Annotated in this window: 106 protein-coding genes, 2 tRNA genes and 1 pseudogene (2 of these 109 only partly in view); 33 read left to right on the top strand and 76 right to left on the bottom strand. The window is 61.8% G+C overall.

All coding sequences use genetic code 11. The features are described 5' to 3' along the window. The 6 genes in view from BDB13_RS14940 to BDB13_RS14915 are tightly spaced (at most 26 nt apart) and all read left to right on the top strand, a layout consistent with a single transcriptional unit that may run on beyond the window. Positions 1-773, top strand: the 3' portion of a protein-coding gene (locus BDB13_RS14940) for a TIGR03364 family FAD-dependent oxidoreductase (protein WP_094272324.1). It extends 355 nt beyond the left edge of the window; the window shows 773 of its 1,128 coding nt (coding positions 356-1,128); the start codon falls outside the window, past its left edge; the stop codon is at positions 771-773. A 26-nt stretch (positions 774-799) separates the two neighbouring features. Beyond that, positions 800-1,477 carry a phosphonatase-like hydrolase gene (locus BDB13_RS14935; RefSeq protein ID WP_094272323.1) on the top strand — a complete coding sequence of 226 codons (678 nt, stop codon included), beginning with the start codon at positions 800-802 and terminating at the stop codon, positions 1,475-1,477. Between the two features lie 26 nt (positions 1,478-1,503). Continuing rightward, a complete protein-coding gene (locus BDB13_RS14930) occupies positions 1,504-2,553 on the top strand; it encodes a 2-aminoethylphosphonate ABC transporter substrate-binding protein (RefSeq protein WP_094272322.1) in 1,050 nt (349 codons plus the stop codon). Positions 2,554-2,555: 2 nt separating this feature from the next. Then, the gene (locus BDB13_RS14925) at positions 2,556-3,731 is read left to right on the top strand and encodes an ABC transporter ATP-binding protein (protein ID WP_094272321.1); all 1,176 of its coding nucleotides are present in this window, start codon (positions 2,556-2,558) and stop codon (positions 3,729-3,731) included. Next, complete coding sequence (locus BDB13_RS14920; protein ID WP_094272320.1) at positions 3,728-4,636, top strand: 2-aminoethylphosphonate ABC transporter permease subunit; 909 nt, start codon at positions 3,728-3,730, stop codon at positions 4,634-4,636. The genes BDB13_RS14925 and BDB13_RS14920 overlap by 4 nt, the downstream gene beginning before the upstream one ends. Next, positions 4,611-5,396, top strand: coding sequence for an ABC transporter permease (locus BDB13_RS14915; RefSeq protein ID WP_094272319.1), 786 nt, complete (start codon positions 4,611-4,613; stop codon positions 5,394-5,396). The genes BDB13_RS14920 and BDB13_RS14915 overlap by 26 nt, the downstream gene beginning before the upstream one ends. 5 nt (positions 5,397-5,401) lie before the next feature. Here the strand turns inward: BDB13_RS14915 and BDB13_RS14910 are convergent, their stop codons facing one another. Continuing rightward, positions 5,402-7,024, bottom strand: coding sequence for an AMP-binding protein (locus BDB13_RS14910; protein WP_094274932.1), 1,623 nt, complete (start codon positions 7,022-7,024; stop codon positions 5,402-5,404). Positions 7,025-7,198: 174 nt separating this feature from the next. On the opposite strand from BDB13_RS14910, the gene BDB13_RS14905 reads away from it, so the two are divergent. Beyond that, complete coding sequence (locus BDB13_RS14905) at positions 7,199-8,011, top strand: LuxR C-terminal-related transcriptional regulator (RefSeq protein WP_094272318.1); 813 nt, start codon at positions 7,199-7,201, stop codon at positions 8,009-8,011. 4 nt (positions 8,012-8,015) lie between these two features. Here the strand turns inward: BDB13_RS14905 and BDB13_RS14900 are convergent, their stop codons facing one another. The 5 genes from BDB13_RS14900 to dxr all read right to left on the bottom strand — a co-directional run bounded on the left by BDB13_RS14900 (position 8,016) and on the right by dxr (position 14,418). Then, the gene (locus BDB13_RS14900) at positions 8,016-9,830 is read right to left on the bottom strand and encodes a penicillin-binding transpeptidase domain-containing protein (RefSeq protein ID WP_176459583.1); all 1,815 of its coding nucleotides are present in this window, start codon (positions 9,828-9,830) and stop codon (positions 8,016-8,018) included. A gap of 48 nt (positions 9,831-9,878) precedes the next feature. Next, positions 9,879-10,715 carry a GNAT family N-acetyltransferase gene (locus BDB13_RS14895; RefSeq protein WP_094272317.1) on the bottom strand — a complete coding sequence of 279 codons (837 nt, stop codon included), beginning with the start codon at positions 10,713-10,715 and terminating at the stop codon, positions 9,879-9,881. A 92-nt stretch (positions 10,716-10,807) separates the two neighbouring features. Beyond that, positions 10,808-11,965, bottom strand: a complete 1,158-nt coding sequence (ispG, locus tag BDB13_RS14890) for a flavodoxin-dependent (E)-4-hydroxy-3-methylbut-2-enyl-diphosphate synthase (protein ID WP_094274930.1) — start codon at positions 11,963-11,965, stop codon at positions 10,808-10,810. A 74-nt stretch (positions 11,966-12,039) separates the two neighbouring features. Next, entirely contained in the window at positions 12,040-13,254 is a 1,215-nt protein-coding gene (locus BDB13_RS14885) for a M50 family metallopeptidase (protein WP_094272316.1), read from the bottom strand. 6 nt (positions 13,255-13,260) lie between these two features. After that, positions 13,261-14,418 carry a 1-deoxy-D-xylulose-5-phosphate reductoisomerase gene (gene dxr / locus BDB13_RS14880; protein ID WP_094272315.1) on the bottom strand — a complete coding sequence of 386 codons (1,158 nt, stop codon included), beginning with the start codon at positions 14,416-14,418 and terminating at the stop codon, positions 13,261-13,263. A 120-nt stretch (positions 14,419-14,538) separates the two neighbouring features. Between dxr and BDB13_RS14875 the strand changes: the two genes are divergently transcribed. After that, the gene (locus BDB13_RS14875) at positions 14,539-14,808 is read left to right on the top strand and encodes a DUF2631 domain-containing protein (RefSeq protein ID WP_094272314.1); all 270 of its coding nucleotides are present in this window, start codon (positions 14,539-14,541) and stop codon (positions 14,806-14,808) included. 81 nt (positions 14,809-14,889) lie between these two features. Here the strand turns inward: BDB13_RS14875 and rlmN are convergent, their stop codons facing one another. Further along, entirely contained in the window at positions 14,890-15,999 is a 1,110-nt protein-coding gene (rlmN, locus tag BDB13_RS14870; protein ID WP_094272313.1) for a 23S rRNA (adenine(2503)-C(2))-methyltransferase RlmN, read from the bottom strand. Positions 16,000-16,101: 102 nt separating this feature from the next. On the opposite strand from rlmN, the gene BDB13_RS14865 reads away from it, so the two are divergent. After that, the gene (locus tag BDB13_RS14865) at positions 16,102-16,512 is read left to right on the top strand and encodes a LapA family protein (RefSeq protein WP_094272312.1); all 411 of its coding nucleotides are present in this window, start codon (positions 16,102-16,104) and stop codon (positions 16,510-16,512) included. A gap of 95 nt (positions 16,513-16,607) precedes the next feature. Further along, on the top strand, positions 16,608-17,450 hold the full coding sequence (locus tag BDB13_RS14860; RefSeq protein ID WP_094272311.1) for an HpcH/HpaI aldolase/citrate lyase family protein: 843 nt from the start codon (positions 16,608-16,610) through the stop codon (positions 17,448-17,450). A gap of 80 nt (positions 17,451-17,530) precedes the next feature. Here BDB13_RS14860 and BDB13_RS14855 read toward each other — a convergent pair whose 3' ends face one another. The 6 genes from BDB13_RS14855 to rpsB all read right to left on the bottom strand — a co-directional run bounded on the left by BDB13_RS14855 (position 17,531) and on the right by rpsB (position 22,597). Beyond that, positions 17,531-18,259 carry a class I SAM-dependent methyltransferase gene (locus BDB13_RS14855; protein WP_094272310.1) on the bottom strand — a complete coding sequence of 243 codons (729 nt, stop codon included), beginning with the start codon at positions 18,257-18,259 and terminating at the stop codon, positions 17,531-17,533. A gap of 6 nt (positions 18,260-18,265) precedes the next feature. Further along, complete coding sequence (locus BDB13_RS14850) at positions 18,266-19,162, bottom strand: phosphatidate cytidylyltransferase (RefSeq protein ID WP_094272309.1); 897 nt, start codon at positions 19,160-19,162, stop codon at positions 18,266-18,268. 52 nt (positions 19,163-19,214) lie between these two features. Beyond that, a complete protein-coding gene (gene frr / locus BDB13_RS14845; protein ID WP_094272308.1) occupies positions 19,215-19,772 on the bottom strand; it encodes a ribosome recycling factor in 558 nt (185 codons plus the stop codon). Positions 19,773-19,842: 70 nt separating this feature from the next. Next, positions 19,843-20,571, bottom strand: coding sequence for a UMP kinase (gene pyrH, locus BDB13_RS14840; RefSeq protein ID WP_094272307.1), 729 nt, complete (start codon positions 20,569-20,571; stop codon positions 19,843-19,845). Between the two features lie 213 nt (positions 20,572-20,784). Continuing rightward, positions 20,785-21,612 (bottom strand): translation elongation factor Ts, encoded by an 828-nt coding sequence (gene tsf / locus BDB13_RS14835; protein ID WP_094272306.1) that lies wholly within the window; start codon positions 21,610-21,612, stop codon positions 20,785-20,787. Between the two features lie 115 nt (positions 21,613-21,727). After that, positions 21,728-22,597 (bottom strand): 30S ribosomal protein S2, encoded by an 870-nt coding sequence (gene rpsB / locus BDB13_RS14830; RefSeq protein ID WP_094272305.1) that lies wholly within the window; start codon positions 22,595-22,597, stop codon positions 21,728-21,730. 304 nt (positions 22,598-22,901) lie between these two features. Here rpsB and BDB13_RS14825 point away from each other — a divergent pair, with 304 nt between their 5' ends. Beyond that, positions 22,902-23,411 (top strand): M23 family metallopeptidase, encoded by a 510-nt coding sequence (locus BDB13_RS14825; protein WP_094272304.1) that lies wholly within the window; start codon positions 22,902-22,904, stop codon positions 23,409-23,411. A 2-nt stretch (positions 23,412-23,413) separates the two neighbouring features. On the opposite strand, the gene BDB13_RS14820 is transcribed toward BDB13_RS14825, so the two are convergent. Then, positions 23,414-24,532, bottom strand: a complete 1,119-nt coding sequence (locus BDB13_RS14820; RefSeq protein WP_094272303.1) for a MinD/ParA family ATP-binding protein — start codon at positions 24,530-24,532, stop codon at positions 23,414-23,416. Positions 24,533-24,655: 123 nt separating this feature from the next. Continuing rightward, entirely contained in the window at positions 24,656-25,588 is a 933-nt protein-coding gene (locus tag BDB13_RS14815; RefSeq protein WP_094272302.1) for a tyrosine recombinase XerC, read from the bottom strand. Positions 25,589-25,666: 78 nt separating this feature from the next. Between BDB13_RS14815 and BDB13_RS14810 the strand changes: the two genes are divergently transcribed. Next, complete coding sequence (locus BDB13_RS14810; protein ID WP_094272301.1) at positions 25,667-26,857, top strand: multidrug effflux MFS transporter; 1,191 nt, start codon at positions 25,667-25,669, stop codon at positions 26,855-26,857. Here BDB13_RS14810 and BDB13_RS14805 read toward each other — a convergent pair. The 5 genes from BDB13_RS14805 to BDB13_RS14780 form a co-directional block, all read right to left on the bottom strand. Then, positions 26,854-27,624: a siderophore-interacting protein gene (locus BDB13_RS14805; protein WP_094272300.1), complete on the bottom strand. Its 771-nt coding sequence runs from the start codon at positions 27,622-27,624 to the stop codon at positions 26,854-26,856. The genes BDB13_RS14810 and BDB13_RS14805 overlap by 4 nt on opposite strands. Positions 27,625-27,901: 277 nt before the next feature. Further along, a complete protein-coding gene (locus tag BDB13_RS14800) occupies positions 27,902-28,261 on the bottom strand; it encodes a histone-like nucleoid-structuring protein Lsr2 (protein ID WP_094272299.1) in 360 nt (119 codons plus the stop codon). Between the two features lie 477 nt (positions 28,262-28,738). Beyond that, on the bottom strand, positions 28,739-29,866 hold the full coding sequence (dprA, locus tag BDB13_RS14790) for a DNA-processing protein DprA (protein WP_094272297.1): 1,128 nt from the start codon (positions 29,864-29,866) through the stop codon (positions 28,739-28,741). After that, positions 29,863-31,371: a YifB family Mg chelatase-like AAA ATPase gene (locus BDB13_RS14785; RefSeq protein WP_094272296.1), complete on the bottom strand. Its 1,509-nt coding sequence runs from the start codon at positions 31,369-31,371 to the stop codon at positions 29,863-29,865. Before BDB13_RS14785 ends, dprA begins: the two co-directional genes overlap by 4 nt. After that, entirely contained in the window at positions 31,371-31,727 is a 357-nt protein-coding gene (locus BDB13_RS14780; RefSeq protein WP_094272295.1) for a YraN family protein, read from the bottom strand. Before BDB13_RS14780 ends, BDB13_RS14785 begins: the two co-directional genes overlap by 1 nt. A 530-nt stretch (positions 31,728-32,257) precedes the next feature. Between BDB13_RS14780 and BDB13_RS14775 the strand changes: the two genes are divergently transcribed. Beyond that, positions 32,258-32,992 carry a hypothetical protein gene (locus tag BDB13_RS14775; RefSeq protein ID WP_094274929.1) on the top strand — a complete coding sequence of 245 codons (735 nt, stop codon included), beginning with the start codon at positions 32,258-32,260 and terminating at the stop codon, positions 32,990-32,992. Positions 32,993-33,065: 73 nt separating this feature from the next. On the opposite strand, the gene BDB13_RS14770 is transcribed toward BDB13_RS14775, so the two are convergent. After that, positions 33,066-34,679, bottom strand: coding sequence for an ABC-F family ATP-binding cassette domain-containing protein (locus BDB13_RS14770; protein ID WP_094272294.1), 1,614 nt, complete (start codon positions 34,677-34,679; stop codon positions 33,066-33,068). A 520-nt stretch (positions 34,680-35,199) separates the two neighbouring features. On the opposite strand from BDB13_RS14770, the gene BDB13_RS14765 reads away from it, so the two are divergent. The 4 genes from BDB13_RS14765 to BDB13_RS14750 all read left to right on the top strand — a co-directional run bounded on the left by BDB13_RS14765 (position 35,200) and on the right by BDB13_RS14750 (position 38,016). Further along, positions 35,200-35,922: a hypothetical protein gene (locus BDB13_RS14765; protein WP_094272293.1), complete on the top strand. Its 723-nt coding sequence runs from the start codon at positions 35,200-35,202 to the stop codon at positions 35,920-35,922. A gap of 103 nt (positions 35,923-36,025) precedes the next feature. Beyond that, complete coding sequence (locus BDB13_RS14760) at positions 36,026-36,442, top strand: hypothetical protein (RefSeq protein WP_094272292.1); 417 nt, start codon at positions 36,026-36,028, stop codon at positions 36,440-36,442. Between the two features lie 76 nt (positions 36,443-36,518). Next, the gene (locus BDB13_RS14755; RefSeq protein WP_094272291.1) at positions 36,519-36,737 is read left to right on the top strand and encodes a hypothetical protein; all 219 of its coding nucleotides are present in this window, start codon (positions 36,519-36,521) and stop codon (positions 36,735-36,737) included. A gap of 97 nt (positions 36,738-36,834) precedes the next feature. Then, positions 36,835-38,016 (top strand): RtcB family protein, encoded by a 1,182-nt coding sequence (locus BDB13_RS14750; RefSeq protein WP_094272290.1) that lies wholly within the window; start codon positions 36,835-36,837, stop codon positions 38,014-38,016. A 74-nt stretch (positions 38,017-38,090) separates the two neighbouring features. On the opposite strand, the pseudogene BDB13_RS14745 reads toward BDB13_RS14750, so the two are convergent. The 6 genes and pseudogenes from BDB13_RS14745 to BDB13_RS14720 form a co-directional block, all read right to left on the bottom strand. Then, a pseudogene (locus BDB13_RS14745) lies at positions 38,091-38,395 on the bottom strand (DUF2469 domain-containing protein). 37 nt (positions 38,396-38,432) lie between these two features. Then, the gene (locus tag BDB13_RS14740; protein WP_094272289.1) at positions 38,433-39,122 is read right to left on the bottom strand and encodes a ribonuclease HII; all 690 of its coding nucleotides are present in this window, start codon (positions 39,120-39,122) and stop codon (positions 38,433-38,435) included. A 12-nt stretch (positions 39,123-39,134) separates the two neighbouring features. After that, positions 39,135-39,956, bottom strand: coding sequence for a signal peptidase I (gene lepB / locus BDB13_RS14735; RefSeq protein WP_176459582.1), 822 nt, complete (start codon positions 39,954-39,956; stop codon positions 39,135-39,137). 54 nt (positions 39,957-40,010) lie between these two features. Continuing rightward, positions 40,011-40,352 carry a 50S ribosomal protein L19 gene (gene rplS / locus BDB13_RS14730; RefSeq protein ID WP_094272288.1) on the bottom strand — a complete coding sequence of 114 codons (342 nt, stop codon included), beginning with the start codon at positions 40,350-40,352 and terminating at the stop codon, positions 40,011-40,013. 89 nt (positions 40,353-40,441) lie between these two features. Continuing rightward, complete coding sequence (locus BDB13_RS14725) at positions 40,442-41,329, bottom strand: hypothetical protein (RefSeq protein WP_094272287.1); 888 nt, start codon at positions 41,327-41,329, stop codon at positions 40,442-40,444. 79 nt (positions 41,330-41,408) lie between these two features. After that, complete coding sequence (locus tag BDB13_RS14720) at positions 41,409-43,757, bottom strand: Tex family protein (protein WP_094272286.1); 2,349 nt, start codon at positions 43,755-43,757, stop codon at positions 41,409-41,411. A 75-nt stretch (positions 43,758-43,832) separates the two neighbouring features. Here BDB13_RS14720 and BDB13_RS14715 point away from each other — a divergent pair, with 75 nt between their 5' ends. After that, a complete protein-coding gene (locus BDB13_RS14715) occupies positions 43,833-44,834 on the top strand; it encodes a hypothetical protein (protein WP_094272285.1) in 1,002 nt (333 codons plus the stop codon). Between the two features lie 3 nt (positions 44,835-44,837). Here the strand turns inward: BDB13_RS14715 and rffA are convergent, their stop codons facing one another. Both rffA and BDB13_RS14705 read right to left on the bottom strand, forming a co-directional pair. After that, positions 44,838-45,977, bottom strand: a complete 1,140-nt coding sequence (gene rffA, locus BDB13_RS14710; protein WP_094272284.1) for a dTDP-4-amino-4,6-dideoxygalactose transaminase — start codon at positions 45,975-45,977, stop codon at positions 44,838-44,840. Beyond that, on the bottom strand, positions 45,967-46,983 hold the full coding sequence (locus tag BDB13_RS14705) for a glycosyltransferase (protein ID WP_094272283.1): 1,017 nt from the start codon (positions 46,981-46,983) through the stop codon (positions 45,967-45,969). The genes rffA and BDB13_RS14705 overlap by 11 nt, the downstream gene beginning before the upstream one ends. 171 nt (positions 46,984-47,154) lie before the next feature. On the opposite strand from BDB13_RS14705, the gene BDB13_RS14700 reads away from it, so the two are divergent. After that, positions 47,155-49,353, top strand: a complete 2,199-nt coding sequence (locus BDB13_RS14700; RefSeq protein WP_094274927.1) for a hypothetical protein — start codon at positions 47,155-47,157, stop codon at positions 49,351-49,353. After that, complete coding sequence (locus tag BDB13_RS14695) at positions 49,350-49,796, top strand: GtrA family protein (protein ID WP_094272282.1); 447 nt, start codon at positions 49,350-49,352, stop codon at positions 49,794-49,796. Before BDB13_RS14700 ends, BDB13_RS14695 begins: the two co-directional genes overlap by 4 nt. A gap of 87 nt (positions 49,797-49,883) precedes the next feature. On the opposite strand, the gene BDB13_RS14690 is transcribed toward BDB13_RS14695, so the two are convergent. The 25 genes from BDB13_RS14690 to BDB13_RS14570 all read right to left on the bottom strand — a co-directional run bounded on the left by BDB13_RS14690 (position 49,884) and on the right by BDB13_RS14570 (position 78,593). Beyond that, positions 49,884-50,171: a hypothetical protein gene (locus tag BDB13_RS14690; protein WP_141210641.1), complete on the bottom strand. Its 288-nt coding sequence runs from the start codon at positions 50,169-50,171 to the stop codon at positions 49,884-49,886. A 158-nt stretch (positions 50,172-50,329) separates the two neighbouring features. Further along, positions 50,330-51,034: a tRNA (guanosine(37)-N1)-methyltransferase TrmD gene (trmD, locus tag BDB13_RS14685; RefSeq protein WP_094272280.1), complete on the bottom strand. Its 705-nt coding sequence runs from the start codon at positions 51,032-51,034 to the stop codon at positions 50,330-50,332. 7 nt (positions 51,035-51,041) lie between these two features. After that, positions 51,042-51,599 carry a ribosome maturation factor RimM gene (gene rimM, locus BDB13_RS14680; protein ID WP_094272279.1) on the bottom strand — a complete coding sequence of 186 codons (558 nt, stop codon included), beginning with the start codon at positions 51,597-51,599 and terminating at the stop codon, positions 51,042-51,044. A 12-nt stretch (positions 51,600-51,611) separates the two neighbouring features. Beyond that, positions 51,612-51,854: an RNA-binding protein gene (locus BDB13_RS14675; protein WP_033236551.1), complete on the bottom strand. Its 243-nt coding sequence runs from the start codon at positions 51,852-51,854 to the stop codon at positions 51,612-51,614. Beyond that, a complete protein-coding gene (rpsP, locus tag BDB13_RS14670; RefSeq protein ID WP_094272278.1) occupies positions 51,851-52,321 on the bottom strand; it encodes a 30S ribosomal protein S16 in 471 nt (156 codons plus the stop codon). Before rpsP ends, BDB13_RS14675 begins: the two co-directional genes overlap by 4 nt. A gap of 189 nt (positions 52,322-52,510) precedes the next feature. Further along, entirely contained in the window at positions 52,511-53,590 is a 1,080-nt protein-coding gene (locus tag BDB13_RS14665) for an amidohydrolase family protein (RefSeq protein ID WP_094272277.1), read from the bottom strand. A gap of 3 nt (positions 53,591-53,593) precedes the next feature. Beyond that, positions 53,594-55,171 (bottom strand): signal recognition particle protein, encoded by a 1,578-nt coding sequence (gene ffh / locus BDB13_RS14660; protein ID WP_094274926.1) that lies wholly within the window; start codon positions 55,169-55,171, stop codon positions 53,594-53,596. 104 nt (positions 55,172-55,275) lie between these two features. Continuing rightward, the gene (locus BDB13_RS14655; protein ID WP_094272276.1) at positions 55,276-57,783 is read right to left on the bottom strand and encodes a [protein-PII] uridylyltransferase; all 2,508 of its coding nucleotides are present in this window, start codon (positions 57,781-57,783) and stop codon (positions 55,276-55,278) included. Further along, positions 57,773-58,111, bottom strand: coding sequence for a P-II family nitrogen regulator (locus BDB13_RS14650; protein ID WP_094272275.1), 339 nt, complete (start codon positions 58,109-58,111; stop codon positions 57,773-57,775). Before BDB13_RS14650 ends, BDB13_RS14655 begins: the two co-directional genes overlap by 11 nt. Positions 58,112-58,167: 56 nt before the next feature. Then, positions 58,168-59,472, bottom strand: coding sequence for an ammonium transporter (locus BDB13_RS14645; RefSeq protein WP_254922822.1), 1,305 nt, complete (start codon positions 59,470-59,472; stop codon positions 58,168-58,170). A gap of 214 nt (positions 59,473-59,686) precedes the next feature. Next, positions 59,687-61,171, bottom strand: a complete 1,485-nt coding sequence (gene ftsY, locus BDB13_RS14640; protein WP_094272274.1) for a signal recognition particle-docking protein FtsY — start codon at positions 61,169-61,171, stop codon at positions 59,687-59,689. A 42-nt stretch (positions 61,172-61,213) separates the two neighbouring features. Beyond that, positions 61,214-64,798 carry a chromosome segregation protein SMC gene (gene smc, locus BDB13_RS14635; protein ID WP_094272273.1) on the bottom strand — a complete coding sequence of 1,195 codons (3,585 nt, stop codon included), beginning with the start codon at positions 64,796-64,798 and terminating at the stop codon, positions 61,214-61,216. A 25-nt stretch (positions 64,799-64,823) separates the two neighbouring features. Beyond that, positions 64,824-65,102, bottom strand: coding sequence for an acylphosphatase (locus tag BDB13_RS14630; protein ID WP_094272272.1), 279 nt, complete (start codon positions 65,100-65,102; stop codon positions 64,824-64,826). Beyond that, positions 65,099-66,016 carry an SMP-30/gluconolactonase/LRE family protein gene (locus tag BDB13_RS14625; protein WP_094272271.1) on the bottom strand — a complete coding sequence of 306 codons (918 nt, stop codon included), beginning with the start codon at positions 66,014-66,016 and terminating at the stop codon, positions 65,099-65,101. The genes BDB13_RS14630 and BDB13_RS14625 overlap by 4 nt, the downstream gene beginning before the upstream one ends. Next, complete coding sequence (locus BDB13_RS14620; RefSeq protein WP_094272270.1) at positions 66,016-66,456, bottom strand: OsmC family protein; 441 nt, start codon at positions 66,454-66,456, stop codon at positions 66,016-66,018. Before BDB13_RS14620 ends, BDB13_RS14625 begins: the two co-directional genes overlap by 1 nt. A 41-nt stretch (positions 66,457-66,497) precedes the next feature. Beyond that, on the bottom strand, positions 66,498-67,361 hold the full coding sequence (gene mutM, locus BDB13_RS14615) for a bifunctional DNA-formamidopyrimidine glycosylase/DNA-(apurinic or apyrimidinic site) lyase (RefSeq protein WP_094272269.1): 864 nt from the start codon (positions 67,359-67,361) through the stop codon (positions 66,498-66,500). An 8-nt stretch (positions 67,362-67,369) separates the two neighbouring features. Next, the gene (gene rnc / locus BDB13_RS14610) at positions 67,370-68,143 is read right to left on the bottom strand and encodes a ribonuclease III (protein WP_094272268.1); all 774 of its coding nucleotides are present in this window, start codon (positions 68,141-68,143) and stop codon (positions 67,370-67,372) included. A 19-nt stretch (positions 68,144-68,162) separates the two neighbouring features. Next, a complete protein-coding gene (gene rpmF / locus BDB13_RS14605; RefSeq protein ID WP_094272267.1) occupies positions 68,163-68,345 on the bottom strand; it encodes a 50S ribosomal protein L32 in 183 nt (60 codons plus the stop codon). Positions 68,346-68,347: 2 nt separating this feature from the next. Continuing rightward, a complete protein-coding gene (locus BDB13_RS14600; RefSeq protein ID WP_094274924.1) occupies positions 68,348-68,908 on the bottom strand; it encodes a YceD family protein in 561 nt (186 codons plus the stop codon). 184 nt (positions 68,909-69,092) lie between these two features. Next, positions 69,093-69,854, bottom strand: a complete 762-nt coding sequence (locus BDB13_RS14595) for a DivIVA domain-containing protein (protein WP_094272266.1) — start codon at positions 69,852-69,854, stop codon at positions 69,093-69,095. 131 nt (positions 69,855-69,985) lie between these two features. Then, positions 69,986-70,480: a pantetheine-phosphate adenylyltransferase gene (gene coaD, locus BDB13_RS14590; RefSeq protein ID WP_094272265.1), complete on the bottom strand. Its 495-nt coding sequence runs from the start codon at positions 70,478-70,480 to the stop codon at positions 69,986-69,988. Beyond that, on the bottom strand, positions 70,477-71,043 hold the full coding sequence (rsmD, locus tag BDB13_RS14585; RefSeq protein WP_094272264.1) for a 16S rRNA (guanine(966)-N(2))-methyltransferase RsmD: 567 nt from the start codon (positions 71,041-71,043) through the stop codon (positions 70,477-70,479). Before rsmD ends, coaD begins: the two co-directional genes overlap by 4 nt. After that, positions 71,040-74,444 carry a pyruvate carboxylase gene (locus tag BDB13_RS14580; protein WP_094272263.1) on the bottom strand — a complete coding sequence of 1,135 codons (3,405 nt, stop codon included), beginning with the start codon at positions 74,442-74,444 and terminating at the stop codon, positions 71,040-71,042. Before BDB13_RS14580 ends, rsmD begins: the two co-directional genes overlap by 4 nt. A 121-nt stretch (positions 74,445-74,565) precedes the next feature. Then, positions 74,566-76,827, bottom strand: a complete 2,262-nt coding sequence (gene recG / locus BDB13_RS14575; RefSeq protein ID WP_094272262.1) for an ATP-dependent DNA helicase RecG — start codon at positions 76,825-76,827, stop codon at positions 74,566-74,568. Between the two features lie 65 nt (positions 76,828-76,892). Next, positions 76,893-78,593, bottom strand: a complete 1,701-nt coding sequence (locus BDB13_RS14570; RefSeq protein WP_094272261.1) for a DAK2 domain-containing protein — start codon at positions 78,591-78,593, stop codon at positions 76,893-76,895. A gap of 354 nt (positions 78,594-78,947) precedes the next feature. On the opposite strand from BDB13_RS14570, the gene rpmB reads away from it, so the two are divergent. Together rpmB and BDB13_RS14560 are read left to right on the top strand one after the other, a co-directional pair. Continuing rightward, on the top strand, positions 78,948-79,139 hold the full coding sequence (gene rpmB, locus BDB13_RS14565) for a 50S ribosomal protein L28 (RefSeq protein ID WP_003942669.1): 192 nt from the start codon (positions 78,948-78,950) through the stop codon (positions 79,137-79,139). A 132-nt stretch (positions 79,140-79,271) separates the two neighbouring features. Continuing rightward, a complete protein-coding gene (locus tag BDB13_RS14560) occupies positions 79,272-80,066 on the top strand; it encodes an enoyl-CoA hydratase-related protein (RefSeq protein ID WP_094274923.1) in 795 nt (264 codons plus the stop codon). A 24-nt stretch (positions 80,067-80,090) separates the two neighbouring features. Here BDB13_RS14560 and BDB13_RS14555 read toward each other — a convergent pair whose 3' ends face one another. From BDB13_RS14555 to BDB13_RS14545, 3 genes are read right to left on the bottom strand one after another with little or no spacing between them, the layout of a single operon-like run. Then, the gene (locus tag BDB13_RS14555; RefSeq protein ID WP_094272260.1) at positions 80,091-80,792 is read right to left on the bottom strand and encodes a uracil-DNA glycosylase; all 702 of its coding nucleotides are present in this window, start codon (positions 80,790-80,792) and stop codon (positions 80,091-80,093) included. Next, positions 80,792-81,313 carry a gamma carbonic anhydrase family protein gene (locus BDB13_RS14550; RefSeq protein WP_094272259.1) on the bottom strand — a complete coding sequence of 174 codons (522 nt, stop codon included), beginning with the start codon at positions 81,311-81,313 and terminating at the stop codon, positions 80,792-80,794. Before BDB13_RS14550 ends, BDB13_RS14555 begins: the two co-directional genes overlap by 1 nt. 9 nt (positions 81,314-81,322) lie before the next feature. Beyond that, positions 81,323-82,315, bottom strand: a complete 993-nt coding sequence (locus BDB13_RS14545; RefSeq protein ID WP_094274922.1) for a thiamine-phosphate kinase — start codon at positions 82,313-82,315, stop codon at positions 81,323-81,325. A gap of 104 nt (positions 82,316-82,419) precedes the next feature. On the opposite strand from BDB13_RS14545, the gene BDB13_RS14540 reads away from it, so the two are divergent. Then, positions 82,420-82,998: a DUF3515 domain-containing protein gene (locus BDB13_RS14540; protein WP_094272258.1), complete on the top strand. Its 579-nt coding sequence runs from the start codon at positions 82,420-82,422 to the stop codon at positions 82,996-82,998. A 54-nt stretch (positions 82,999-83,052) separates the two neighbouring features. On the opposite strand, the gene BDB13_RS14535 is transcribed toward BDB13_RS14540, so the two are convergent. The 3 genes from BDB13_RS14535 to BDB13_RS14525 are packed head-to-tail and all read right to left on the bottom strand — an operon-like array spanning position 83,053 to position 86,360. After that, complete coding sequence (locus BDB13_RS14535) at positions 83,053-84,159, bottom strand: D-alanine--D-alanine ligase family protein (RefSeq protein ID WP_094272257.1); 1,107 nt, start codon at positions 84,157-84,159, stop codon at positions 83,053-83,055. A gap of 54 nt (positions 84,160-84,213) precedes the next feature. After that, complete coding sequence (locus tag BDB13_RS14530; RefSeq protein ID WP_094272256.1) at positions 84,214-85,365, bottom strand: cystathionine gamma-lyase; 1,152 nt, start codon at positions 85,363-85,365, stop codon at positions 84,214-84,216. Continuing rightward, entirely contained in the window at positions 85,362-86,360 is a 999-nt protein-coding gene (locus BDB13_RS14525) for an NAD(P)H-dependent glycerol-3-phosphate dehydrogenase (protein WP_094272255.1), read from the bottom strand. The genes BDB13_RS14530 and BDB13_RS14525 overlap by 4 nt, the downstream gene beginning before the upstream one ends. A gap of 266 nt (positions 86,361-86,626) precedes the next feature. Here BDB13_RS14525 and cofC point away from each other — a divergent pair, with 266 nt between their 5' ends. The 3 genes from cofC (at position 86,627) to BDB13_RS14510 (ending at position 90,586) form a co-directional block, all read left to right on the top strand. Beyond that, positions 86,627-87,316 carry a 2-phospho-L-lactate guanylyltransferase gene (cofC, locus tag BDB13_RS14520; RefSeq protein ID WP_094272254.1) on the top strand — a complete coding sequence of 230 codons (690 nt, stop codon included), beginning with the start codon at positions 86,627-86,629 and terminating at the stop codon, positions 87,314-87,316. A 181-nt stretch (positions 87,317-87,497) separates the two neighbouring features. After that, positions 87,498-89,645, top strand: coding sequence for an RNA degradosome polyphosphate kinase (locus BDB13_RS14515; RefSeq protein WP_441347234.1), 2,148 nt, complete (start codon positions 87,498-87,500; stop codon positions 89,643-89,645). 14 nt (positions 89,646-89,659) lie between these two features. After that, the gene (locus BDB13_RS14510; RefSeq protein WP_094274921.1) at positions 89,660-90,586 is read left to right on the top strand and encodes an NUDIX hydrolase; all 927 of its coding nucleotides are present in this window, start codon (positions 89,660-89,662) and stop codon (positions 90,584-90,586) included. Positions 90,587-90,717: 131 nt separating this feature from the next. Here BDB13_RS14510 and BDB13_RS14505 read toward each other — a convergent pair whose 3' ends face one another. From BDB13_RS14505 to leuC, 3 genes are all read right to left on the bottom strand, one after another. After that, positions 90,718-91,410 carry an HU family DNA-binding protein gene (locus tag BDB13_RS14505; protein ID WP_094272252.1) on the bottom strand — a complete coding sequence of 231 codons (693 nt, stop codon included), beginning with the start codon at positions 91,408-91,410 and terminating at the stop codon, positions 90,718-90,720. A gap of 157 nt (positions 91,411-91,567) precedes the next feature. Then, on the bottom strand, positions 91,568-92,176 hold the full coding sequence (gene leuD / locus BDB13_RS14500) for a 3-isopropylmalate dehydratase small subunit (protein WP_094272251.1): 609 nt from the start codon (positions 92,174-92,176) through the stop codon (positions 91,568-91,570). A gap of 29 nt (positions 92,177-92,205) precedes the next feature. Next, positions 92,206-93,627 (bottom strand): 3-isopropylmalate dehydratase large subunit, encoded by a 1,422-nt coding sequence (leuC, locus tag BDB13_RS14495; RefSeq protein ID WP_094272250.1) that lies wholly within the window; start codon positions 93,625-93,627, stop codon positions 92,206-92,208. Positions 93,628-93,798: 171 nt separating this feature from the next. On the opposite strand from leuC, the gene BDB13_RS14490 reads away from it, so the two are divergent. The 3 genes from BDB13_RS14490 (at position 93,799) to BDB13_RS14480 (ending at position 95,343) form a co-directional block, all read left to right on the top strand. Further along, positions 93,799-94,500: an IclR family transcriptional regulator gene (locus BDB13_RS14490; protein WP_094272249.1), complete on the top strand. Its 702-nt coding sequence runs from the start codon at positions 93,799-93,801 to the stop codon at positions 94,498-94,500. An 86-nt stretch (positions 94,501-94,586) separates the two neighbouring features. After that, positions 94,587-95,096, top strand: coding sequence for a pyridoxamine 5'-phosphate oxidase family protein (locus BDB13_RS14485; protein ID WP_094272248.1), 510 nt, complete (start codon positions 94,587-94,589; stop codon positions 95,094-95,096). Positions 95,097-95,145: 49 nt separating this feature from the next. Next, positions 95,146-95,343: a DUF5302 domain-containing protein gene (locus BDB13_RS14480; protein WP_094272247.1), complete on the top strand. Its 198-nt coding sequence runs from the start codon at positions 95,146-95,148 to the stop codon at positions 95,341-95,343. A 146-nt stretch (positions 95,344-95,489) separates the two neighbouring features. Here BDB13_RS14480 and BDB13_RS14475 read toward each other — a convergent pair. The 11 genes from BDB13_RS14475 to BDB13_RS14425 all read right to left on the bottom strand — a co-directional run bounded on the left by BDB13_RS14475 (position 95,490) and on the right by BDB13_RS14425 (position 107,811). Then, positions 95,490-95,562: transfer RNA gene (locus BDB13_RS14475), tRNA-Glu, on the bottom strand. 120 nt (positions 95,563-95,682) lie between these two features. Next, a tRNA-Gln gene (locus BDB13_RS14470) sits at positions 95,683-95,754 on the bottom strand. Positions 95,755-95,935: 181 nt separating this feature from the next. Beyond that, entirely contained in the window at positions 95,936-97,411 is a 1,476-nt protein-coding gene (gene gltX, locus BDB13_RS14465; protein WP_094272246.1) for a glutamate--tRNA ligase, read from the bottom strand. Positions 97,412-97,512: 101 nt separating this feature from the next. Next, the gene (locus tag BDB13_RS14460; RefSeq protein WP_094272245.1) at positions 97,513-98,907 is read right to left on the bottom strand and encodes a DUF1214 domain-containing protein; all 1,395 of its coding nucleotides are present in this window, start codon (positions 98,905-98,907) and stop codon (positions 97,513-97,515) included. Positions 98,908-98,970: 63 nt separating this feature from the next. After that, the gene (locus BDB13_RS14455) at positions 98,971-100,155 is read right to left on the bottom strand and encodes an alkane 1-monooxygenase (RefSeq protein ID WP_094272244.1); all 1,185 of its coding nucleotides are present in this window, start codon (positions 100,153-100,155) and stop codon (positions 98,971-98,973) included. A 364-nt stretch (positions 100,156-100,519) separates the two neighbouring features. Further along, positions 100,520-101,293 carry a fumarylacetoacetate hydrolase family protein gene (locus tag BDB13_RS14450; RefSeq protein ID WP_094272243.1) on the bottom strand — a complete coding sequence of 258 codons (774 nt, stop codon included), beginning with the start codon at positions 101,291-101,293 and terminating at the stop codon, positions 100,520-100,522. Positions 101,294-101,379: 86 nt separating this feature from the next. Beyond that, on the bottom strand, positions 101,380-102,393 hold the full coding sequence (locus tag BDB13_RS14445) for a 3-isopropylmalate dehydrogenase (RefSeq protein ID WP_094272242.1): 1,014 nt from the start codon (positions 102,391-102,393) through the stop codon (positions 101,380-101,382). Positions 102,394-102,471: 78 nt separating this feature from the next. After that, positions 102,472-104,064: a phosphoglycerate dehydrogenase gene (serA, locus tag BDB13_RS14440; RefSeq protein ID WP_094272241.1), complete on the bottom strand. Its 1,593-nt coding sequence runs from the start codon at positions 104,062-104,064 to the stop codon at positions 102,472-102,474. A gap of 250 nt (positions 104,065-104,314) precedes the next feature. Next, entirely contained in the window at positions 104,315-105,316 is a 1,002-nt protein-coding gene (gene ilvC, locus BDB13_RS14435) for a ketol-acid reductoisomerase (RefSeq protein WP_176459722.1), read from the bottom strand. A gap of 54 nt (positions 105,317-105,370) precedes the next feature. Continuing rightward, a complete protein-coding gene (ilvN, locus tag BDB13_RS14430) occupies positions 105,371-105,874 on the bottom strand; it encodes an acetolactate synthase small subunit (RefSeq protein ID WP_003944718.1) in 504 nt (167 codons plus the stop codon). Continuing rightward, on the bottom strand, positions 105,871-107,811 hold the full coding sequence (locus BDB13_RS14425) for an acetolactate synthase large subunit (protein WP_094272239.1): 1,941 nt from the start codon (positions 107,809-107,811) through the stop codon (positions 105,871-105,873). Before BDB13_RS14425 ends, ilvN begins: the two co-directional genes overlap by 4 nt. Before the next feature lie 268 nt (positions 107,812-108,079). Here BDB13_RS14425 and BDB13_RS14420 point away from each other — a divergent pair, with 268 nt between their 5' ends. Then, a complete protein-coding gene (locus tag BDB13_RS14420; protein WP_094272238.1) occupies positions 108,080-108,646 on the top strand; it encodes a PH domain-containing protein in 567 nt (188 codons plus the stop codon). A gap of 116 nt (positions 108,647-108,762) precedes the next feature. Then, positions 108,763-110,604, top strand: a complete 1,842-nt coding sequence (gene ilvD, locus BDB13_RS14415; protein ID WP_094272237.1) for a dihydroxy-acid dehydratase — start codon at positions 108,763-108,765, stop codon at positions 110,602-110,604. 75 nt (positions 110,605-110,679) lie between these two features. Here ilvD and BDB13_RS14410 read toward each other — a convergent pair whose 3' ends face one another. Then, entirely contained in the window at positions 110,680-111,633 is a 954-nt protein-coding gene (locus BDB13_RS14410; protein ID WP_094272236.1) for an STM4015 family protein, read from the bottom strand. A gap of 395 nt (positions 111,634-112,028) precedes the next feature. On the opposite strand from BDB13_RS14410, the gene BDB13_RS14405 reads away from it, so the two are divergent. Beyond that, positions 112,029-113,564: an amino acid permease gene (locus tag BDB13_RS14405; protein WP_094272235.1), complete on the top strand. Its 1,536-nt coding sequence runs from the start codon at positions 112,029-112,031 to the stop codon at positions 113,562-113,564. A gap of 74 nt (positions 113,565-113,638) precedes the next feature. On the opposite strand, the gene BDB13_RS14400 is transcribed toward BDB13_RS14405, so the two are convergent. Next, entirely contained in the window at positions 113,639-114,475 is an 837-nt protein-coding gene (locus BDB13_RS14400) for a DoxX family protein (protein ID WP_094272234.1), read from the bottom strand. Between the two features lie 89 nt (positions 114,476-114,564). Here BDB13_RS14400 and BDB13_RS14395 point away from each other — a divergent pair, with 89 nt between their 5' ends. Further along, on the top strand, positions 114,565-115,343 hold the 5' portion of the coding sequence (locus BDB13_RS14395; protein ID WP_094272233.1) for a PQQ-dependent sugar dehydrogenase. It continues 355 nt past the right edge of the window; only the first 779 of its 1,134 coding nucleotides appear in the window; its start codon is at positions 114,565-114,567; the stop codon falls past the right edge of the window.

The raw sequence follows: 115,343 nt of genomic DNA, 5'->3' as shown, positions 1-115,343 counted from the left end.
GCGCCGTCAACCCAGCACTGCGTGGGAAGTTCCTCGGCGGACTGCACTGCTCACTCGACGCCGCCGTCGAATCCCGCCAAGCCCTCCCCGCTATCCGCTCCTACCTGGAAGCCACTGGTCGGTACACCTTCCACGCCGGAACCGAAGCCCGTGAGATTACCACCACCGAATCCGGCGTTCACATCCGCGACGACCACGGCCACAGCTACGACGCCGATCTCGTGATCGTGTGCCCCGGAGCAACATTGGGTGGACTAGCCCGCGACCTCGCCGGCGACCTACCCCTGCGCCGAGTCCGCCTCCAGATGATGCAAACCGCCCCGCTCGGCGAAAAGCTCACCACTGCAATCGCAGACGGCGACAGCTTCCGCTACTACCCTGGCTTCGCGGGTTCTGCCCTGGACACCCTGCGCACGGTTCAACCGCAGGAACCGACCGCCGAAGAGCACCGAATGCAACTCCTGTGCGTCCAGCGCCTACATGGTGGCCTCACTATCGGCGACACACACGAGTACGACGAGCCCTTCAACTTCGATGTCGACGAAGCCCCTTACCAGCACCTCGCTTCCGTCGCGGAAGCCCTTCTCGGGCGCGATCTTCCGACGATAGTCAAACGGTGGGCGGGCGTGTACAGCCAGTGCCTCGATCCCGCACAACTAGTGCATCGCGCGCAGGCCGCCGACAACGTCTGGGTAATCGCCGGCCCCGGCGGACGCGGCATGACGCTCGGACCAGCCCTCGCTGAGCAAACCGCCGATCAACTCGGTCTCTGAAACTTCTCTGACACAAAGGAATCCCCATGTCTCCCATCACACTGGCCGTTCTCGACATGGCCGGCACCACAGTCGCCGACGACGGCCTGGTGCTTCGCGCCTTCGCCGCCGCGGCCGAAGCCGGCGGACTACCCGCCGAGGGTCCGGAAGCCGATGCTGCCCGTCAGTACGTCCTCGACACCATGGGCCAGTCCAAGATTGTGGTTTTCCGCGCAATCTTCGGCGACGAGGATCGTGCTCAGGCCGCCAACGTGGCTTTCGAAACCACCTATGACGCGTTGATCGATCAGGGACTCGCGCAACCTATTCCGGGTGCTGAGAAGGCGATCACCACATTGCGCGAAGCCGGTATCAAAGTAGCCCTGACCACCGGATTCAGCCGATCAACCCAGGACAAGCTCCTTGCCGCCCTGGGCTGGGACACCGTCGCAGACCTCACCCTCTCCCCCGCCGAAGCCGGCCGCGGGCGCCCCTACCCGGATCTGATTCTCACCGCGCTCCTGCGTCTGGGAATCGAGGATGTCCACCAGATCGCCGTACTCGGCGACACGTCCAACGACGTGCTCAGCGGAATCCGTTCCGGTGCATCGATTGTCGCCGGAACTTTGACCGGCGCCCACGACGAACACCAACTTCGTAATGCCGGCGCCACCCACATCGTCGAGTCCGTCGCGGACTTCGCCGAACTCCTCGTCAACTCCTGATCTCACCTTCCGAAAAAGGAATCGTCATGCGTCTCCGCCCGAGCCTTGCTGCGGCCGCCCTCGCCGTGTCCGTCCTTTCCCTCACCACCGCCTGCGGTGGAACCGGCACTGCCGCCGGATCAGGCACCGAAACAGTCACCGTCTACAGCGCCGACGGCCTGTCCGGTTGGTACGAAGGAAGATTCGCCGCCTTCACCGCGCAAACCGGTATCGCAGTCAACCTCGTAGAAGCCGGATCCGGCGAGGTTGTCTCCCGCGTCGAGAAGGAACAGTCCAATCCGCAGGCCGACGTCATCATCACGCTGCCGCCGTTCATCCAGAAGGCTGACGCCCAGGGACTTCTCGAGCCGAGCGGAATCGATACGTCCGCCGTTCCCGCCGCCGCGAAGGACTCTGCCGGCAAGTACGTCCCCGTCGTGGAGAACTACCTTTCGTTCATCGCCAATCCGACGGCGTCACCGGCGCCGACGACGTGGGACGACCTCCTGACCGAACAGTTCAAGGGCAAGTTGCAGTACTCCACCCCCGGCCAGGCCGGCGACGGCACCGCCGTACTCCTGCTGCTCCAGCACCTCATGGGCAAGGAGGGCGCACTCGACTACCTCGGCAAACTACAGACCAACAACGTCGGACCGTCATCGTCCACCGGAAAGTTGCAGCCCAAGGTCAGCAACGGTGAACTGCTGGTCGCCAACGGTGATGTCCAGATGAACCTCGCATCCATCGCCGACGACGGCTCCAAGTTCAACATCTTCTTCCCTGCCGCCGCAGACGGCAACCGCACTACCATCGCACTGCCGTATGTGATGGGTCTCGCGAAGAGTGCACCGAGCAGCGAGCAGGCCAAGAAGCTGATGGAGTTCCTACTCTCCGAAGAGTCGCAGAAGACCATTGCGAAGGATGCGCTCGGCATATCCGTTCGTGAGGACGTACGCAGCGCTGCAGGCGAATCCACCGACAAGAACACACCCAGCGGTGTCCTCCAGGGTGTCACCGTCTGGACCCCGAACTGGAACGACGTACTCACCACACTCGACGCCGACGTCGCCGCGTACCAGAAAGCCACCGGGAGCTGATCATGGCCAGAACCAGACTGGGGCGCACGCTCCCACGAAAAGTGGGTGTTCACGGAGCGATCGAACATTCCGCTCCCGCCATCACCTTCGACCGTGTCAACGTTGCCTACGGCCGCGGGAAGTCCGCGACTCACGCATTGGTCGATTTCAATTTGCGAGTAGCGCCGGGTGAAACCGTTGCACTACTGGGGCCCAGCGGTTCCGGCAAGTCGACGGCTCTCAAAGCCCTCGCGGGCTTTGTGCGCCCCACGTCTGGTTCTGTCAGGCTCGGCACCCGCGATATCACCGATCTTCCTCCGGCGCAGCGTGGTATCGGCGTCGTCGTACAGTCGTACGCTCTTTTCCCGCACATGAAAGTTTCCGAGAACGTCGCGTTCGGACTCCGAGCACATCGTGTACCTCGATCCGAGATCGCGACTCGGGTGGCGGAAGCCCTCGAGATGGTCGGCATGTCCGCCTACGGAAAGCGGCTCCCCCGTGAGCTTTCCGGCGGTCAGCAGCAGCGCATTGCCATCGCCCGGGCGCTGGCGATTCGGCCGGGCGTACTACTACTCGACGAACCACTCGCCGCACTCGACGCTCAACTCCGCGAAAGTATGCTCGGCGAGTTGACCCGACTTCGTGCCGCTCTGCCCGATACCGCAATGCTGTACGTGACCCACGATCAGAGTGAGGCGTTGGCCCTTGCGGATCGTATTGCGGTCATGCGCAATGCGCGCCTTGCGGATATCGATACGGCGCAAAGCCTCTGGAAGCGCCCGCCATCCAGCTTCACGGCCGCATTCCTCGGCGGCGCGAACCTACTGCCCTGCACCGTCACCCGGGTCATCGGAACATCCGCGTTGGTCTCGATCGGCGGCACACCGTTCACGGCGCACGCACCCCAACCCGAGGTCGGGCACATCGAGTGGGAATCCGACATGGCCGCCTACCTGTGTGTTCGTCCTTATGCCGTCTCCGTGACATCGGTCGGAGCACGCGGATCCTTCTCGGCGCGCATCGTTTCCAGCGTCTGGCGTGGATCGACGACGCGAATCACGCTGGCTGTCACCGGTCTCGGTGACATACGTATCGATGCCGAGGTGGCGGGCCACGACGAGCGCCCTGTCGACGCCGAGGTCGGGGTTGTCCTACCTATGGACGGCAGCGTCCTCGTCCCGGCGGATCGAACTCCATGACAACCACAATGGAACGCCCCCAAACACCCACGCCGGCCCCGATTCGCAGCGATCCGATTCCCTGGCGTCCGATCGCCTGGGCGCTGCCACCGCTACTGCTGGTTCTGGTCTTCGCGGTCTACCCCACCGCACGCGTCCTGACCGAGTCCCTGAACACTCCGGACGGCACCGGACTCGACACGTGGACTTCGGTCCTCGGATCCGAATTGTTCCGAAACGCGCTGTGGCGGACCATTCAGATCGCTGTGCTGTCCACCCTGGGCTGCCTGGTCCTCGGCACTTTTCTCGCACTGGTCCTCGCGTTTGTTCCCTTCGCCGGCTCCAAAGTGGTGGGACGCCTCATCGACACAGTCCTCGCGCTACCGTCGTTCCTGATCACGCTGGCCTTCACGTTTCTCTACGGAACTGCTGGCGCCGTCAACGCCTTGATCGTACGAATCACCGGCGAATCGACCGGACCGCTGAATTTCCTGAACACTCCGCTCGGCGTGATCGCAGCCGAAATCACCTTCTTCACACCGTTTGTCGTACGGCCACTGCTGGCCGCATTTCTGCAGATTCCTCGCGAACAACTCGATGTGGCTGCCAGTCTCGGCGCATCGCCGGTTCGTGTTCTCCGCCAGGTTGTCATGCCCGAGGCCTGGCCCGCACTGCTCGCCGGCGGATCGCTGGTTCTGCTGATGACACTGAACGAATTCGGGATCGTTCTCTTCACCGGCGCGAAAGACGTTGTCACGCTTCCCGTGCTCATCTACACACGCGGAATCGTCACCTTCGACCTGCCTGGCGCCGCCGTGATCGCCACCGTCCAGGTAGCACTCTCACTCGGGCTGTACTGCCTCTACCGATTCACATTCAACTCTCTGATGGGAGGCAGCCGTGCTGCTGTGGACACGAAGCTCTAGGGCACTGGTTCTCGGCTTCTTCGCCCTCGTCGTCGGCGTAGTTTTTGCGGCACCCATCGCCACCGTAGTGGCGGCTGCACTCGCCGGGTCGTGGACCGGCCCGCTGCCCTCGGATCTCGGTACCAAGAACTTCTCGGCAGCCTTGTCCGACGCGAACTTCTCGAGCCTGACAGTGAGTTTGCAAACCGCCTTCATTTCCGGCGCACTGGCTCTGGTGGTCGGAACCTGGGCAGCACTGGCAGCGAGAGAATCGCCGATGTGGCTGCGCCGCATCACCGATACCGTCTTCCATCTGCCGATCGCGGTGCCGTCTGTCGCCATCGGTCTGGGTCTGCTCATTACGTTCAACGAGCGGCCGATACTGCTCGGCGGTACCAAATGGATCGTTATTCTCGCGCACACCGTATTGGTGCTGGCCTTCGCATTCAGTTCGGTAACGGCCGCATTGGAACGGCTCGACCCGGCCTACCGTCAGGCAGCAGAATCCCTCGGCGCAAGTCCGTTCCGGGTACTCACCCGCATTACTCTGCCGCTTCTGCTGCCTGCCCTCGGCGCGGCAGCCGGACTCTCCATCGCACTGTCGATGGGTGAACTCGGCGCCACCGTCATGGTCTACCCGGCAACGTGGAAGACATTGCCGGTCAGCATCTTCGGACTCACCGACCGCGGCCAGGTATTTCTTGCCGCAGCAAATACCACCCTGCTGCTGGCCGTCACCCTGGTCGCCCTCATGGTGGTCGGCAGGATCCGCCGACGCTGAACCTGCTATCCCTTGCGCAAGATGTACCGCTGAACCTTGCCGCTGGGGGTCTTGGGCAGACCCGGAACAAAGTGCACGGTCCGCGGATAGGCGTGGGCGGCAAACTTCTTCTTCACCAAGGTCTGCAGTTCCTTCTCGAGATCATCGTTGCCGTCAACACCTTCGCGCAGAACAACAAATGCTTCGAGAACCTCACCGCGCAACTCGTCGGGCATGCCCACAACGGCAGCCTCGACGACGTATTCGTGCATGACCAGCACGCTCTCGACGTCGAAGGGTCCGATACGGTAGCCCGCCATGATGATCACGTCGTCGTCGCGGGAGGAGAAGTAGAAGAATCCGTCCTCGTCCGTCATCCCGGCATCACCGGTGATGTAGTAACGACCATCCTCCGTGAAACGCTGCTTCGTCTTCTCGGGAGCGTCGACGTACCCGGTGAACCACATCAGCGGACTGTTGTGGGTATCGATCGCCACCCGTCCCGGAGTGCGTGCGGGCGCCACCGCATCTGAATCATCTTCCAGCACAGCAGCAGACCAGCCCGGCAGCGGACGACCCATCGAGCCCGGCCGTACATCCTCACGAACTTCGTCGGCCCACGCATTGACGATGAACATGCCGTGTTCGGTCTGACCGTAGTGATCACGCACCTCGACGCCCAATGAACCCTTGGACCACGCAACAACATCCGGCGTCAGGGGTTCTCCCGCCGACGATGCGCGACGCAGCGAGATTCCGTCGGGAACCGGCGCCTTGTCCGCACGCAAACTGCGGTAGACCGTCGGCGCCGCAGCAAAATTGGTGACACCGAACTTCTCGATGATTTGCCACGTCAGCGGCGCCGAGAACCCTGCGTGCAGAAGCAAACTGCGAGTTCCGGCCGCGAGCGGACCGAGCAAGGCGTAATACAACCCGTATGCCCAACCCGGGTCTGCAGCATTCCAGAACACGTCGTCCTCGCGGACGTCGAGACCGAACTCCTGGTAGGCGTGGAACGACGCAAGTGCGCGGACAGGTACCGGCACACCCTTGGGAGTTCCCGTCGTACCGCTGGTGAACAACTGCACCATCGGGGCGTCTCCGCCGACAGCCTGCGCAACACCACGGGGGTCGTCGGCATCCTGCGCCGCAACCAGTGCGCCGAAGTCCAACTCGTCGCCCGCAGCGCCGCCGGCAACAATCACGCGCCAGGATGCATCCGCCGGAATGTCTTCGCTCGGCGCGAGTTTTTCCAGCTGATTTGCGTCGGAAACAACAACCTTCGCACCACTGGCCGTCAACCGGAAGGCAATGGCCGGAGCGGCGAAAGCCGTGAACAACGGCACGTGGACTGCCCCACGACGCCAGATCCCGAGTAGGGCAACGACAAGATCAGCAGACTTGCCCATGAGCGTCGCAACGTTGTCGCCCGGCTCCACCCCGAGATCCGCGAGCACCGCCGCAAAGCGTGACGACTGTTCGCGGAGGTAACCGTAAGTCAGGTCTACCGAACTGAGGTCCGCCTCGATAACGGTGAACGCAACACCGTCCGCAGGGTGCCGGTCGCAGAGGAGCTCTGCGGCGCTGGCGCCGGGGGTGTCGTACTGTTCCAACAGCTCACGCACCCGTGCGGTGGGATCGGTGCTCATCGACGTGCTCCTTTGATGGTCGTATGGTTGGGCGGCGGGTTCGACGACCGACTCGTCATACATACTGCCCACCACCTATGATCCAGCTCACAAGGAAACTTCACTACCCCCGGAAAGGGGTACGGCGTGTCCAGACTCGCATCACACCTTCTACGCCCCCGCGACGGGGATGCCATGCGAAGCGAACTTCGATCCATCGCAGCTCAGGGAGTAGTTCCAGTGCTCTTCGGCGGCGAAGTGCAGGACGAAACTTTGCACCTGACCGAGTTCGTGGGCACCCGCACCAACAACCTCAAAGGTCTCGCTATCCCGCCGCGATCGGGAATGGGCGGACGCGTCGTTGACCAACGCTCGCCGTTCGCGGTCAACGACTACGGCAATTCTCAATCAATCACCCATCATTACGATCGGCCGGTATTGGGCGAGGGACTGCACTCCATCCTCGCGGTCCCGGTGATCGTTGCAGGCAAGTCTCGTGCGGTGCTCTATGCCGCGATCCGAGACTTCGCCCCGATCGGCAACCGAACTGCCGACATCATGGTGTCCGCGTCGCGGCGCCTGGGCACGGAGTTGGCAATCCGCGACGAAGTCGACAGACGACTCCAACTCCTGCACGCCGCATCCGCCACTACCGGCGACGGTATGTCCACCGAAGAGATTCGTGACGTCCACGCCGAACTACGCAGCGTTGCAAACACTGTCACCGATTCCGACCTGCAGATCAAACTTCGGGGACTGTCCCAACGGCTGGCACTTCTCCTGAGCCCCACGGGCATCGACCCCGAAACCACCGTGACACTCACACCGCGTGAGGTCGACGTCCTGTCTCAGGTCGCTCTCGGATGCACCAACCTTGAAACTGCGGGCCGGCTTTCGGTCAGCGCGGAGACCGTCAAAAGCTACCTGCGAAGCGCAATGAGCAAACTCGACGCACACTCACGACACGAGGCCGTCGTGACGGCCAGAAAGCTGGGACTACTTCCCTGAGCCGTCAGTACCCTTCAGGCAACGCCGCCAACATATCTCGCGTCACGCCCACCGCATTGTCCGAACTTCCACCCCGGACAACAAGAGTCGCAAAAGCCAAGTTCCCGCGGTAGCCGACGAACCAGGCGTGGGAGCCACCATCGACCTCTGCTTCACCGGTTTTTCCGTACACCTCACCCTGATCCTTGACCCGCTCGGCAGTACCGCTGGTGACCACGAGGCGCATCATTCCGCGCAAGCCGTCGACCATCTCCGTACTGATCAACGGCCGGTGGCCGTCGACGGTGGTTTCGCGACCCGAAATCAGTTGTGGCACCGGCGTGGACCCATGGGCAACCGTCGCCGCTGCCAATGCCATTCCGAAGGGGCTCACTACAACCAAGCCCTGCCCGAAGCCGTCTTCTGTGCGCTGCGCCAGATCCGGTGCCGGCGGTACCGAACCCGACTCCGTCGGCAATCCCACCACGTTGTAATCGGGTCCGATACCGAACTGCGAGGCTGCGGTGGTCAAGGCATCGGGATCCATTTCGCTGGCCAACTTCGCGAACGACGTATTGCACGAACGGGCAAACGCAGTCGCCATCGGCACTGTGCCCAGCGAGAATTCGTTGTAGTTGGGCACACTGCGCTGCCCGATCTCGATGCGGCCCGGACACGGCACCATAGTCTCGGGTGTCGCCTGACCGCCCGAAATGGCAGCGCCGGCAGTCACGATCTTGAACGTGGAACCCGGCGGGTAGAGGCCCATCGTCGCAACCGGACCATCACGATCGGCGGCCTTGTTCTGAGCCACCGCGAGAATTGCGCCCGTCGAAGGCTCGATGACCACCATCATCGCCTGGTCCGCACTGACAGCGACGGCCCGCTGAGCCGCGATCTGAATGTTGCGGTCGAGACTGATCGTGAACGACGGAACCGGTTGCGGCGCAGTCTCCGTCAGCACGTCGGTGTCGACGCCGTTCTGATTGACCGTGACGACGCTCCAGCCGGCTTTGCCGTCGACCTCGTCGATAATGGTTTTCTTGATCTGCCCCAACAGATCTGGCGCAAATTCCGGATCCGTCGAAACCAGATCCGATTCGTCGGACACGGTCACACCGGGGATTCCGGCCAATTGCGCGGACACCGCTTCGTAATCGTCACTGCGCAAACGTGTCACCAGGTAGTCGCCCTTGACGGCGGTCGACGACTCGGCAATCGACTGACCGGTCAGAGACGAGTCGAACCGAACCAGTGTCGCGGCCAAGCTATTTGCCGCGCCGATGACGTCCGCACTCTTCGACCGATCGAACTTGACCCGGTACACGATTCCCGGAACCAGGACATCGGTGCCCGAATGCTCGTTGACCCGAGCCCGCGGCGCGGCTTTCGATCGCAAAGACATAGTCTGCTTGTCGCCGAGGCGGGGATGCACGTCGGTAGAACTCCAACGGACAGACCAATTTCCGTCCTTGCGACCCATCTTGATCTCACCGTCGTACGTCCAGACACGATCTTTCGGGAGGTTCCACACGTAGGTGTAGCCGACCGTCGCGGTATCACCGCTCATCTTGACCGACGTCGTTTCCGCAGTCATGGAATCGGCCTGCAGCGCGTCCCAGGTATCGCTCATGACCGCTCCCGCCGAATCAGGACGGTCCGTCAGCGAGGCAGCTTCCTCGATGTCACGATCACCGAACGCACTCAGAAACTGCTGTGCGACGGGTTCCGGCCCCGAAGGCTTCGGAGTACACGAGCTGATCCCCACCGCCAGAATTACGACAGTGCAGGACGCCAGAATTTGCGCGGGGCGACTACGGGAGAACGACCGAGTATTCATCGAATCCCATACTAGGTCGAGGCCCACTCGGCAAAGCGCAGGCACGACTCAATCGAGGAGAACAGTCGCGAACGTCGCAACCTGACGGAAACCGACGCGCGAATAGGTAGAGCGCGCAATTGTGTTGAAGCTGTTGACGTACAGACTCGCAATGCGACCGCTCGCCATGATGGACTCGGCCACCGCAGCAGTTCCGGTGATCCCGTGCCCCTGACCACGAAATTCCGGGTTGACCCACACCCCTTGGATCTGACCGCACCGCGACGACACCGAACCCACCTCGGCTTTGAAGACGACCTGCCCGTCCTCGATATGTGCCCAGGCCCGGCCGGCCGCGATCAGGCTGGCCACGCGATGCCGATATCCGCGTCCACCGTCATTGGCCCGCGGGTCGATACCGACCTCTTCGATGAACATCGACACTGCAGCCGGCAGATAGATGTCGAGTTCGTCCGAGCGAACCTGACGCACGGACGGGTTGGGCGCGCACGCCAACGGCTCGGAAACAGCCATCAGAGGCTGCTCCGCGCGAACTTCCCGAGCGCTCCCCCAGTCCAGTTCCAGCATCTCCCACAGCGGCAACGCCAGTTCGGCCCGACCAACCAGCGACGAGCACATTCGCGGTATCCGGCAGGCACGGTCGGCGAACGCACGTATGTCGTCGAGTTCCCCGCGTAGCGGTACCAGATTTGCGCCGGCGAAACACAGCGACGACGTCGGGCCACCGCGACTCCACAGTTCACCGTGGATCATGCGCGGGTCGACGCCGAATTCCTCGACCCGCGAGGCGATCATGCACGAGGCAATCGGATCGGCGTCGAGGACACGACGTACATCGTCGAGGTCACGACTCCCGATCTGCTTGGCTCCAAGGAGTTTCAGCATCGACCAACCCCTCCGCTCATCGTGCGTCCATTCTTACCTGGACTTGTAATGCACTCAGATTGCCACGAACCTGAAACTTACGGGCCAGTATCTCAGCTGACGGTAACTACCGGAGCACCCTCCGACGGATCACCTTCCATGCTTTCGGCGATCTTCATCGCCTCTTCGATCAAGGTCTCGACGATCATCGCTTCGGGCACTGTCTTGATGACCTTGCCCTTCACGAAGATCTGGCCCTTACCGTTGCCCGACGCGACCCCGAGATCGGCTTCACGTGCTTCTCCCGGACCGTTGACGACGCAACCCATGACCGCGACGCGCAGCGGGATCTCCATGCCTTCGAGACCGGCGGCGACCTGGTCGGCCAAGGTGTAGACGTCGACCTGGGCACGCCCACACGACGGGCAGGACACGATCTCGAGCTTGCGCGGACGCAAGTTCAACGACTGCAGAATCTGGTTTCCGACCTTGATTTCTTCGGCAGGCGGAGCCGAGAGGGAGACACGAATCGTGTCGCCGATTCCTTCGGCGAGCAATGCACCGAAAGCGACTGCGGACTTGATGGTGCCCTGGAATGCCGGACCGGCCTCGGTGACGCCGAGGTGCAACGGGTAGTCACATTTTGCGGCGAGCTGGCGGTACGCCTCGACCATGATGACCGGGTCGTTGTGCTTGACGGAGATCTTGATGTCGCCGAAACCGTGCTCTTCGAACAGACCGGCTTCCCACAGCGCAGACTCGACCAGGGCTTCCGGCGTCGCCTTGCCGTACTTCTCCATCAACCGCGGATCCAGGGAACCAGCGTTGACGCCGATACGAATCGGTATGCCCGCATCTCCGGCAGCCTTGGCTACCTCTTTGACACGGCCGTCAAATTCCTTGATGTTGCCCGGGTTGACGCGGACAGCGGCGCAACCGGCATCAATGGCAGCAAAAATGTATCGCGGCTGGAAATGAATATCCGCGATAACCGGGATCTGGCTCTTCTTGGCGATGATCGACAGCGCGTCGGCGTCCTCCTGCCGGGGGCAGGCAACTCGGACGATGTCACAACCCGAGGCAGTCAGCTCGGCGATCTGCTGAAGCGTCGCATTGATGTCGTGTGTCTTGGTTGTAGTCATCGACTGCACCGAGATCGGGAAATCACTTCCGACACCGACATTACCGACCATCAACTGTCGGGTCTTGCGTCGCGGAGCGAGAATCGCTGCGGGTGCCGAGGGCATTCCCAAACCGATAGGGATGGTCACGTCTGTGCCTTCTTTCATAGCTTCACTGCAAGTTTAGCCGGGGTGTCACTCGCGGACGATTGCGCTGGTCGACGCTATCCGAAGATCTTGATGGGGTTGACGATGTCTGCCGTCAATGTCAGCAACATGAACGCGCCGCCAATGACGATGAAGACGTAGGTGATCGGCAAAAGTTTTGTGTAATCCACGGGACCACCGGCGATCAGACCGCGACGCGCACGGAACCAGTCACGAATCCGTTCGTAGAACACGACCGCGATGTGGCCACCGTCGAGAGGCAGCAGCGGGAGGATGTTGAACACGCCGAGGAAAAAGTTGATCGACGCGAGTAGGCCCACAAACATCGCCCATTCAGCGCGATCAGCGGCTTCACCACCGATGACACTGGCTCCGACCACGCTGATCGGTGTGTCCTGCGCACGCTCACCACCGGTGACGGACTCCCAGAGCGCACCGACCTTCGACGGAATATCAGCCAACGCCTTCACCGAGTCGACCAACAACTCGCCGGTGTAGTCGAACGCTGCGGGTACTGCAGTGAGTGCGTTGTACTCGATCCATGTCGCGCTGGGACCGCCGATTCCCACCGCCGACACTTCTTGCTTCACCGGGACTCCGCTGGCGGAATTCACGTATCGCTGGACTCGGTCAGGCACCACCGTGATCGACATCGACTGCCCGTCACGCTCAACCGAGAAGACAACGGGACCCTCTACTCCGCGGATCGCCTTGGCAACTTCGGGAAAGGTCTCCGTCTTCTGCCCGTCGACGGCTGTGATGCGATCGCCGGCACGCAAGCCCGCCTCGCCGGCGGGGCCTCCGCCGGAGCATTCCGTCAGATCGAAGTTTCCTTCCTGACCCAACTGATCAGGCGCAACACAGGTGACTGCCTGTACCACCGGCGGCGCCGGCTCACCCCGCCCCCAGCCGAGTAGCAGGCCGTAGATCAGGACGAGCCCCAGGATGAAGTTCATCGCGATGCCACCCGACATGACGACGACGCGCTTCCACGTCGCCTTCTTGTACATGGCGTACGGCTCTTCTTCGGGCGTCATCTCGTCGAGCGCCGTCATGCCCGCGATGTCGCAGAAACCACCGAGAGGGAGCGCCTTGAGTCCGTATTCGGTCTCACCACGACGGAACGAGAAAATCTTGGGACCGAAGCCGATGTAGTAGCGGCGAACTCTCATGCCCAGCGCCTTGGCCGTCCACATGTGGCCGGCCTCGTGCAAAGCGATGGACACGCCGATACCGAGGGCGAACAGCACTACGCCAAATGCGAAAACCACGAAGCTCTAGCCCTCCTGCTTCACGAGCTGACGCGCTCGCGTGCGTGCCCAGCCGTCTGCGGCCAGAACGTCGTCCACCGTAGTCGGTTCCGCCGACCACTCGCCCGCTTCATCGAGAACAGCGGACACCGTACGAACAATGGTCGGGAAAGTAATGACACCGTCGAGAAATGCCTGCGCAGCAATCTCGTTGGCGGCGTTGTAGATTGCCGTGAAGCAGCCACCGGCCTTGCCGGCGCTACGGGCCAACTCGACGGCCGGAAAGACCGTTTCGTCGAGCGGCTCGAAATCCCACGTCGACGCCTTCGTGAAGTCGCATGCCGCAGCGGCGCCGGCAATTCGATCGGGCCATCCCAACGCGAGGGCGATCGGGAGCTTCATGTCCGGCGGACTCGCCTGCGCCAAAGTCGAACCGTCGAAGAACGTGACCATGGAATGGACGATCGACTGCGGATGGACCGTGACGTCGATCCGGTCGTAGTCGATACCGAAGAGCAAATTCGTCTCGATCAACTCGAGTCCCTTGTTCACCAGGGTTGCCGAGTTGAGAGTGTTCATCGGACCCATCGACCAGGTGGGATGGGCGCCGGCTTGCTCAGGCGTCACAGACTCGAGAGCCTGCGCCGTCCAGCCACGAAACGGCCCACCCGACGCAGTGAGAACCAAGCGCGCCACTTCGTCGGCGGTACCGCCGCGCAGGCACTGCGCCAGCGCCGAGTGTTCGGAGTCGACGGGCACGATCTGACCGGGCGCCGCGGCCTTGGTGACCAGCGCGCCGCCGGCGACCAACGATTCCTTGTTGGCAAGGGCCAACCGTGCACCCGACTCGAGAGCAGCCAAGGTCGGTTCGAGTCCCAGCGATCCGACCAGAGCGTTGAGAACGACGTCGGCGCCGCTCTCGCGTACCAACTCCGCTGCAGCACCAGGACCGGAACGGGCCGTCACGGAATGAAGCGAAGCTGCGGCGTCCGGATTGGCAACGGCGACGTCACTGACCCCCGTCGCTTCGATCTGCTGGGCCAACAATTCGACGTTGTTCCCGCCGGCAGCCAGACCGACCACTTCGAACCGTTCGGGGTTAGCGGCGATGACTTCCAAGGCCTGAGTACCGATGGAACCGGTACTGCCGAGGAGAAGGACGCGAGTGGGTCTGGTTTCCTGCACTCGTCCATTGTTCCTGATAAGACCTGAGAACAACCTTATCGACGCCCAACTACGTACGACGGCCGGTCGTATGTCACGATATTGGGCAGTAGTTCAACCGAATGAGCAGGAGGATCGACCGTGGCCGATACCCAGTTGGACGTCAAGTCCAGCGCCCCCGTCGTGGTCTCGCACGTCGATGAGGCCGAGGTTCCCTCAGCCGCATGGGGGTGGAGTGGCGAAAGCCTCAAGGCGATGCGTATTGCCGGATGGTTCTTCACGGTATTCCTTCTCCTGATGATGATCGGCAATCACAGCGGCAAGGTCGAGGACCTGTGGCTGATCGGTACCGCCGGCTTGATGGCGATCATCTTGATCCGCGACATGGTTGTCCGTCGCCACCCGCGATAGAGACAGACACCCTCGATAGCGACAGACAAACAAAGACCTCCACGAACCCAGTGTTCGTGGAGGTCTTTTGTGTTGGAGCTCTTAGTTTTCGGCAGCCAACTGACCACAGGCAGCTGCAATCTCCTGGCCACGCGTATCGCGAACCGTGCAGGAAACACCCTGAGCGATGACACGGCGAACGAACTCGCGCTCGACATCCTTGGGGCTGGCGTCCCATTCGCTACCCGGGGTGGGGTTGAGCGGAATCAGGTTGACGTGAACAAGGCCGCCCAAGGCCTTCTTCAGTTTCTTACCGAGCATGTCGGCGCGCCACGGCTGATCGTTGACTTCCTTGATCATCGCGTACTCGATCGACACGCGTCGGCCGGTCTGATCGGCGTAGTACCGCGCGGCTGACAAGACCTCCGCCACAGACCACCGGTTGTTCACCGGAACCAGGGTGTCGCGCAATTCGTCGTCAGGCGTATGCAAAGACACGGCGAGCGTGACGCTCAGGCCCTCGTCGGCCAGCTTGCGGATGGCCGGAGCCAACCCGACGGTCGAGACGGTGACAGATCGCTGCGAGAGTCCGAGTCCGTCGGGCGCCGGCGACGTGATGCGACGTACGGCAGCAACCACTCGCTTGTAGTTAGCCAGCGGCTCGCCCATGCCCATGAACACAACGTTGGAGAGCCGGCCCGGTCCACCGGCGATCTCGCCGTCGCGCATCGCGGCAGCCGCGTCACGAACCTGGTCGACGATCTCAGCCGTGGAAAGGTTCCGGTCGAGGCCCGCCTGGCCCGTTGCGCAGAACGGGCAGGCCATTCCGCAACCAGCTTGGCTCGAAATGCACAAAGTCGCGCGTTCCGGGTAACGCATGAGGACGCTCTCGAGCAGCGTGCCGTCGTGCGCCTTCCACAGGGTCTTGCGAGTGTCTCCGGAATCACACGAGAGGTGCTTGATCGGCGTCAGCAATTTCGGGAACAGGGACTCCCCCACCTTCTCCCGCACCGACGCCGGAAGATCGGTCATCTTCTCGGGATCGGCTTCGAGCCGCGCGTAGTACTGCCGAGCCAACTGATCGGCCCGGAAAGCGGGCAGACCCAGCTCTTTCACCGCTTCTTTGCGCTCTGCGGAATCGAGGTCGGCGAGGTGCCGAGGAGGCAGTCCGCGCTTGGGTGCATTGAAGACGAGGGGAAGAGAGGCAGCCATAGTTACACCATTCTCCCATTGTTTTGACGTTCGCCCCCACCGCGGCCCGATTGTGAGCCCGTAGAGCGTGCATGTTCACCGCTATTGCGTGATGATCGACTCATGTCCAGCACACCCGAAGACCCGTCGAACGCGCCCGTGTACGGTCCGACAGACGGATTCGGATCCGACCCGGAACTACCCAAGACGGACGATACGACGGCCGTCGAAAAGCACTATCCTGAACCTGTTGCCCCACCCACTTCCACACCGACCGGAACCGCCGTCACCGACCGCACCCGCGCAGCGACAACCTGGGTTGGCCTGGTCATTGGCGCGATCGTGCTGATCCTTCTGCTGGTATTTATCCTGCAGAATCTGGAAAGTGCTTCGGTCAAGATCCTGGCGTGGCAGATAGATTTTCCACTCGGCATCACGATCTTGCTCTCGGCGATTGCCGGGGCGCTGATCATGGCGTTGGCCGGCGGAATACGCATCGTTCAGATCCGGCGTGCAGCGAAGCGGCAACTGTGACTGAAATCTAGTTACGCAATTGGCCTGAACCGGTGCTCACCAGGCATCATTGGTGTCGTGAAAATCACCGGAAAGGCCCTGATGTGACTACTCACATGGAGAGACCCGTGACCGTACGAATTGCGCCTGAGCAGGCAAGATCGTGGCTACTGGTCCCTGCATCCAAACCGAACACCTTCGACGCCGCGCTTGCCAGCGCGGCCGACGCCGTCATCCTCGATCTCGAGGATGCAGTTACCCCACCCGACAAGCCTGCCGCCCGAAAAGACGTCGTCGATTTCCTGAGCGGACACAACCGTGCGTGGGTGCGCATCAATGACGCGACAACCCCGTTCTGGGAAGAGGACCTCGCCGCACTGGCCGGACTCCCCGGCCTCGAAGGCGTCATGCTCGCAAAGACCGAGAGTGGCCAGCAGATCGAAGCCACCGCCGAGCGACTCCCCGAGGGCACCAAGATCCTGGCACTCGTCGAATCGGCTGTCGGACTCGAAGCCGCACCGGAGATCGCACGCACCGACGGAACCTTCCGCCTGGCATTCGGCAGCGGAGACTTCCGACGCGACACCGGGATGGACGACTCCCCCACCTCGATGTCCTACCCGCGCTCGCGCCTGACCATTGCCAGCCGCGCAGCCCGTATCGCCGCACCGATCGACGGCCCCACGCTGGGTACGGATCAAGATCTGCTCGCGCGCGACTGCGCAATCACCCTCTCGCTCGGCATGGCCGGCAAACTGTGCATGACCACGGCGCAGACCGCCCCCGTCAATGCCGGATTGAGCCCGTCCATCGCCGACGCGGTCTGGGCACAGGACGTCATCGACGACCTCGGCGAAGACGGCTCACGGGTACGCGACGGCAGTGACCTGCCGAGACTCGCAAAGGCAAAGAAGATCCACAAGCTTGCCACCCTGTTCCACATCACGAATCAGCGCTAATTTTTCCTTAGCTCTGAATCGGTGCAGAAGGCGTCAGGCGCTCAGACTTTCGGGAGCGCCTGACGTGAGACTCCAGCAGGTCAGATGATTTCCAACGACTGCGGCTTCACACGGACGTGCACGCGATAGCGAACGGGAAACGACAGTCCGGAGACCTGCGCAAACGCACGCTCCGCAGTCTTCTCGGTGAACTCGATACCGAGAACCCGACGCAGGTCGTCCCGAGTCGCGAACTCCCACCGGGTATCCACACGGGCGAGCGAAAATCCCTGTGCCGCGAAGAACGCTTCAACAGCGGCCGCGTCGTACTTGGGGAGATCGGCGCGCATCCAATCGCCGTACGGCGACGCCCTGACGTCGAGGTCCACGATCATCAGCGCACCACCCGGCCGAAGAATGCGCATTGCTTCACGGATCCCCGCGCCACATCCCTTGCCGAAGAAGTAGGCAGTACGGGCGTGAACAAGATCGACCGAAGATTCGTCGATTCCCGTCGACTCGGCGGACCCTTCGACCACATCGATCAAGGCAGAACCGCGTGTTCGATCACGCGCCAACGTCACAAGGGGTGGGTGCGGTTCCACTCCGACGACGCGACGCGCGTCGCGAGCAAATTCCGGAAGATGAAAGCCGGCACCGCAACCGATGTCGACGACGTCGCGGTCAGTCCAATCCACAGCAGCCCGCATTGCTGCCCAGACGGCGCCGTCGACGTCCTGCGCTCGATTCTCGACCTCGTACACGTCCGGCCAGTGCCAGATGTTCGGACTGGGAATCGGCTTGGCCCGGCCCGAGAACAACTCACGCACGAGAGATCAGACGAGTGCGTACAAGATCAGCCATGTGACAAACGCTGACGGGAGAAGCGAATCCAGCCGGTCCATGATTCCGCCGTGGCCCGGCAGGAGGGTGCCCATGTCCTTGATTCCGAGCTCGCGCTTGACCTGCGACTCGATGAGGTCACCCAAGGTCGCGACGACGACGAGGACAACTCCGAGTAGAACACCGATCATCGAGTTCGCGTCGAGGATCAGCGTCACCGTCAGCAAGCTGCCGATCACACAGAAGATCATCGAACCGGCAAAGCCTTCCCAGGACTTCTTCGGACTGACCGCGGGAACCATCGGATGCTTACCGAACAGCACACCGGCGGCGTAACCACCGACGTCGGAACACACCACACCGATCATCAGGACTGCGACTCGCCCCGGGCCGTCGTCTTCGAGAACCATCAGGGCACCGAACGATGCCAACAGTGGAATCCACGCCAGTACGAACACCGTGATCGATGCGTCGCGCAGGAAGTTCTTGGGGGTGGCTTTCAATCCGTGGTCGAACAGTCGCCACACCATGCACACCAATACGGTGGCGGTGAACGCGCTGATCACACCGGTGGGACCCCAGGGCCAACCCAACCAGATCGTTGCCTGGCCGCCGATCAACAGCGGGATCCGCGGAACCTCGATGTCAGCTTCACGCAGACGCGTGGCGACTTCCCACGTCGCGATGAACATCGCGATGGCAACAACGGCTATCCAGCCGGGCGGCAGGAAAACCAAGGTCCCGATGACCAAGGCTCCGAGACCAAGTCCGACGCCGATGGCGGCAGGAAGATTCCTGCCGGCCTTCGACGTAGGCGGCTGCGCGCCAACAGCGCCCCCCGTCGGCCCGTCCGTGACGGGACCGCCGGCGGTTCCCTCTTGTGCGTGCACCCAAACTCCCTGATCTACTCCCGACAAACAAACACGTGGAACGCGAGGAGGATTAGACCTCCATCAATTCCGCTTCCTTGTGCTTGACGAGCTCCTCGACAACGTGCACGTACTTGGCCGTGGTCTTGTCGAGTTCCTTCTCGGCGCGGCCGACCTCGTCCTCGCCGGCGTCGCCGTCCTTCTGGATACGGCTGAGCTCGTCCATCGCCTTGCGACGGATATTGCGGAGCGTGACCTTGGAATCTTCGCCCTTGGACTTGGCCTGCTTGGCAAGTTCACGACGACGTTCTTCGGTGAGCTGCGGAACCGAAATCCGGATGATGCTGCCGTCGTTGGACGGGTTGACACCGAGATCCGAGTTACGGATTGCAGTCTCGATGGCATTGAGCTGCGAAGCCTCGTACGGCTTCACGATCACCATGCGAGCCTCGGGCACATTGATGCTCGCGAGCTGCGTGATCGGCGTGATCGAGCCGTAGTAGTCGATCACGATGCGAGAAAACATGCCGGGGTTTGCGCGTCCGGTACGAACCGAGCCGAGATCGTCCTTGGCCACCGCGACAGCCTTTTCCATCTTTTCTTCGGCTTCGAAGAGCGCTTCATCAATCACGGCTGTTCCTCCATATCGGTCTGCTTCATGTCGTTCAGGGTCGATTTGTCGAGCGAATTGTGGGTGTCGATCACGACTTGATCAGTGTGCCGATCTTCTCACCGGACACCGCGCGTGCGATGTTTCCTTCGGTAAGGAGGTTGAACACCATCATCGGCATCGCATTGTCCATGCACAGGCTGAACGCCGTCGCGTCAGCGACCTTGAGCTCACGTTCGATGACCTCGCGGTGCGTGATCTGGTGATACATCGTCGCGGTCGGGTCGAGACGCGGGTCAGCGGTGTACACACCGTCGACTGCCTTTGCCATCAGCACTACCTCGGCACCGATTTCCAGAGCGCGCTGCGCCGCTGTGGTGTCCGTGGAGAAGTAGGGCATTCCCATGCCGGCGCCGAAGATGACTACGCGCCCCTTCTCGAGGTGCCGACGTGCGCGCAAAGGCAGGTACGGCTCAGCCACCTGTCCCATCGTGATGGCAGTCTGCACCCGGGAGTCGACGCCGGCCTTCTCCAGGAAATCCTGCAGAGCCAGGCAGTTCATGACCGTGCCGAGCATGCCCATGTAGTCGGAACGCGCGCGGTCGAGGCCACGCTGCTGCAGCTCGGCGCCGCGGAAGAAGTTTCCACCGCCGATGACCACTGCTACCTGCACGCCCGATCGGACGACCTCCGCGATCTGCTCAGCCACCTTGGTGACCACATCGGGGTCGAGTCCGACCTTGCCGCCTCCGAACATTTCGCCGCCGAGTTTGAGCAGGACCCGCTTGAATCCTGGACGTTCGTTGGCTGGTTCGGACATTGTTCTCCTCAGTTCGATACAAGACCCGGTGGGGTCCTTAATTCCTTATTCAATCGCCGAATTGGTACCGGCGATTCACAAATCTTCAGGACGATCTTTCGAGACGCGTCCCGAAGGCACTCTTATCCTGCCTCATCGGAGGCCACAGGTACACGTAGACCCCGCCGGATGAGCGATGCTCTTCTGGCGGGGTCCATGTGTACGGGCTCCGGATTAAGCGGAAGCGCCGACCTCGAAACGCACGAAGCGCTTGACGGTCGCGCCGGCCTCGTCGAGGATCGCCTTGACGGTCTTCTTGGAGTCGGTAACCGAAGACTGCTCGGTCAGTACGACGTCCTTGAAGAATCCGTTGACGCGGCCTTCGATGATCTTCGGCAGAGCCTGCTCGGGCTTGCCTTCTGCGCGGGCGGTCTCTTCGGCGATGTGACGCTCGGAAGCGACGATCTCCGCGGGAACCTCGTCACGCGTGACGTACTTGGCCTTGAGTGCTGCAACCTGCATAGCTGCTCCACGAGCAGCCTCGGCAGCGGCATCGCCTTCGCCGATGTACTCGACGAGGACGCCGACAGCGGGCGGCAAGTCGGAGCTGCGCTTGTGCAGGTACACGGCAACGGGGCCGTCGAAGGTTGCGACGCGGCTCAGTTCGAGCTTCTCGCCGATCTTCGCGGACTGCTCCGTGATGACGGTGGCGATGGTCTTGCCGTCGAGCTCGAGCGCCTTGAGAGCGTCGAGGTCAGCAGGCTTACCAGCTGCGGCGACGGTCACGATGGCGTCGGCGAGCTTGATGAAGTCTTCGTTCTTGGCAACGAAGTCGGTCTCGCAGTTGATCTCGATCATGACGCCGTCCTTGGCGACAACAAGACCTTCAGCGGTGGTGCGCTCTGCGCGCTTTCCGACATCCTTTGCGCCCTTGATGCGCAACTGCTCGACAGCCTTGTCGAAATCGCCGTCGGTTTCTACGAGTGCGTTCTTGCACGCCATCATTCCGGAGCCGGTGAGCTCGCGGAGCCGCTTGACGTCTGCGGCGGTGTAGTTCGCCATGGTGAGCGATCCTCCTCGTTTGTCTGTTTCGGACGTGGTCTTCGGTGAAGCAAATGCCCTACCGGCGAAAACGGCCCCGACCAAAGGAACTCTGGTCAGGGCCGGTTTCAAGGAATCAGGCCTCGGTGGCCGGTGCCTCTGCGGCGGGGGCAGCTTCAGCCTCGGCAGCCGGAGCTGCTTCTTCGGCGGGAGCAGCTTCAGCAGCGGGTGCAACGTCGGAGAGCAGTTCCTGCTCCCACTCTGCGAGGGGCTCGCCGGCTGCGGTCTCGGGCTTTGCGTCCTTGTCGGCGCTCAGTCCGGCACGCGCCTGCAGGCCCTCGGCAACCGCGGAAGCGACAACCTTGGTGAGCAGTGCTGCGGAGCGGATGGCGTCGTCGTTGCCCGGGATCGGGTAGTCGACGAGGTCGGGGTCGCAGTTGGTGTCCAGGATCGCGATGACCGGGATGTTCAGCTTGCGAGCCTCGGCAACTGCCAGGTGCTCCTTGTTGGTGTCGACGATCCACACAGCGGAAGGAACCTTGGCCATGTCGCGGATACCACCGAGGGTGCGATCCAGCTTGGTCATCTCACGCGTGAGCATGAGGATTTCCTTCTTGGTGCGACCTTCGAATCCACCGGTCTGCTCCATTGCCTCAAGCTCCTTGAGGCGGATGAGACGCTTGTGGACGGTCGTGAAGTTGGTGAGCATGCCGCCGAGCCAACGCTGGTTGACGTAGGGCATTCCGACGCGAGTGGCCTCAGAAGCGATGGACTCCTGTGCCTGCTTCTTGGTGCCGACGAAGAGGACGCTGCCGCCGTGGGCAACCGTCTCCTTGACGAACTCGTACGCCTTGTCGATGTACGTCAGCGTCTGCTGGAGGTCGATGATGTAGATGCCGTTGCGGTCGGTCAAGATGAAACGCTTCATCTTCGGGTTCCAACGACGGGTCTGGTGCCCGAAGTGGGTACCGCTGTCAAGCATCTGCCGCATAGTTACAACGGGCATTGTTGTTCTCTCTTTCAATTCGGTTGCTGCGCAGTGCCGGTGACACCGCGCCCTGGCGCCCACACGGCCGTCGGACCCGTATCCGGAAATACAGGACCAGCCGAAGGCCGAAAAAACGTGCGCGGGCGCGCGAAGTCGGACTGTGCGAACACAGACCGCTCGACAAGTGTACGTCCTTGTCGGGCAATGCCATAACCAGCTCGGTATCGCAAAGAATTCTTCCACATTGGGGATACCACCCGAACCTGTGGATAACCACCCTGATCTGGGCTTTCACGAAACAAATCGGCGTCACACTCAGGGGATGACACCTTCTGCATTGCTTCGGCGAATCGCCGTCACACTGTGCACGCCGGCCGTGATGGCTGCCTTGTCGAACAGCCCGACGGCCGTCGCGGAGGCGCAATTCGACTGGCCGTTGATGCCCCGGCCCCGGGTGGAGCGCGTCTTCGACAATCCCGAGAAGAACTGGCTCCCCGGGCATCGCGGTGTCGACCTGGCTGGAACCGTCGATCAGGCGGTGCTTTCAGCCGGCGCTGGAACCGTGGCCTTCGCCGGGACAGTTGCGGGAAAGCCGGTGGTATCCGTCGACCATGTCGGCGGCGTCCGAACAACCTATGAACCAGTCACGGCAGTGGTCGCGGCAGGTGAACGTGTGGGAATCGGAACGGTGATCGGCACACTCGAACCGGGACACGAGGGCTGCGCCGCGGCCGCCTGTCTCCATTGGGGGCTACGACGCGGCCGTGAGTACCTGGATCCTCTCGGATTGATCCATGATCAGCCGCTCCGACTCAAACCACTTCGACGCTGATCTCAGCGCCATTCTGCAACGGCGTGACGCCCGGCGGAATCAGCGAAATCGTCGGCAACCATTGCAGCCAACTCCATGAACGCCCGCTTGGTTGCAGGCCGGAGCAGCTCCAGGTCCATGATCGATCCTTCAGCGAGGTGTTCATCGAAGGGCACAACCTTGACCGCCCGGCACCGACGCATGAAGTAATCGGTGAGCGCGTCCATGTCGATGACACTCGAACCGGGGCGCGCGGCGCTGACAACAACAACAGTGCGTTCCACCAGATGCCCGTATCCATGCATCTGCAACCAGTCCAAGGTTGCGGCAGCACTGCGCGCGCCGTCCACTGCGGGCGAACTGACCAGCACCAGTGAGTTGGCGAGGTCGAGAACCCCCGTCATGGCGGAATGCATGATTCCGGTTCCACAGTCCGTCAGGATGATGTTGTAGTACACCTGCAAAATGTCGATGACCTGGCGATAGTCATCTTCGCTGAACGCCTCGGAGATAGCCGGATCCTGCTCGCTCGCCAAAACCTCGAGCCGACTGGGCGCCTGCGACGTGTGGATCCGCACATCCGAGTAACTGTTGATGTCCGGCCTCGCCGCGATCAGATCCCGGACTGTCGACGGCGTCTGCAATGGAACACGCTGCGCCAACGTCCCGAAATCCGGGTTGGCGTCGACAGCTACAACACAGTCGCCGCGCAGTGAGGCAAATGTCGATCCGAGCCCGACGGTGACCGTTGTCTTGCCCACTCCCCCTTTGAGCGAGAGCAGGGCAATTCGGTAGTCGTTTCGGATCGGCTGCTCGATCCGCGCCACCAGTGCCTGGTCACGGAGATCTGAATTGGACTCTCCGAGATTGACAAACCCTCCGGTAGCCCGGTGGAGACCCCGCCGCCAGCCGCCACGTGGAGTCCGTCTCGCCCGCTTCAGTAATGCGTCAGCAACCAGATCCTGATTGGTAACTTGCTGTTGACTCGACTGGCCGGCCGCCTGCGGTGGCGCCGTCCACGACTCTTGTGCCCACGCCTGAGGTTCCGGCACAGGGACCGGCACCAGGGCAATCGGAGTCGGTTCTGCAACCCAGGCAGTCTGGCCGGCCTGCGGCAGGTGTTCCACGTTTTGGCGATTCACGATTCCCCCGGAAATTGCATATCATCGAGCGGCACAACATGGTTGTCCAACCTTGCTGATTGTCCACTCTTTCACTTCGCGACGCTACCAAATCACGCAACAGAACTCCCGTCACGCAAATTTTCAGGCTCGAGGATGCGCCTGATCGTGGACTGCCCGGAGTCGTTCGACCGATACATGCGTATACAGCTGAGTAGTCGCCAGGCTCGAATGTCCGAGCAATTCCTGGACTACACGAAGGTCTGCTCCACCTTCCAGCAAATGTGTCGCTGCCGAATGGCGAAGTCCGTGCGGCGCCAGGTTCGGAGCTCCGGGAACTGCCGCCACGCTCTCGTGCACCACCGACCGCGCCTGGCGTTGATCGAGCCGTCCGCCGCGCTTGCCCAGCAACAGTGCGCTGCCCGATTTCTCCGTCGCCATCATCGGCCGTCCAGCCTCGAGCCACTGCTCGATTGCCGATTCGGCCGGCAATCCGTACGGCACCGACCGCTCCTTGTTTCCTTTACCGAGGACACGCAACAAACGACGATCTGCATCCACGGATTCCAGGTCGAGTCCGCACAGTTCCCCCACACGAACTCCGGTGGAATACAAAAGCTCCATGATCAATCGATCACGAAGCGCAACCGGATCACGTTGTTGCGCACCAATCTTCGACGCTTCCATCGCCTCGATGGCCTGATTCTGACGCAACACCACCGGCAGGGTCCGCTGGGCCGGTGGCGCAGTCAACCGCGAGCCGGGGTCCGCCGGAATACGAGCAGTCTGTGCAAGCCAAGCCGTGAATCCCCGCGCCGACGACACTCGCCGCGCGACCGTTGTTCGAGCCGTTCCCGCCGCATTCTGTGCGGCCAGCCAAGAACGGAGTACCCGCAGATCCAGTTCAGCCAGTTCGACGTCAGCCGACTGCCGGGCAAGATGCTGGAGCAACGAACGAACATCGCCGACGTAGGCGCGGATAGTGTGCTCCGAACGTCCACGCCCGAGGCGCAAATGTTCGGCATATGCGTCGAGATGGATCGACAGCTCTCGCGGCAGGTCATCTCTCATCGTCATACGGTTACCTGCCTCGTCTGAAACTTCAAGTGTCCTCGCCGATAGGGTTGGCCGGTGAACCGAGCAATTCCCCTAAGAATGCTGTGCATTCTCGCGCTGATTTCCGCAATTGCACCACTCGCCACCGACATGTATCTGCCAGGACTGCCGATCATGGCCGAGTCGCTCGACACATCCGCTGCCAGCATCCAGTTGACACTGACGACGTTCATGGCGGGGCTTGGAATCGGGCAACTGATCATCGGACCCATCTCGGACGGAATCGGGCGTCGACGCCTACTGCTCGGCGCTGCCGCGATCACCACATTCGCCAGCGCTGCCTGTGCTCTCGCCCCCACCATCGAATTTCTGATCGGTGCCCGTTTGATCCAGGGCCTGAGCGGCGGCGCGGCCATTGTGCTCGCCAGGGCTTGCATTGCGGATCGTGCTCGCGGTGACAGCGCAGCAAAGATGTTCAGCATCATGATGATCATCGGCGGAATCGCACCGGTGGTGGCTCCGCTGATCGGCGGAGTACTACTCGATCCGATCGGCTGGCGCGGCATCTTCTGGGTGCTGACGATCGCCGGCGGAATCATGGTTGCCGGCGTCATCACCCTGGTACCGGAAACATTGCCACCCGAGCGTCGGCACGGCGGCGGATTGAAAGCGCTCGTCGCGAACCTGGGTTATGTCACCGGCAACCGCCGCTATCTCGGCTACGCGCTGGCCTTCATCTTCGGATTCGGCGCCCTGTTCTCGTACATCTCCGCGTCACCGTTTGTCGTCCAGGACGTCCTGGGATTGACACCGTCACAATTCTCGATGGTGTTTGCGGTCAACGCCATTGGCATGGTTGTCGCTGCCACGATCACGACTCGATTGCTTGGCCGGGTCAGTGCACGGACGCTCTTGATCTTCGGAGTAGGCCTCCTCGTGACCGCTGGAACGGTGCTGCTGTGCGCCGCTGCACTTTTCAACTCAACCAATCCGGCCACACTGCTCATTCCGCTGTTCGTTTCGGTATCCAGCATCGGATTTATCATGGGCAATGCAACAGCGCTTGCGCAGGGCGAGGTCACCGGGGCAGCCGGTACCGGGTCCGCATTGATGGGCGCGGGCCAGTTCGGATTGGCGGCCGCAGTGTCGCCGCTAGTGGGAATTGCCGGACCGGATACCGCCGTTCCGATGGCTGTAGCAATTCCCACCTTCGGTTTGCTCGCCGCTGTGGCGTTGACACTGCTCACCCGAAGCGGTCATGCCCAAGAGAAATTGTCGACGAAGAGCTAGCGTTCGGAAGCTGCCAACTCCGACTTCCAGACCCGGAATCCCTCTTCTGTACGTCCACGACGCCAGTAGCCTGAGATCGATGCGGATCCCGCCGGAACACCGCGATCCTTTCGGATGTACGAGCGCAGATTATGCATGACAGCTTGCGCCTCGCCGTGAATGAATACCTGCGGAGAACCCGGGAGCCATTCGAGTGCCCTCACTGCCGCGATTAGCGGCGCATTGTCGCCGGCTGATTCATCGCCGACCAGGTCCGAGGACGCTCCCCGGTATACCCAATTGACGACAATGCCATTCGGAGTGTTGATGGCAATCTCATCCTCGACCCCACCCACTTCGAGGACGAGGTAACCGATCGCATCGGGCGAAAGCCGTTCTACGGCGGCAGAAATTGCCGGAATGGCAGATTCGTCACCCGCATAGAGATGCCAATCCGCCGATATTTCCGGCGAAAAGGCGCCGCCGGGCCCTCTCATTGTTATCTCAGCACCAGCTGACACGGACGCAGCCCACGGGCCCGCTATCCCCGCGTCACCATGAACGACAAAATCGATCGCAATCTCGCGAGCCTTGCTGTCGTAACTTCGGATCGTGTACGTCCGAAGCACCAAGTCGTCGGCGGTTCCGAATTCGATCTTCACATACGAGTCACTGAACGCACTGGGAGTGAAGCTATCGAACCCATGACCGCCGAGAAACACCCGCACCATGTGTGGGGTCAATTTCTGCGTACGCAGGACGGTCAGCGTTGTTGTCGGCTTGGCCACAGGTACATCCTCCAAAGTTAGCGTTACCTAACTATGGTACATGGATTTGCGATTGGCGACGGGCGACAGATAGCAAACACGGCTACTTGATGTCGCAAATACCGGCCGAATCAGTGGATGGTAATCACTCAAACCGACCAACCCGAATGACCGAAGAGGAAAGACGGTATCCATATCTTCACGGAAAATCTTCAATTCCGACCAACGGCAAAGGAAGGGTAAATACAACTCTGGCACCCCACAAATTCTGTGGGGTGCCAGAGAAGTTCAATGCACTCTAGTGTGCTGCATCGAATGCGTCGATGATTTCCGCTTTGATGCGGCCACGCGGTGCAACCTCGTAGCCATTCTTCGCGGCCCAGTCACGGATAGCCTGCAGAGTCTCCTTGGAGCGCCCCGAACCCGATGTAGCCTGCGGAGATGTGAGCTGCGACTTCTTGCCGCGACGAGTGGTCACCTTGGCTGCAGCGTCAACGAACGGCTTGACCGCAGCGTCGAACTTTTCTGCATTGGTAGCGCGAAGGTCGATCACATAATCGGTTCCCTGGTAGGAGAACTCGATACGATCACCGAAACCGTCGTCGATCGGCTTACCGTCGAGATCGTCAATGAGTTGACGAATCAGCTTCTCAGCCATTGCACTCCTCTTTCAATGAAATGTTTCGCTTTCAGTTCACAATACACAGATTCTCGCTCCGGTAACAAAGATGGCCACAGAACCGATCCGACCGAACAGACCTCTTGGTACGCATTGGCGATGGGTTAGCGACATTGCATTGCTTCAAAAGTGGTGCTCGCACCTCAACCGGGACGATTCATTTCGATGATCGATAGACGACATCACTCACATCTCTATCTCGCCGATACCGACTAATCGGAGTTTAAGCACATCTGCCTGAGACTTTCCTGAGACTTGCTTACGACATTGCTTCAAGCAAACCAGTCACACGCCCGCATCTTGCCGACATATCCGCAAACTCCCCCTCAAAACCGCTCTGACATGCCCCTAACCTTGGTTCGTCGCCCTCGGCTCGGATCTGCCCAATGATTCGACGAGCGATCCAGCAAATGTCCCGAATACCATTGCCGACCAAATCCGCCGAAAAATCGGGCACTATTTGGCACGGAACCATCCGCTGCCATCGGAACCGACAAATCCCTCCAACTCGAGCAGCGGAAGCGTTGCGCGTACCTGAGAAATCAGCAACCCCGATTCCTCGGACAACTCATTCGTGCTCCGCGAGCCGGTTCCCGGTAATGCTTCGTAGACGAGACGAGAATTACCCTTCAATGAGTCGATGTCACGAACAGCTGCGGCATCGGATTCCGAATCGACAAGATTGAAGGGTCCGGAGACTTCTACAACGTCCACTGCATTCGCCACCAAATGGGCTTCCCCTTCGCGGATCATTCGATGGCAACCCGCCGACGAGGCAGATGTCACCGGCCCGGGGACAGCCATTACCGGGTGCCCGAGTTTCCGCGCCCAATTCGCGGTGTTCCGCGCACCGCTGCGCCATCCTGCTTCGACAACAACCACACCGTCGGATAATGCCGCGACCAATCGGTTTCGGGCTAAGAATCTGAACTTCGCCGGTGTCGTCCCCGGTGGATACTCACTGACCACCGCGCCCGAGTTCACGATCTGACGTAATAGACGCGCATGCCCTGACGGATAAGCGCGATCCACTCCGCAAGCCAGCACTGCAACTGTGGTCCCACCGACGCCCAATGCTGCACGGTGAGCTGCCCCGTCGATTCCGAAGGCAGCACCAGAGGTAACCGTCCAACCGTCCACTGCCAGATCGCCCGCGATCTCAGCGGTGACATGCTCCCCGTAGGACGTCGAGGCCCGGGTTCCCACAATCGCCACCGAACGCTCCGTTAATTCCGAAAGATCCCGAGAACCCAAGACCCACAGAACAAATGGCGGAACCTCCCCCGACGCTGCATCCAACCCGTCGAATGCGAGCAGTCGCCAGGCCGGCCATTCGGGAGAATCCGGTGTGACCAACCTTCCGCCCATCGCGGCCATCAGATCCAGATCACGTTGCGCCGTATCGATATGTGCGCGGGCGCGAGTCTTCTCCTCCAACGATGACGGCAGGTCACGGGTCTTCACTGCGTGCGCGGTCTCCTCGACTCCGAGGTGCTCGACCAATGCCGACAGGTGAACGCTCGGGCCTTGAGCAACCGTCGACAGGTATGCCCAGGCGAGTTGTTGCGGATCATGCGCGGTCATTGGAATCCCCTGTCCCTGAAATCGAGTGCTGTCACGACCTGATCTGCCCCGGGCATGGTTTCGCCGGCCAAATCCGACACTGTCCACGCAACTCTGATCGCCCGATCTGCCCCTCGAGCAGTGATCACGCCCTTACGGAGGGCACGCTCGACGGGCGCCAAGGCCTCGCGGGAAAGTCGGAACTTCTGCCGCAGCGCCGGTCCCGGGACCTCGGCGTTTGTTCGCCATCCGTAGGCACTCCAGCGCTCCGACGCCGCGTCCCGCGCCGCCGCCACCCGGATTCGCACACTCTCGGTGCTCTCCCCTACCTCGTCGATCAGCGCGCCGGTAGCGACCGCCTGCATCCGTATTCTGATATCGACACGATCCAGTAAAGGACCCGAAAGTTTACCTAGATAGCGACGCCGCGCTGCTGGCGCGCACACGCAGTCCGCATCACGAGGCGGCGCGCACGGACACGGATTTGCGGCCAGGATCAGTTGGAATCGTGCCGGGTACCTCGCGACGCCGTCCCGGCGGGCAATGCGAACTTCGCCGTCTTCCAAGGGCGTTCGCAAAGCCTCGAGCACTTTGACGCCGATCTCGGCACATTCGTCGAGGAATAGAACTCCGCGATGCGCCCGACTCACCGCACCCGGACGCGCCATCCCACTACCACCCCCCACCAACGCACTCACCGACGAACTGTGATGCGGCGCAATAAACGGCGGCATATCGATCAACGGATGATCCGCAGTCAACACCCCCGCCACCGAATGAATAGCCGTCACCTCCAACGCCTCACTCTCGGTCAACGGCGGCAATATCCCCGGAAGACGCTGCGCCAACATCGTTTTCCCAATCCCCGGCGGACCCGTCAACATCAGATGATGCGCTCCCGCCGCCGCCACTTCGATAGCCCACCGCGCATCCGCCTGCCCCACAACCTCACTGAGATCACTGACCCCGATCTCCTCAGCCCGCTCGAAAGGCTCCGGCACCGGCAGATAAATCTCACCCCGCAACCACGAAATCACCGAAGACAGATCATCAGCGCCCAGCACCTCGATGCCCTTCACCAACCCCGCCTCCGCCATTGCCGCACGCGGAACAACCACCGTGCCCCACCCCGCCCGCTTCGCCGCCAACACCGCCGGCAGCACACCTCGTACCGTCCGCAGCCGGCCATCCAACGCCAACTCCCCCAGAAAAACAGTCGACCGCAACTCCGTGCGCGGCAACTTCTTTGCCGCATCCAACACAGACAAAGCTAGAGCCAGATCGTAGACGCTGCCGACTTTCGGCAATGTCGCCGGCGACAACGCCAGAATCACTTTGCTGTCCGGCCACTCCTCGTTGGAATTGGTGACGGCCGCGCGAATCCGATCCCTCGATTCATGCAACGCCGTGTCCGGCAGACCCACCAAATGCACGGCCGGCAGACCGCGCCCGATATCAGCCTCGATCTCCACGATCTGACCGTCGACGCCGCTGACCGCCACCGAATGCGCCCGTCCCAGCGCCATCAGAACGCGTCCACAAAATGCTCGATCACCGGTTCCTGATTACGACAAATCAAGACAGCCACCACATCGAAACGAACCTTCGACCACGACCGACCCGAATCACCGAGCCACTGCAGCGCCAACACCCGAATCCGACGACGCTTCGCAAACGTCACCGCCTCCGCCGGCGACCCGTATCCCAGCCCGCTGCGGGTCTTCACCTCCACGAACACGATTCGATCATCTTCCGTGGCAATGACATCCAACTCGCCGTACCGGCATCGCCAATTCCGTTCGACGATGTCAAGACCTGCATCGATCAGGAATTCGGTAGCCAAATCCTCGCCCCGAGCCCCCAACGCCATATTCCCCGCCATGACAGACCCCCGAAGTTATTACTTCCCGCGCGCCCGCAGATACGAAACGCGTCCCACGCGTCACAGTGCTCCACCGAAACCACTGACAGGAAAATGGAAACCAGCCTGTGGATAACCGGGCACTTGTGGAATTGAGGAGCAGCGCAGAACCCTCCAACGAGGCGACTTGCCGATAGATAACCAGCGCTCGCGAAAATCTCGCCAGATGCCGCACCGCCACTGAAACCAGGTGAGATAACAATACGCATTCTTGCAGGTAGTAGCGGTATTGTAGCCACAACTTGAGGTTGCCCTAAAACCTTGCGTAGCCGATCACCCAGCACGCCGGCAGTCACGCAGACATTCATTCGCAATCTTTTTTGGAAATATTTTTGCCGATTCACCCCAAGATGGACATTCGTCCTGTAGACATAGTGACGTCCGACCTCAGAGGCTCCAAATCGTCGAGGTCGGACCTGCATCCCAGCCTGACGCCGGGGCGTCCAGGAATCAAAATTGCACGTACGCCCGATCGAATGGAGTACTACAACATGTCTCGCCGCTCACTACGCCAAGCTGTAGCTACCGCTGCGTCCCTGACCCTGCTTGCCGCTGGCGTCACCTTTGGGCTCGGAGCCTCGGTGGCACAGGCCTCACCCGCCTGCAGCACTACGCAGTCAATTACCTCGAAGTGGGCCGGTTCCGTTTGGACGCCCTACACCCTCGCCAAGGAGGTTGGCAGCGGCGGCAAGGTCGCCCCGGGACAAGAGATCACCTACGTCACCAAGGTGACTGGCTCAGGAGCACTAGTAAAGTCGATCTGGGACTACCACCCGGCTGGGTTCCAGCTGGTGAAGGCTCGCCTGAACGTCAATTGGGCTGTGGGGGGCCAGTCGTGGTCGGACGTCACTAGTACCGTCATCAAAGGCAACGATAATTCCGTTATGGTCTCAGGCAATGGTTGGACCACAGCTGGTGGCACCATCGCTCTGGAAACCACCTACAAGGTCCCCAGTAACGCCCAAATTGGCGCCCAAATCGACAGCGGCGGCGGAACCGATATTGCCCTCATAAGCGGCTACTGGGACGTCAACCCGATGGGCGTCTGCGTCACCATCCGTGAGCCCAACGCCATCGAGGCCGGCTCGGGCAGCCTCGACAATGCGGGCCTCGGCTCGGTGAACACCGGATCGGGCCAGGTCTTCGGATCCATCACCGACCCGCAGGGATCGATGACCAACGTCATCGGCGGAATCATCAGTAACGTGATCGGCGGCATGAGCTAACTCAGCCAAGCAAAGACAATGGGCGGAGCCACCAGCGCATGCTGGTGGCTCCGCCCCTTTTGCGCCGTACTCCCTACCGGGCCTCCGACGCACGGTCCAATCTGACTTCGCGGCCTTGCCAGCGAGACCGCAGCCAACGGTCGTGACTGGCCACCACGATGGCACCCGGGCCGGTACCCAGAGCATCCTCCAACTCGTCGCACAGACGCGGCGAAAGATGGTTGGTGGGCTCGTCCAGAAGCAACAACTCCGGTGGACGCGCCACCAACAATGCCAACGCCAGACGGCGGCGTTGGCCTACCGACAACTCGACAACCACCTTGTTCAGATCCCAAAGAGGCAGCAGCCCAAGGGAATTCAACGGAATCGACTCAGCGATCTCAGTGCCGAGTGCCAGATCGTAAATTTCCTGCGCGGTATGGTCGGCCCGATCGAACGTAGTGTCCTGAGCGAGTAGGCCCGTCGTCAATCCCGGCCGCCGTACCGTGCCGGCAGATTCCAGCGTGCCCGCCAGTACCGCAAGCAACGTGGACTTGCCGGCGCCGTTCAACCCGGTGACCAGCAGTCGATCTGTAGTTGCAACGTCAAGGTGAGCAATCGACAATCGACCCGGAACTCTCACTTCCCGCAGAGTCAGCAGGAACTCACCCGGCAACGGTGTGGTGAGCGCGCCGGGGTTGAACCTCAGCGGCTGGGGAGGTTCGGCAACCTGATCGCGTTCCAGCTTGTCGAAGCGCCGGGTGGCGTTGCGAACCCGACGCGCAATCTGGTTCTGCACTCGCCCACCGGCGTGGCCGTATCCCATCTTTTCGTTGTCCTGCTTCAAGCGATTCGGTGCAACCTCGTGCGCGCTGACACCGGCCGCGTAGCGCAACGCCTCCAATTCCTCCTGCTCGTCACTGAAACGCCGTTGCCAACGTGCACGTTCGGCTACTTTCTGCGCCAGATAGGCGGTGTAGTTACCGCCGTACCGGGTGGGGCCGTCCACCGCTGGATCAAGATCGATCAGGTCTGTGCAGACTGCGTCGAGAAAGGCACGGTCGTGGCTGGCGACCACAACGACACCCGGCAGACTGCGCAACTGTTCGGCCAGAAACTCCGCCGCCTCGTCGTCGAGGTGGTTGGTCGGCTCGTCAAGCAGCAACGCCGACGGCCGCCGAACCATCAGCGCCGCCAACGCCAGTCGGCTGCGCTGCCCACCGGACAACGATACGAGGGTGCGCTCGCGCGGCGCGTTCGCGAGACCGAGCCCGGTCAGGACGATCTCTGCACGCCGGTCCGCATCCCAGACTTCGTGCCGCTGGGCGTAGTCGAGGCGTTCCGCGTAGGCGTCGAGCACATCGGAATCTTCGGATTCCTGAGCGAGTTCCTGTGCAAGCCTGTCGAGTTCGACGATTGTCTCTCGCGCGTCGAGGAGTGCGTCGTCCAGCACGTCCGCGATCGTCGAATGGTTGTCGAACGACATTTCCTGCTGCAGGAATCCAAGATCGTGGGGACGCTCGACACTGCCCGCGTCGGGTTCGTCCGTACCGGCGAGCAACCTCAACAGTGTCGACTTCCCGACACCGTTTTCGCCGATCAGTCCGATCCGATTGCCCGGAGCTGCCGTGAGCGAAACTCCGTCGAGCACTCGTCGCGTTCCGAGCGTGCGGACCAGATCGTGGGCGAGCAAAGCTGATTCAGGCACGTAAAACCGCCAAAGTCGAAGGTGGAAAAAGCACGATATGCGCCGCCAGGCAGGTCTACCACTGCGCAAACCCGCACCCAACACCTAACCACTGGACCCGTTCCCCGATCGGCGGCGGAGCTGAATAGATTCCCCCATAACCGAAAGGCAAATTTGCCTATTGATAGCTATCTACCTGCGGGAACCCTGTCTGAAATCCTCGCTAACATTCGAAGTTCGGGGAGCTCGCGGGTTCACTTTTTGCTGGTACTGATCCCGCGACAACACTTGACATGAGTTCCGACCAACCAAAAGTGACACAGGTTACACCTCGGCGACATGACCGGATAGTCACCATTGCGCAAACCTCAGATACGATCAATGACGTGGATATGGTCACAAATGGACGCTTGTCTCCGACAGCCGCGTTCGGTCTCGACGTTTCTCATCCATCGTGACCAGGCCAGTATCCCCCATCCCTGACGCGGGGGCGTCCAGGACTTGCAATTGCACTAACGCCCGACCAAATGGAGAACCACAAATGTCACGCACCTCAGTACGCCGCGCTGTAGCTACCACCGCGTCCCTCACCCTCATCGCTGCCGGCGTCACCGTCGGAATGGGCGCCGGAATTGCCTCCGCCGCACCGACCTGCGAGCAGTCCTCGAGCGTGACCAAGAAAGATGCCTCGACCGGCGAACTCCTTGGCATCGGTCACACCTACACCAAGTCAGTCACCGAAGCCGAGGTAGCTGCCGGCACCGAGGTGACCTACGAGACGGTCATCAGCACCAGCGGAATTGGAAACCCGTTCGTGGACCGAGTGACTGACTTCGCGCCCGCCGGATTCGGCGCACCGGTCCAGGCTGAAGTAACAGCTTTCCACGCAATCGGTGGCCTGAAAACCGAGACCGTCGCGACGACTGCCGATGGCACCGGCTACAAGGTTGCGAACAGCGGATGGTCCGTCACCGCATCGAACCCGTTGACTGTCAAGATGACCTACCTTGTGCCTGCCGGCGTTTCTGTAGGCGACGAGATCACCAGCGGCGGCATCTCCGTTGCAGGCACCGCGGCCGTCGGCAACAACTTGCCGGACCTCGACGCTTGCTTCACCGTTCGCGGCAAGAACGCCGGCGAGTCCGTCTCCGGCAGCCTCGACGGAATGGGCCTCGGATCCTCCGACAGCAACATGTCCTCGACCGGATCGCTCAGCGACTTCATCGGCGACGTCATTTCGCGGATCTTCTCGAACGGAAGCTAAGCCTGATCCGTTCCGCTAACCGTGGACCTGCCCGAAGCTACCGCGCTTCGAGCAGGTCCACGGTTTTGTTCTATCCGAGGCCGTCGCGCCCTATTCTCGGTAGATGACAAGACTTCGCTCACGCCACCTCACTCAGGCCGCAGCAGTCGCAGCATCGGTTGCGGCGATTGCCCTCGGCAGTACCGGAATTGCGTCAGCTCAAGACGAGTGGCCGCCGATACCCCCGTACCCGAGCCCGTCGGTGCCGTTCGAGGCGTCGTATTTCCTCACCCCCGACAACCCGGCGTATTGGAATCCGTTTGTGAACGAGCCCCGGCTGACGTCGCCTTTCGGCAACAGCACCCGCATTGTGTGCACTGCATTTCACGCAACCCTGACCGGCTGCTGGCAGGCCGATCAATACGGGAATCCACACAAGCTTGTGCGTTTGCAGGCCAATTTTCCGAGCGTGACGGGATCCGGCCTTCCCGGCGGCGGGCCCGGCCACTTCGTCTACCCGGGATTCATTCCCGGGAGCTGATCAAGATTCTTCGAATCTTTGTTCGAACAGTGCTAACCTGAAACAGGACGCACCGACGAGCACATCGAGGACCGCCATGAACGAGACAACAGAGGCAACTCACGAGTTGCAGCGATTGGTCGACGAGCTGACGGTGCTCGATCAGCGCCGCGTCGATATCGGTGAGAGTTTGGTACACCTCGAGTACGTCTACGCGCACGCTGGTGCCCGACAAGAAGCAGAAGCAGCCCGAAAAGCCTTCCAGGAACAGTACGTCGGCAGAATTTACGAGCTTGCCGACGGCCTGCGCACCTGAAAATAGGTTGCGCCCACCACCTCTCGGCGAGCATTGTCATCCCGGCACACCACACAAGAACCACCAGGTTCCGATGTGCACAATGTGGGAGAAAATGATGGAGAAGATTACCAAGAGGCTGTGGAACTGGGCATCGATTCTCGACGAGAAAACTCGCGAGCAAGCGCTGCGCACGTCCCAGATGCCTTTTGTCCGGCCGCATCTGGCGTTGATGCCCGACGCGCACCTCGGTGCGGGAGCAACTGTCGGTTCGGTCATCCCAACCGAAGGCGCGATCATGCCCGCTGCTGTCGGCGTGGATATCGGCTGCGGGATGATCGCGGTCAAGACTCAGTTCAATGTCAGTGACATCGAGGGCCGCGACCTGAGCGCACTTCGCCACAGCATCGAACGCTCCGTCCCCCTCTCGGCCGGTGTCTACAACAAGACTCTGACCGAAACCGCGAAACCACGTATCGCAGAACTCGAGACCATGGCCGGCGATCGCTTGCCGTTTTACGATCAGTTCAAGAACAACTGGCGGTTTCAACTCGGAACACTGGGGTCCGGCAACCATTTCATCGAGGTCACAGTCGACGAAAATGACGCGCTCTGGCTGTTCCTGCATTCGGGCAGTCGCGGTATCGGCAACAAGATCGCACAGCATCACATCAAGATCGCCAAGGAGCTGTGCGCCCGCTGGCACATCGACTTGCCTGACCCCGACCTCGCGTACCTGATCGAGAAGACACCCGAATTCGATTGTTACATCACCGATCTCAACTGGGCGCAGCATTTTGCACTCTTGAATCGTGAGGAGATGATGGATCGGGTTGTCAAGGACTTCGCGCACTTCGTGGGTGACGGCACGCCGGCCGTCATCGAGGAACTCGAGCGGATCAACTGCCACCATAACTTCACCCAGAAGGAGTACCATCTGGGCCGCGGTGTGTGGCTGAGCAGAAAGGGTGCGATCAAAGCCGACGTCGGCACGCCCGGACTGATTCCAGGCTCCATGGGGACTGCCAGCTATGTCGTGGTGGGCAAGGGCAATGTGCCGTCGTTCAAGTCCAGCCCGCACGGCGCCGGACGTGTGTACGCCCGTAACCGGGCCCGGAAGACTTTCACGATCGACGATCTCGACAAGGCCATGGTCGGCATCGAATACAAGCGGTCGACGGCATTCCTCGACGAAATTCCCGGAGCGTACAAGGACATCGACGTGGTGATGGACGACGCGAAAGACTTGGTCGAGATCCGTCACACCTTGCGTCAGATAGTCAACGTCAAGGGCGACTGAGTCCAGAACTGACAAAGCCCGCAAACACGGATGGCCCCGCCGAGACAATCGGCGGGACCATTCGTGGAGTAGGTTCAGTCCGGCAAACGCAGGTCCGGCTTGTCCAGCTCTTCGATGTTGACGTCCTTGAACGTCACGACGCGCACGTACTTCACGAATCGGGCCGGGCGGTACATGTCCCACACCCACGCGTCGGACATCCGCAGTTCGAAGTAGATTTCGCCATCCGAATTATGCGGTAGCAGCTCGACCGTGTTGGCGAGATAAAACGTCGTTCTGTCTCCACGACGTAGGAGAACTGTCCGACGATGTCCCGGTATTCGCGATAGAGCGAAAGCTCCATCTCGGTTTCGTATTTCTCGAGATCCTCGGCACTCATCGGTTTAGCCAGTCCTCCCAGTTCGTCTGAACATCTATCATCCCGTATGGCCTGCACGCTGCTGCACCCGGAGTCCCGCAGCAACAACATTGGCGTACGTCATGCGATGCTCGGCGCACGGACCCAACTCCTCGAGCGAGTCCATGTGCAGTGGTGTGCTGTATCCCTTGTGTATTGCAAATCCGTATCCGGGATGGATACTGTCCATCTCTTCCATGACGTGATCACGCGTCACCTTGGCAAGAACACTGGCCGCCGCGATGCACGCAGCAGCGGCGTCACCGCCGATGACCGGTAGGGACGGCGCGGTAAGGCCTGGCACTCGAAAGCCGTCGGTGAGAACGTATCCCGGCGGCGTCTCGAGGCCTGCGACGGCGCGTCGCATTCCCTCGATATTGGCGACGTGAATTCCGATCCGATCGATTTCTTCGGCCGCGACCGATATGACGCTCCATGCCAAGGCCAGCCGCTTGATCACCGGAAAAAGTTCTTCGCGGGCCCGTTCCGTGAGCTTTTTCGAATCGTCCAGTCGCGCAAGCGCTACGTGCGGTTTGGGCGCCAAGACACAGGCCGCGATCACGAGCGGGCCGGCGCACGCACCACGTCCGGCTTCGTCGACACCCGCAACCGGACCCATCCCGGTTCGATACAGCGCAGATTCCATCGTTCGCAAACCTGTCGATCTGCGAATGACGACGCGAGGCGGCCAACTACTCGAACTACTCACGGTCCTACAAACTCAATTACCTTGGGGGTTAGGCGAACTGATGCTGCCCATGCGGGAGGGCGGGAGAACGATAAAGCGTGCCTGGCCGATGACGTTGTCGAGCGGGATGGTTCCTTGAAGTTCGTCTTGGACGTGGGCGCGCGAGTCAGCGGAGTTGCTGCGGTTATCGCCCATCACCCAGACATGTCCCTCGGGAACGGTGACGGGTGCGAAGCAGCGGCCGGATTTCACGGCGGTGGTGCAATCCTGGACGCCGGGAGTGAAGGGGAAGTCCATCTTGATGTAGGGCTCGTCGAGTGGCTTACCGTCGACCATGACCCGGCCTTGTTCGTCACAGCACTCGACGGTTTGCCCGCCGGTGGCGATCACTCGCTTGACCAAATCGTTCTCGTCCGGCGGAACCAGGCCCACCCACGAGCCGACCTCTTGAAGGCCACGCTTCACAGTGTTGTCGGACCGATTGGACGTGTATCGCGTGTTCCACGAATCGGGGCCCTTGAAGACGATGACGTCGCCGGGTTCCGGATCGCCGAAGCGGTAACCGATTTTCTCCACGACGATCCGGTCACCGGTACAGCCGGTGCACCCGTGCAACGTCGGTTCCATCGACTCGGACGGAATGAGAAAGACGCGAAAGACAAAGGCTTGGAGCACAATGCTCAAAACAAGCGCTACACCGATCAGTATCGGAAGTTCCCGAAAGAATGATCGCTGTTTCTTGGGCTCTTTATGTGAAGTGTGAGGCTTTGCCGAAGTCGGTTCCTCAGAACTGACGGATCCATCGTGATTCTCGGTACCGGACGACAATGCCTGCTCCTTCGAAGAATCTTCCACAAAAACAGACTAGCCCGACACCGCGCGTACGCGGTGCCGGGCCAGAAAGAAAGATCAGCGCTTTTCCTTGATCTTTGCCTTCTTGCCGCGCAGCTCGCGCAGGTAGTACAGCTTGGCGCGACGGACGTCACCGCGGGTCAGAACCTCGATGGAGGCCAGCGTGGGGCTGTGAACCGGGAACGTACGCTCGACACCGACGCCGAAAGAAACCTTACGGACGGTGAAGGTCTCGCGAACGCCGCCACCCTGACGACGAATAACGACGCCCTTGAAGACCTGCACGCGCTCCTTCGAGCCTTCGATAACCTTGACGTTCACGTTGAGCGTGTCGCCGGGACGGAAGGCCGGAATGTCGTCGCGCAGCGACTTCTTATCCAGGAAGTCCAAAGTGTTCATGTGTCATCCTTGTATTTCGCAGGAGCAGAGGAACCGAGCGGCGACCGCTTCGGTTGCCCGATACGACGCTCGTCTGGTTCGTGCCCAGATCAAGTACTGCTGCCTGGTCCAGGCAACCCGTCCATTGTGCCAGATGTCGATGCCATCGGCGAATCCGGAGGCGGCGGAGCTGGGTGAATCGTGTGGTCGAGTACTTCTTCGGCTGCTGTCATCGCATGTTCGACGCTCGGTGAACCGGCGATGACATCTTGGATGTAGATCTTGGCCCGGATGACCGGCCGACGCCATTTCCGTTCCCGCTCGAGCGCGCGTCTCATCTTTTTCGGTTTCCGTGTGTACCGCCAGCGCGCCCACGGAGCACCAGGTCTGCTGAGCCGAATCGCGCCGACTATCAGCAACGGCAGAACAAAGAGGCCAACCAGACCGGTCCAGATCTTGCCTTTGAGGATCACTATCGCGGCCAACCCGAAATTGATCAGTGCGATGAAGACAAAAATCAGCTTGACCCAGGGATTTCGTTCCTCCCGGAACCCTGCAAGATCCAACAATTCGAGCGGCCGGAAACCGAGCAGCACGAGTCCGGTGACCGCGACGGCAACAAAGACCGCGTCAACCGACGTCCTGCCCTGCTCCGACCAGTACACGTCCTTGAGATAGAAGATCAGCGCAAATTCGTCCAGTACCAGCGCGGCGCCCATACCGAAGATTGCGGCGAGCACTGCGCCGGTCGTCTGGGAACCGTCCACGTACACCGTGATCAGCGCGCCGCCCGAGATCATCATCGCGATAACCCCGAAGACCACATGATGTACATGTTGGCCGCCCGGCGCGATGTTGCCCGGCCACCATTTCACCTGAGCGCGGATCATCCGCACACTGAGCCGAATCAACAGGAACGCGGACAGAAACCCGAGGAGAAAGAACAGCAACGGGAGTCTTCCGTGGCCGATGATCTCGCGTTCGAGCCACTCTCCCATCACTGCCCTCGTTCCTGCCGGTAATCCACCTGGTGCCGATCAGGTGTGGCAGACCGGGCTTTGTACATCACCGAACACGCTATTTTCCGAAACCCGCGTTTCGCAAGGCATCTGCCATGGAACCCGCCGCGGGTGTGCGGTTGTCGGGACGCTTGTCTCGACCGCCCTGCTGGGCACCGCCGCGGCGTTGCTGACCGCCCTGCCCCTGGCTCTGTCCCTGCCCCTGACTTTGTCCCTGCCTCGCACTCGGGCCGCCGCGCGAGCCTTCCGGCTTACGCGGTGCGCCCACCTCGTCGTCCAGACGCAGTGTCAGTGCAATTCGCTGACGCGCCTCGTCGACCTCGAGAACCTTCACCTTGACGACGTCACCCGACTTCACAACTTCACGCGGATCCTTGACAAAGCTGTGGGACATCGCCGAAACGTGAACCAATCCGTCTTGGTGCACGCCCACGTCGACAAAAGCGCCGAAGGCCGCGACGTTGGTGACAACACCTTCCAGAACCATGCCCGGCTTGAGGTGTGACACTTTCTCGATACCGGCTGCGAAGGTGGCCGTCTTGAATTCCGGGCGCGGGTCACGGCCTGGCTTTTCCAGTTCGGAGATGATGTCCGTGACGGTCGGGAGACCGAATCGCTCGTCGACGTAATCGGCGGCCCGCACCGATCGCAGAGCCGTGGCGTTCCCGAGGATGGTCCGCACATCTCCACCGGCCCCGGCAACGATCTTGCGGACGACGGGGTACGCCTCCGGATGCACGCTCGACGCGTCAAGTGGATCGTCACCCTCGACGATTCGAAGGAAGCCCGCACACTGCTCAAATGCCTTGGGCCCCAACCGTGAAACATCCTTGAGTGCCTTGCGCGTTCGGAACGGCCCATTCTGATCTCGGTGCGCGACAATGCTTTCCGCCAACGAACCGGCGATGCCGGAGACTCGGGCCAGCAGTGGCACAGACGCGGTGTTGACGTCGACGCCGACGGCGTTCACGGCATCTTCGACCACCGCATTGAGTGAGCGGGAGAGAAGCGATTCGGTGATGTCGTGCTGGTACTGGCCGACACCGATGGACTTGGGATCGATCTTGACCAACTCGGCCAACGGGTCTTGGAGGCGACGCGCGATGGACACCGCTCCTCGGATCGACACGTCGAGGTCCGGAAGTTCTTGGGACGCATACGCCGAGGCGGAGTAGACGGAGGCGCCCGCTTCGGACACGACGATCTTCGTGAGATTCGGGGCGCCGGTCTTGGCGATCAATTCGGTGGCGAGGGTGTCGGTCTCACGCGAGGCCGTCCCGTTGCCGATGGCGATCAACTCGACGCCGTACTTGGTGACCAGCCCGGCCAGAACCGCGAGCGAGGCATCCCACTTGTTGTGCGGCTGGTGCGGATAGATGGTTTCGTAGGCCAGAACCTTGCCGGTTCCGTCGACGACGGCGACCTTGGTGCCGGTCCGAAGTCCGGGATCGAGGCCCATGGTCGGACGTGCGCCCGCCGGCGCCGCGAGGAGGAGATCCTTGAGGTTGGTCGCGAAAACGTCGACGGCGTCCTTCTCCGCGGACTGACGCAGCCGCATGCGCACATCGACTCCCAGTGTGACCGCAAATTTGGTCTTCCAGGCCCATCGAACGGTGTCGAGGAGCCAGCGATCGGCTGCGCGCCCACGGTCCGCGATGTCGAACCGGGTGGCGATTCGTCCTTCGTAGACGGTCCGCTCCCCCGGTGCCGATTCCTCGGTGTCGGCAGCCATGGTCACCGACAGGACCTCTTCCTTCTCGCCGCGAAGAACGGCAAGAATCCGGTGCGAGGGCAGTTTCGCGAAGGGTTCCGAGAATTCGAAGTAGTCAGCAAACTTCGAGCCATCGGATTCCTTGCCCTTACGGACTGCGGAAACCACCTGTCCGCGCTTCCACATCAGCTCTCGTAAATCACCGACGAGATCGGCATCCTCGGCAAAACGTTCGACCAGGATCGCGCGAGCGCCGTCGCGTTGCTCGTCCGAGTACTGCGCTGGGTCTGTGGTGGGATCGCCGATCAGTGCGTCGGCGACGGGCTCGTGGCCGGCCTCGCGGGCAATCTGCGCCTTGGTACGGCGCTTCGGCTTGAACGGCAGATAGATGTCTTCGAGCCGAGCCTTCGTGTCGGCAATCATGATCTGACCACGTAGTTGATCATCGAGTTTGCCCTGCGACTCGATCTCGGTGAGGACGGCATCGCGGCGCTCGTCGAGCTCGCGGAGATAGCGCAGACGCTCCTCCAGCAGTCGCAGCTGCGCGTCGTCGAGAGTGCCGGTGACTTCTTTTCGATACCGGGCGATAAAGGGCACGGTGGCACCGCCGTCCAGTAGGTCGACGGCCGCAGCCACCTGCCCTTCACGGACGTCGAGTTCCTCGGCTATGCGCTGGTTCACGGTCTTGAGAATCACGAGATCCGACCCTACCGCTATCCTGTGACAAGTAGACCGGCAGACAGCGCCGGCTCGAGAGCTCCAGGGGAAACGATGACTGCGCGGTTCGTCCGGATGCTCGCCATGGCGGCTGCAGTTACTTTTGCAGCATCATGTAGCGGTGTGGAGAGTCCCGACGTGGGCGCGGCTGCCACACAAACTCCGGCCTTCCCCAACACCGACATGCCCATGGCGCCGACTCTCGAAGCCAGGCTCGTTCAAGCCCAGTCCGCGGCGCTCGAGCGTGGCGCAGACGTTTCGATTTCGGTGTTCGACCGAACATCGAACCGGTATCTCGAAGTCGGTGGCGACCAACAGATCGAAACAGCATCTGTTGCAAAGCTTTTCATCGCCGAAGACCTGCTGCAGCAAGATGCACACGGCCAACGAGCACTGAGCGACGACGACTGGGTGCTCATGGAAGCCATGCTCGAGGCCTCCGACGACAATGCGGCCAACACCCTGTGGGAGGCCGCCGGCGGCCCCGATCTCGTGACCCGCGTCGCGGAGCGCTACTCATTGGTTTCCACCACCGCTCCCGTGGACGGCATGTGGTGGAACACCGAGACCACGTCCCACGACCTCATCACCTTCTACGACGGCATTCTGGACGACGTCACCCAGCTCGGCGAGGCCCGCTCGAGCAAGCTCGTCAATGACCTACGCCAATCGACGCCCACCGCCGCCGATGGATACGACCAACGTTTCGGCCTCCCCGAAGCCCTCTTCGACGAACCTGTGCTTGGCGTCAAGCAAGGGTGGATGTGCTGCATCAACGATCGATGGCTCCATCTGTCCACGGCAGTCGTCGGCGAGGACAACCGGTACATCGTCGCGATTGCGTCTCGTGAGGATATTCAATATCCGGGCGACGACAACGACGACGCCTACCCGGATACGTCGTTCACCGATGTGATCGACGACGACAGCGCGCTTCACGCACGCGACACCGTGACAGGCGTGACACAGATCCTCTTCCCCGACGGAGCAATCGACGATTGGTCGAAACCCCAGACGCCGAATGATCAACCGGTGCAGGAAGCTTCGGGCCGGTAGTTCTCACCAGCTGTACGACGTCACCGCATCCACAACGCGATCTTGCTGATCTGCGCTCAACATGGGCCACAACGGAAGTCGCAGAATTGTCGTCGAAAACAATTCACTGCGGACGCACGGTTGCGGCGTTCTGCCGTAACGTTTCCCGGCGGCACTGGAATCGAGCGGAACATAGTGAAACGGTGCCACGATTCCCTGCTCGGCCACATGGCGAATCATTCCGTCACGAATCTGCTCGTTCGGCATCCTGAGGTAGAACAGGTGAGCGGTGTGCTCGCAGTCCGGCGGGACCGTCATGAGATGGACGTCGCGCTCCTGCGCCCAGTCCGCCAAGCCCGTGCGGTAGCCGTCCCACACTCGATGCCGCTGCGCCTGGACTGTTTCGAACTCGGACAGTTGAGCGTCCAGCACCGCCGCATTCAGCTCACTGGGGAGATAGCTCGAACCGATGTCCTGCCACGAGTACTTATCCACCTGGCCTCGGAGGAACCGAGCCCGGTTCGTGCCCTTTTCCCGGATGATCTCGGCGCGCTCCATGAGCGTGTCGTCGGAGAGCAGCAGTGCGCCACCCTCGCCGCAGTGAATGTTCTTCGTATCGTGGAAACTCTGGGTGCCGACGGCCCCGATGGTGCCAAGTTTGCGTCCCCGCCAGGAACCGCCCAATCCGTGTGCGTTGTCCTCGATGAGGGCGATTCCATACTGCTGGGCGAGCGCCGACAACGGTTCCATGTCAGCGGCCACACCGCCGTAGTGCATGACGAGTACAGCTTTGGTGCGCGCTGTGATTGCGTCGGCGACTGCTGCGGGGTCGATGTTTCCGGTCGCCAAGTCGATATCGACAAACACGATGGTCGCGCCTCGGAGCGCCACTGCGGTGGCCGCGGAACTGAATGCGAAACTCGGGACGATCACCTCGTCGCCCGGTCCGAGCTCCAGCAGTAGCCCGCCCAGTTCGAGCGCATGGGTGCAGGACGTGGTCAGCAGAGCGTGCTTCGAGCCGGTAATTTCCTTGATTCTGGCCGTCGACGACGCCGTGAATCGGCCGTCGCCGTGAATGTGATCCGACTCCAGAACCGTTGCCAGATTGTTCAATTCGTTTGCGGCACGGTAGGGACGACTGAAGATGATGCGGTCAGTGTTCACGAGCTACGCCGTTCGTTTCGGATGCCACGCGTGACGGACTGGAACCTGAATCCGCCCACCGCGGCGAATCCACCTTCAGGTACAGCGGTTTGCCCACCAGGATATGCAGTGCCACGCCGAGATACTCGGCAATGAGGCCGAGTGAGAACAGGATTGCGCCCGAGCACACGAGGAGCGCCACGATCATCGACGCCCACCCCTCGGGGTCGTTGTTGTCGCCGGTCACGGCTTGAACGAAGATCACCGCAGCCACGATCACACCGGCGAGCGCAAGAGTCACGCCGAGCAGGCTGACCACCCGCAGGCCGCGGGTTCCGCTGCACAACACCATCTTCCAGAACAACGAAAACAGCCGGCGATAGTTGTATCCCGACTCCTCGCGCCCCTCAGCGCGCAAAACAACCGGTACCGACGCGGTGTTTCCCACTACCCAGGTCAAGGCGACGTCAAGGTAAGCGCCATTGGCGGCGACCTCTGCGAGTTGCCGACCGATATCTCCGCGGATGAGCCGGAAGCTTTCGAATCGCGCTGATGCCGGGAACGAAAATACCGTCGCCAGAACAGTCTTTGCGCCCCTTGACGTCACGTTTCGCAAGAATCCGTGCGGACGGGTGTTGGTGGGCTTGGAATAAACGAGGTCGGCACGCTCGGCCAGTGCCGTATCCAGGAAGGAACCGATGCAGGCGGGATCGTGCTGCCCGTCCTCGTCCATCGTCACTACCCAATCACCGCGAGCAGCAGCCATCCCGGCGATCGTTGCGGCGTCCTGGCCGTAGTTGCGGCTGAGCCAGACAACACGAACCTGCTCGAAGCGGCGTTCCAACTCGAGAAGAACAACATCGGACCGGTCCGGACCGTTGTCGTGAACCAGAACTACCTCGTCGACGCTGAACTCTGCACCGGCGGAACTGACACACGGACCGGAGAGTCCGTCCAATTCCTCGACCAACGCCGTAATGGTCTTCTCGCCCTGGTAAACGGGCACTACGACGGAAATCGAGTGCACTCGCTTCTGCTCCCTTCGAGGGTCTCGGCTTGTGCCGAGAATGTGGGCCACCGGCCTCACATCGTCGCGAACTTTAACACGCGAACATGTCCGGACCTTGAATGATCCCGCCGGTTCGGACCCACGCGTCACCGGCGGCGGAGTCACCGATGTTAAGGTCTGGAACTCGTGGTGGAAACTCGTGGTCACGCCCGGCTCGACGTATATAAATGGGGCGCTGTTACAGCAGTCGGTGTGATCGCGGGATATGTGGCGGTCATCCTCGCCAATGCTCGCCATTTCTACACCGACGACACCGAATCCCAGTACGCCCCCTTGTGGGTGATGCTCGGGCAGCATCTACGCACGGGCAACCTACCGGTGTTGATCCCCGAGCATTGGATGGCGGGCAACTACGCCATCGAGGAAGCCGGCCTTCTCAACCCACCACAGCTCCTGATCAACCTGATCGCGCCATCGTTCGACAACTTGGCGTTGTACGCCACGCTCGTAAAGTTGATCTTCGCGATCATTCTCGGACTCGGTGTGTATCGGATCTGCCTCGAATACCGTTCGACGCCTGCTTGGGCTGCGGTCGCCGGGGTATCGATTCCGTTCACCGGATTCTTGCTGTTCTTCGACGAAGCCAGCTGGATGACAGCGTTCACCGGCACCGCCTGGATGGTGCAGGCGTGGGCGTCGGCGATCCGGTACTCCCGCGGCAAGAGCGGGCCTGTACCGACCTTCGTGTTCCTGTATCTGGCAATCTCCGTCCAATACGTTTTCCCGGCCGTCGAATCCGCCCTGATGATCGCTGCGGTGGCCATCGGTGAGGTTGTCTACCAACGACGCTGGAAACCGTCTCTGCGACTGCTTGCAGTGGCTGCAAGCGCCGCACTGGCCGGCATGGCCACCTATATCCCGAGTGTGCTCACCGCCGACGTCACCTGGCGGGGCGCATCGGAGATCAAGAACGACCAATTCCTCGCGGTTCCGTGGTCGGAATCTCTGAACGCCAGCCTGCCCAGCACCTTGCCGGCATTCACCTCCTGGTGGGGCTACATCCAGACCATGCCGATGGTCTACATCGCCTGGTTCCTGATCCCCGCGCTGGCATTCATCGACTGGGGCAAGGCCCGCGGCGCCGCACGCGAACTGACCAGCGTCGGAATCTTCACTGCCGCCGTGCTGATGTGGACTGCCGGACCGAGCAACATCGGCCCCTTGCGGTGGCCGGCCCGCGTCCTGCCGATGGTTGCAATCGGACTGCTGGTACTGGTCTGCACTCTCCTGGGCCGGTACGCCACCACCAACAACTTGCGACGACGCCTCACCGCTGCAGGCATCCTGATCGGACTACTGCTGGTGCGGTCCGCGTCGGCCGCCCCCAGCCTGCTGGAGTGGCACCTACTCTCAGTTCTCCTGGTCGCCGGCCTCGGCGGCATCATGATCTGGCTCGGCCGCACCAAGGGCACAGCGGCCGCGTGCCTCCTCGCGATAGCCGCAGTCTCCCCCATCGCCTACGCCCAGGTTCGGGCCGCGCAACCGACACCGATGAGCTGGAATCTTCCAGAATCTCGTTCGGACATGACTGCAGCGTTCCCCGATTTCGACGGCACAACACTGCAACTCGCGGATCGCGCCCTGATCGCACCGGGCGACCGCACATTGGGTGGCGCCTACGGATCACTCGCATTCGGCAACTACCCCAAGGACCTGGGGCTCACCTACACCAGCGGCTACACCCCTAACGGGCACTACTACTTCGGCAATATCCTGTGCATGCGTTGGGACATGAGCGTGTGCCCCGACGCGTTCCGAAACGCTTTCGCCGTCGAACCGGTCACCGGCCGCACTTTCGTCGATCTGATGAACGTAGACCGAGTTGTCCTGCAGAACGCCCTGTATCCGAATGCTCGTAGCGGGCCCGCGCCCGACGGCTGGAAATGGGTCGACTATCCCGGCCACGAGAAGTACATTTCGGTACTCGAACGGGTCGACGGACCGGTCTCCACACGGAACGGTCGAATCTCCGATACCCAAGGCGTAGAAGCAACTTCGATTGCCGAATCGAACCTGTCGAGCACCCTTCGAGTGAGCTCGGAAAGCGGCGGAAAGGTCGTGTTCGCACGCTTGGGCTGGCCGGGCTACCGAGCGACGTTGAACGGCGAGCCCGTCCCCATCGACGTCGTCGCCAAGTCCTTTGTCACCGTGGATGTTCCGGCCGGCACGAAGGATGCCGAACTGGTTCTGACCTGGCGACCACCCGGCTGGAAGATCGGCGCGGCCTCGGCAGTCGCAGGATTGGCCGGACTCGGCGTCCTCGAATGGATGTACCTGCGCGGCCGTCGACGTGACCGAATTGCCGATGCTCCGAGCGCTTTGCCGTGAGTACCGAAGAGGCCCACACGGCCGACCCGGGGCCGCTTCTGCGGATCGTGAAACACCAGCCGATCGCGTTTGCCATTGTCGGAGTGGCAAATACGGTGATCGGGTACCTGCTGTTCGTTCTATGGATGCTGATACTCGACAACGAGAAGCTCTACCAGGTTGCACTGATCGGCGCCTACAGCGTCAGCGTTCTCATAGCGTTTGTGCTGCACCGGACTCTGGTTTTCCGGGTACGCGGCCAGGTGGCCCGCGATCTCGCGGCGTTTGTCGTCGTCAACTCAGGCGGACTTGCGCTCAACCTGATCCTCGCGACGATTGCCGTATCCGTTTTCCATGCGCCACCACTGCCGGCGCAGGCAGTGGTAATGCTGATCGTCGCCGGCGTGAGCTTCTTCGGGCACCGCTACTTCTCGTTCCGGCGTAGTCCGACCCGTCGCGCCTGATCACAGTTACAGACGGCATCGGGGTCGGACTGCATCACGGTCAGATTCTCGTCCGACCAGCCCGACTCCACGAGAGCATCGGCGAGGCTAGGCATCTCCCCCCACACTCTCGAACCCCCGGGCACCCCAGTTACTGTTCGCGAGGGCAGCCACCATGTCGACGTACGTCAACGGCTTCGTACCGGACTTGCGCATGCCCATCCCGTCCGAAATTTCACGGATGCTGTGGCGCGCTCCGAGGTTCATCCGGCCGACCTCGCCTTGCAGATAGGCCAACTCGGGCGAGACACATCCAGGCGTTGCCTCCGAATCGGTCCCGATCGCCACGTGGTCGATACCGACCAGGCAGTCAAGCCTGGTTCTCAATGCGCTCATTGCCAACTCGGTGCAGAAACCGTGCAGCAGTCGATAACGATTGCGTCCTCGAACGCAGTTCCGTTTGCCGTAGGCATCGTGGTCGTCACGGTGCGAGAATACCCAACCCAAACGTGAAGTTGAGCACAGTCGCACTCAGCGGTGGGCCCGATGGGCGACTACGGCAGGAGATCCGGCCGACGCTCGGCGGTGCGGGCCAGAGACTGCTCATGACGCCACGCCTTGACCTTGGCGTGATCACCGGACAGCAGAACCGGCGGAACCTCGAGGTCTCGCCACACTGCGGGGCGTGTGTAGCTGGGGCCTTCGAGAAGTCCGTCCGAGAACGAATCCTCTTGGTGTGAAAGCTGATTGCCGAGAACACCGGGCATCAGACGGACAACAGATTCGACCATCACGAGGACAGCTGCTTCACCGCCGATCAGCACGTAATCACCGATGCTGACTTCCTCGACACGCACGCGCTTGGCCGCGTCGTCGAAGACTCGCTGATCGATACCCTCGTACCGACCGCACGCGAAGACCAGATGCTTTGCCTTCGACCAACGCTCGGCTGTGGCCTGAGTAAACGGAACACCGGCGGGAGTGGGCACCACCAGAATTGTTTCCGCGTCGTCCGGCCCCTCGGATTCGGAACGTCCGATGACGTCGTCGAGAGCGGGACCCCAGACCGTGGGCTTCATGACCATGCCCGGTCCCCCGCCGTACGGGGAATCGTCGACGGCCTTGTGTACGTCTTGCGTCCAGGATCGAAGATCGTGAACGTCCACCGAGATCAAGCCACGTTCAATTGCCTTGCCCAGCAGGGCAGCACGAAGCGGTTCGAGATACTCGGGAAAGATGGTTACTACGTCGAGACGCATGAAACGATCAGTCGCTATCGGAGTTCGACTTGTCGCCGAAGTCCGGGTCGAGAAGGCCTTCCGGGGGTGCGATCTCGATGAGACCGTCGGCCGTGGACACCTTTGTCACGATTGCAGCGACAAACGGAACCAACAACTCGCCGGATGTCTCACCGACGCGCCTGATGGAGAGCAATTCGCCTGCGGCGGAATGCAATACCTCGATCACGGAACCAACTTCGGTGCCGTCGGCCAGTACGACCTTCAGACCTTCGAGTTCGTGATCGTAGAACTCGTCCGGATCGTCGGACGGCTCGAGATCTGCGGTGTCGATGACAAACATCGTGCCCCGCAAGGCATCTGCTTCGCCTCGATCGGCGATACCGACAAGCCGCAGCAGAAGCCGCCCGGAATGATTCCGGGCAGCTTCTACCGTGTACGACTTCAGTGTCGACTCGCGCGGCTTGTGTCCGTTCAGCACGGTGCCTACGGCAAAGCGTTCTTCGGGTTCGTCAGTACGAACGTCGACGACAAGCTCACCTTTGATGCCGTGTGACTTTGCGACACGGCCGACTACGAGTTCCACTGTTTCTGCCGTCTACTGATCGGTGTCGACGACGTCGACGCGAATGCCACGGCCACCGATACCGGAGACCAGGGTCCGCAGAGCGGTCGCGGTACGTCCGCCCCTGCCGATGACCTTGCCGAGATCGTCAGGATGCACATGCACCTCGACGGTACGTCCACGGCGTCCGGTCATCAGTTCGACGCGAACGTCGTCAGGATTGGCGACAATGCCGCGAACCAAATGCTCTACCGCATCAGCGACGACGGCACTCACTTGTCAGCAGCCTCGGCGTCTGCAGCGGGAGCCTCGGCGTCGGCCGCGGTGTCTTCTGCCTTAGCCTCTTCGGCCTTGGCTGCCTTCTTCTTCTTGGGGGTGATTGCTTCAGCAACCGGCTCGCTCTCAGCCTGCGCGAGGGCAGCCTGGAAGAGTTCGAGCTTGGAGGGCTTGGCTTCCTTGACACGCAGGGTGCCTTCGGTGCCCGGGAGGCCCTTGAACTTCTGCCAGTCACCGGTGATCTTGAGGAGAGCTTCGACGGGCTCGGTGGCCTGTGCGCCAACGCCCAACCAGTACTGTGCGCGCTCGGAGTCGATCTCGATGAAGGAAGGCTCTTCCTTCGGGTGGTACTTGCCGATCGTTTCGATCGAACGGCCGTCGCGACGGGTGCGAGCGTCGGCGATGACAACGCGGTACTGGGCGTTGCGGATCTTGCCGAGGCGGGTGAGCTTGATCTTGACAGCCATGGCTGTGGTACTCCTTCAGCGCGCACGAATGCGGCGCGCGTGTCACGTGCAATTCAGCAACTCACACGAATTTGTGAGTCCGGTTTTGCCTCTAACCTGTGACCGTCGCAGCGGTACGTAACCGATTGCGACGAACAGTCGTCTATTCTGCCAGATCCGGTTCCCCCGGTGAAATCCGGGGAGCCGAATTCAGTCGAAAAGGTTCCCGCGAAGCATCACTCGAGTGGGCTTCGACAGCACCGCTGTGTTTCCGCGCGGATCTTCCTCGAATACAACGAGGTCAGCGGGCGCCCCTTCGACGATCCCTGGCGCCCCCAGCCAGCCACGTGCGTCCCAGCAAGCCGCCCCGAGAGCGTCGTGCGCCGACAGCCCGGCCAATTGGAGTTCGGCCACCTCGTCCGCGATGCGCCCGTGCAGGATCGATCCCCCGGCGTCGGTTCCGGCATAGATGGGGATGCCCGCCTCATGCGCAGCGCGAATCGTCTGATGGCGTCGGGCATGCAGATCGCGCATGTGCGCGGCGTAAATCGGGTACCGCGTTGCCGAGTCCGCAATTCCGGGGAATGTCGCGATGTTGATGAGCGTCGGCACCAACGCGGTGCCGCGGGAGACCATCAAATCGATGGTCTCGTCCGTCAACCCCGTGCCGTGTTCGATGCAGTCGATACCGGCGTTGATCAGACCGGGCAGAGCATCTTCGGCAAATACATGCGCCGTCACCTTGGCACCTTCGGCATGAGCTGCCGCAATCGCCTCGACCAGAATCTCATCGCTCCACAGCGGCGCAAGGTCCCCGACGGAACGATCGATCCAGTCGCCGACGAGTTTGACCCAGCCGTCGCCGGCCCGCGCTTGACGCGCTACCTCGGCGGGAAGCTGCGATTCGTCGTCGAGATCAACGGGCAAGCCCGGGATGTATCGCTTAGGCGCAGCAATGTGCTGACCGGCGCGAATGATCCGCGGGAGATCGAGACGCTCATCAATGAAACGGGTATCGACGGGTGAACCGGCGTCGCGCAACAACAGCACTCCCGCGTCACGCTCGGTTTCGGCCTGCGCAATCAAACCCTCGATGCTTTCGCCGCCACCGCCGCCGAAGCGGATTCCGACATGGCAATGCGCGTCGACGAGTCCCGGAGCGATCCAGCCCGATTCCACGACGGTCTCGGCACCGGAGACCGGTTCGAAGGTGATCCGGCCGTCGACAACCCACAGTTCGATGGGCGCAGCGTCGGGCAGACCGATCCCCCGCAGATGCAGAACACTCATTTTCTACTTCTTGGGAAGCTTGAGCTGCGAAAGGTCGATGCCTTCGAGTCCGGGAGGCAACTGGTCGAGTCCCGGAGGCATCCCGGAAAGATCCGGCATTCCCGCGGGCATTCCGCCAGGCATACCCGGGAATCCGCCCATACCGGGGAATCCTCCGCGCATCTTGGGCTGCGTCGGGCCCTTGCCACCCTTCTTGCCCTTCTTGCCCTTCTTGCTACGAACCTGCTTACGTGCGCCGGGCAGGCCCATACGACCGGCCATGGCGGCCATCATCTTTCGAGCGTCGAAGAACCGGTCAACCAGCTGGTTGACGTCGGAAACCTTGACACCCGAGCCGTTGGCGATCCGCAGTCGACGTGACGCGTTGATGATCTTGGGATCTTCGCGCTCGGCCGGCGTCATACCGCGAATGATGGCCTGAATGCGGTCGAGTTGCTTCTCGTCGACGTTGGCGAGCGCGTCCTTCATGCCGCCGGCACCGGGGAGCATTCCCAGGAGATTGCCGATCGGGCCCATCTTGCGCACGGCCATCATCTGGTCGAGGAAGTCTTCGAGAGTGAGCTGGCCGGAACCGATCTTGGCGGCAGTTGCCTCGGCCTGATCGGCATCGAAGACCTGCTCGGCCTGCTCGATGAGGCTGAGAACGTCACCCATGCCGAGGATGCGGCTGGCCATACGGTCGGGGTGGAAGACGTCGAAGTCTTCGAGCTTCTCGCCTGTGGACGCAAACAGAATCGGCTGGCCGGTGACCTCACGGACGCTCAGCGCGGCGCCGCCTCGGGCGTCGCCGTCGAGCTTGGTGAGGACGACGCCGGTGATGCCGACTCCCTCACGGAAAGCGTCGGCGGTGCTGACCGCGTCCTGACCGATCATCGAGTCGAGAACGAAGATGGTTTCGTCGGGGTTGACGGCGTCACGGATGCCGGCGGCCTGAGCCATCAACTCCGAATCGATACCGAGGCGACCGGCCGTATCGACGATGACCACGTCGTAATGCTTGTTGCGTGCTTCTTCGACACCCGCGCGCGCTACCTCGACGGGGTCGGCAGCGGAGACACCGAGTGCGTTGTCGCCACCACCGATGGAGGTGCCGGGATGCGGCGCGAAGACTGCTGCTCCCGCGCGCTCACCGACGATCTGCAGCTGAGTGACGGCGCCGGGGCGCTGAAGGTCACAAGCGACCAGAAGGGGCGTGTGGCCCTGGTCCTTGAGCCACTTGGCCAGCTTTCCGGCCAACGTGGTCTTACCGGAACCCTGCAGACCGGCCAGCATGATGACCGTCGGCGGGTTCTTCGCGAACTGCAGTCGACGCGTTTCGCCGCCGAGAACCTGAACGAGTTCTTCGTTGACGATCTTGACGACCTGCTGGGCCGGGTTGAGTGCGCCGGAAACCTCGACGCCCTTCGCGCGTTCCTTGACCTTGGCGATGAAGCTGCGCACCACGGGCAGCGCCACGTCGGCCTCGAGAAGTGCGAGGCGGATCTCACGGGCCGTAGCGTCGATATCGGCGCCGGACAGACGACCCTTACCACGCAGATCCTTGAGAGATCCGGTCAATCTGTCGGAAAGGGATTCGAACACCGAGTGCGCTCCTGAATGTCGTGCGAGTTGGCCGTGGATATTCTCGGGCACCAGCCTAGCTGCTACGTCCGCATCGATCCCAGCCGATGCGGACGTAACCGTCTCTAGTCGGCTTTCTTCTCCGGATAGGGCAGCGGGACGACACCGAGAACTGCGTCCTCCACACGTTCCCGGATCGCCCGCGAATCGGCCTGTCCGAAGTCGAGACAGAACGAGTCGATGACGGACGAACCCAGGGTTGCGACCTTCGCCCACCGAATATCGGCACCGCTGTGCTCGAGCGCCGCAGCCAAACGGCAGAGCAACCCGACCCGATCCTCGGTGCGAAGCTCGAGGATCGCCTGACCGTCACCGGGAGAGTCGAACCAGATCACCCGCGGTGGGGCCTGCGCGTACAGAACCGGCACAGCCGAATTCTTGTTCGCCTGAATCGGATCCTCCCATTGGTCGGCCCGCGCTTCAGCTTCCTTGGCGTCGAGCAGGTCGAGCAAGTTCAACTCACCCGCCGACGCGCGGATCAATTCCTGACGGAGCAGCACCGCCTGCGGTGGAGTCCCGAACCGCGGCGTCACCACGAACGTATTGACCGCCGATCCCCCGTGGGCTCCGAGCGAAGCGGAATGCACCCGCAACGACGCCAACGCGAGAACGCCCGCGGCTCGCGAAAGCAACCCCGGCGTATCCGGGGCGATGATCGTGACGAGGAAGCTGTGCAGATTCTCGGCCGGAACCAAGGACACATGCACACCGCCGTCCTCGGCGACCGACAACTGCTGCGGGTCCAGAGGGTCGGGTACCGGCAATTCCTCCCCGGCCATCAGCAGGCGGCAGCGGCGCACCAGTTCACCGATCAACGTCGATTTCCAGTCACCCCACACTCCCGGTCCGGTTGCCAGAGAATCGGCCTCGGCGAGTGCATGCAGCAGATCCAACAGAGTTCCGTCACCGTCGAGAGCATCGACAACCCGCTGGACCGTCGCCGGATCATCCAGATCTCGACGCGTCGCAGTTTCCGGCAACAACAAGTGATGTCGCACTATCGCGGCCAGCGTTGCCACGTCGGAAGGCCAGAGCCCCAACCGATTTCCGATCGCGGTAGCCAACTCTGCGCCGACAACACTGTGATCGCCCCCGCGACCCTTTCCGATGTCGTGAATCAGAGCGCCGAGCATCAGCAGATCCGGCCGAGCGACCCGCGTCGTGAATCCGCTTGCATACGCGGCAGTTTCGACAAGATGCCGATCAACGGTCCAGGTATGCACCGCGTCGCGCGGTGGCAGGTCGCGAATAGTGCCCCATTCCGGCAACAGTCGCCCCCACAGTCCCGTGCGATCAAGAGCCTCGATGACCGGCACGGCGCGCGAACCTGACCCCAGCAACACCAGAAGATCGTTGACAGCATTCTTGGGCCACGGCTCACGCAATTCAGGAGCGTTGTCCGCCAACCGATTCAGCGTCGACGCCGAGATCGGCAGGCCGCCGGACGCCGCAGCGGCCGCCACCCGCATGATGAGTCCCGGATCCTTCTTGGGCCGGGCATCGCGCGCCAGCACCACTTCCCCGGCATGCTCGACAACCCCTTCGTCGAGCGGTCGACGAACGGGTGCCCGGCGCAACCGCGACAAGCCACGGCGAGGCAAAGAGTTTCCAGCAGTACGGATTCCGACGTCCACCGAGTAGCTGATAGTGCGCGCCGATTCACTGAGCAGACGAGCGAGGTCGAAGCGGTCACCGATCCGCAATGCCGCACCGATCTCGTCCGCGTCCTGCGCGCGCAGCTGATCTCGGGCACGACCGGCAACACGATGCAATTCGGTACGCACGTCCAGCAATCGCCGATGCGCCAAAGCCAGGCCGCCACCCGGCGAATTGGGACCGAGACCAGGCATACCGTCCGTCAACTGCGCTATCGAGAGGGCATTGAGCAGCTGCACGTCACGCAATCCCCCGCGACCGCTCTTGAGATCCGGCTCGGCTCGATGGGCGATCTCACCGCTGCGTTCCCACCGCGTGCGGGTCTGAGCGATCAGCTCGTCGAATCGACTTCGAATATCCATCCGCCACTGCCGTCGGACACCGCTGATCAGCAGATTGCTCAGCTCGACGTCGCCGGCGATGTGCCGAGCCTCGAGCATGCCGAGCGAGGCGGTGATATCCGTCGCCGCAACCTGAAGTGCCTGCGGAATGGTCCGCACACTGTGGTCGAGTTTGATGTGTGCATCCCAGAGCGGGTACCAGAGGCTGTCCGCAACCTGCGCCACCACCGCTGGGTCCATGTCGTCGTGCAACAAGATCAGATCAAGATCGGAATACGGCAGCAGTTCATGCCGCCCCAGTCCACCGACCGCCACTATCGCAAATCCGCAATCCGGTTTGATTCCCAGTTCTGCACCCTTGGTGGTGAGCCAGAACTCATGCAGGTCCACCAGAGCATGTCGCAGAGCCGGAGCGTCGAGCTTGCGTTTCGCGGCACCGCCGGTCAACAGGGCCTTTCGTGCGCGGGCCAGGTCCGCGGCTTCGTCGGATCGCCCTGACGAGACCGGCCCTGGCCCCGTCGCTTTGGCGACGGAACCAGGGCCGAAGTTCTCGGACCCTTTCGGGTCAGAGTGCATCGCTACCGCGTTCGCCGGTGCGAACCCGGATAACCGACTCGACCGGTGAAACCCAAACCTTGCCGTCACCGATCTTGCCGGTGCGGGCAGCCTCCACGATCACCTCGACCACCTTGTCCACCGCCGCGTCGTCGACAACGACCTCAACCCGAACCTTCGGCACGAAGTCCACGGAATACTCCGCACCTCGGTACACCTCGGTGTGGCCCTTCTGGCGACCGTAACCCTGAACTTCGCTGACTGTCATACCCAGCACCCCGGCCTGCTCGAGCCCGGTTTTGACGTCCTCGAGCGTGAACGGCTTGACGATTGCTGTGATCAGCTTCATGTGCTCATCCCTTTCCAACTCTGAAGTGCTGCGATTTCACTCTAATCACGTGCTGATCACGCGAGGTCGTATGCGGTCTCTGCGTGTTGGGTCTCGTCGATGCCGCGTGCTTCGTCCTCGGCCGAGATTCGCCAGCCGAGAGGCTTGAGAGCGAAGCCGATAATCGCGGTAAGTACGCCGGTGAAGATGAGAGCTGACAGTGCAATCACGATCTGAACCACCAGTTGCTTGTAGTCGCCGCCGTAGAACAAACCTGTCGACGTAGCGAAGAATCCGATACCGATAGTGCCCCACAGTCCTGAAACCAAGTGGACACCCACAACGTCGAGCGAATCGTCGAAGCCGAAGCGGAACTTCAGGCCGACTGCCAGAGCGGACAGAATGCCGGCGACCGCGCCGAGGAAGATCGAGCCAACGGGACTCAGCGTGCCCGCTGCGGGGGTGATGGCGACCAGACCGGCAACCGCACCGGAAGCAGCACCAAGGCTGGTGGCGTGGCCGTCGCGGATACGCTCCGTGAGCAACCAGGCCAGGATTCCCGCACAGGTGGCGGTGGTGGTGTTGATCCAGGCGAGACCGGCGTTACCGTCGGCGGCAAATGCCGAACCTGCATTGAAGCCGAACCAACCGAACCACAGAAGCGCTGCACCGAGCATGACAAACGGCAGGTTGTGCGGACGGAACGCGGTCTTGCCGAACCCGGCGCGCTTGCCGACGATCAAGGCGAGAACCAGAGCAGCAATACCGGCGTTGATGTGAACGACCGTGCCACCGGCAAAGTCGATCGGTGCAACATTGGCGACGGTGACTCCGTCGTCATTGACCATGGTTCCGAACATCTTCGCGGCAATGCCGTCCTCGGAACCCGAGAGCAATCCGCCGCCCCACACCATGTGAGCGAGCGGGAAGTAGACAACCGTGACCCAGATGCCCGAGAAGAGCATCCACGTACCGAACTTCACGCGCTCAGCCAAAGCACCGCTGATAAGTGCGGTCGTGATAATTGCGAACGTCACCTGAAAAGCGATATCGATGACATTGGGATAGCCCCAGGCGCCGGCAATGAAATTACCGTCCGCGTCGGTGATGCTGTCCTTAAGTCCGAAGAACTCGAACGGATTCGCGAATATGCCACCGATGTTTTCGGTGCCGTAGGACATCGACCAACCCCACAGCACGTAAATGACACCGATTACGGCCATCGAACCGAACGACATCATCATCATGTTGAGCACGGACTTCGACCGTGACATGCCGCCGTAGAAGAACGCGACGCCAGGTGTCATCAACAGGACCAGAGACGCGGCCATCAGCATCCATGCGGCGTTACCGGAGTTCGCCAACAATTCGTCGGTACTCACTTACTACCTCCTAGTCGCACGTGCTTGGGTTGCACGTCGTTGAGTAGAAGACTGCTGGGCTGGTGTTTCGTCCGTGGCGCGCTCGCGTTTCGCGGACGTGAACCAATTACCCAATTTTGTTGCAAGTAAGTTTCGTAGTGCCAACTACGCCTTTTTCGACCCCCACTGTGCGCCTTTACTACCCGCGGGGGGCTAATAAAGGCGCACAGCAGAATCAGCCCAAGAGGGCGTCGACAAACGCTCCCGGCTCGAACGGAGCCAAATCGTCGGCACCTTCACCGAGGCCGACAAGCTTGACCGGAACGCCGAGTTCATGCTGAACCTGGAAGACGATTCCGCCCTTTGCCGTGCCATCCAACTTGGTCAGCACAACGCCGGTGATGTCGACAACCTCAGCGAACACACGAGCCTGAGCGAGCCCGTTCTGACCGACTGTCGCGTCGAGAACCAGTAGAACGTCGTCGACCGATGCCTTCTTCTCGATAACGCGCTTGACCTTGCCGAGTTCGTCCATCAAACCGGTCTTGGTGTGCAAACGGCCGGCAGTGTCGATCAGCACGACGTCGACACCCTCCTCGATACCGCGGGCCACCGCGTCGAAGGCAATCGCTGCGGGGTCTCCACCTTCCTTACCCCGAACCACCTCGGCGCCGACGCGCTCGGCCCACGTCTGCAACTGATCGGCCGCAGCGGCACGGAACGTATCTGCAGCACCCAGAATTACCCGTCGTCCGTCCGCGACCAGAACGCGAGCCAACTTGCCCGTCGTGGTGGTCTTGCCGGTTCCGTTGACACCGACGACCAGGAGGACGGCCGGGTGGTTATCGTGCGGAATTGCCCGGATCGAGCGATCCAGCTCGGGACGCAGTTGCGCGATCAGGACCTCACGCAGCAGAGCGCGCGCTGCCGCCTCGGTTCGAACACTGCGAGCCGCCATCTGCGCCCGCAAGGTGGTGACGATCTTCTCCGTCGTAGCCGAGCCGATATCCGCGATCAGCAGGGTGTCCTCGACCTCTTCCCACGAATCCTCGTCCAGGTCGCCGCCTCCGAGAAGGCCGAGCAAGCTCTTGCCGACCGCGGACTGCGAACGTGAAAGTCGACCGCGCAGGCGATCAAGCCGGCCCTCCGTCGGGTCGATCTCGTCGAGAACCCGAGGCGCGGGCTCCACGACAACCGGCTCTTCGACAATCGGCGCCTCTTCAACGACAGGTTCCTCGACAACCGGAGCCTTCTCGACAACCGGCGCTTCAGCAACTGGCGTCTCCTCGACAACCGGTGCCTCTTCTACAACCGGCGCCTCTTCGACGACAGGTTCCTCGACAACCGGAGCCTTCTCGACGACCGGCGCTTCAGCAACTGGCGTCTCTTCGACAACCGGCTCTTCAACAACCGGCTCTTCAACAACCGGAGCCTTCTCGACAACCGGTTCCTCGACAACCGGAATCGGTTTCGGCTCGACGGGCTTTTCCGGTTCCACCGTCACCGGTGGTGCCGTCGCGGTGGACCCCTCACTGAAACTGAACCCGCCACCGGCTTTGTAGCCGCCTGACTTGTCCTTCTCGGGGGCACCGAGTTCCGGCTTCGTCTCGGGCGCCTTGAGCGACACCTGACTGCTGCGGTAGCGCAGGAAACCAGCCACGAGGGCAATGAGTATTACGGCCGCTACAGCCGCGATGATGATCCAAGCCTGGGTAGTCACCGAGCTATTCTTTCAGGCTTGGCGGGAGAAAGTGACCAGGCCTTACCGAACGGCGAGGTCTTGGCCGCGTAATCGTTGTGAAATGACGGCGGTAATTCCGTCGCCGCGCATGCTGACCCCGTACAGAGCGTCGGCAATTTCCATGGTCGGTTTCTGGTGCGTGATGACGATCAGCTGCGATTTTTCACGCAACTGTTCGAACAATCCGATGAGTCGACGCAAATTGGTGTCGTCGAGTGCCGCTTCCACTTCGTCCATGACGTAGAACGGTGACGGCCTGGCGCGGAAAATCGCGACAAGCATCGCGATGGCAGTCAGCGATTTCTCTCCACCGGAGAGCAAGGACAACCGCTTGACCTTCTTTCCCGGCGGGCGGGCTTCGACCTCGATGCCGGTGGTGAGCATGTCCGACGGATCGGTGAGAACCAGTCGGCCTTCTCCCCCGGGAAATAGTGTCGCGAAGACTCCGACAAACTCTCGCTGGACGTCCGCGAAGGCTTCGGTGAACACCTGCAGGATCCGGGCGTCGACGTCCGCCACCACCGCCAGGAGATCCTTGCGCGCTGTCTTGACGTCCTCGAGTTGTGTGGACAGGAAGGTGTATCGCTCTTCGAGCGCGGCAAATTCTTCCAGTGCCAACGGATTGACCCGGCCCAGAGTCGCGAGGTCTTTCTCCGCTCGTTTGGCTCGACGCTCCTGAGTACTTCGGTCGTAGGGCGCGGGCGCCGGCACGGTGACCTGCTCGCCGCGTTCCTTGGCGTGCTCGTACTCCTCCAACTCCAGCGCCGTCGGGGGCAGCTCGACGTCAGGTCCGTACTCGGCAATCAGATCGTCGAGGCCGATCCCGTACTGCTCGAGAATGGACTCTTCGAGTTGCTCGATGCGCAGCGCGGCCTGGGCCTTGGCCACCTCGTCGCGGTGAACGGCATCGGTCAACGACGCCAACTGCCCTGTGAGCGCTTTGACGATCTCTCGAACCTGATCGAGTTTTGCCATGCATTCGGTTCGAGCCTGTGACAGTTCGTCACGATGCGCCACCGCCGACGCTACGACGCCCTCGAGTTCCGTCGCCACTCGTCGGCCGGATTCTGCAACAGCCGCAGCAACTTCGGCGGCGTGAGCGCGCGCTTTCAGTGCCCGCTCGGCGCGAACCCGTGCCTCCCGTTCAGCCGCGGCTGCGCGGCGCAGCGAATCTGCTTTGCCTCGAACGGATTCGGCTCGCTCCTCGGCAGTTCGCACGGTGAGCCGCGCATCCATTTCGACAATGCGCACTTCGGCGAGTGCCGCTGCTGCCATCTCACGGTCGGTGGCGGTCGATTCCGGCGCTCCGGCCTCCGCACTCCCGTCACTCTCGGCAAGCCTGAGACGTTCTTCCAATTCTGCTAGCGCAGTGAGCGATTCATCCCGACCGGATTCCACACGATCACGCTCGGCACTCAAGCGCTCCGATTCTGTGTTCGCGATACGGACTGCCTGACCCAAGCGCCCCAGATGTTCGTAGATCGACGACATCGCTGCATCCGACTCGTTGAGCGCGGCCAGAGTCTGTTCCGCGGTTTCCTGCCGTGCAGCCTGCTCGGCCAGTCCCCCGGCCAATGCTGCTTCCAATTCCTCGGACCGCCCCTGTGTCTGGTCCAACTCTGCGGCAGAGATATCGATAGCGGCTTGGACTTCGAGTGTGCTCGGACGTCGATCGGAGCCGCCGATGAGCCAACCCGTTCCGTGGAGATTTCCGGATCTGTCGACGGCGCGAATTGCATTGTGCTCAGCTACTACTCGAACCGCGTCGTCGAGGTTCTCGACCAGAACGACGTCGCCCAGTAAGGCATTGATTCCGGCCCGCAGGTCGTCCGGGCACTCGATGACGTCCACGGCGCGTCGAACGCCCGGCGGGAGATCGACCGATACAGAAGTGTCTCCCACACCGCGAACGATCAACGACGCTTGACCACCATCGCGTTCCACGAGAGCTGCCACTGCCAACTGAGCAACGTTCAGCGATTGCGCGACAACGGCATCCGCTGCCGGACCCAGTGCCGCCGCAATCGCGGTTTCGTATCCCGGTTCCACACGCATCTCGCCGGCCAGTGAGACTGTGACGCCTTCGAAGTGCTCGAGGAGCCAACCGGCGCCGTCCTTGCGCTGCAACCCCATTGACAGTGCTTCGATGCGTGCCCGGAGCGACGCAATGCGCTGTCCGCTCGACTTCTCTTCGGCGCGCAACTCGTCGACTCGCCGATTGATCAGACCGAGAGCCTCGAGCGCCCGTTCGTGGTTGGTGTCCAGTCCGACCTCACCGGCGTCGAGATCGCCGATGCTCGCCGCCGCCGCCTCGAACTCTTCTTCGGCAGTAGCGGCGCGGAGCGTCGACTCCCCGATGGCTTCGGTGAGCCGAGCTCTGTCCGCATCCACCGATTCGACTCGCGTCCGTAGAGTATCTACCTGACCGGACAACCTGGCCAGGCCTTCACGGCGGTCTGCGACGGCCCGAACTTCCGCCATGTGAGCTCGTTCCGCTTCGGCGGCAGCATCTTCGGTAGCCAAGAGTTGTTCACGGGCCGCTTCGGACGCTGCGCGCGCAATCTCGACAGCCTCGACCAGTTCGGCTTCCTCCGCTGCCAAACGCTCGGCGCGCGCCTCCATCTCATCTGGATCCTGGCCGCGGCCACCGACGGGTTCGGTATCGAGATGACGCGCACGTTCCCGGGCAATGCGCACAGTTGCAGTGACGCGTTCGGCCAGAGCCGACAGCTGAAACCAACTCTGCGCCGCCGCTTCTGCACCGGGCGTGAGCCGAGCCAGGGCCTGCTCTTGCCGGCCAAGTTCCAGATTGGCCTCGTCAAGCGCGGCCGCCACCTGATTGTGCTGCTCGCGCGCCACCTTTTCGTCTTGCGCTTGGTCGCTGAGATCGGTGCGCTTGGTCACCAGATCGTCGGCAGCCAACCGCATCTTGGCGTCACGCAGGTCTGCCTGCACCGTCTGGGCGCGGCGAGCAACCTCGGCCTGACGCCCGAGTGGTTTGAGTTGGCGTCGCAGTTCTGCGGTGAGGTCGCTCAGCCGAGCGAGGTTGGCCTGCATCGAATCAAGCTTGCGTACGGCCTTTTCCTTGCGGCGCCGGTGCTTGAGGACACCGGCGGCCTCCTCGATGAACGCTCGACGATCCTCGGGGCGCGATTCCAAGATCGCAGCGAGCCTGCCTTGCCCGACGATCACGTGCATCTCGCGACCGATACCCGAGTCACTGAGCAGTTCCTGAACGTCCATCAACCGGCACGAAGAGCCGTTGATCTCGTACTCGCCGGCGCCATCACGGAACATCCGACGCGTAATCGACACTTCGGAATAGTCGATCGGGAGCGCGCCGTCGGAGTTGTCGATGGTCAACGTCACTTCGGCGCGGCCCAGCGGTGCCCGGCCGGATGTTCCCGCGAAGATGACATCTTCCATTTTGCCGCCGCGAAGCGCCTTGGCGCCCTGCTCACCCATCACCCAGGAGAGCGCGTCGACGACATTGGATTTTCCGGAACCGTTGGGGCCGACGACGCAGGTTATGCCGGGCTCGAACCGAAGAGTCGTTGCCGACGCAAAGGACTTGAAGCCTTTGAGCGTCAGACTCTTGAGGTGCATGGGTGAAACTTTACCGTCCTCGGAGTCAGCGTTCGACGAACCCGGACAGGTCTCCGCGCGTTGTGTCCCAACTCTCTACCACCAGGTCAACGGTTCCCGGAGTGGTCCCCGAACGCAGAAGCGTGAGCAGCATTTGCGCGGACTCTCGATCACCTTCGGCGACAACGAGAACGCGGCCGTCCCGTTGATTCGACGCGTATCCGACCAAACCCAACTCCAAGGCACGAGCGCGGGTCCACCAGCGGAACCCGACGCCCTGAACAAATCCGTGTACCCACGCGGTCAACCGCACCGGATCAGTCATGACGGACCACCACTCACCCGATCAAGGCGGTGCACGTCACCCAGAAAACTGGTGGTGTACAGAGCATTCGGATCCCAGCCCGGTCCCGCACCGAACTTCACGGCCGACGTCAACGGCAGACCGGAAGCGATGTCACACGACGTTCCCCACTCCGGATCCACTCGCACAACCTTGCCACCGGCATTGAACGCCACGTACAACGCCCCATCCGGACCGACTGTGAGATCGTCAGCCATGTTGGCCGGCCCGAAGCCCGGAAGCGTGATAGTCCTCACCGGCCCAAACAGATCGTCGGCGTCGAGAATGTGGATCGCTGTCGTGAGGTCGAACGTTGTTGTGACAAAGACATTCCGGCCCGAACGTGCCAATCCGTCGACGGTCCCGAGGTCTCGGCGCACGACCGTCGTCTGACCGTCACGCCCGATCACCGTGAGTCCGGGATCTGCGAGAGTTCGCGTAGTCAGAAAACGATCACCACCGAGTGCAACAAGGCCATTGGGCATCACCAGAGAATCAGCGACGGTGGTCACCGAAGCATCCGAGGTATCAACCCGTCCCAGACTTCCATCCGCGATCCCGAACAGGCCTGACACAGTGGAGTTTCCGGTGGTGAAATACACAGCACCATCTTGCGCAACCAGCCCACCCGGCCCGTTCACGTTGTTCACCAGAGTCTTTCGACTTCCGTCCGGCGACATCGTCAGCAGTGAACCCTGGCCGACGATCGCCGATTGCGACAGCACCATCGACCCGGCGCCGTCGAATTCCAAATTTTCGAGCATCCCCGCGCCGGAAGTGACGAGCGTCGACGTCCACGGACCACAACCGTCCCCGGCTGCTGCAGCCGCCGGACCTGCAACTGCCACAGTGCAACTCACTGCCAGCGCAGCAACGACACAGCCGGCGCGGAGCATCAAGCCTCCGTGTCGATTGTCAGCGTGACCTTGGTACCGGCCTTGAGTGTGCGACCGACGGTGCAGACTTTCTCGACGGAACGTTCGATCAGCGTGATCAATCGCTCCTGCGCGTCCGCGTCGAGTTCGCTGAGATCGAGTTCGAGAACCTCGTCCAGTTGCGGGTACACCTCGTTCTCCCGATCAGCGGTTCCCGATACCCGAATCGTGGCGTCGTAGTTGTCACCGAGACGCCGCGAGATGGGGAAATCAGAACTCATACCCGAGCAGGCTGCCAGTGCAATCTTGAGGAGTTCACCCGGCGTGAACACTCCCGGTACGGATTCCGAGCCGATCAACACCTCGGCGCCGCGAGAACTCTTGCCGGTATACAGGCGGGTTCCGGTGCGCTCTACCCAGAGTTCAGTGGATGCAGTCTTGTCAGTGCTCTGTTCAGCCATGCCGCAATCTTGCCACTCCGACAAAAAAGAAGTGCGCGGACCTAACGCTTCGTTCTGGGAGCCGGCTGGCACCGCGGGCAACTGAACGACGATCGGTTCATGAACTTCTCACGCCTGATCGGAGCACCACAACGCGGGCAGGGAAGATTTTCCTGGCCGTAGGCCGACAGTGACCTGTCGAAATAGCCGGATTCGCCATTGACGTTGACGTACAACGCATCGAAGGACGTACCGCCCTGCTCGAGCGCTTCACCCATGACACTGTGGGCCGCGGTCAATAATTCACGTAATTTCGGCTTGGTCAGGTTCGCAGCAATTCTGTTGCCGTGAACCTGTGCCCGCCACAAGGATTCGTCGGCATAGATATTGCCGATGCCGGAGACCACGGTCTGGTCGAGTATCGCCCGCTTGATTTCGGTGTGCTTACCGCGCAGGACGGTCACGACGGATTCGAGATCGAACGCCGCGTCCATGGGATCTCGGGCGATGTGTGCCACCGATTCCGGCAGCAGTGTCCCGTCGACCTCCACCAACGGCGAGATCGACCAGCCACCGAAAGTGCGCTGGTCTACAAACCGAAGATCGGCCCCGGAATCCAGAGCCAGACGGATACGGAGGTGCTTTTCCCAGTCCACAGTCGGAGGCTGAACCAGCATCTGGCCGCTCATTCCGAGATGGACCACTACACCGACACCAGCGGGTTCCAGAACCAGCCACAGGTACTTTCCGCGGCGCTCGGCAGAAGCGATGGTCTGCCCGGTCAACTGACCGATCAGATCCTCGGATCCGAGAACATGCCGGCGGACAGCGCGGGGATGGAGAACTTCGACAGCCTCGATCGCCGCACCCACAGCATGAGACTGCAGGCCGCGGCGAACGACTTCGACTTCGGGAAGTTCAGGCAAAGCGGAACTCAGCCGGCAAGATCGGTGACAACAATCGCGTCGGAAGCTTCTTCGGATGCTTTCTCCGACATCGCTTTCCACGCAGTGCTGGCTGCCTTCTGCTCAGCTTCCTTCTTGGAACGACCGACACCCACGCCCAAAGGCTTGCCACTGATGAGGACTGTGGCCGTGAATTCTTTGTCGTGATCGGGTCCGGTAGCGGTGATCTCGTAGACGGGAACACCGGCGCCGTGCTCAGCGGTCAGTTCCTGGAGGCTCGTCTTCCAATCCAAACCGGCACCCAGAAGCGGAGCACGAGTCAGAAGGTCATCGAACAGATCGAGAACCACGCGTCGCGCGGTGTCGATTCCGAACTGCAGGTGAATGGCACCCAGAATGGATTCCATGCCGTCGGCGAGGATGGATGGCTTGTCACGGCCACCCGTCATTTCTTCGCCCTTGCCTAGCAGCAGATGCGCTCCGAGCCCACCCTCACCCAGAGTCCGAGCAACCTCGGCGAGTGCGTGCATGTTGACCACGCTCGCACGAATTTTCGCGAGATCGCCCTCGGATTTGTCTGGATGGGTCAGGTAAAGATTTTCCGTGACGGTGAGCCCCAGAACTGAATCCCCGAGAAACTCGAGACGTTCGTTCGTGGGCAATCCACCGTTCTCGTACGCGTACGAGCGGTGAGTAAGAGCCAGGGTCAGAAGACCGGGCTCTATTTCGACGCCGATAGCGGCGAGGAGCGTGTCGTGATTGCCCTCGCCGCCAACGGCTGAAACTTTATTGTCGCTTGTCATAGTTATTCTCCGGGGAGAATTACGCAGCAGCGGTTACCTGGCGGCCCTTGTATGTGCCACAGGACGGGCACACGATGTGGGGCATGGTCTTCTCGCCACAGCCACGGTTGGGGCAGGTAACGAGGGTGGGCGCAGTGGTCTTCCACTGGCTACGACGCGACCGCGTGTTGGATCGCGACATTTTGCGCTTGGGGACAGCCACTTCTACTTCTCCTCGGCTTCGGTGATCACAAGATTTTCACTGGTGTTTGATTCCACGCCAAATTTGGCCGCGAGACCAGCCCAGCGAGGGTCAAGTATGTCATGCCCATGCCCAGATTCCGCAATCGCCAGGCGAATGCCACATTCTGAGCACAATCCCAGGCAATCGTCACTGCACAAAGGCTGGAGCGGAAGCGCCAGTCCTACTGCATCGACGATGACCGGTTCCAGATCGACTTCTTCGTCTTCGACCCGGTAAACCTCACCCTCCTCCGTTGTCTCCTCGGTGGTGCTGTCCGGGTAAACGAACAACTCCGTGAGGTAGACGTCCACAACACTCGTGAACGGCTCCAGACAACGCGAGCACTCACCCGCAGTGGGTGCGTGCACGGTACCGGTGACGAGAACGCCCTCGGATACCGCTTCCATGCGAAGGTCGAGATCTATGTCCGAACCTACTTCGATCGCGATCAGATCGAGGCCGACGCGGCTCGGGGAAGGAAAAGTTCTCTCGACGGTGCGCATCGACCCTGGACGCCGACCAAGCTTGACCGTGTCCAGCAAAAATCCCACATCAGAAGACTGATGCGATGAATTGCGGCGATACTTCGACAAAGAGAACTCACCTAACTGTTGAAACTGGGATGGGCAACCACTCAACAATACCCGAGAATGCAGGCCAGACCGAATCCGGATAGAAGTAGAGGGGCCCATCCTTACGGATGAGCCCCTCTACTTCACAAGATATTCAGCGTCGACGCTCGGGGCGCCGCTCCTCATCGAGGTAATCCGGCACACCGGAACCCGTCCGCAATTGCTGACGACCCCGGCCGACGGACCTCACCGTCCCGCTCAAGAACTCCTCGAATTCCGCAAGCTTGGTATCGACGTACAGATCGCACTCGGAACGCATTCGGTCGGACTCCGCATGCGCGGTATCGATCACCCGAGCCGATTCCGTATGCGCGTTCTGGACGACCTCGGTCTGCGACACCAGTCGCGCCTGCTCGGCGCTTCCCTCGGCGACAGAACGGTCGTACGACGCCTTGCCGGCGTCGATCATGCGCTCGGACTCGGTGCGTGCCCGCCCGGTGACAGCGTCGTACTCGCGTCGACCGTCGGTGACGGTACGTTCGGCTTCTTCCTCGGCATCGGCGACCAGCTGATCGGCGTGCGCGCGCGCCTCGGAAACCATCCGATCGGCTTGGGCCTTCGCGTCGGAAAGGATCCGATCGGCGTCATCGCGTGCATTTTCGACCGTCGATGTTGCTTCGGAGTTAGCGCTACTGACCGTCTTTTCGGCAGTGGAGCGTGCGTCCGAAACCAACTTGTCACGGTGATCGAGGACGTCTTGAGCGTCGTCGAGCTCACTCGGAATAGCGTCACGAACATCGTCGAGCAGCTCGAGCACGTCGCCACGGGGGACGACGCACCCGGCAGTCATGGGGACACCGCGCGCCTCTTCGACAATCGCGACCAGTTCGTCCAGCGCCTCGAATACCCGGTACACAAGCAACCCCAATCTTTACCGGCCACTGTCGGCCCACATCGTCACCGGTTCACATGAACCTGTGCCCGTTCTTCTTCAAGTTTGCCGGAAGATGGGCTCACCAGGTGTGTGCGGGTGCGGTGTGTCGGGGATCAGCTGTTTTCGGCGGCACGTTCCGCGATACGGGCGAGCAACCGGGTGTGTACGTTCGCGGGCAGCATGTCGGCTACATCGCCACCGAAAGTCGCGACTTCCTTGACCAGCGAGCTGGAGAGGTAGCTGTACGTGGGATTGGTCGCAACGAAGAGCGTGTCGACGCCACTGAGCTTCTGGTTCATCTGAGCCATCTGCAGTTCGTAGTCGAAGTCGTTGGCACCGCGAAGGCCCTTGACGATCGCGGTGAGGCCTTCCTGCTTCGCGTAGTCGACCAGAAGCCCGTGCCACGAACTCACACGCACGTTGGGCAGATGGCTCGTCGCGTCTTCGAGCATCTCGATGCGCTCGTCGACGGTGAACATCCCACGCTTGCTCTTGTTGATCATCACCGTGACGACGAGCTCGTCGAATTGCGTAGCAACTCTTCCGATTACGTCCAGGTGACCATTGGTCACGGGGTCGAAGGATCCGGGGCAAACGGCGCCAGTCATGAGTCCAGACCGTAGCAGGTTGCAAGTTCGATCCGGGCTTCGCCGTACTTCTTGGCCTTGACAGCCTCGAAGCCTTCCGGCCACGCAGTCTCGGGTGAGCGGGACGAGCGTTCGAGCACGACTATCGTCCCCTCCCCCACCCACTTGTTGCTCCGAAGATTCTCGAGCATCGAGATGACGGCCTCGTCGGTGATTGCGTACGGCGGGTCGGCGATGACGATGTCGTATTCCCGCGCACTCGGCCCCGAGACCACCGCTGCGACCGGAGCGGCCCGCAGAACCGCTCCGGTCAAGGAGACCGTTGCCATGTTGTCCTTGATCACAGCTGCAGCTTTTGCGTCGGACTCGACGAGCATCACATGCTCAGCTCCCCGCGAAAGTGCTTCGAGGCCAAGGGCTCCCGAACCGGCGAACAGATCGAGAACAGCGCAACCGTCAAGGTCGATTCGCGCTTCGAGTGCACTGAACAATGCCTCACGAACCCGGTCCGAGGTGGGCCGGGTGCCGACCGGCGGGACTCGCAGACGGCGACCGCCTGCGAGTCCGGCGATAATGCGTGTCACTCTGCTGCGCTCTCCCCTGTCGACACGACGACCAGGAGGTCGCCGCCTTCAACCTGCTGGACAGCACCGATCGCGATGCGGGAAACGATGCCGGCGCGCGGCGAGGTGATTGCCGCTTCCATCTTCATGGCCTCGATCGTGGCGACGGTATCGCCGGCCTCGATCTTCTGGCCGACGGCGACGGCGAGCGTGACAACACCCGCGAACGGCGCGGCAACATGTCCGGGGTTGTTCTTGTCGGCCTTCTCGGCCACCGGAACGTCGCTGGCGATCGAGCGGTCGCGAATCGAGACCGGACGCAACTGCCCGTTCAGGATGCACATCACGGTGCGGTAGCCGCGCTCGTCAGGCTCGGAGATGGCTTCGAGTCCGATGATCAACTGCACACCCGGTGCGAGTTCCACCCGATGCTCTTCGCTGCGTCGCAGTCCGTAGAAGAACTGGTTAGCCGAAAGCCGCGAGGTGTCACCGTACTTGTCGCGATGTTCCAGGAATTCCTTGGTGGGACCGGGGAACAGGAGACGATTCAACGTTGCCTGACGATCCTTCGACGAACCTTCGAGCAGAGCCTCGTCCTCCGGCGAGAGCGCCGCTTCGGCCTTGGCCGGTCCACGGCCTTCGAGCGCCTTACTGCGGAACGGTTCCGGCCAGCCGCCGGGAGGCGTGCCCAGTTCTCCGCGCAGGAAGCCCACCACCGAATCGGGGATGTCGAACTTGGCCGGATCAGCAGCGAACTCCTCGGACGGAACGCCGGCACCGACCAGGTGCAGCGCAAGGTCACCGACAACCTTCGACGACGGCGTGACCTTCACCAGATGGCCGAGCATGCGGTCCGCATCGGCGTACTTGGCTTCGACTTCCTCGAACCGGTCACCCAGTCCGAGAGCGACAGCCTGAGTGCGAAGGTTGGACAGCTGACCGCCGGGGATCTCGTGCGTGTAGACGCGTCCGGTCGGGGCCGGGAGCCCGGACTCGAACGGCGCGTACACCTTTCGCAGCGCCTCCCAGTACGGCTCGAGGTCGCAGACGTTCTTGAGGTTCAAGCCGGTATCGAACTCCGAATGCGCCGCAGCGGCCACGATGGCCGAGAGCGCCGGCTGGCTGGTGGTACCGGCCATCGCGGCCGAAGCACCGTCGACGGCGTCGGCACCCGCTTGCCAGGCCGCGAAGTACGTCGCCAACTGCCCGCCGGGGGTGTCGTGGGTATGCACGTGCACCGGAAGATCGAAGTTGCTGCGCAGAGCAGTCACGAGCTTGGTAGCCGCCGGCGCACGCAGGAGTCCTGCCATGTCCTTGATGGCCAGAACATGAGCACCGGCGTTGACGATTTCCTCGGCGAGACGGAGGTAGTAGTCGAGCGTGTACAGCGTCTCGTTCGGATCCGACAGGTCACCGGTGTAGCTCAGCGCCACCTCGGCGACCGCAGTTCCGGTCTCGCGGACCGCGTCGATAGCCGGTCGCATCTGGTCGACGTTGTTGAGTGCGTCGAAGATTCGGAAGATGTCGATGCCGGTATCGGTGGCCTCCTGCACGAATGCGCGAGTGACCTTCTCCGGATATGGCGTGTAGCCCACCGTGTTTCGGCCACGCAGGAGCATCTGGAGGCAGATATTGGGAACTGCCTCGCGCAGTGCGGCGAGGCGATACCACGGATCCTCGTGCAGGAAGCGAAGTCCCACATCGTAAGTCGCACCGCCCCACGCTTCGATGGACAGCAGTTCCGGGGTCAAGCGCGCAACGTGACCGGCAACTCCGAGGAGACCACTGGTGCGGACGCGCGTGGCCAGCAACGACTGGTGCGCATCACGGAACGTTGTGTCAGTGACAGCGACGGCCTTCTGCGCGCGCAGGGCCTTTGCAAAACCCTCGGGACCGAGTTCGAGCAGCCGCTGACGGCTACCGGCCGGCGGCGGCGTCGACAGATCGATTGCCGGCAGTTTGTCCTGCGGGTACACCGCCGACGGGCGCTCACCGTGAGGCTTGTTGACCGTGACGTCAGCCAGGTACGTGAGGATCTTGGTACCGCGGTCCGCCGAGCTGCGCAGTGTCAGCAGCTGGGGGCGTTCCTCGATGAACGAGGTGGTGACGCGGCCGGCGCGGAAGTCCTCGTCGTCGAGAACTGCCTGCAGGAACGGGATGTTGGTGGAGACGCCGCGGATACGGAATTCGGTAACCGCGCGCCGGGCGCGTGCGATGGCAGCCTCGAGGTCACGGCCACGGCAGGTGAGCTTGACCAGCATCGAGTCGAAGTAGGCGCCGACCTCGGCACCCAACGTTGCGCCGCCGTCCAGGCGGATGCCCGCGCCGCCCGGGGTGCGGTACGCGGTGATACGTCCGGTGTCCGGGCGGAAACCGTTGGCTGGATCCTCGGTGGTGATGCGGCACTGAAGCGCTGCGCCCCGAAGCTTGATCTTGTCCTGCGTCAGACCCAACTCTTCGAGAGTGGAACCGGATGCGATCTTGAGCTGCGACTGAACGAGATCGACATCGGTGACCTCTTCGGTGACCGTGTGCTCCACCTGAATTCGCGGATTCATCTCGATGAAGACGTGATTGCCACGCTTGTCGAGCAGGAACTCCACGGTGCCCGCGCACGTGTAACCGATCTGCTTCGCGAACGCCACGGCGTCGGCGCAGATCTTGGCCCGCAGTTCCTCGGAAAGGTTTGGCGCCGGCGCGATTTCGATCACCTTCTGGTGGCGACGCTGCAAGGAGCAGTCCCGCTCGAAGAGGTGAATGACGTTGCCGTGCTCGTCCGCGAGGATCTGAACTTCGATGTGCCGCGGATCGATGACCGCCTGCTCGAGGAACATCGTCGAATCACCGAACGCCGACTCCGCTTCGCGCGCAGCGGCTTCGATGGATTCCTTGAGCTGGGAACGTTCCGCGACGCGGCGCATACCGCGGCCACCGCCGCCGGCAACAGCCTTCACGAAGATCGGGAACGTCATGTTCTCGGCGGCAGCCAGCAGTTCGTCCACGTCGGAGGAAGGCTCGGACGATGCGAGCACCGGCAGGCCGGCCGCCTTCGCCGCAGCGATGGCGCGGGCCTTGTTTCCGGTCAGTTCCAGAATCTCCGAGGAGGGGCCGACGAACTTGATGCCCGCCTCCGCACAGGCTGCCGACAGGTCGGGGTTCTCGGACAGAAATCCGTAGCCGGGGTAGATGGCGTCTGCACCGGCATTTTGTGCCGCGGCCACGATTTCCTCGACCGACAGGTACGCCCGAACCGGGTGCCCCTTCTCCCCGATCTGATAGCTCTCATCCGCCTTGAGACGGTGGATCGAGTTCCGATCCTCGTACGGGAACACCGCGACGGTTCCGGCACCTAGTTCGTAGGCAGCGCGGAAGGCGCGGATCGCAATTTCGCCACGGTTCGCGACGAGCACTTTGGAGAACATTGGAGAAAACTACCCTGATTTCACTTGGCACCTGCGGGCGGGATCTCACATTTCGGACTGAATCGAGAAACAAAACCCTGTGGTCCTGCTGCTATTCGTTTTCAGCTTGGCGTCATACCCGTCACGATTTTTCCAGGTACTCGATCCGATCGGAGTCCAGAGCCGCCGTCACCATCGACGCGAGTGCGGGGTGCGCGTCGAGTGTGGGATCGCGCTCGATGATTCCGGAAGCGAACTCCCGGGCCGATTCGAGGATGTCGCCGTGCGCGATCAGCGATAGCAATCGCAGGTTCGACGTTGTACCCGACTGCGCCGCTCCGAGGATGTCGCCTTCGCGTCGTGTCGCGAGGTCGAGTTGCGCCAACTCGAATCCGTCGTTGGTGGCGGCAACGGCAGAAAGCCGTGCGTAGGCCGGCCCGCCGGGGCTGCTTCCCGTCACCAGAATGCACAAACCCTGATGCTTTCCGCGCCCGACTCGACCACGCAACTGATGCAACTGGCTCACACCGAAACGCTCCGCGTCGACGATCACCATGACCGTCGCATTGGGGACGTCCACACCGACCTCGACGACGGTAGTGCAGACCAGCACGTCGATGTCGCCGACGTTGAACGCGCTCATCACGACGTCCTTCTCGTCCGACGGTAGGCGTCCGTGGAGAAGTCCGACCCGCAGGTCGGCCATCGGTCCACTCGACAACTCTTCGAAGACGTCCACCGCAGACTTGGTTTCGGGTTGCTTCTCCTCGGTGAACTGATCTTCGCCCACCGCTTGTTCTCCGTCGCCGATCCGCGAGCACACGACGTATGCCTGACGTCCGTCGGCGACGTCCTCACGAATCCGCTCCCAAGCACGGTCCACCCATTGTGGTTTCTGTTTTGCCGGCACCACACTGCTCTTGATCGGTGTCCGTCCCCGAGGAAGTTCGCGCAGCGTCGACACCTCGAGGTCGCCGAGCACCGTCATCGCGATAGTTCGTGGGATCGGCGTAGCCGTCATGACAAGAAGGTGAGGACTCAGACCCTCGCGGGCCCGGGAGCGCAGTTGATCGCGTTGCTCGACGCCGAACCTGTGCTGCTCGTCGACGACAACCATGCCCAGGTTGAAGAACTCGACGCTGTCCTGAATGAGCGCGTGCGTACCGATCACGATTCCCGCGTCACCCGTCACGGCGTCGAGTAGCGCGGCGCGTTTGGCCGCGACCGGAAGTGAGCCGGTGAGCAGGGCGATGCGGGTGGAGTGCTCGGCGCTGCCCAGCTCGCCGCCGGTGGCGAGCGGCCCCATCATTGCGCGCAGGGACCGCGCGTGCTGGTTGGCCAGCACCTCCGTCGGCGCGAGCAGCGCACACTGATACCCCGCGTCGACGGCCTGGAGCATTGCGCGTAGCGCGACGATTGTCTTGCCGGAGCCCACCTCGCCTTGCAGGAGTCTGCTCATCGGCTGCGTCCGGGCAAGGTCTGCCGAGATTTCCGCCGCGACCGCTTGCTGCCCCTCCGTCAGAGTAAACGGAAGCATCTCCTCGAATTGTTCGGCGATACCGCCGGCGACAGGCGTACACGCCGGTGCCACCCGCTCGGAATTGTCGTGTCGGCGCATCGCGAGAACCAACTGCAACGACAGTGCTTCGTCGAATCGCAGGCGCTCCCGCGCACGTTCGATGTCTTCCTTGGTATCCGGCAGATGCACCGTCCGCAGCGCCTCGTCCAAACCGACGAACTTGTGTTCGGCAAGAGTGTCGGAGGGCAGTGGTTCCGGAATCGGATCGAGTTGATCGAGGATCTGCCGGACGCACCGCATGATCGTCCAACTCTCGACCTCGCGGGTTGCCGGATACAGCGGGATGAAATCACGTTCGAAGATCGAATAGTCGAGTTCGGCACCCGGACCCGAACTTGCCCGGGCCAGGCCCGCAAGGTCGCCGGCACCCTTGACCGACTTCAGCGGGACAACCGAATCTTCTTCCCCCGCACGAGGTTCCGGAAGAATCAGATAGCTGGGATGCGTCAGGCTCCAACTATTTCGGAAATACTTGACCGTGCCCGAGAACATCGCTCGCACACCCGGCTTGATGGCATGTTTCACCTTGTACGGGTTGAAGAAGGTGACGTCCACCGTCTGCGTATCCGTCGTGAGCGAGACCTTGAGCATCTGCCCGGTCCGGTTCTTCATGTTCACTACCGTCGCGGACGCCACCCGCGCGATGATCGTGAGGTGCTCACCTTCCGGCGGTTCCTTGTCGGCCAGGCCCTTGCCTGCCGACGCGTAGCGATGTGGATAGTGGCGCAGCAAGTCCTCGACCGTGCGGATCTCGAAGGCCTCGGCCAGTGCGTCCGCAGTCTTCTTTCCGAGCAGCTGATCGAGCCCGTCGGCAAGCGTCGCCATCAATTCCTCCGCAGGTTGTCGATAAACACAGGTCTTCATCTACCAGTTGCCACCGACAGAGAAAATCACTCGACGCCGAGTTGGAACAGGTCTCCGGGCTGATCACCCTGATAAACAAGCACGTCAACGCCGGGATACGTGGCCTCGACGTGCCCCTGCAACTGCCCCGCCAAACCGTCCGTCGCGTCGGCGCCCATGAGAAGCGTCACTAATTCTCCGCCGGACCCCAAGGCCAAATCGATCAATCGTGACGCCGACGCCACCACGTCGGGTCCGATAACCACCACCTCGTGGCCCATCAAACCGATGGCGTCTCCCGGGTCGCACGTGCCCACGTAGGTCAACGACCGTTCCACTGCGATCCGCAGCGAGCCCCAGCGGGTGGCCGCCGCCGATTCCGACATGGTGAATCCGTCGTCGGCGACATTGCGACTGCCGTCGTGCACTGCGAGCGCAGCCAATCCCTGGACCATCGACGACGTCGACAGCAGGAGCACCTGGTGAAGAGGGTCACGAGCGGCGGCACTCACCGCGACCAACTCCTGCGCACTCAACGCACCGTTCGGTAGTACGAGCACTTCGCTGCGGTCCATCGTCCGGATGCGGCCCAGCAACTGAGCGCGGGTCACCGGGGCGTCGTCACACCGCAGTACCGAGGCGCCTTCGCTCTCGAACAACGCTGCCGCGCCGTCGCCCGCGACTACGGCCAGCACTCCACGCGCGTCGTAACCGCTGAACTTCGTCTCACGACGCGCCACCAACTGATCACGTTCGTCCACGAGAAAACTGCTGATTCGAATCCCGTGAACTCGTCCGGCTTCGAGGCCTGCCTCGACCGCAGCACCCGCATCACAGCAGTGCACGTGAACCGACCAACCTCCGAAACCGTCACTCACGATCACGATGGAATCGCCCATCACCGCCAACCTGGTGCGCAGAGCTGCCATCCGATCGTCGTCCGAATCGTCGACGAGATACATCACTTCGAAGTCCTGAGCCGAATCGTCACCACACTCGACCGGGCCGGATTTCCTGGCCCAATCGTGGTCCAGCCTGCTGATATCGGCGATGAGCCCGGGGCTGGGTCCGAGGTCGCCGAGGTCCGTCCGATCGAGAGCACGTCCGGTCACGGATTCGACCAGAGCGTCCAGAATCACCACCAGCCCGAGCCCGCCGGCATCGACGACACCCGCCGACGCCAGGACCTCCAGCTGATCCGGTGTTTTGATCAGCGCCTGCGCCGCCGCATCCGCCGCAACGAGCGCCACCGAACCGAGGTCCGCACCGACGCACGCCGCGGCGGCTTCACCCGAAGCCCGGAGAACCGTCACGATGGTGCCTTCGACCAGATCCGTGACTGCCCGAGTTGCCAGGGTGGTTGCCGTCTGAAGGGAGACTGCGAGGTCGTGGCCGTCGATGCGGTCGCCCCGCACCGTCTCCGCGATCCCACGCATCACCTGCGACAAGATGACGCCGGAGTTGCCGCGCGCCCCCGACACCGCTCCCCGGGCAAGCGCGTTGGCAATACGACCGGCACTGGTGACGTCACCGTCCAACGCTTCAGCCGAGTCGAGCGCAGCACGCATGGTGAACAGAAGGTTTGTACCGGTATCGGAATCAGGGATGGGAAAGACGTTGAGGCTGTTGATCTCTCCGCGCCGCGTCTCCAGGCAATCGACCGAGCGCCGCGCCCACCGGCGCAACAAGAGGCCGTCCGCACTCTCGCCCGCAGTCCCACCGGTGCTCAGCCGCTGCACTTCCCCCACTGAACAGCTCCCCTCGGTACAGACCAGACGAATGCCGTCGAGGGTAGTCCGGCGGGCACCGCAGACGGCGTCACGGCAGCCGGTTTGGTCAATCCACCGGTCAACAGTTACTGTTACACGGTTGCCTCGAACGGGCTACACCAAACACTGCTGCAAACCGTGCGCTTTTGGCACATTGTCTACAACAGTGTTCACTGTTGCAACGTTCGACTACACAATGAGCTACACAATGAGCGACGTAAGACCGATTCGGTATCGCAGTCATCGACAGCGTATATTCGAATTGTTATTCCGGCCGCCCTGCACTGTAGGGTAACCACTTCAATATTCATTTCTAACAAGGAGTTCGCGACTATGGCTGCCGTCTGCGACGTATGCGCCAAGGGGCCCGGCTTCGGTAAGTCGGTCTCGCACTCGCACCGGCGAACCAATCGTCGCTGGAACCCGAACATTCAGTCTGTTCGTACCGAGGTTGCCCCGGGTAACACCCGTAAGGTCAACGTGTGCACCTCCTGCCTGAAGGCAGGCAAGGTCGCTCGGGGCTGATTGCCCGAGCACAATAATTGCAAGCTCTGCCCCCGACACTTCCAGTGTCGGGGGCAGAGCTGTTTCTGCAGGTTGCTTCACCCGGCGATACCCCTGTGAGTAGGCGCGCACAGCACCCGTAATGTGCTTGAGGTGACTTCCATCGATGACCTCAGCAAAGTGACGCTCGACGAGGGCGTTCTCCGCATCACCATTTCCACCGCCGCCAACGGCACCTCACTCGACGGCGAGGGCATGGAACAGGGCGCTCGAGCTCTGGAAACTCTCGGCAACGACGTCGGCAGCATTCTCCTGGTCGGCGAAGGCGCCAACTTCTGCGCCGGCGGCAACGTTCGAGCCTTCGCGTCGGCGCCGGATCGCGGCGAATACGTCGGCCAGGTTGCCCGGACATTCCACACCTTCGTACGTGCGCTGGACGCCGCACCAGCTCCGGTTGTTGCCGGAGTTCACGGCTGGGCAGCGGGCGCCGGTATGAGTCTGGTCTGCCTCGCCGATGTCGCCATCGGTGGCACCAGCACCAAACTTCGCCCGGCGTACCCCTCGATCGGGTTCACCCCGGACGGCGGAATGTCCTGGACGCTCCCCCGCATCGTCGGTGCAGCACGCGCCCGCGAGATCCTGCTCAACGATTCCGTCCTCGGCGGCGACGAAGCGGTACGCCTGGGCATCCTGACGCGTCTTGTCGGCGACGACGAAGTACAAGAAGAAGCCCTCCGCCTCGCCCGTACCCTCGCGCACGGACCGAGTTCGTCGTACTCCGGCATCAAAGAACTGTTGCGCTCGTCACGCACCAACACGCTCTCCGAGCAACTCGATGCCGAAGCCGCTTCGATCGCGCGTGCCGCCAACGGTCCTATCGGCCGCGAAGGCGTCGACGCGTTTGTCGAGAAGCGTCGCCCCGATTTTGTGGCCGCAAAGCAGGCCTGATCCGATTGGCGTGACCGAACCCTCTCACCACAGCGGTTCGGTCACGCCTGCGGTCGATCCCAGATTCCAGTCGACCGGCTGGGCACCCCGATCGGTCAGCAGTTGATTTGCCCGACTGAACGGACGCGATCCGAAAAACCCTCGCGACGCCGAAAGCGGTGACGGGTGCGCAGATTCGATGATGGGTGTATCACCGAGTAGCGGTGCCAGAGTTGCCGCGTCGCGACCCCACAGAATTGCCACCATCGGTGTGGTCCGGGCCACAAGTGCGCGAATCGCCTGCTCCGTCACCGGCTCCCACCCCTTCTTCCGATGTGATGCTGCCAACCCTGGAGCTACTGTGAGCACTCGATTGAGAAGCAACACACCCTGATTCGACCACGGCGTCAAGTCTCCGTTGTCAGGAATCGGCAGTGATAGATCCTGGTGATATTCCTTGTAGATATTGGTCAGGCTCCGCGGGATGGGTTGCACGTCCGGGGCCACCGAGAAACTCAGACCCACAGCATGACCGGGGGTCGGATACGGATCTTGGCCGACAATCAGCACTTTGACGTCGTCGAACGGATTTGTGAACGCGCGCAGGACGTTCTCACGTCGCGGCAGATACTCTCGCCCGGCGGCGATCTCGCCATCCAAGAAATCGGCCATCGCCGAGATCTGCTCCGAAACAGGTTCGAGCGCAGTGGCCCACCCGGGATCCATAAGGTCTGTGAGCGGCACCATCAGTCGATCCTGCGCAATGCGTCTCGATAGTGCGCAGCATTGGCGGAGTACATCGCCACGTTGGATTCGAGGTGCCCCAAGGGAACCTCGTAACCTTCCCGAATCTTGGCCGGTACGCCCAAAGCCATACTGCGCGGCGGAACCTCGAAGCCTCGCGCGATCACGGCGCCGGCCCCGACTATCGAACCCGCTCCGATCACTGATCGGTTGAGGACGATCGATCCCGATGCGATCAGACAACCATCACCGATGACGGAGCCTTCGATGTGGGCGTTATGGCCCACAACACATCCCGCCCCGATGATCGTGGGGTCAGTGGCAGTGCAGTGAATCACAGTGCCGTCCTGAATGTTCGATCCGGCACCGACGGAAATTGTTCCGTAGTCGCCGCGCAAAACAGCCTGCGGCCAGATCGATGTACCCGCCGCAAGTTTCACGTTCCCGATGACCACCGCATCCGGGTGCACGTATGCCTCCGGGTGAATGTCCGGAACTTTGTCTCCTAGTGCATAAACAGCCATGAAGAGAACCTATACCGAGGGGGCGCCGGTGGCAGAAAAGCTGTTCCAGCCGCCGCCCGAGGGCCGAAGGGCGCCGTCCACCACAACACCGGAACCGGCCACGACGTCCCCGATCACAGTCCAACCAGTCGCCAGTTCACAGTCGGGCGCAAACGTGGCTGCAAATCCGTGATCTTCACCACCGGACAGAATCCATTCCAGCGGATCGACATTCAATGTCGCTGCCGCGTCGGCCACTTCCGGAGACGTTGGGACGGAACTCGAATCGATTCGGACCTGTACGCCGGACGCAGTCGCCAGGTGACGAAGATCAGCGATCAGTCCGTCCGAGATGTCCGTCATGGCATGGGCCGTGCCGGCTGCAGCCCAAGCAGATTGGTAGGGCGGTTGCGGAACCCGGTGCCTCGCCAACAGATCCGGAAAGGTTCGACGCTCGGCCAGGAGAAGCGCCAATCCCGCTGCAGAACAACCGAACAGACCGGAAACGGCGACACGATCACCGACCTGCGCTCCCGAGCGAGTTACGGCCTGGCCTCCCCCCAGATCCCCGAGAACTGTCACCGACACCACAATTTCCTGCGACTGAACCAGGTCACCACCGACAACCCCGGCGCCCAGATCTGTTGCAGCGTCCCAGATTCCGGCAGAGATCCCGTCCACGATGTCGATCGGAGTCGACGGTGGACAGCCGATGGATACCGTGAACGCCGTTGCCCGAGCCCCCATCGAGACAACGTCGGCAGCATTCTGCGCCACCGCTTTACGCCCGACGTCTCGAGGCGAGGACCAATCCAGCCGAAAATGCCTGCCCTCGACCAGCATGTCCGAAGAGATGACGACGCGACCGTCGGCAGCAGTGACGATCGCCGCATCGTCACCCGGACCCAGCTCCGTCGTGAGCGGCTGAATTCGGCCCTCGAGTGAGCGTGCGATGACACCGAACTCCCCCACGTCGGCCACTGTTCGTGCGTGTTCGCTCGGGGTCGATCCTGATGACGAGATGGGCTCTCCCAAGTGCCGGCGCAGTTCCGATGAAAACGGCCTGCGGTACCTTCAAAGCTGTGGCTTAAACCTATCCGAACCTGGAACCGAGCGAAGAACTGAGCATGTCTGAAAACACGTCCCCCGAAGAGAATGCCGAAGAAGTCGAACGTCGTAGCCCGGCATTGATCGCCACCGCTACCGCGCTTCCGGTGGCATTGATCATCGGTTTGGTGATTGCTGCCGTCGTCGCCGGTAAGAATCCCGAACTCGAACCCGTGGCCTTGGGCCCGGTTCCGGCCCCCACTGCAGATTCGGCTGCCTGCGTATCACTTCTCGGGGCACTCCCCGAGACCATCGGCGACTTCGAACGCGCCGAACTCGTAGAACCATCCCCTGCCGGTGCCGCAGCCTGGCAGCGCAGCGAGAGCGAACCGATCGTCCTGCGCTGCGGACTCGACCGACCGGCCGAGTTCGATCAGGCCGCAGCACTGCAGGTTGTGAACGGTGTCCAGTGGTTCCAGGTCTCGGGAACCGACATCGGTTTGGCCGCCAGCACCTGGTTTGCGGTGGACCGCGGTGAGTACATCGGAATCACCGTTCCCGACGGAAACGGCCCGACGCCGATCCAGGAGTTCTCGGACACCATCTCCGCGACGCTGCCGCAACAACCTCTGGACCCGGCGCCGATCGCGGTGCCCTAAGAGCGCTTAGCGCAGGCCGGTCCGGCCCATTCAGCGCAGGCCGGTCCGGCCCATTCAGCGCAGGCCGGTACCGCGCGCAAGTGCGGTATCGACCAGCGCTGAAAGCAAAGTGCCGTAATCGATTCCGGTCGCCTTCCACATCTTCGGGTACATCGAGATGGAGGTGAATCCGGGCATGGTGTTGATCTCGTTGATCACCGGGCCGTTTTCGGTGACAAAGAAATCCACTCGCGAGAGTCCCTGGCAGTCGAGTGCGGCGAACGCCCGAACAGCCATCTCTCGAATCTGATCGCTGACGGCGGGGTCAAGGACGGCGGGTACGTCGAACTCGCAGACGTCGTCAAGATATTTGGTGTCGAAGTCGTAGAACGCGTCGGAGTCTGCGTCGTCGGCCGGCATTCGGATCTCGGCAACTACGCTCGCCTTGACGTCGCCATTCGGGAATTCGAGAACACCGCACTCGACTTCGCGCCCTACGATCGCGCCTTCGATGATTACCTTGGGGTCGTGCAGGCGAGCGTGGGCGATAGCGTTGTCGAGTCCGTCCCAACCGGTCACTCGGGTAATGCCGATGGATGATCCACCACGTGCCGGCTTGACGAAGACCGGTAGGCCCAATTGCTCTTTCTGCTCTGCTGTCAGAGTTGCTGTTCCCGGGCGCAGAACAACCTGCACGCCGACGGGAAGGCCTTCGGCTGCGAGGAGCTTCTTCGTGAATTCCTTGTCCATTCCGGCCGCGCTCGCCAGGACGCCGGGTCCGACGTAGGGAATGCCGGCCATTTCCAGCAGCCCCTGAATGGTTCCGTCTTCGCCGTAGGCGCCGTGCAGTACCGGGAAGATGACGTCGACGGTTGCCAGTACGGCACCGGCATCGGCTCCGTCGAGTGCCAGCACAGCACCGGCCCGGGTGGGATCAGCGGTCAGTGTGACGCCGGTTCCGTTTTTGTCGACGGTCGGCAACTCACGTCCATTGATGGCCAGCGACTCGGGGTCCGTCGAGCCCAGGACCCAGGCACCGTCAGTGGTGATTCCGATGGGCACGACCTCGTACCGCTCCGGATCGAGATGGCGCAGGACGCTTCCTGCCGAGACGCAGGACACAGAATGTTCATTGCTCCGGCCACCGAAGATCACGGCTACGCGGGTACGGCTGTTATTCACGCGTCAAACCGTACCGTCGAATAGCGTTCGGCATGCGCGCGGGAGGCTCTGAATCTACGGACCGAACGGACGCCCGGTAAGCGCGCGCTCGACATCAGCGATTAAATCGGCGGTGTCCTCGATGCCGCACGAGATCCGGACAAACCCCTCACTGACACGATCACCCCACCTCGCCCGCCGATCAGCCGTCGTATGAATGCCACCGAAACTGGTGGCCGAGGACACAAGTTTGCTGGCCTCGACAAACGCATGGAACGCCGACGCAGATTCCAGCTCGATACTGACGAGGCCGCCGAACCGACTCATCTGGGTCGACGCGATGTCGAAGGAAGGGTCGTTAGCCAACCCGGGATAGCGCACCGACCGCACAGCCGGATGCTGCGCCAGCATCTCGGCAAGTGCTTGCGCGTTCTCACATTGTCGACCGAACCGAAGGCCGGCCGTCCCGAGGCTGCGATGAGCGAGCCACGTCTCGAACGGACCGAGCACGGTTCCGGACAGCGTTCGCTCGCGTTCGATCTTCGCGGCTATATCGGCATCGGACGTTGCGACGTATCCCATCAACAGGTCACTGTGCCCGCTCAGTGTCTTCGTTCCGCTGGCCACGACGACATCCGCGCCCAACTCCAATGGACGCTGACCAAGCGGTGTGGCAGTGGTGTTGTCCACCACCAGAACTGCACCCGACGCATGACACACCTGCCCCAGCGCGCGCAGATCCACGACATCGAGCACGGGGTTGGACGGCGTCTCCGCGACGACCACCACTCGCCCCGGCAGCGACGCCAGAAGATTCGCGAAACCCGGATCACCCATCGCGGGCGTCGACACCTCGCGGACACCGATTCCCAGGGGAGCCAACGCCTCGTCGGCGTACAGACGCACCTGGTAGTAGCCGTCCGAAGGCACGACGACGGTATCCCCGGACGTCAGCAGGCTTCGCAACGTGATCGTGACGGCGGACATCCCCGACCCCGTCACGACTGCGCGATCGGCACCTTCGAGGTTGGCGAGCACAGCTTCGAGTGCCCGCCACCCCGGATGGGAGGCCCGCGCATACGTATCTTCTTCGGAGCCCTCGTCGGCCGAAAGCTGATACGGCGCAGCAAATACCGGACCGACCTGCATCGGCTGACCCGGCGCGTGTGGACCGGCGACCCCGCTCACGCACCGGGTGGAATCACCGTAGCCGTCGGCTGCTGTCATTCAGGTTTGGTCCGACGCCCGAGCAACTGACCGATGGCATCACTGACGGCCATGCCTTCGTGGCAGACCCGGTGGACTGCGTCGGTCAACGGCATCTCGACGTCGTAGCCTGCAGCGAGCGCGCGCACCGACGTACAAGATTTCACGCCTTCGGCAACCTGTCCGTTGGTTGCTTTCTGCGCCGATTCCATCGAACCGCCGCGCCCCAGCCGTTCACCGAAAGTACGGTTTCGTGAGAGGTCCGATGTACAGGTTGCAACCAAATCGCCGATTCCCGCGAGACCGGCGAGAGTCGACGCCTTGGCGCCGAGCGCAACTCCCAAGCGGATTGTCTCAGCCAGACCGCGGGTGATGATGCTGGCAATCGTATTGTCGCCGTATCCACTACCGGCAGCCATGCCGCAGGCCAACGCGATCACGTTCTTGCAGGCCCCGCCGATCTCGCAGCCGATCACGTCGGAATTTGTGTATGGCCTGAAATATCCTGTTGCGCAAGCATTTTGAAGAGCCAACGCCCGCGATGAATCCGAGCACGCAATGACCGTAGCAGCGGGCTGCCGACTGGCGATCTCGAACGCCAGGTTCGGTCCCGACAACACGGCGACACGACCGGGCTCGACACCGGTGACCGACACGATCACCTGACTCATCCGCATCAGGGTGCCGGTTTCGATTCCCTTTGCCAGACTGAGCAGAGTTGCATCCGGCCCGATCGAATCCTTCCACCCCTCCAAATTTCCTCGGAGAGACTGCGACGGCACGGCCAGAACTATGAAGTCGGCCCCCTCCATCGCGTCCTCGTGCCGGTCCGTCGCCCGGATGGACTCGGGTAGGGCGATGCCGGGAAGATAGTCACTGTTCTCGTGCGCGTCGTTGATCCGGGCGGCGACTTCCGCTCGCCGCGCCCACATCGTCACGTCGGTGCCTGCCTCGGCCATGACCTTGGCCAGTGCCGTTCCCCATGAACCTGCGCCCAATACTGCTGCTTTACTCACACAGTCACCTCGTCTACCCCTCGTGACGTTCGTCAAGACGCCGGTTATGTTGCGACCAGCAAAGAAATCGTGTGCACAGACTATCGCCAGTCCCCCGGTCAGGGCGGTCGACGCCCCGGCTCGGCAGGTAGCGACAGGCATGCTCGGAGCAGGCGGCGACAGACATATCCGGAGGCGACTGGCAAGATCGCAGTATGAGCACAGTAGAGCCGAGCACGCCGAGATCGGAGAGTCGGCCTCTACCCGTCCCGTCAGGGCGTCGCCCCATGCATGCCATCGTCGCGGTCAAGGACCTCCGATCCGCGAAGTCCCGGCTGGCCACCGAGCTCGATGCCGACGCACGTGCCGATCTGGTGCTGGCGATGCTCCACGACACTCTTGCCGCGGTCTCCGACGTCGCCGCTATCGACGGAGTAACTGTTGTCACGCCGGATCCGACGGTTGCCGCACTTGCCTACGCGGCGGGCGTTCACGTGTACGCCGACCCGACTGCGTCGCAGCGCAGTGAGGCGCTCGGAACGAGTCAGGCGTGGGGCAAGGAGAGCTCTCTCAATTCCGCTCTCAGCGCGGCGGCAACCCACATTCGCGCCGAGTCCGGCCGAGTGGATCTCGTTGTATTACAAGCTGATCTCCCGTCGCTGCAGCCCGGCGAACTTTTCGAAGCCCTCACCGACGCCCGAACGGGTGGGCGGTCGATAGTCGTCGATCATCACGGGACCGGTACGGCGGCATTGTTCTCTTGCGATCCCGATCTGCCTCTCGATCCACGATTCGGTCCCGAATCCGCTCGTGGGCATACAGATTCCGGTGCGCGCCGACTCATCGGAGATTGGCCGGGGCTTCGCACGGATGTCGATACGGGGACTGACTTGGAAACGGTGCGCGCATTGGGCGTCGGGCCTGCCACACGGGCTTCCTTGAAACGGCTCAACCGAACTGCGTCGAACACGCGGTAAATTTCTTTGTCGACAATTGTCGAAGCGCGCGCTTGTAGGGGATGATCGACGTGTGAGCAACGGCGAAGCACTCGAGCACCGCAAGTCCGCAAACAACACAGGCACCAGCAGCCCGGACGGAACTGTCACCGGCGCATCGGAAACCGGGGACGGGCATCAGCCTTCTGCTGCGTCAGTTCATGTGCGACCCCCGATTCCGGGTTCAGTCACCCACATTCCGAGCGCGCCGCCGGCCGCCACCAAGGCAATTCCGGCCGAACTCCTCGGAGGATTGCCCGAAGATCGTTATCTCAATCGTGAACTGAGTTGGCTCGACTTCAACGCCCGCGTTCTTGCTTTGGCTGCCGACGAGTCGCTCCCCCTCCTGGAACGTGCAAAATTCCTGGCTATTTTCGCGTCGAACCTCGACGAGTTCTTCATGGTTCGAGTCGCCGGCCTCAAGCGCCGCGACGAGACCGGACTGTCCGTCCGCTCCGCTGACGGACTTTCACCGCGCGAACAGTTGGCATTGATCGCGCGTCGGACGCAGGAACTCGCAGACAAGCACGCTCATGTTTTTCTCGAATCCGTCCGCCCGGCTCTAGCGGCAGAAGGAATCTCGATCGTCCGGTGGTCCGATCTCAGCGAGGACGATCACGAGCGACTGTCGGTTCATTTCACCGAACAGGTGTTCCCCGTTCTCACGCCATTGGCCGTTGACCACGCGCACCCGTTCCCCTACATCAGTGGCCTCAGTCTCAACCTCGCAGTGACGGTGAAGGATTCCGTCACCGGCGGCGAGCACTTCGCCCGCGTGAAGGTACCGGACAACGTCGGCCGGTTCGTTCGTGTGAAGAGCACGACGTCGTCGTCGACGATCGACTCGTTCATTCCGATGGAAGAACTGATCTCGGCGCACCTCGACGTCTTGTTCCCCGGCATGGAAATCGTGGAACACCATGCGTTCCGGATTACGCGCAACGCCGACTTCGAGGTCGAGGAGGACCGCGACGAGGACCTCCTCCAGGCATTGGAGCGTGAACTCGCGCGCCGTCGTTTCGGATCTCCCGTCCGACTCGAAGTGGCTGACGACATGACCGAGCACATGCTCGAATTGTTGCTTCGTGAACTCGATGTCGACCCGGCCGATGTCATCGAAGTTTCGGGTCTACTCGACTTGTCTTGCCTCTGGCAGGTTTACGCCGTCGACCGACCGGCCCTCAAGGACGCACCGTTCGTTCCCGCGACGCACCCCGCGTTCGGTGAACGCGAAACACCGAAGAGCGTGTTCTCCACACTGCGTGACGGCGACGTTCTCGTCCACCACCCTTACGATTCGTTTTCCACCAGCGTTCAGCGATTCATCGAGCAGGCTGCCGCCGACCCGCAGGTTCTCGCGATCAAACAAACCCTCTACCGGACATCCGGTGATTCACCGATCGTCAACGCACTCATCGACGCCGCCGAAGCCGGCAAGCAAGTTGTCGCTCTCGTCGAGATCAAGGCTCGCTTCGACGAGCAGGCCAACATCAAGTGGGCTCGCAAACTCGAACAGGCCGGCGTGCATGTCGTCTACGGACTTGTCGGACTCAAGACGCATTGCAAGACGTGCCTCGTAGTCCGGCGTGAAGGCTCCACCATCCGTCGTTACTGCCACATCGGAACCGGAAACTACAATCCGAAGACCGCGCGGTTGTACGAGGACGTCGGATTGTTCACAGCCGCACCGGAGGTCGGTGCCGACCTCACCGACCTCTTCAACTCCCTGACCGGCTACTCACGTAAGACCGACTACCGGAACCTTCTGGTTGCTCCCTACGGAGTGCGACGCGGAATCATCGAGCGCATCGAAGCGGAAATCGCGCACAAACTCGCCGGACGTGACGCAGCAATTCGAATGAAGGCGAATGCGCTTGTCGACGAACAGGTAATCGACGCGCTGTACCGCGCTTCCAAAGCCGGCGTGCCGGTTCAGATCGTGGTCCGCGGCATCTGCGCTCTCAAGCCGGGAGTCCCGGGACTCAGCGACAACATCGAAGTCCGTTCCATCCTCGGACGATTCCTCGAGCATTCACGTATGTTCCATTTCCGCGCCGCCGACGAGTTCTGGATCGGCAGCGCAGACATGATGCACCGCAACCTCGATCGGCGCGTCGAGGTCATGGTTCAGGTCAAGGATCCGAAGTTGGCCAGGCAGTTGAGCGAAGTCTTCGATTCCTCGCTCGACCCCCGCACCCGCTGCTGGGTACTGCATCCCGACGGAAGTTGGGTTGCGTCTCCCGAACACGGCGAGGACGTACGCGAGCATCAACATTCGTTGATGCGAAGTCGTACCTCCATCGGGTCTTGACGGTCGCGATCACCATGACTGACAAACCTGTGAAAGCAAATATCTTTGCCGCCGGTGCAGTGTTATGGCGAAAGGCACCCGATAATCCGCAGTCGATCGAGATCGCAGTCATTCATCGCCCCAAATACGATGATTGGTCCTTCCCCAAGGGAAAACTGGATCCGGGTGAGACTTTCCTGACAGCCGCTGTTCGCGAAGTTCAGGAAGAAACGTCGATGAATGTTCGGCTCGGTCGTCATCTCGGCGGTGTCACTTATCCGATTCCGGGGCACCGCAAGCTGAAACGAGTCGAATACTGGGCGGCTGAATCAGTCGGCGGAGAGTTCGGCGCGAACAACGAGGTCGACGTACTGCATTGGCTTCCTGTCGATGAAGTCCCGGACCATCTCTCGTATCCGATGGATCGGATGATCCTGCGCCGCTTCGTCGCGGTACCGACCGATACCCGCACGGTCCTGCTGGTACGTCATGCGAAGGCTGGAAGTCGCAAGCGGTACAACGGCGATGACACTCTTCGGCCTCTCGATGCCACAGGCAAAGAACAAGCCGCGGCATTGGTAGGTCAGCTACGACTCTTCGGCGCCGACTCCGTCTATGCCGCCGACCGAACACGATGCATCGATACAGTGTTGCCACTCGCCGAAGCGCTGGGAGTCGAGGTTACGGCGGAACCCCTTCTGAGCGAAGAGGGTTACCAGGCGGATCCAGCGGCCGCCCGGGCGCGAATCCTCGAGATTGCGTCTGCAGGCGGCACACCGGTCATCTGCAGCCAAGGAGGCGTCATTCCGGATCTGATGGCTTGGTGGAGCCAATCAGCCGGTGTAACACTGCCCTCCGCACGCAACCGCAAAGCGAGCACCTGGGTGCTGTCCTTCGTCGGCGACCAATTGGTTGCAGCCGATCATCTCGACAGCCCCCTCCCCAAAGTCTCCAACGCGTAAAGGTACTTACGCAAAGTATTGACCGGCAGAAGAATTCACAAACCCCGAATACAAAAGAAGAGGCGCAGTCGCGATTTCGATCGCGACTGCGCCTCTTCTTTTACTACATCGGGTATTTCACCCGAAAGCGACTACTTGGAAGCGCGCTTGGCCGGAGCCTTCTTGGCCGGAGCCTTCTTGGCTGCAACCTTGGCCGGAGCCTTCTTGGCTGCAACCTTGGCCGGAGCCTTCTTGGCGGGAGCCTTAGCGGCAACCGTCTTCTTGGCTGCAACCTTGGCCGGAGCCTTCTTGGCGGGAGCCTTAGCGGCAACCGTCTTCTTGGCGGGAGCCTTAGCGGCAACCGTCTTCTTGGCTGCAACCTTGGCCGGAGCCTTCTTAGCGGGAGCCTTAGCGGCAACCGTCTTCTTGGCTGCAACCTTGGCCGGAGCCTTCTTGGCTACCGTCTTCTTGGCTGCTGCCTTCTTGGCTGCTGCCTTCTTGGCTGCTGCCTTGGTAGCCGGCGCGGCTACGCCACGCTTGACTGCCGGGCCACTGGCCGGAAGCTTCTGGCCGCCAGCGATAACGGCCTTGAACTGCGCACCCGGACGGAAAGCCGGAACCGACGTCGGCTTGACCTTGACGGTCTCGCCGGTACGCGGGTTGCGTGCGACACGTGCCGCACGACGACGCTGTTCGAAGACGCCGAAACCGGTGATCGTCACGCTCTCGCCACGGTGGACGGCGCGGACGATGGTGTCCACGACATGCTCCACTGCATCGGTTGCTGTGCGCCTGTCCGAACCCAGCTTCTCAGTCAGAACATCGATGAGCTCTGCCTTGTTCATTGAAATTCCTCCGCAAATAATGGTCCACCGTAGGACCGACTGAGAACTACGGTAAACCTGATAACGGCAAGAGTCTATGTGCCACGCCAATTCTCAATCAACGTAACACCGAAATGGTGACCTATTTCTCTCTCTCGCCGCTATCGGCGATTTCCGTTCAGCCCTGCGAAATTTGGGCCGGGAGGGTAGTCGGTTTCCATGAAGGCCTTGACTTTTCGAACTCGGAAATCGCCTCTACCTGCCGCAATGTCAGCCCGATGTCGTCGAGTCCTTCGAGCAGACGCCACCGTGTGTAGTCGTCAATCGTAAAGGGCACCACCGTTGTTCCGGCTGTCACTGTCCGATTTTCGAGATCGACAGCCAATTCGAGTCCGGGCTGCTCGTCGAGCAACTTCCACAGCAATTCGACGTCGCTCTGCTCGACCTGTGCCGCCAGCAGACCCGCTTTTCCGGCGTTTCCGCGAAAAATATCTGCGAAGCGCGAAGCGATCACGACCCGAAAACCGAAGTCGGATAGCGCCCAAACGGCATGCTCCCGGGAGGATCCCGTTCCGAAATCGGGTCCGGCCACGAGGACACTGCCCTTGTCGTAAGGCGCGACATTGAGGATGAAGTTCGGATCGCTACGCCATCCGGCGAACAGTCCGTCCTCGAATCCCGTGCGCGTCACCCTTTTCAGGTAAACGGCGGGGATGATCTGGTCGGTATCGACATTCGAGCGTCGCATCGGTACGCCGATACCCTTGTGCGTGGTAAAGGATTCCATCGAAAATTCTCCTCGATTGTGTAGGTACGTCAGACCAGATCGGACGGTGCCGACAAAGTTCCACGGACTGCGGTGGCGGCTGCGACAAGCGGTGAAACCAGATGGGTCCGGCCACCTTTGCCTTGTCGGCCTTCGAAATTCCGGTTCGAGGTCGATGCCGAACGCTCGCCCGGCGCCAACTGATCCGGGTTCATGCCCAAGCACATCGAGCAACCGGCCTGACGCCATTCCGCGCCCGCCGCTACGAAGATGTCTCCGAGGCCTTCACTTTCGGCCTGCGCCCGGACCCGCATGGAGCCGGGAACGATCAGCATCCGAACACCTTCTGCCACACTGCGACCCTCGAGAACCCCCGCAACCTCGCGGAGGTCTTCGATTCGTCCGTTGGTGCACGACCCGACAAAAACGGTGTCGACGGAAATATCGCGCAACGGCATTCCGGCGTCGAGACCCATGTAGGTGAGCGCCTTCTCGGCTGCCTGACGTTCGTTCTCGTCGACGATCTCTTCCGGATTCGGCACACGATCACCCAGCGGCGCACCCTGTCCCGGGTTGGTTCCCCACGTGACGAACGGTGTCAGCGAACTCGCGTCGATGCGAACCTCGTTGTCGAATACCGCTCCGTCGTCGGTCTTCAACTGCTCCCACGCTGTCACTGCGGCATCCCAGTCCGCGCCTGTCGGCGCGTGCGGGCGGCCCTTGATGAACTCGTAGGTGATCTCGTCCGGTGCGATCATGCCGGCGCGGGCACCGGCCTCGATCGACATGTTGCAGATGGTCATACGCGCTTCCATCGACAATGTGCGGATCGCTTCGCCGCGGTATTCCAGAACGTATCCCTGCCCGCCGCCGGTGCCGATCTTGGCGATGACGGCGAGGATCAGGTCCTTGCTCGTGACACCGGGCTGCAGTTCCCCGTCAACCGTGATCGCCATTGTCTTGAAGGGGCGCAACGACAGTGTCTGTGTCGCCATCACATGCTCGACCTCGCTGGTGCCGATTCCCATTGCAAGAGCACCGAAAGCGCCATGGGTCGAGGTGTGCGAGTCGCCACAGACGACAGTCGTTCCCGGCTGCGTCAGACCGAGCTGCGGTCCGACGACATGCACGATCCCCTGATCCAGATCGCCCATGCGGTGCAAGCGAACTCCGAATTCCTCACAATTTCGGCGCAGCGTGTCGACCTGAGTCTTGGAGACGGGATCGGCAATCGGCTTGTCGATGTCGACGGTCGGGACGTTGTGATCCTCGGTGGCGATCGTCAGGTCGGGGCGACGCAACTTCCGTCCCGCCAACCTCAGTCCGTCGAATGCCTGCGGGCTCGTCACTTCATGGACGAGGTGAAGGTCGATGTAGATCAGGTCGGGAGCCTGACCTTCGCCCTTCACGACAACGTGGTCGTCCCACACCTTCTCGGCGAGAGTGCGTGCTTTCTGTGCCATGTCTTCCACCTCTGTACGTAGCCTCGCGTCGACGAACTACGGGCTGGCCCGCCGCGCGTGAAGATAAGTCCGACAGCCCAACACTTTTCATGCTGCGCATTAATCCTCGGAAGTGGAAGCTGGTGACCTGTAGGAGATCATGCGCTACTATCCCACTATGCGAGAAACTGGTATCGACCTATGAGACAGCATAGCGGCATCGGCGTGCTGGACAAAGCAATGGGCGTGCTTCATGCAGTAGCCGAAGAACCGTGCAGCCTCACCGAACTCTGCGCGCGCACAGGACTACCCAGGGCAACGGCTCACCGCCTCGCCGTCGGCCTCGAAGTCCATCGACTCCTCGCCCGCGATTCCGACGGCCTGTGGTGCCCCGGTCCCGGACTCGCCGAATTGGCTGCCACTGCCAATGATCCTCTGATTGCCGCTGCGGGTCTCATTCTCCCCCGGTTACGCGAGATCACCGGCGAGAGTGTCCAACTGTATCGACGCGAAGGTACGCAGCGCGTCTGCGTCGCGTCGATGGAACCACCGACCGGTCTGCGTGACACCGTCCTGGTCGGCGCACGACTGCCGATGAATGCCGGATCGGGCGCCAAGGTCCTTCTCGCGTGGGCAGATCCGCAGACTCAGCGCACTGTTCTCGCCGACGCAACCTTCGGCGAGCGAGTTCTTCTCGAAGTCCGCCGGCGCGGTTGGGCGCAGAGCGCAGCCGAACGCGAACCCGGAGTCGCCAGCGTGGCAGCGCCCGTACGGGACTCGGCCGGCACAGTGGTAGCGGCAATTTCGGTTTCCGGACCGATCGACCGGATGGGTCGACGCCCGGGTGCGCGATGGGCAGCCGATCTTCTCGCGGCGGCAGAAGCACTGCACAAGCGCCTGTAATCGGACACGTAATCATGTAATCCGTGCCACAGTAAGGACTTCAGGAACCGCACCTCCCAACGACGATCGAGGAGAGCTACGCCGTTATGACAGGGAAACAGCGCAGTCAGATCACGATGACAGACTCCGAAATTTCGGAGTTCGTCGAAAAGAACCGCACCGCAACGATGGCCACGCTGAGCGCAGACGGCATGCCTCACCTCATCGCTATGTGGTTCGCGATCGTGGACGGCGAAATCTGGTTCGAGACAAAAGCGAAGTCCCAGAAAGCTGTAAACCTTCGCCGCGACTCCCGAATGTCGATACTGATCGAGGACGGCCTCACCTACGACACCCTCCGCGGAGTCTCGATGGAAGGCGTCGGAGAAATCGTCGACGACCCCGAGGCGCTTTTTGCCGTGGGTATCAGTGTCTGGGAGCGATACACCGGACCCTATTCCGAGGATCTCCGCCCCGCTGTCGACGCCATGCTCCACAAGCGTGTGGCGGTGCGATTCGTGCCCGCGCGCACTCGGTCGTGGGATCACCGCAAGCTCGGCATGCCGGCCATGCCGCTGTCCGGGTCTACAGCTCCCGCCCATGAGGGCGTAGCTTGACCATCAGGCCCCAAGCTTCACCAACAGGCCGCAACGAAGGAGTACACAGATGAGCGAGCAGGACAGCAGCACCCCGCCGGAGTCGGAAACACCAGCGGAGGCCAACAAGCGCAAGTTCCGCGAAGCACTCGATCGCAAGAACCACGGCAATGCGACGTCGGCCGATCATCGTGACGGTCAGTCCAAAGTCCACAACACTCACGGCTCCGCCGACCACAAGCGCGAATTCCGCCGCAAGAGCGGATAAGCCGCACACCCCATACGTCTGAGATGAACAAACACGTATGAGATGACAATCACCCCAGCCGGATTCGGCTGGGGTGATTGTTTTTACTCGATTTCAGTATCAATAAGAAAGACCCTCCAATCAATGATTGGAGGGTCTTTCTTTTGTAGCCCCGACGGGATTCGAACCCGCGCTACCGCCTTGAGAGGGCGGCGTCCTAGGCCGCTAGACGACGGGGCCAGGACACGCTTTACGCATGCTTTATTCTTTGCACTTCAAGAGCAACCTTGCGGGCTGTTCTGTGGAAGCTCAGCAAGCCTAGCTTGCTTGAGTCCGGCTGCAAAATCGACCGGATTTTCGCTGGGGTACCAGGACTCGAACCTAGAATGGCGGTACCAGAAACCGCTGTGTTGCCAATTACACCATACCCCAATGAATTACTTCATTGTCTTACTGCCTTGCAGTCTTGCTTGGCCTTGCTCGCTCCGCTTCGCTGTTGTGCTCGGCGGCTCGTCTCCGGCCGAAAAGAAGATTACCAGTACCCCTGCCCCAAACACCAAATCGTATGGTCAGAGCCACTTTTTCACCCTTTTTCGGCCGGAGACCACCCAAATTAGGCGGTTACCGCTGCCCTACCGGCGCGCAAACGGGCGATAGACACGTCACGACCGAGCAGTTCCATCGACTCGTAGAGCGGAGGGCTGATGTGAGAGCCGGTGATCGCCACCCGCACCGGCGCGAACGCCTTGCGCGGTTTGAGCTCCAGATCCTCGATGAGCGCCTTCTTGAGTGCTTCCTCGACAGCAGCTGTCGTCCACGACTCGATCGCCTCGAGCGCGGCAATAGACGCATCCAAGACCGGACCCGCATCTTCCTTCAAGTTCTTTGCTGCCGCGGCCGGATCGAGTTCGAACGACGCTTCGTCGACGAACAGGAACTTGAGCAGATCCCACGCGTCGGACAGAACCACGATGCGGGTCTGGACGAGGTCTGCGGCGACCGTGAACGTTGCTTCGTTCACGTCGTCGCCGATGTGACCCTGGTCGACCAGGAACGACTTCAGACGGGCCGCGAAGTCAGCCGGCTCGAGCAACCGGATGTGCTCGGCGTTGATCGCGTCGGCCTTCTTCTGGTCGAACCGAGCCGGATTGGAGTTGACCTTGGAGATGTCGAACGCCGCCACCATCTCGTCGATCGAGAAGACGTCGTGGTCATCGGCAATGCTCCAGCCCAGCAATGCCAGGTAATTGAGCAAGCCCTCGGGAATGAACCCGCGGTCACGATGAATGAACAGGTTGGACTCGGGGTCACGCTTGGAGAGCTTCTTGTTGCCCTGGCCCATGACGAAGGGAAGGTGACCGAAGGACGGGGTGAAGTCCGCGACACCGATCCGGATCATCGCCTCGTACAGAGCCAACTGACGCGGAGTCGACGAGAGGAGGTCTTCGCCGCGCAGAACGTGCGTGATCTTCATCAATGCGTCGTCGACAGGATTGACCAGTGTGTAGAGGGGAATGCCGTTGCCGCGCGTCAACGCGAAGTCCGGCACGGTTCCGGCCTTGAACGTGGTCTCGCCGCGAACCAGGTCGTTCCACGTCAGGTCATGGTCAGGCATTCGCAAACGGACTACCGGCTGGCGACCCTCGGCAATGTAGGCCGCGCGCTGCTCGTCGGTGAGATCCCGATCGAAGTTGTCGTAACCGAGTTTGGGGTCGCGTCCGGCCGCCTTGTGCCGCGCTTCCACCTCTTCGTTGGTCGAGAACGACTCGTAGGCCTCACCGGCTGCACGCAGCTTTGCGACGACGTCGAGATGCAGATCACGACGCTCCGACTGGCGGTACGGAGCGTGAGGCCCACCGACCTCCGGGCCCTCGTCCCAGGTCAGACCGAGCCAACGCAAGGCATCGAGGATTGCCTGATAGGACTCTTCGCTGTCTCGCTGGGCATCGGTGTCTTCGATGCGGAACACGAAGGCTCCACCGTGGTGTCGTGCGAACGCCCAGTTGAACAGGGCAGTGCGCACCAGACCCACATGCGGGGTTCCGGTAGGTGACGGACAGAAACGGACGCGTACTTCGCTGTTGGTCATGGCTCACTTGGCTCGGCGATGATGGATGGTCGTAGTACAGATTAGTCCCGACAGCCATTTGTTTTCCCGAAGACTTACGCAAACGTTCGCGACCGGAAGGTTCATTGCGCCGGCGTGAAGTCTCCGGGGCGCCAGCTACCGTCGAATGCCGCCGTTTCGGGTCCGTAGATACGGACATACGCGAACCATCCACGACCGGGAACAGTTTCCAACCAGGTATCCGCCGAGTTCATCGGCTTGTTCGGACCGAAATGCAGAGTGATCTCGTCCGTGGAGTTCTGCTCCGAGGACAGCTCGAACAGAGATCTGAGCGCTCCCTTGTTCTGCGATGTCTGCACTTGTGAACGCGTCTGTGCGTCGTAAATTGTCACGGACCAGAACAGTTTGGCCGGCACCGGCAACGGGACGGTGAGCGTGTAGTCCCGGCCGCCGTCCAGATAGGTTCCACTGTTGTCGCGCGCAGCGAGCCAATACAGCGATCCGCTGCCTTCGACACGCCTGAACATCGCCGGAGACGCCACGATCGCCTGCACGAACCACCGGTCGCGAGCTTCGAGATCAATACCCGCCGGTGTCTCGAAGTCTGCATTGTCGGGGACCAGGCCCACCCATTCCCAATGCCGATCGTTCCAGGCCACTTGATCGGCGCGGGTACCGGCAAACGCCGTCACCAGCATTTGATCGCGCCCTTGTCGAGCGGCACTCGCCAGCAGGGCGGCTTCGTGTTCTCCGGGTGCGAACGAGGTTCGTTTTCCGATACCGAGCGTCGTGAGCAAACCATGCATGGGCCGGAACTCCTCGACAACGGGTTCTTCCTCGAGGATCCCGTGGAGTACCCGCCAGAATTCGAGGTTGTCTTCCCATCGCAGGCAGGAGCTGTCCATCGATCGGGTGCTGGTGTCGACCACATCGGCCAGCTTGTCGGTGCCGAGTCGATAGATCTTCACTCTGCTCAGGGCTGCGATGGCCGCGTCGAGGTCTCCACCGATCGGCAAAGCACGGACAGCTAGCAGCACTTTGTAGGAATTCGACTGGCTGACATGGTGATCGATCGGCGCCGGCGCGGAGTAGTCAGGCGGGAGAATTGCATATTTACCTCCGGCACCGTGGTCAGGTCCGGGTATGCCCAGATCGGTGATCCATCGATGGTTATGGTCGTCGACGAGACCGATATACGGACCGGCCGGCAGTTCGACAACCATCGGCCCTTCGGAAAGATCCAACGCCGCAGCCCCGTAAGGGGTGTCGGAGTTGAGAGTAAATCCCACCTGCCGCGGTGTCGTCGCAGCTATTCCCATCACCTTGTTGTCGTCGAAACCAATTTCGCGGTTGCCGTTGAAGATTCCCTCGATCGACACGGTCGGGTACCAGAAGCGATAGGCAACAAGGGCACGCGCCAGATAGGCGTCGTCGCGAGCTTGATCGGTAGTCGCAGAGCTCGGATAACCGCCGATGAATTCGTAGGACGCGTCAGATACCGAATTGGTGTGGGCCATACCCAGATCTTCGATGTGACACCGGCCGTTGGCACCACCCGAGTTGGATGATCGCCGATCGACCTATCTCGATTCGCGGCCGCCTCGAGCCCTCCCGGGAAGGGTGTTCATACGGCTCGTGTCGCCGTCGTAGTACGCAAGGAGTCGCTTGTCCATGATCATGCGCCACAGCGGCGGCACCCAGGCACAGACGATCATGACGGCATATCCGGCGGGCAACTGCGGCGCATCCGGGGCGCTGCGCAGGCTTTGATAGCGCAGACGCGGATTCGCGTGGTGATCACTGTGCCGCTGCAGCTGATAGAGGAACAGGTTGCTCACCACATGATCGCTGTTCCAACTGTCTTCCGGCGAGCATCGAACGTAGGAACCGTCGTCGCGTTTGCCGCGCAGCAGACCGTAGTGCTCGAGATAGTTCGCGGTTTCGAGGAAGGTGAATCCGGCGACCGCCTGCACGGCAAGCCACGGTGCGATCTCCCAGCCGAAGACTGCGATGAGACTGCCGAACAGCACCACGCTCATCGCCCAGGCATTGAGGATGTTGTTCTTGTACGTCCAGGTCCGCAGACCCTGCCGTTCGAGGCGGGCACGTTCGATCCGCCAACCCGAGCGCAGACCGCCGAAAACGCTCCGCGGCAGGAAGAACCAGAAATTCTCGCGGTATCTCGAACTCGCGGGGTCTTCGGGGGTTGCCACCCGGACGTGATGCCCGTGATTGTGCTCGACGTAGAAATGCCCGTAGAAGGACTGGGCCAGCGCGATCTTTGCGAGCCACTTCTCGAGCTTCTGACTCTTGTGACCCATCTCATGTGCCGCGTTGATGCCGACGCCGGCAACAACTCCGACGGTCATGGCGAGGGCGAACTTCTCCCCCGCTGCCATCGGCGAGTTCACCCAGCACCAGCACGCGAACACGAGCCCGATGAACTGCAGCGGAAGGAACAGGTACGTGCACCAGCGGTAGAAGCGATCCTCTTGCAACTCGGGAATCTTGTCGTCCGGCGGACTGTTTCCGTCCTCGCCGGCCAGCAAGTCGATGAGCGGAATGACGATGACGATCAACCACGCCCCGACGGCCCAGAACAAGCCCAGGCTCAACTTCTCCACGAGGAACCAGGCCGCGAACGGACTCAACGGCACCAGTAGACCCAGTGGCCACAAATAGCGCTTTTTATCCCGCCACACGGGCGCGTCAGCCTTGGCCGGGCGCGGTGACCGAGTTCGATGATCAGATGCAAAGGCACCCATTGGCCACCGCCTCCATTTCCGAAACTTCACGAATACCCCACCGGTATCAATCCAGCTATCGGTCAGACTACGGGCAGACGTTACAGAATTGGAAGTCATGTTACCGAACAGTTAAATTGCCCGACTCGTCACCAATATGAAGATCACTAAACCTAAAGATGCAGGTAAAGTGACTATCTCACCTTGTCGGTATCTAAAATTTCAATAACGTCCACCAAAGATGTGATGCGTGCTACATCAAGAAAGAGTAGCCAATTCGGACTCGAGCGACTTTTCAGCTATCCGAACTAGCGAACACAAACCACCCTGATACGACAAACGCTCGACCGGGAATCCCCCGGTCGAGCGTTCTGAACGTGCGCCGTCAGCGCTTGGCGATAACCGGGTTGGTCAACGTGCCGATACCGGAGACGGTCACCGAGACGGAGTCACCGTCGACGATCGGACCGACGCCTGCCGGAGTACCGGTGAGAATGACATCACCCGGCAGCAGTGTCATCACTGCAGACACCCATTCGATGATCTTGGGAATGTCGTGCAGCAAAAATGCAGTGCTGCTGTCCTGCTTCACCTGACCGTTCACCTCGGTCTTGATATCGAGGTCCGACGGATCGAGCGCCGTCTCGATCCACGGACCGAGCGGGCAGAACGTGTCATGCCCCTTCGCTCGGGTCCACTGACCGTCATGACGCTGGTGATCGCGCGCCGACACGTCATTGGCAACGGTGTAACCGAGGACGACGCTCAATGCCTTGGCAGCCGGAACATCCTTGCACGGCTGACCGATGACGATGGCGAGCTCACCCTCGTAATGCACTTCGGTTGAGCTGGGCGGCAATACAATTGGCGCACCCGGACCCACGATGGAGGTATTCGGCTTGAGGAAGATCACCGGATCGGCCGGTGCCTCGCCGCCCATCTCGGCAACATGATCCGCATAATTCTTGCCGATACAGATCACCTTGCTGGCAAGGATCGGCGCGAGAAGACGCACATCGGCTAGTGGCCAACTACGGCCTGTAAAGGTGGGATTCCCGAAGGGGTGCTCGGCAATTTCCTTGGCAACGAGGGCATCCTCGTCACCTTCGATACTGACAAACGCAACACCATCGGGACTGGCAATTCGACCAAGACGCATGGGTGCAAGTCTATCGGGACCGCGCAAACGACTTCACGCGCACAAGCCGTAAGGCCTGCGCGCGTGAAGAGTCGTACAACGAATCTCTACAGTGCTGCGGTGATCCGGTCGCCGATCTCCGTCGTGGAGATGGGACCGTCCCCGCGCGAAGCCAGGTCAGCGGCAACAACAGCCTCGACCCGAGCAGCGTCGGCCTCGCGGCCTAGATGACGCAGAAGGAGTGCAGCCGACAGGATCGCTGCCGTCGGATCTGCAATTCCCTTGCCGGCGATGTCCGGAGCACTGCCGTGCACAGGCTCGAACATCGACGGATTGGTGCCCGACGCGTCGATGTTTCCGCTTGCGGCCAAACCGATTCCACCGGTCACAGCGCCGGCGAGGTCGGTGATGATGTCACCGAACAGGTTGTCCGTGACGATGACGTCGAAGCGCGACGGGTCGGTGACCATGTAGATGGTGGCGGCGTCGATGTGGCAGTACGCGGTCTCGACATCCGGGTACTCCGCGCCGACGGTCTCCATTGCACGGGTCCAGATAGCTCCGGCGTTGGAGAGCACGTTGGTCTTGTGGATCAGCGTGAGGTGCTTGGACCGAGTCTGCGCCAACGCAAATGCGTAACGCACGACGCGTTCGGCGCCGAACCACGTGTTGATCGAGACCTCGGTGGCGATTTCGTGATCGGTGCCGACGCGGATCGCTCCACCGTTGCCGGTGTACGGGCCTTCGGTGCCTTCACGAACCACGACGAAGTTGATCTCCGGCTGCGCAGCGAGCGGCGACGTGGATCCCGGGTACTGCTGTGCCGGACGGAGATTCACGTGATGATCGAGCTGGAAACGCATGTTGAGCAGCAGTCCACGCTCGAGGATGCCCGGCGCGACGATCCGCGGATCGCCGATGGCGCCCAACAGGATCGCGTCGTGCTGACGAATCTGATCGAGCTCGTCTGCCGGCAGCAGTTCACCGGTGGCGTTATAGCGCTGAGCACCAAGATCGTATTCGGTGGTCTCCAGATCGGGGACCAACTTGCCGAGCACCTTGAGCGCTTCAGCTGTGACCTCGACACCGATTCCGTCACCGGGAATGACCGCAAGCTTCATTGAATCCTCATATCTGTAGAACTGTGCGCCTTTATTAACCGCCGGCGGTTAATAAAGGCGCACAGTGAGAAACAACAATCAGGAAAGGTCTACCTGAGCCACACGCGCATCGAGCTGCGAAATGATTGCCTCGACCTCGGCATCGGCAACTACCTTGTCGACGCGGAGGATGACCGTTGCGCCTTCGCCTTCGGCGTCCTGGCTCAGTGCTGCAGCCAGGATATCGATGCCGGCGTTGCCGAGAACGGTGCCGAGGATTCCGAGGACACCCGGACGATCGCTGTAGTGCGCGATGATGTTGTGGCCCTCGGCGCGCAGATCGAAGCTGCGGCCGTTGATGTTGACGATCTTCTCGACCTGGTGAAGGCCGGTGAGTGCACCCGTGACGGAGGTGACGGTGCCGTCAGCGGCAACCGCGCGAACCTCGACAGCGCTGCGGTGAGCGAGTGCCTCGGAGTGCTTTTCGACCGACACGGTCACGCCGCGCTGCTCGGCCAGAGCCGGTGCGTTGACGAACGTGACTGCTTCGTCGCTGCTCGCGGAGAAGACACCGCGGAGAGCTGCGAGACCGAGAATGTCGACGGTTTCTGCGGACAGCTCGCCGGTGGCGACAACCTGAACCGTCTGGACTGCCTCGGGAGAAAGCGTCGCCGCGAGCAGACCGAGCTTGCGGACCAGTTCGAGCCACGGAGCTACTTCTTCGCCAACCGGACCACCGGAGACGTTGACGGCCTCGGGAACGAATTCACCGGCGAGTGCCAGGAGGACGCTCTTGGCGACGTCGATGCCCGCGCGGTCCTGAGCTTCGGACGTCGAAGCGCCGAGGTGCGGGGTGACAACAACGTTGTCGAGCTCGAAGAGCTTGGAATCGGTGCACGGCTCGGTGTTGAACACGTCGAGGCCGGCGCCGCCGACCTTGCCGGAAACCAGTGCGTCGTACAGTGCGTCTTCGTCGATCAAGCCACCACGAGCGGCGTTGACGATGATGACGCCGTCCTTGGCGCGGGAAAGACGCTCGGCGTTGATCAGGCCGGCTGTTTCCTTCGTCTTAGGGAGGTGCACGGAGATGAAGTCCGCGCGCTCGACCAGCTCGTCGATGGTGACCAGTTCGATGCCGAGCTGCGCTGCGCGCGCTGCGGGCAAGTAGGGGTCGTACGCGATGATCGTGGTCTCGAAAGCGGCGAGACGCTGAGCGAACAGCTGGCCGATGCGGCCGAGGCCGACGACGCCGACAACCTTGTCGCGGATCTCGACGCCGTTGAACTTGCTTCGCTTCCAGGTGTTCTCACGCAGGGTCTTGTCTGCGGCGGGAATCTGGCGAGCCGTCGCCATGAGCAGTGCAACTGCATGCTCGGCAGCAGAGTGAATGTTGGATGTCGGTGCGTTGACGACCATGACGCCGCGCGCGGTGGCAGCGGGGATCTCGACGTTGTCCAGGCCGACACCGGCGCGGCCGATGATCTTCAGCTTGGTGCCGGCGGCCAGAACCTCGGCGTCGACGGTGGTGGCGGAACGTACGAGAATCGCGTCGGCCTCGGGCACAGCTGCGAGCAGAGCAGCGCGGTCGGGTCCGTCGACCCAACGCACCTCCACACCGTCGCCCAGTGCCTCAACTGTGGACGGCGCGAGTTTGTCGGCGATCAGAACAACGGGGCGGCCAGGCTGGCTCACGTGCAAACTCCCTGATTAGGTGGGTGTGGGGGTGGTTTAACCCCCCGTAGTTTAGTGCGCGCCGACTCGGTATCCACAACTCGGTAGGCAATACCACATAGTGGACACTTTCGCGGGCGAATTCGTAGGCGAGAATTGTGCGGGATCCGGTGGACCCGAAAAACAACTCCGGCCCAATGCCGCGCCGGTCCAAGACAATTGGACCAGCGCACCATCGGGCCGGAGTCAATGACAAGCTGAAACAGCGTTATTACGCGGTTTCGGTGATCGGACGATCGACCCAGCTCATCAGGTCGCGCAGCTTCTTGCCGGTGACCTCGATGGGGTGCTCGGCGTTAGCCTTGCGCAGGCCTTCGAGCTCGGTGTTGCCGTTCTCGACGTTGGCAACCAGACGACGGGTGAACTCGCCGGACTGGATGTCGGCCAGGATCGCCTTCATGCGCTCCTTGGTGCCGGCGTCGATGACGCGCGGTCCGGAGAGGTATCCGCCGAACTCAGCGGTGTCGGACACCGAGTAGTTCATGCGGGCGATGCCGCCTTCGTACATGAGGTCGACGATGAGCTTGAGCTCGTGCAGAACCTCGAAGTACGCCATCTCGGGTGCATAGCCGGCCTCGACCATGACCTCGAAACCGATCTTGACCAGTTCTTCGGTGCCGCCGCAGAGAACAGCCTGCTCGCCGAAGAGGTCCGTCTCGGTCTCTTCCTTGAACGTGGTCTTGATGACGCCGGCGCGCGTTCCGCCGATGCCCTTCGCGTAGGACAGTGCGAGGGCCTGGCCCTCACCCTTCGGGTCCTGATCGATGGCGATGAGCGCGGGAACGCCCTTGCCGTCGACGAACTGGCGACGAACCAGGTGGCCGGGGCCCTTGGGGGCAACCATGCCGACGGTGACGAACTCCGGAGCCTTGATCAGGTCGAAGTGAATGTTCAGGCCGTGGCCGAAGAACAGCGCGTCGCCGTCCTTCAGGTTGGGCTCGATGTCATTGGTGAAAATGCTCGCCTGAGCGGTGTCCGGTGCGAGCACCATGATGACGTCTGCCCATGCGGAAACCTCGGCCGGCGTGCCGACCGTGAGGCCGGCTTCTTCTGCCTTGGCGCGGGACTTGGAGCCGTCCTTGAGGCCGATGCGAACATCGACACCCGAGTCACGCAGGCTCAGCGAATGCGCATGGCCCTGGCTTCCGTAGCCGATCACAGCAACCTTGCGGCCCTGAATGATCGACAGATCGGCATCGTCGTCGTAGAACATCTCGACTGCCACAGTTCTCAACCTCTCCTTGGATTATTACGTGTCTAAAAGTACTTAGCGGGTGGCCGTGATCGACTTCGGCCCTCGACCGACTGCCACGACCCCGGACTGAACGATCTCCCGGATACCGTACGGATCAAGCATCCGCAGCAGTGCATCCAGCTTGGACCGAGTACCGGTCGCCTCGATGGTGACGGACTCCGGAGAGACGTCGATCACCTTGGCGCGGAACAGGTTCACCGTTTCGATGACCTGGGTGCGCACGCTTGCATCTGCGCGCACCTTGATGAGCACGAGCTCGCGAGCGACGGAGGCTTCGCCGTCCTGCTCGACGATCTTGATGACGTTGATCAGCTTGTTGAGCTGCTTCGTCACCTGCTCGAGGGGGAACTCGTCGACGGTGACGACGATAGTCATACGTGAGATCTCGGGGATCTCGGTGCCGCCCACCGCGAGGGATTCGATATTGAATCCGCGGCGGGAGAACAGTGCGGAGACGCGAGCCAGCACGCCTGGCTTGTCCTCGACGAGAACACTGAGGGTGTGACTGGTGCTCACTTCTGATCCTCCCCTGCGCCCGCGGCGGGTCCGGCCTGCTCGCGCGTCATGGCTTCATGGATGACGGCGGGTTCGGCTACTGCCTCGTCGTCGTCGAACAGCGGCCGGATGCCCCGGGCCGCCATGATTTCGTCATTGCTCGTTCCGGCGGCGACCATCGGCCACACCTGGGCGTCGGCGGTGACGATGAAGTCGATCACGACAGGCTTGTCGTTGATCGACTGCGCCTCACGGATTGCAGCCTCGACGTCTTCTTCACGCTCGACGCGAATTCCGTGGCAGCCCAATGCTTCTGCGAGCTTCACGAAGTCCGGGATGCGGACCGCACCGTGCGTTCCGAGGTTGGTGTTGGAGTAACGCTCATCGTAGAAGAGCGTCTGCCACTGACGAACCATGCCGAGGTTGCCGTTGTTGATGAGGGCAACCTTGATCGGGATACCTTCGAGCGCGCAGGTGGCAAGTTCCTGATTGGTCATCTGGAAGCAACCGTCGCCGTCGATGGCCCACACCTCGGTGTCGGGCATACCCATCTTGGCGCCCATGGCCGCGGGAACCGCGTAACCCATGGTGCCGAGTCCGCCCGAGTTGAGCCACGTGCGGGGCTTCTCATAGCTGACGAACTGCGCAGCCCACATCTGATGCTGGCCGACGCCGGCGCAGTAGATGGCATCCGGTCCGGCGAGCTTGCCGACGGACTGAATGACGAACTCGGGGCTCAACTTGCCGTCGGTGGGACGGTCGTAGCTCAGCGGGTAGGTACGACGGATGTCGTTCAGGTACGCCCACCATTCGGCGAGATCTAATGAGGTGCCCGTCGCCATGTCGGCACGGATCGCCTCGATCAGCTCGGTGATGACCTCTTTGCAGTCGCCCACGATCGGGACGTCTGCGTAGCGGTTCTTACCGATCTCGGCCGGGTCGATGTCGGCGTGGATGACCTTGGCGCCGGTGGCAAAGGAACTCAGCTGACCGGTGACGCGGTCGTCGAAACGCGCACCAAGGGTGATCAGCAGGTCACTACGCTGCAGTGCTGCGACAGCGGCAACCGTGCCATGCATGCCAGGCATGCCGCAGTTGAGGTCGTGACTGTCCGGGAATGCGCCGCGGGCCATCAGCGTGGTGACGACGGGGATTCCGGTCAGTTCGGCCAGTTCGAGCAGTTCGGGTGAGGAGTCGGACTTGATGACGCCGCCACCGACGTAGAGGACCGGCGCCTTGGCGTCGGCGATCAGACGTGCGGCTTCGCGAACCTGCTTGCCGTGCGGCTTCGTGACCGGACGGTACCCGGGCAGACGCATCTCCGGCGGCCACGAGAACGTGGTCTGCGCCTGCAGGATGTCCTTGGGGATATCGACCAGCACGGCGCCGGGGCGACCGCTGGACGCGAGGTAGAACGCTTCCGCGATGATCCGCGGGATGTCGATAGCGTCGGTGATCAGGAAGTTGTGCTTGGTGATCGGCATCGTGATGCCGGAGATATCGGCTTCCTGGAAGCCGTCGGTACCGATGAGGCTGCGGGCGACCTGTCCGGTGATCGCAACGACGGGCACGGAATCCATCTGTGCGTCGGCGAGAGGGGTCACCAGGTTGGTGGCACCAGGACCCGATGTAGCGATGCAGACGCCAACCTTGCCAGTGGCCTGGGCGTAGCCCGTGGCAGCGTGACCTGCACCTTGCTCGTGGCGAACGAGAACGTGACGCACCTTGACCGAATCGAAGAGCGGATCGTAGAGCGGCAAGACGGCTCCACCGGGAATACCGAATACCGTTTCCACCTCGAGTTCTTCGAGGGCTCGAACGACAGACTGCGCGCCCGTTACCCGCTCAGGCGGGAGCTGGCGACGGCTGACCGTCGACGTTGCGGCAGCCGCGGTTGTCGGGCTCGATGTCCCTGACTTTCGCGGCGAGGGTTGAGGCCGTGCTGTTGGTGCGCTCACTTGGAAATCCTCTGATTCTGGATCCGGGCAACAAAAAACCCCCGTCAGCGTCTGCTGAGCGAGGGTGGCGCGTCGTTATCTGGTGAGTTGAAAATTATCGACTCAAGCGACGACGCGCCGGTCGATTACGAGCAACTCATTCTGTTTCACGCACTCGACAGTAGAGGCGCTAGTCGCGAACGGCAAACTTGGTGAGTCAACCGTCCCAGAATCTGAGATACATCAGCTGCAATGCGAAGATGTAGAGGTGTCAACTTCGCAGCAGCCCGTGCCACCGGCTCAATCATCCCACACGCCGAAACCACTTCGGCACGTCATCCGCATTTCGCAGCTCGCCTACATGGCGTGCGCGTTTCTCCTCTTCGCCGTCAGCTTCCCCATCTTCGGGTGGCCGGTCGCCTTCGGCTGGTTGGTAATCCTCCCGATCTTCGCCGTATATGTGGTTGCCCGCCTACGTACCACCGTCAGCAACGACGGCCTCGAGGTCCGTTCGTTGTTCTCGACGCGCACCCTCTCCTGGGACGAAGTCAAGGGCTTCCGCTTTCCGAAGCGCAACTGGGCCCGCGCCGAACTCGTCGACGGAACCGAGGTGCCCCTGCCCGCAGTCAGCTTCCACCGCCTACCCGAGATCGCCATCGCCAGCGGTGGCCGCATCACCGACCCCTACGCATCTGCAGCAGCAGCCTTCGATGCTGAACGAGCCGAGCAGGCCGAGCAGGCCGAGCAGGCCGAGCAGGCCGAGCAGGCCGAGCAGGCCGAGCAGGCCGAACAAGCAGCCCAGGCCGAACAGCCGGCAACCGACTCGGATAACCAGCCCGAAGAAGAACAAAAGTAACGCCCGAGTAGCGTTGAATCGCCCTCGCTTCAATTCTTTTCGCCGCGCGGTGCACTGCACCGGACTTTCGCGCGGCAAAGAAGTAGATCAGCAACGATCACATAAGGAATACGCCCATGCCCCCGTTGAGGTCACGCACCACCACCGTCGGACGTAATGCTGCCGGAGCCCGATCCCTGTGGCGCGCCACAGGAATGACGGATTCCGACTTCGGTAAGCCGATTGTCGCCGTCGCGAACTCGTACACCCAGTTCGTACCCGGCCACGTGCATCTCAAGAACGTGGGCGAAATTGTTGCCGAGGCAATCGCGGCAGCCGGCGGCGTCGCGCGCGAGTTCCACACCATCGCCGTCGATGACGGCATCGCCATGGGTCACGGCGGAATGCTCTACTCGCTGCCCAGCCGCGAGATCATCGCCGACTCCGTCGAATACATGGCCAACGCGCACACCGCCGACGCCTTGGTGTGCATCTCCAACTGCGACAAGATCACGCCCGGCATGCTCAATGCCGCGATGCGCCTGAACATCCCGACCGTCTTCGTCTCCGGCGGACCGATGGAGGCCGGTAAGGCAGTGGTCGTCGGCGGCGTGGCGCAGGCCCCCACCGACCTCATCACCGCCATCTCGGCGTCCGCCAACGACGCCGTCTCCGACGAGGGACTCGACGAGGTCGAGCGCAGCGCCTGCCCGACGTGCGGTTCTTGCTCAGGAATGTTCACGGCCAACTCCATGAACTGCCTCACCGAGGCTCTGGGCCTCGCGTTGCCGGGCAACGGTTCAACCCTGGCGACCCACAAGGCTCGTCACGCGCTCTTCTCTCGCGCCGGCACCACCGTCGTCGAAGCTGCCCTCAAGTACTACCGCGACGGCGACGAGTCGGTGCTGCCGCGCAATATCGCAACCCCGGCTGCGTTCCGTAACGCCATGGCTCTGGACGTCACCATGGGTGGCTCGACAAACACCGTTCTGCATATTCTGGCCGCCGCGCAGGAGGGTGAGGTCGACTTCGACCTCGAAACCATCGACGCCATCAGCCGCAAGGTGCCGTGCCTGTCCAAGGTCTCCCCCAACTCCGACTACCACATGGAAGACGTCCACCGTGCCGGCGGAATCCCCGCACTGCTCGGTGAATTGCGTCGCGGCGGACTCCTCGAGACCGACGTCTCGACTGTGCACACCAAGAGCTTCGACCAGTGGCTCGACGACTGGGACATCCGCTCCGGCAAGGCGACCGACGAAGCAATCGAACTGTTCCACGCCGCTCCCGGCGGAGTGCGCACGATCGAGCCCTTCTCGACCGAAAACCGTTGGAGCTCACTCGATACCGACGCGGCCGGCGGATGCATCCGCGACGTCGAACACGCTTACACAGTCGAGGGTGGACTGGTCGTGCTGCGCGGCAACGTCGCCGTCGACGGCGCGATCCTCAAGACCGCGGGCATCGACGAAGACCTCTTTTCCTTCCAGGGGCCCGCGCTGGTCGTCGAATCTCAGGAAGAAGCCGTCTCGGCGATCCTGCAGAAGAAGATCAAGCCGGGCGATGTCCTCGTCGTTCGCTACGAGGGACCCAAGGGCGGCCCGGGCATGCAGGAAATGCTGCACCCCACCGCTTTCCTCAAGGGCGCAGGACTCGGCAAGCAGTGCGCGTTGATCACCGACGGCCGCTTCTCCGGCGGAACGTCCGGACTGTCCATCGGCCACATCTCCCCTGAGGCTGCCGCCGGCGGAGTCATCGGCCTGGTGCAGAACGGCGATCAGGTCCGTATCGACGTTGCCACCCGCACCCTCGAGATCCTTGTCGACGACGACGTCCTCGCTGATCGTCGCGCCAAGATGGAAGCCTCCGAGCGTCCGTGGCACCCGGTTGATCGTCAGCGCGCCGTCACCACTGCCCTGCGTGCGTACGCAGCGTTGGCGACGTCAGCTGACAAGGGCGCGGTTCGTTACGTCCCGTAAGTAGCAGCACTCGAAAAGGTCCCCAGCCGCATGCGGCTGGGGACCTTTTGTCTTCGAACCACAAACCTGAACTATCTACTCGGTGACGGCAATACACCGCCACACCTCGCCGTCGCACGCGTCCGGCGACATCAGCTCCGACAAGTCGACGTGAACCGCTAATTCGGCGCAGTGCTGCGTCAGGTCCGCGACTACGGCATCGGAAAGAAAGTGGTGGTGCAGATCAAGTGAGTCGAGATGGGCGAACCGACGGCTGGCGAGGAGCGCCGCAGCACCGTCGTCGGTGAGAACGCCCAACGACAGATCCAGGGTGCGCAACCGGGCAAGGAGCGGGGCTGCGACTACCGCATGCACAACAGCGTCCTGAATCTCGCTGTTCCGCAAGCCGAGATGCTTCAACGACGGCAAGGATTCACCGCTGAGGAGGACAGAGAGATCCTCGGCGGTGGCGTCGCCGCCGTATCCGTCGTCGCCGAGCCAGAGTTCCAGAGACTCGAGGGCCGGGAATTCGCTGGAGGATATTCCGCGGACTACGTCGAGCGGCAGGCCACCCGATTCAATGGTTAAACGGCGCAGACAAGCATGTCCGGTTGGGGGGAACTGCAATTCGGTCCCGCCGCGAATCCCCAATTCGACCAACCTCGGAAACGCCGCAAGAATCGGGGTGACGTCGGATTGCTGGATCCAGGAGATCTCCTGCTGCTCTTGCGTGATGTCGGCAAGAAACAGCGCACGCAGTGACGTCAACCGTTCTTGTTGTCCGACAATCAGTTCCACGATCAACGACGAGTCGAACTCGTACGATTCGCCCCACTCACCGATGATCAACGCCTGAACTGCCGACAGGTCCACCGTCGCCACGAACCTCGTCCAGGCATCGGTGAATTCCTCCGCGTCATCGGCATACGGTTCCACCGAGATTCGCCAGGCTACGGCGTCGGCGTCAGGCAACACGCCGCCCGATGCTGCCGGGTTGGGGAAATCGAATGCCGGACGACCGTGCAGTGTGCCGAGGTGGGTGACGATCATCAAAATCTCCTTCTGGCCGAGGCGACGCTCACATCGCGTTTGATTACCCGTTGACAGCAGGACCGACCGACAGGTACGAAAAATTCAGCACCCCAACGAGGCTCGCTTCAGTGAAACCGCCTGGCACGTCGGACATTTCAGACACCCCCAAAGGTGAAATAGGTGAGTGGACTCACCCTGCCGTAGTGTGCACGACGCAGCTGAGCAAATCAGATACCTATTGGAGTCCCGCAGAACGAAAAGTGATCATTTCAGTCAGTTCAGTCGTCTCGACTTGCGCACTGCGCTCACCAATGGTTCCCTCAGCAGGTCGTTGAGACCCACATCACATTCGACAACAGTCAGCCACCTCCCGGCCCCCACAAGGTCGCCGGGAATCAACCAAGGAGCAATACATGCCCGGAGTCGGCATATGGCGCACCAAATCCGTCGAGCAATCGATCGCGGACACCGACGAGCCTGAGACAAAGCTCAAAAAGGAACTGACTGCGAAAGACCTGACGGTCTTCGGTGTCGCCGTCGTCATCGGCGCAGGTATCTTCACGCTCACCGCCAGAACCGCAGGCAACGTTGCCGGCCCGTCCATCTCGCTCGCGTTTGTCCTCGCTGCCATCGCCTGCGCGCTCGCAGCCCTCTGTTACGCCGAGTTCGCGTCGACCGTTCCCGTCGCCGGTAGTGCGTACACATTTTCGTACGCAACCTTCGGGGAGTTCGCGGCCTGGATTATCGGCTGGGACCTCATCCTCGAATTCGCGCTCGCCGCGGCAGTTGTCGGCAAGGGTTGGTCGCTCTATCTAGGCAATGTCATCGGAGCAAGTGGCAGTACCACCGCCCACCTCGGGCCGATCAGTTTCGACTGGGGCGCACTGCTCATCATCGCGGCCATCACAACGATCCTCGCCATCGGAACCAAGGTTTCCTCCCGCGTCTCCGCAGTCATCACCGCGATCAAGATTGCCGTTGTGCTCCTGGTCATCATCGTCGGCTCGTTCTACATCAAGAAGGAGAACTACTCTCCCTTCATCCCGCCGGCCGAAGGTGCTGACAGCTCGGCAAGTGGAATCCATCAGACCCTGTTCTCCTGGCTCACCGGTGCCGGTGGCAGTAGCTACGGCGCCTACGGCCTGCTGGCCGCGGCCAGCCTGGTGTTCTTTGCCTTCATCGGGTTCGACGTCGTCGCAACCACCGCCGAAGAGACAAAGGATCCCCAGAAGGCCCTGCCCCGCGGAATCTTCGGATCTCTCGCGATTGTGACCGTCCTGTACGTCGCGGTGACCCTGGTACTCACCGGAATGGTCAAGTACACGGAATTGAAGGACGGCAGCCCGCTGGTCGGCGATTCCAGTGCCACACTGGCCACTGCCTTCGAGGCCAACGGGATCGGTTGGGCCCAAACTGCCATCAACTTCGGCGGCCTGGCCGGTCTGACCACCGTCGTCATGGTGATGATGCTCGGTCAAACGCGAGTGCTGTTCGCGATGTCGCGTGACGGCCTCATGCCTCGCAAGCTGGCAAAGACCAACGACAAGGGCGTCCCGGTCCGCATTACTCTCATCGTCGGCGGCATCGTCGCTGTGCTTGCAGCGTTCTTCCCCATGGGAACGCTCGAAGAAATGGTGAACATCGGCACACTGTTCGCATTCGTACTCGTCTGCATCGGCGTCATCGTCCTGCGTCGCACTCGCCCCGATCTGCCGCGTGGATTCCGCGTGCCGTGGGTGCCGTTCGTTCCGATTCTGGCCGTTCTCGCCTGCGGTTGGCTGATGCTCAATCTCTCGGTCGAGACCTGGATCCGATTTGTGGTCTGGATGGCCATTGGCGTTGTCGTCTACTTCTTGTACGGACACCGCAAGTCGGTACTCGGACGCAAGATCAAGGACGGAACTGCTATCCCGTCCGCGAATGCCGCACCAGTGCTTGTCAAAGACTGACACTGCCCGCTGACAAAAGAACCGCCGCCTTCCTTGATGGAGGGCGGCGGTTCTGTTGTGAACCAGTCACACGATCAGATCAGCGGATTGGCACCGTTCAGGAAGATCCACGTGCACACACCCGCCGCAATGCCGAGAATGAGGACCACCAGCGACCCGACGTACGGCCTCCTTGCCCACCCACGGCGTCCGTCCAAGGACAGAAGGCCGGGACCGGTCAAGATGATGACACCAGCACAGATACCCAGCAGCATCTCATATTCGGTGCCTTCCGGTGCAAAATACTCGAGTCCGGGCGCACTCGCCTGACGCAAGGCCCAGGCATTGATCATCACGGCCAGAATTGACGCGGCCGCTACCGGAGTCAGCAGGCCCAAGATGAGCAGCGCGCCGCCAGCCACCTCGCCGACCCCACCGAGGATCGCGAGCAATTTTGCCTGCTCGAACCCGGCGTCGGCCAACATCGTTTCAAAGCCGCCCAGACCCGGACCGTTCCAGATACCGGTCAGCTTCTGCAATCCGTGCACCAATGCCGTCCCACCGACCGCCAGACGGAGCACCAGCAGGCCCAGATCGAGCGTTCCACGTCCGGTCGACAAGTCCGACGAGTCGCTGACCACCGGCACCGGATCAGCGGCCGGAACCGGATCAGCCGATATCTCGTAGGCGGGATCGCGACTCAGCACCTCGGTCTGCTTGTCGGCCCCCGGGGCACGATAGGTCGGAAGCTGTTCGGTCACGGAATTTGCATTCGCGGAGCCGAAATCCAATTCGTCGTCGGTACGCGGCAAGGGATTCTTGGCACTCACCGTCGGAAATTTTTCGGTGGGGAGATCGTAAGGACTCGATACTCTGCCCAACACCGTGTCCGTTTCAGGCACTTCGCTGGGATCTTTCCGCTCGTCAGTCACGTTGGTGAGCCTAAGTCCGTTTCGCGAACTCGTCGGGGAAGCTACTCCGGCGTGGCGGGACATGCCATCTGTTACGTAACGTCTTCCCCATGACTACGGGTGGGCGCAGAACGTCGATTGCATGTGCCGTGACAATGACCACCCTCCTTCTGGGTGGTTGTGCGCATTTCGACGAGTCGACCACAACCCCGTTCACCCCGGAACCTGTCCAGCAATCCGTAGTCGACGTCCAACCACAAAATCCACCGCCGTCGACAACCGAGACGCCAAAACCTCCGTCTGGCCCCCTTGGTCCGTGCCAGGATCCCGACCCATCCGTCATCGCGACGTGTCTCGACACCACCGGCGGGCTCCTGACCCTGCCCGACGGAAACTCAGGTCTGGTCGCCGAACGCCGGACCGGCCGAATCATGCAGGTCGCCCCGGGGCAGACACCCGTCGAGGTGGCCAAGATCGACGTCGACGGTAGTGGCGACGGAGGGCTTCTCGACATCGCACTCTCCCCAACCTTCGTCGAAGACAACCTGATCTACGCGTACGTCACGACGGGCACCGACAATCGGGTGGTCCGAATCGCCCCGGGAGACACTGCCAAGGAAGTGCTCGGCGGAATTCCCCGCGGCGCCAACGGCAACGGCGGATCACTCGAATTCGCGGCACCCGATCAATTGATGGTATTGACGGGAGATACCGGAAACCCTGGCGTCGCAACAGATCCCGGATCTCTGGCCGGAAAGCTGCTTCGGGTGCGGTCGTTGAGTCCGTCGCCGACCCCGCCGCGCCCTGAGGTCGTGTTGTCGGGAATCGGCAACGGCGGAGGCGTCTGTGTCGATCCCGGCATCGCAACGTGGGTCACCGATCGCACCGC

It is taken from the genome of Rhodococcus sp. OK302, from assembly GCF_002245895.1.
Lineage (GTDB): Bacteria > Actinomycetota > Actinomycetes > Mycobacteriales > Mycobacteriaceae > Rhodococcus_F.
The sequence above is the reverse complement of the archived record's forward strand: the minus strand, read 5'-3'. Positions and strand labels throughout refer to the sequence as shown.

Excerpts from the sequence above, each read along its gene's own strand:
- BDB13_RS14935 (WP_094272323.1), top strand. The coding sequence starts at position 800 with ATGTCTCCCATCACACTGGCCGTTCTCGACATGGCCGGCACCACAGTC.
- BDB13_RS14930 (WP_094272322.1), top strand. The coding sequence starts at position 1,504 with ATGCGTCTCCGCCCGAGCCTTGCTGCGGCCGCCCTCGCCGTGTCCGTC.
- BDB13_RS14925 (WP_094272321.1), top strand. The coding sequence starts at position 2,556 with ATGGCCAGAACCAGACTGGGGCGCACGCTCCCACGAAAAGTGGGTGTT.
- BDB13_RS14920 (WP_094272320.1), top strand. The coding sequence starts at position 3,728 with ATGACAACCACAATGGAACGCCCCCAAACACCCACGCCGGCCCCGATT.
- BDB13_RS14910 (WP_094274932.1), bottom strand. The coding sequence starts at position 7,024 with ATGAGCACCGATCCCACCGCACGGGTGCGTGAGCTGTTGGAACAGTAC.
- BDB13_RS14905 (WP_094272318.1), top strand. The coding sequence starts at position 7,199 with ATGCGAAGCGAACTTCGATCCATCGCAGCTCAGGGAGTAGTTCCAGTG.
- BDB13_RS14900 (WP_176459583.1), bottom strand. The coding sequence starts at position 9,830 with ATGAATACTCGGTCGTTCTCCCGTAGTCGCCCCGCGCAAATTCTGGCG.
- BDB13_RS14895 (WP_094272317.1), bottom strand. The coding sequence starts at position 10,715 with ATGCTGAAACTCCTTGGAGCCAAGCAGATCGGGAGTCGTGACCTCGAC.
- rlmN (WP_094272313.1), bottom strand. The coding sequence starts at position 15,999 with ATGGCTGCCTCTCTTCCCCTCGTCTTCAATGCACCCAAGCGCGGACTG.
- BDB13_RS14865 (WP_094272312.1), top strand. The coding sequence starts at position 16,102 with ATGTCCAGCACACCCGAAGACCCGTCGAACGCGCCCGTGTACGGTCCG.
- BDB13_RS14860 (WP_094272311.1), top strand. The coding sequence starts at position 16,608 with ATGGAGAGACCCGTGACCGTACGAATTGCGCCTGAGCAGGCAAGATCG.
- pyrH (WP_094272307.1), bottom strand. The coding sequence starts at position 20,571 with ATGTCCGAACCAGCCAACGAACGTCCAGGATTCAAGCGGGTCCTGCTC.
- tsf (WP_094272306.1), bottom strand. The coding sequence starts at position 21,612 with ATGGCGAACTACACCGCCGCAGACGTCAAGCGGCTCCGCGAGCTCACC.
- rpsB (WP_094272305.1), bottom strand. The coding sequence starts at position 22,597 with ATGCCCGTTGTAACTATGCGGCAGATGCTTGACAGCGGTACCCACTTC.
- BDB13_RS14825 (WP_094272304.1), top strand. The coding sequence starts at position 22,902 with ATGACACCTTCTGCATTGCTTCGGCGAATCGCCGTCACACTGTGCACG.
- BDB13_RS14815 (WP_094272302.1), bottom strand. The coding sequence starts at position 25,588 with ATGACGATGAGAGATGACCTGCCGCGAGAGCTGTCGATCCATCTCGAC.
- BDB13_RS14810 (WP_094272301.1), top strand. The coding sequence starts at position 25,667 with ATGCTGTGCATTCTCGCGCTGATTTCCGCAATTGCACCACTCGCCACC.
- BDB13_RS14800 (WP_094272299.1), bottom strand. The coding sequence starts at position 28,261 with ATGGCTGAGAAGCTGATTCGTCAACTCATTGACGATCTCGACGGTAAG.
- dprA (WP_094272297.1), bottom strand. The coding sequence starts at position 29,866 with ATGACCGCGCATGATCCGCAACAACTCGCCTGGGCATACCTGTCGACG.
- BDB13_RS14785 (WP_094272296.1), bottom strand. The coding sequence starts at position 31,371 with ATGGCGCTGGGACGGGCGCATTCGGTGGCGGTCAGCGGCGTCGACGGT.
- BDB13_RS14780 (WP_094272295.1), bottom strand. The coding sequence starts at position 31,727 with ATGGCGGGGAATATGGCGTTGGGGGCTCGGGGCGAGGATTTGGCTACC.
- BDB13_RS14775 (WP_094274929.1), top strand. The coding sequence starts at position 32,258 with ATGTCTCGCCGCTCACTACGCCAAGCTGTAGCTACCGCTGCGTCCCTG.
- BDB13_RS14765 (WP_094272293.1), top strand. The coding sequence starts at position 35,200 with ATGTCACGCACCTCAGTACGCCGCGCTGTAGCTACCACCGCGTCCCTC.
- BDB13_RS14760 (WP_094272292.1), top strand. The coding sequence starts at position 36,026 with ATGACAAGACTTCGCTCACGCCACCTCACTCAGGCCGCAGCAGTCGCA.
- BDB13_RS14755 (WP_094272291.1), top strand. The coding sequence starts at position 36,519 with ATGAACGAGACAACAGAGGCAACTCACGAGTTGCAGCGATTGGTCGAC.
- BDB13_RS14750 (WP_094272290.1), top strand. The coding sequence starts at position 36,835 with ATGGAGAAGATTACCAAGAGGCTGTGGAACTGGGCATCGATTCTCGAC.
- rplS (WP_094272288.1), bottom strand. The coding sequence starts at position 40,352 with ATGAACACTTTGGACTTCCTGGATAAGAAGTCGCTGCGCGACGACATT.
- BDB13_RS14725 (WP_094272287.1), bottom strand. The coding sequence starts at position 41,329 with ATGGGAGAGTGGCTCGAACGCGAGATCATCGGCCACGGAAGACTCCCG.
- BDB13_RS14715 (WP_094272285.1), top strand. The coding sequence starts at position 43,833 with ATGACTGCGCGGTTCGTCCGGATGCTCGCCATGGCGGCTGCAGTTACT.
- BDB13_RS14690 (WP_141210641.1), bottom strand. The coding sequence starts at position 50,171 with ATGAGCGCATTGAGAACCAGGCTTGACTGCCTGGTCGGTATCGACCAC.
- trmD (WP_094272280.1), bottom strand. The coding sequence starts at position 51,034 with ATGCGTCTCGACGTAGTAACCATCTTTCCCGAGTATCTCGAACCGCTT.
- rpsP (WP_094272278.1), bottom strand. The coding sequence starts at position 52,321 with ATGGCTGTCAAGATCAAGCTCACCCGCCTCGGCAAGATCCGCAACGCC.
- BDB13_RS14665 (WP_094272277.1), bottom strand. The coding sequence starts at position 53,590 with ATGAGTGTTCTGCATCTGCGGGGGATCGGTCTGCCCGACGCTGCGCCC.
- BDB13_RS14655 (WP_094272276.1), bottom strand. The coding sequence starts at position 57,783 with ATGCACTCTGACCCGAAAGGGTCCGAGAACTTCGGCCCTGGTTCCGTC.
- BDB13_RS14650 (WP_094272275.1), bottom strand. The coding sequence starts at position 58,111 with ATGAAGCTGATCACAGCAATCGTCAAGCCGTTCACGCTCGAGGACGTC.
- smc (WP_094272273.1), bottom strand. The coding sequence starts at position 64,798 with ATGCACCTCAAGAGTCTGACGCTCAAAGGCTTCAAGTCCTTTGCGTCG.
- BDB13_RS14630 (WP_094272272.1), bottom strand. The coding sequence starts at position 65,102 with ATGACTGATCCGGTGCGGTTGACCGCGTGGGTACACGGATTTGTTCAG.
- BDB13_RS14625 (WP_094272271.1), bottom strand. The coding sequence starts at position 66,016 with ATGCTCCGCGCCGGCTGTGTCGTTGCTGCGCTGGCAGTGAGTTGCACT.
- BDB13_RS14620 (WP_094272270.1), bottom strand. The coding sequence starts at position 66,456 with ATGGCTGAACAGAGCACTGACAAGACTGCATCCACTGAACTCTGGGTA.
- rnc (WP_094272268.1), bottom strand. The coding sequence starts at position 68,143 with ATGACAAGCGACAATAAAGTTTCAGCCGTTGGCGGCGAGGGCAATCAC.
- coaD (WP_094272265.1), bottom strand. The coding sequence starts at position 70,480 with ATGACTGGCGCCGTTTGCCCCGGATCCTTCGACCCCGTGACCAATGGT.
- BDB13_RS14580 (WP_094272263.1), bottom strand. The coding sequence starts at position 74,444 with ATGTTCTCCAAAGTGCTCGTCGCGAACCGTGGCGAAATTGCGATCCGC.
- recG (WP_094272262.1), bottom strand. The coding sequence starts at position 76,827 with ATGGCGACGCTTGCCGACGGGCTCGATCAGCTGCTCGGAAAGAAGACT.
- rpmB (WP_003942669.1), top strand. The coding sequence starts at position 78,948 with ATGGCTGCCGTCTGCGACGTATGCGCCAAGGGGCCCGGCTTCGGTAAG.
- BDB13_RS14555 (WP_094272260.1), bottom strand. The coding sequence starts at position 80,792 with ATGGTGCCGCTCACAGACCTTATGGATCCCGGGTGGGCCACTGCGCTC.
- BDB13_RS14550 (WP_094272259.1), bottom strand. The coding sequence starts at position 81,313 with ATGGCTGTTTATGCACTAGGAGACAAAGTTCCGGACATTCACCCGGAG.
- BDB13_RS14540 (WP_094272258.1), top strand. The coding sequence starts at position 82,420 with ATGTCTGAAAACACGTCCCCCGAAGAGAATGCCGAAGAAGTCGAACGT.
- BDB13_RS14530 (WP_094272256.1), bottom strand. The coding sequence starts at position 85,365 with ATGACAGCAGCCGACGGCTACGGTGATTCCACCCGGTGCGTGAGCGGG.
- cofC (WP_094272254.1), top strand. The coding sequence starts at position 86,627 with ATGCATGCCATCGTCGCGGTCAAGGACCTCCGATCCGCGAAGTCCCGG.
- BDB13_RS14510 (WP_094274921.1), top strand. The coding sequence starts at position 89,660 with ATGACTGACAAACCTGTGAAAGCAAATATCTTTGCCGCCGGTGCAGTG.
- BDB13_RS14505 (WP_094272252.1), bottom strand. The coding sequence starts at position 91,410 with ATGAACAAGGCAGAGCTCATCGATGTTCTGACTGAGAAGCTGGGTTCG.
- leuD (WP_094272251.1), bottom strand. The coding sequence starts at position 92,176 with ATGGAATCCTTTACCACGCACAAGGGTATCGGCGTACCGATGCGACGC.
- BDB13_RS14490 (WP_094272249.1), top strand. The coding sequence starts at position 93,799 with ATGAGACAGCATAGCGGCATCGGCGTGCTGGACAAAGCAATGGGCGTG.
- BDB13_RS14485 (WP_094272248.1), top strand. The coding sequence starts at position 94,587 with ATGACAGGGAAACAGCGCAGTCAGATCACGATGACAGACTCCGAAATT.
- BDB13_RS14480 (WP_094272247.1), top strand. The coding sequence starts at position 95,146 with ATGAGCGAGCAGGACAGCAGCACCCCGCCGGAGTCGGAAACACCAGCG.
- gltX (WP_094272246.1), bottom strand. The coding sequence starts at position 97,411 with ATGACCAACAGCGAAGTACGCGTCCGTTTCTGTCCGTCACCTACCGGA.
- BDB13_RS14460 (WP_094272245.1), bottom strand. The coding sequence starts at position 98,907 with ATGGCCCACACCAATTCGGTATCTGACGCGTCCTACGAATTCATCGGC.
- BDB13_RS14455 (WP_094272244.1), bottom strand. The coding sequence starts at position 100,155 with ATGGGTGCCTTTGCATCTGATCATCGAACTCGGTCACCGCGCCCGGCC.
- BDB13_RS14450 (WP_094272243.1), bottom strand. The coding sequence starts at position 101,293 with ATGCGTCTTGGTCGAATTGCCAGTCCCGATGGTGTTGCGTTTGTCAGT.
- BDB13_RS14445 (WP_094272242.1), bottom strand. The coding sequence starts at position 102,393 with ATGAAGCTTGCGGTCATTCCCGGTGACGGAATCGGTGTCGAGGTCACA.
- ilvC (WP_176459722.1), bottom strand. The coding sequence starts at position 105,316 with ATGTTCTACGACGACGATGCCGATCTGTCGATCATTCAGGGCCGCAAG.
- ilvD (WP_094272237.1), top strand. The coding sequence starts at position 108,763 with ATGCCCCCGTTGAGGTCACGCACCACCACCGTCGGACGTAATGCTGCC.
- BDB13_RS14410 (WP_094272236.1), bottom strand. The coding sequence starts at position 111,633 with ATGATCGTCACCCACCTCGGCACACTGCACGGTCGTCCGGCATTCGAT.
- BDB13_RS14405 (WP_094272235.1), top strand. The coding sequence starts at position 112,029 with ATGCCCGGAGTCGGCATATGGCGCACCAAATCCGTCGAGCAATCGATC.